The sequence below is a fragment of the Austwickia sp. genome, assembly GCA_016699675.1.
In the GTDB taxonomy this organism is placed as follows: domain Bacteria; phylum Actinomycetota; class Actinomycetes; order Actinomycetales; family Dermatophilaceae; genus Austwickia.
The window spans coordinates 3797436-3912778 of record CP064985.1 but is presented as its reverse complement, the minus strand read 5'-3'; the positions used below and the strand labels follow the sequence as shown (position 1 = coordinate 3912778).

Below are 115343 nucleotides of genomic sequence, written 5' to 3'. Positions count from 1 at the left end.
CCGGTGCCGAACTACAAGGTGCCGGACCCCGCACTCGGCTCGCTCAACCTGAGCAAGGGCGGCGGCTACCCGGTCGAGTTCGCGCTGCGCCTCGCGGCCGGTTTCGGCAGCCAGATCGCGCTGTCGATGATCCGTTGGACCCCGATGCCGGATAAGGCTCGGCGGGCCCCGAACGAGCTCGGCTACGCCTACCGGATCATCAACCCGCAGGCCTGGCAGGCCTGGCTCGACTCGCTGTCCGGCAGCCCCGGCAGCACGCTCGAGGTTGACCACCGCCGGCTGCGCATCGTCGACCGCGGCGCCCCCGCGGTGCCGCGCACCTGGACGACGACGGTGCCGGTTCCGTACGTCGAGGAACTCGGCGGTTCGCCGTCGCCGGGTGCCGCGCCTGCCGCTGCGGCGTCCGTCGGCTCCGCGGCGCCGATCGTCTCGGCTGCGCCCGCGCCGGCCGTCGCAGCCCCCGTGGCGCCCGCGGCCCCGGCGGTTTCGGCCCCCGTCATCCCGGCGGCCGCCCCGGCGCCGGCTCCGGCAGCGGCTACCCCCGCTGCCGCGCCCCGCGACGAGATCCTGGAGACGGTCACCGGGCTGGTCTCGGAGATGACCGGCTACCCACCGGAGCTGCTGGATCCGGAGCTGGATCTGGAGGCCGACCTGGGTGTCGACACGGTCAAGCAGGCCGAGGTCTTCGCCGCGGTCCGGGGCCACTGGAACCTCGAGCGCGACGAGAACCTGCGGCTGCGGGACTTCCCGACGCTGAACCACGTCGCCGGGTGGGTCCGCGGAAAGATGGGCCTCCCCGAGCCCACGGCTGCGGCTGCCGCCGCCGCGCCGGCTCCCGCCGGGCTGGTCTCGGCAGACATCAGCGCGGCGCCCGCCGCACCCGCCTCGGGCGGCGACGAGATCCTGAGCGTCGTCACGCGCCTCGTGGCGGAGATGACCGGCTACCCGCCGGAGTTGCTGGATCCGGAGCTGGATCTGGAGGCCGACCTGGGTGTCGACACGGTCAAGCAGGCCGAGGTCTTCGCCGCGGTCCGGGGTCACTGGAACCTGGAGCGCGACGAGAACCTGCGCCTTCGGGACTTCCCGACGCTGAACCACGTCGCGGGCTGGGTCCGCGACCGCCTCGGCACCTCGGCCGCCCCGGTGGCCGTCGCGTCCGCGGTGGTGAGCAGCCCCGAGGCCGCCTCGCCGATCTACGCGCCCACCCCGGGCACGGCGGCGCCGGCACCGGCCTCGCCGGCCGGTGACGACGTCCTCGCGGTCGTGACGAACGTGGTGGCGGAGATGACCGGCTACCCGGTCGACCTCCTCGACCCGGAGCTGGACTTGGAGGCCGACCTGGGTGTCGACACGGTCAAGCAGGCCGAGGTCTTCGCCGCGGTGCGGGGTCACTTCAACCTGGAGCGCGACGAGAACCTGCGGCTGCGGGACTTCCCAACGCTGAACCACGTCGCGGGCTGGGTCCGCGACCGCCTCGGGGTGGCCCAGCCGACGACGCTGGCGACCCCCGCGGCGCCCGCGGCCGCAGCCGCCCCGGTCTTCGACGCGGCTCCTCCTGCGTCGGCACCGGTCGGCGGTGCTGTCGCCGCGCCGGTGGCGGGCGCTCCCAGCGCCTCGGGTGCCCCGGCCGACGAGATCCTCACGGTCGTGACCAACGTGGTGGCGGAGATGACCGGCTACCCGGTCGACCTCCTCGACCCGGAGCTGGACCTGGAAGCCGACCTGGGTGTCGACACGGTCAAGCAGGCCGAGGTCTTCGCCGCGGTACGAGGTCACTTCAACCTGGAGCGTGACGAGAACTTGCAGCTGCGGGACTTCCCGACGCTGAACCACGTCGCGGGCTGGGTCCGCGGCAAGCTCGGCGTCGCGGCGCCCACCGCCGCACCGGCCGGCGACGCCGCGGTCGCGCCGGCCCCGATGCCCGTCGACACCACGCCGGCGGCCCCGGCCGGTGCCGGCGCCGCACCGGCCGACGAGATCCTCACGGTCGTGACCAACGTGGTGGCGGAGATGACCGGCTACCCGGTCGAGCTGCTGGATCCCGAGCTGGATCTGGAGGCCGACCTGGGTGTCGACACGGTCAAGCAGGCCGAGGTGTTCGCCGCGGTGCGGGGTCACTTCAACCTGGAGCGCGACGAGAACCTGCAGCTGCGGGACTTCCCGACGCTGAACCACGTCGCGGGCTGGGTGCGCGGCAAGCTCGGCGTCGAGGCGCCGACCGCGGCAGCGCCGTCCGCCGCGCCGGGTGACGCCGGGGGCGCCGGTGGCGCCGCCGCCACCCCGGCTGGGGGTGCGGCCGCCGCGGTGGCCAAGCTCGTCGCCGGGGACCTGGACGCCGTCGACGCTCTCCCGCGTCGGATCCCCGTCCCGTCCCTGCGGCCGGGCCTCGACCGCTGCGCCCCCACCGGGGTGCAGCTCGAGGGGGCGCGCGTCGTCGTCATGCTGGACGAGGGCGGCGTGGGCCAGGCGCTCATCAGCCGGCTGGAGAAGGCTGGCGCGACCGCGCTGACCCTGGAGCCCGGGGTGACCACCGACGACCTCGAGTCGACGCTCAACGGCTGGCTCGCCGACGGCGGCGTGACCGGCGTGTACTGGCTCGCCGGCCTCGACCGTGAGGACGAGGTCGCCGACTACGACGCCGAGGGCTGGCGCGAGGCGACCCGACGTCGGGTCAAGAGCCTGTACCGGGCCATGCGGATCCTCTCCGAGGCGCGCGACAACGCGGGCGAGGGCGCGATCGGCGCGTTCCTGGTGTCGGCCACCCACCTGGGCGGCTACCACGGGTACGACGCCGCGGGTGCCACCGGTGTCCTCGCCGGTGGGGTCACCGGGTTCACGAAGTCGTACAAGAAGGAGAACCCGCAGTCCCTGGTCAAGGCCGTGGACTTCGCGGTCACCCGACGTACGGCGGCCGTGGCCGACCTGCTCGTCGCGGAGACGCTCGGCGACCCGGGCTGCGTCGAGGTCGGTCTGGTCGACGGGCGCCGGTACGGCGTGGCGTTCGTCGAGCGCCCGTTCGGCGAGCGCGACGGCGACAACAGCCTCGGCGAGGGCGGCATGCCGCTCGGGCCGGAGACGGTGTTCGTCGTCACCGGCGCCGCCGGGTCGATCGTCTCGGCGATCACGGCGGACCTGGCCACGGCGAGCAAGGGGGTCTTCCACCTGCTCGACCTGACCCCGAAGCCGGATGCCGACGATGCCGACATCGCGGCCTTCCGCGCCGGTTCGCCGGAGCTGAAGAAGTCGCTGGCGGCCCGGATCACCGAGCGCGGCGACAAGGCCACCCCGGTGCTGATCGAGCGGGAGCTCACCGGAATCGAGCGGCGCAGCGCCGCCCTCGACGCCATCCAGGCGGTCGAGGCCGCGGGCGGCACCGTGCACTACACGAGCGTCGACCTCACCAACGACGAGGCTGTCGCCGCAGCGGTGGGCTCCATCCGCGAGATCAGCGGCCGGATCGACGTGCTCCTGCACGCCGCCGGCATCGAGATCAGCCGGCCGCTGCCGAAGAAGGAGCCGCGCGAGTACGACCTGGTCTTCGACGTGAAGACCGGCGGCTGGCACGCCCTGTGGCGGGCCGCGGCCGACATGGAGGTCGGCGCGGTCGTGGTCTTCTCCTCGGTGGCCGGCCGGTTCGGCAACCAGGGCCAGACCGACTACTCGGCGGCGAACGACCTCATGTGCAAGGCGGTCAGCCACCTGCGCCGGGTTCGTCCGCAGACCCGGGGCCTGGCCCTGGACTGGACGGCCTGGGGCGGCATCGGCATGGCGACCCGCGGCTCGATCCCGACGATCATGGCCGCGGCCGGGGTGCAGATGTTGCCCCCGGAGGCGGGCGTCGCCTGGATCCGTCGCGAGCTGACCAGCTCGGCGTTCAGCGGGGAGGTCGTCGTCGCGGGCACGCTCGGGATGATGGCTGCGGAGTACGACGAGGCCGGCGGCCTCGCCCAGTCCGCCCAGCCGGAGCCGAACTCGGCCGGTCCGCTGGTCGGGGACCTGCGCACGAGCGTCCACACGGGCTGGACCACGAAGGTGGAGCTGGACCCGAAGACCCAGAAGTTCCTCGACGACCACCGCATCGACGGCATCGCCGTGCTGCCGGGGGTCATGGGAATGGAGGCCTTCGCCGAGGTGGCCCAGCTGGCCGCCCCGGAGGGCTACCGGGTCTCCAGCGTGGAGGACGTCGACTTCGCGGCGCCGTTCAAGTTCTTCCGCGACGAGCCGCGCACCCTCACGGTGAGCGCGGTCGTGGAGCCCGACCCGGCCGGCGGCGACGACCTGCTCGCCCGGTGCAGCCTGACGGGGGAGCGCAAGCTGCCCGGCCAGGACGCCCCGGTGGTCACGACCCACTTCCACGGGACGGTGCGGCTCACGACGGCGAAGCTGCCGCGCAGCCAGAAGTACGGCGAGAAGCTCGAGGCGGCCGGGAACACCCTGGCGGCGGATCAGGTGTACACGTTCTACTTCCACGGCCCGGCCTACCAGGTCGTCGAGGAGGCGTGGCGCACCAACGAGGGCGCGACGGCGCGCCTGACGGCGCAGTTGCCGGAGGACCGCACGCCGGCCGACGCCCCGCTCGTTACGGCACCGCGCCTGGTGGAGCTGTGCTTCCAGACTGCCGGGCTCTGGGAGGCCGGCCGGGACGGCCGGATGGCCCTGCCGTGGCGGGTCGGCCGGGCGGAGCTCGTGGCGGACCTGGAGTCCGCGGCGGCGCCCCTGGTGGCCCACTCGGTGCGCGGCGACGACGGCACGGTCAGCGCCCGCGTCGTCGACGCGAAGGGCCGCGTCGTGGTCCGGCTGGACGGCTACACGACCATCGCGATGCCGACGAGCCTGCCGCCGGAGGTGGAGCCCGCGCTGCGGGCGACGTACGGCGAGTGACGCCGGCGGAACAGACACAGGTGGGGCACCCGCGGAACTCCGCGGGTGCCCCACCTGCGTGACGGCGGGCCGTTGGTTTGGCCGTCGACCAAGCCCGTGCCGCCGACCACACCGGGCCGGCAACGCCGCCGACCACACCGGGCCGGCGAGGCCGCCGACCACCTCCGACCCGCCGAAAGTTCCCCTAGGGGCGCCCGGCCCGTCAGCCCGGCCCGTCAGGAGATGACGGAACTCACGATCACGTCCATCAGGCTGGTCTCGGTGTCGACCAGCGTCGCCGTACCGTCCGCAGCCGCCGCGATCGTTTTCAGCGCGGCCATGTCCGAGTACGGGCCCAGACCCGCGAGGGCCAGCCGCACCCGGTGACCGTCGGGGCCCGGCTTGGCGGCCTTGATCCGACCCACGAGCGTGTCCAGGGAGATCGAGTCGGGGTCGTCCTCGTTGCGGCCGTCGGTGAGCACCACGACCACATCCGTGACGTCCGGGGCGGTCTGGGCGGCCGTCTTCGTGTAGGCGTCGGAGATGGTGTCGTACAGGCCCGTGCCACCCCGCACGGTCGGCACGATGGCGTCGAAGCCGTTGGAGAACTTCAGCGCCGCGGGAAGGAGGTTGCCGTCGTCGCCGGAGATCTTTGTCATCGGCACGACCTCCTTGTAGTCGGTGGCGCCGAACTGGGCGTTGCTGGCCATCTGCCACATGCCGACCTCGGTGCCCGGCGGCACGAAGTTCAGCGCGGTCTGCACCGCGCGGGCCGTGAGCTCGATGCGGCTGCCGCCGTAGCCGGAGGGGTCGAGCATCGATCCTGAGGTGTCGATGACGAGCAGCAGGCGGGCCCGTCGACCGAGCGTGGTCATCAGCGATGTCACCTGTTCGTACGTCGCCTGGGCCGGCGCGTCGAGGGAGATCCGGACGTCCTGCGGCAGGCCGGGCACGGACGCGGTGCCGACGCCGCCGACCCGGAAGCCAGCCGCCTTGAACGCCTCGGCCGCCTTCGGGGAGCGCAGCGCGGCGGCGAGGGCGTCGTCGGCCTTCTGGACCTCGGGCGAGACGTCGGCGGGGCGGGAGGCGACGTACTTCAGCGCCGCCAGCCCTTCGACCGCGCCCAGCGACGTGAGCTTGGCGTCCGGGTGCTTGGCGTTGAACGCCGCCATTGCCTGTTCGCTGGCAGGAAAGACCGTCGGTCCCTGGGGGTGGCCGGGGACCGCCCGCTCGAACAACTGCTCGTCGGTGGCCGACGTGCGGGCCACGGGGACGAAAGCCTTGGCCGCCATCAGTTGCGCGGCAGGGTCGTTGCCGGTGTTCTGCCAGGCCGTCATGAGGAGCATGAGCGTCGACGCCGACTCTGCGGGCTTGGCCAGCTGCAGGGCGGGCAGCGCGCCCGCGATCTGCTGCGCCATGGGCACCTGACCGGTGGGCACCTTGCCCTGGGCCACGATGGCGGCCGGAACGGCGAGCACCAGCGGGCTCGTGGCGAACGCATCGGAGTAGGTCAGCGCCGAGTTGGGCTTCTTGAGGTTCACCTGGAGCGGCCAGATGGGGGAGTCGGCGATCCAGAGGTCCGGCCCGCCGTCCTTGGTGAGACCCCGCTGGGCGACCGCGGCCGGGGCCTCGGCGGTCACGACGTACCGGGCGCATTCGGCGGTCTCGATCGCCCGGGCCTGCTCGGCGACGAGGTCCTTGATCTCCGGCGGCGCACTGACCCGGACCGTGGTGCCGGGCCCGCAGGTGCCCCCGAGGGTCGTCGCGGTGTCCGTCGCCTCGGGGGAGCCGCTGCATGCGGTCGCAGCGACCAGGACGGTGCTGGACAGGGCGGCGAGCCAGGACAGACGCGCGCGACGGGTCATGAGGAGCTCCCTGCGATGGACGAGGCGGGGCGAGGGGCGGGCAGGTCGAGGATCGCGTCCCGGAGCCGATTGGCGCCGCTCACCGAGACGACCTTTCCGCCGCCGGCGGCGGCGGCGGTGCGGGTGAGCAGCGGTACGTCGGCGCCGGGCGTGATCCCGATGAAACTGGGGGTGGCCGATCGGGCGCGCTTGGCGCTCTCGGCCTGGGCGAAGACCGCGAAGGTCTGCAGGTCGGACCCCTGGGTCCGGCCGCCGTTGGTGACGGCCATGACGATGGGCGCGGGGTCGGTGCCGGGGGGGCCGGCCAACGCGTACTGGTAGGCGAGGACCAGGCCGTCCAGCAGCGGGCGGTCGGGTTTCGCCGTGGTGGTAAGGGCCTCGACCGCGCTCACGAAGTTGGTCCGTCGGTTGGCGTCGAGCGGCTCCGGGGTCACGACCGCCTCGATGCCATTGGCGCCGTAGGTGATCAGGCCTAGGGCGACCCCGTCCGGAGCCTGCTTCGCCAGCTCGGTCAGGCCGTCCTTGACCGCGCCGAGCTGATCCGCCATGCCCTGCGAGGTGTCCACGACGGCCACCAGGCGGCCCGCGGCCTTGAGCGCGATCGCCGGGCTGACCACGGGGGCGGGCGCCGCGCCGGGGACGCTGGAGGCCGTCGGGGCGGGCCCTGAGCTCGAGGTGGTCGCGCCCGCAGTGGACGAGTCGGTGGCCGACTGCGTGGCCGTCGTCGCGGTGGTCGTGGTGCCCGCAGGACCGGTGGTCGCGCTATCGGGGCTCCCGGAACCCACTGAGCCCGCGGCCGGGGTGGCGTCGGAGGCAGCGACGCTGGCCCCCGTGCTCGTCGCCCCGCTGTGGGCGCCGTCGTCATGCCCGGGCCGGATCCACAGATAGAGGTTGAGGGCCACCAGGGCCACCACGAGGAGCACTTCCGCGGCCACGACCATCACGCGCTTGCGCGGCCAGTTATCGGAAGCCTCTGGGGGAGAAGAGCTCACGCGCCGATGCTACTGGACGAACGCCCAGGAAAGGCCGCCGAACCGACCCGGGCGAGCCGCCCCCTAACGGTTTGTCACAATGCCGAAGAGCGTTGGCCACCAGGGGAGTTCGGTCATCCGCGGGCCAGCCGCGGAGACAATGCGCGCCGAATGACGCAAGGCCTTCGCGAAATCGGGGCACCTGCCATCCCGGGCACCGAAGGAAATGCCGCTCACGACCCGCTGGTGGGGGCCTGCAGCCAGGAATGCGTGGGGCGTGCGGTGGCGAGATCGCCGCTGCCGGGCATGGCCGCGGGGGGATCGCAGGGGTGCCGGGTGACCACGGTGAGCAGGAATTGGCCGTCCCGCCGCCACCACCCCGGATAGGCGCCGTCGCGGTGATCGACGGTCAGCCGGGCCCAGCCGTCGGCGTGGTGCCCGCGCAGGACCGACACGTCGACCGATCGGGTGTCGGCGCGCAGCCCCACGCGCTGCACCTTCAGGGCGGCCTCCTTGGCCGACCAGACCAGGTTCGCCCCGGCGGCGTACGCATCGGGCGATCCCACCAATTGCCCGGTGAGCCAACGCTGCTCGCGCCCGGTCAGGAAGTCGCGGACGAAGTCCTGGCTGCGGTGCTCGACGATCTCCACGTCCACCCCGATCCCCCCGATCGAGCGGGCCGCGCCCTCGGGGCCGACCAGGCAGACCGCGTGCCCGGCCCGGTCGGTCAGTGAGACCTCGAGGCCGCAGGGGGCGTCGTCGACGACGACGTACGGCGCGCCGCCGGGCGCGGTGAGCACCCCGATCCGGCCCAACGCCTCGGGCCGGGACACGTCGAGGCCGAGGCGCGTCGCGACGGCGTACTTGCCCGCCACCCGTCGCAGGCAATATTCGGTGCGCCGTTTCGTGAAGCGATAGCGGGCGAGCCGGCGCTGCTCCTGCGGGTGCAGCCACGCGCTCCCGGCCGGGATCAGGTCCTCGCCGCACGCGAACCACTCCAGGCGCGGTCCCGATGCGGCGGTCATGGCTCGATCATGGCAAGAGTCGGCGTGCGTCGGAGGGTCAGTCGGACCAGCGGAAGGTCCGGACCGTGGCGATCGCGAACACCGCCCCCCACGCCGCGAGCACGCCGAGCGGACCCCACGCGATCGTGTGCTCCAGGAAGGCGGCGCGCATGCCGTCGCCCAGGGCCCCGGGCGGCAGGGCGGCGACGAGGGTGTTCCACGGCCCCGGGTAGCGCTCGGCCCCGAACAAGACACCCCCCGCGCCGGCCATGACAGCCCACGCGAGGTTGGCGAGGGCCAGCACGGCCTCGGCCCGCAGTACCCCGGCGAACAGCAGCGCCAGCGCCGTGAAGGTCGCGCCGCCGACCAGCCAGAACGCGAAGAATCCGGGCAGCGCGCCGGCGCCGGGTCGCCACCCCAGAGCGAGTCCGGTGGCCGCGAGCGCGGCGAACTGGAGTGCCTGGATCGCGAGCACCGCCAGCACTCGGCCGGCGAGGAACCCGCCCCGGCCGAGGGGGGTGGTGCCGAGGAGGCGCAGCACGCCGTACCGGCGGTCGAATGCCGTCGCGATCGCCTGCCCGGTGAAGGCGGAGGACAGGATCGCGAGGGCGAAGACGCCGGGGACGACGACGTCGACGCGGGGGTGACCCACGATCTCCGGGACCGGGGCGAGGGTCAGGCCGACGAGCGCGAGCGCGGGCAGCACGATGGTGACGAGCAGCTGCTCGCCGTTGCGCAGGATGGTGGCAGCGTCGAAAGCGGCTTGGGAGCGGACGCGGGTGGCGGGGTTCGCCGCGCGGGTGGCCGGGGCGGGGGAGGGGGAGCTGGGCCGTACGTCGGGAGCGCTCACGTGCGGGGCCTTCCCGTGAGGCTGAAGTAGGCGTCGGCGAGGCTGCCGCCGGCGCGCACCTCGTCGAGGGTTCCGCGGGCGGCCACGCGGCCGGCGTGCACGACCACGATGCGGTCGGCGAGTTCCTCGGCCTCCTCGAAGGAGTGCGTGGTGACCACGACGCAGGCGCCGCGGTCGCGCTCGGCGCGGATCAGGTCGTAGACGTCGAGCCGCGCGTGGGGATCCAGGCCGGCGGTCGGCTCGTCCAGAAACAGGACGTCGGGCCGGCCGATCAGCGCGGCCGCCAGCGCGACGCGCTGCTTCTGTCCGCCGGACAGGCGCCGGATCGTCGTACCGGCGAAGGCGGTGATGCCGAGGCGGTCGGCGAGGGCCCGTACGTCGAGCGGGGCGGCGTAGAGGCGCGCGAGGTGGTGCAGGATCGCCAGCGGCTTGGCTCCGTTGGGCAGGCCACCGTCCTGCAGCATCACGCCGACTCGGGCGCGATGCTCGGCGTCGGCCTTCCAGGGGTCCATCCCGAGCACCTGCGCGGTCCCCCCGTCCGGACGCTGCAGACCGCCGAGGATCTCCATGCCGGTGGTCTTGCCCGCGCCGTTGGCCCCGAGCATGACCGTGACCTCGCCGCCGTACGCCGCCCACGTCAACTCATCGAGCGCGGTGACCGCGCCGAACCGCTTGACGAGTCCGTCGGCCGCGACGAGCGCGTCTCCTGCCCGGAGCGGGTCGGGTGACGGGGCGGCGGAGGGTGGCACGGCAGGCAGTCTAGGGTTCGCTGAGGTGAGGCGGCTCGGCGCGTCCCTGTTCGGCATCCCCGGAGACCGCCGGGGAAATGTGCAGGGGCACCTGGGCAAGCGTCCGGGCAATTAGGTAAGATCCATGTTGTGTTTTCCTCTCCCGTCACGGACCGCCCCGCCGAGGGCGTCCCGGACCGGCCGTCGAGGGGGACCCCTGCACTGGAGGGGACTCCCGGCCGGGCCGCGCGCGGACATGACTCGAAGACCCGTGACCTGGTGCTTCACGCGGTCGTCGAGCGCGGCCCGATCACCGCGGCGGCGCTGGCGGAGGAGTTCGGCCTGACGGCGACGGCGGTGCGGCGTCACCTCGACGCCCTGGAGGCCAGCGGCGACATCCGGCTCGGCCCGGCCGAATCGCGCAAGGGTCCGGGTCGACCGGCACGCGCCTACGTCGCCGGGGACGTCACGCGGGCCGGGGATCGAGCCGGCCTCGCGACGGAGTACGACGATGTCGCCACGCAGGCCCTGCGCTTCCTCGCCGAGCAGGCCGGCCCGCAGGCGGTCGCCGCGTTCGCCCGACAGCGGGTCGCGGGCCTGGAGGAGCGGTACGGCGCCCAGGTGCACGCGGCCGGTCCGGACGTTATGGACCGGGCCCGGGCGCTGGCCAAGGCGCTCGCCGAAGACGGCTTCGCCGCGACCGCCCGCCCCGTCGGGCCCATGCTCCCGCTCACACCGGTTCCCACCGCGGGCAGGGGCAACATGCGCGTCGCGGTCCGTCCCGCCGCCAGCGGCGAACACTCCCACGTGAGCACGAGCGGCGTGCAGCTGTGCCAGGGACACTGCCCGGTCCAGCACGTCGCGCAGGAGTTCCCGCAGTTCTGCGAGGCCGAGACCGAGGCCTTCGCCAGACTGCTCGGCGTCCACGTCCAGCGGTTGGCTACCCTCGCCGGGGGCGGGCACGCCTGCACGACGTACGTCCCGAATGCGCCCACCGGAACCACCTCGCACGAAGCCAGCCACGAGCCCGACCACGAACCCAGCCACCACGACCAAGACCGGCACGAATCCCAGGAAGGGAGCCACGGATGAGCATCGACGAGCTCAACCCCGGACTGAAGGACCTCGGCCGTTACGAATACGGCTGGGCCGACCCCGACGTTGCCGGCGCCTCGGCGCGCCGCGGCCTCGACGAGGACGTTGTCCGCGATATCTCCGGCCGCAAGTCCGAGCCGGAGTGGATGACCAAGCTGCGGCTGAAGTCGCTGCGGCTGTTCGACAAGAAGCCGATGCCGCATTGGGGCAGCGACCTGTCGGGCATCGACTTCCAGAACATCAAGTACTTCGTGAAGTCCACGGAGAAGCAGGCCACCACCTGGGACGAGCTGCCCGAGGACATCAAGGCCACCTACGACCGGCTCGGCATCCCGGAAGCCGAAAAGCAGCGCCTCATTGCCGGCGTAGCCGCTCAATATGAGAGCGAGGTCGTCTACCACCAGATTCGCGAGGATCTGGAGGAGAAGGGCGTCATCTTCGTTGACACCGACACCGGGCTGCGCGAGCACGAGGACATCTTCCGCGAATACTTCGGCTCGGTGATCCCGCCCGGCGACAACAAGTTCGCCGCGCTCAACACCGCGGTCTGGTCTGGCGGCAGTTTCATCTACGTGCCCCCGGGCGTGCATGTCGACATTCCGCTGCAGGCCTACTTCCGGATCAACACCGAGAACATGGGCCAATTCGAGCGGACGCTGATCATCGCCGACGAAGGCTCCTACGTGCATTACGTCGAGGGCTGCACGGCGCCGATCTACAAGTCCGACAGCCTGCACTCCGCGGTCGTCGAGATCGTCGTGAAGAAGGGCGCCCGGGTGCGCTACACGACGATCCAGAACTGGTCGAACAACGTCTACAACCTCGTGACCAAGCGGGCGACCTGCGAGGCCGGCGCCACCATGGAATGGGTCGACGGCAACATCGGCTCGAAGGTGACGATGAAATACCCCGCCGTGTTCCTCATGGGCGAGCACGCGCGCGGCGAGACGCTCTCTATCGCGTTCGCGGGGGAGGGCCAGCACCAGGACGCCGGCGCCAAGATGGTGCACGCCGCGCCGCACACCTCGTCCTCGATCGTGAGCAAGTCGGTGGCGCGGGGCGGCGGCCGTACGTCGTACCGCGGCCTCGTCCAGATCATGGACGGCGCCGAGGGCTCCAGGAGCACGGTGCGCTGCGACGCCCTCCTGGTCGATGACATCTCGCGGAGCGACACCTACCCGTACGTCGACGTCCGCGAGGACGACGTCCAGATGGGCCACGAGGCCACGGTCTCCAAGGTCAGCGACGACCAGCTCTTCTACCTGATGTCGCGCGGGATGAGCGAGGAGGAGGCCATGGCGATGATCGTCCGCGGCTTCGTCGAGCCCATCGCCCGCGAACTGCCCATGGAATACGCCCTTGAGCTAAACCGCCTCATCGAGCTGCAGATGGAAGGAGCCGTCGGCTGATGCCGATCGCGACAGACGAAGCGTCACTGCGCACCGACCGCCCGGACAACGCCGTCAACGCGGCGTTGGTCCATCGGGGTCCCCAGGCGAACGCGCCGGAGCAGTCCCGGGGCGATCGACGGACGTCGTTCGACCCCGCGGACTTCCCCGTGCCGCACGGCCGGGAGGAGGAGTGGCGGTTCACGCCGGTGGACCGGCTCGGCACGCTCCTCGGCGACGGTGCGGCCAGCGGACGCGTCGACGTCGCGAGTGAACTCCCGGACGGCGTCACGCTGACCACCATCCCCGCCGAACAGGCGCGCGGCCTGGGGATTGCCGCTCCGGGGGACCGCGCGGCGGCCCGAGCCGGCACCGCCCCGGACGGCGCCCTGCACCTCGCCGTCGCCGCCGAGGCGGAGCCGGCCGAGCCGGCCCGCCTCCGGCTCACCGGTGCCGGCGGCGCGGCCCTGGGCCACCTGGTTCTCACCGTCGGCCGCCACGCGCGCGCCACGGTGGTGCTGCGGCACGACGGCAGCGCGGCGTACTCCCAGCTGCTCTCCGTCGTCGCCGGCGACGGCGCCGACCTCACCCTCATCTCGCTGCAGGAATGGGACGACGACGCGATCCACCTCGCCGAGCACGCCGTGGTCGTCGGCCGTGACGCCCGGGTGCGGCACATCGCCGTGACGCTCGGCGGCGCGATCGTGCGGGTCGCGACGAACACGACGTACGCCGGTCCGGGCGGATCCTTCGAGGGACTCGGCCTGTACTTCGCCGACGACGGTCAGCACCTGGAACACCGGCTGTTCGTCGACCACGCGCAGCCCCGCTGCACGAGCAATGTGGTCTACAAGGGCGCCCTGCAGGGCGAGACGGCGCACACGGTCTGGGTCGGCGATGTGCTTATTCGAGCAAGCGCCGAGGCCACCGACACCTACGAGCTGAACCGCAACCTCGTCCTCACCGACGGCGCGCGCGCCGACTCCGTGCCCAACCTGGAGATCGAGACCGGCGAGATCGTCGGCGCCGGGCACGCCAGCGCGACCGGCCGCTTCGACGACGAGCAGCTCTTCTACCTGATGGCGCGTGGGATCCCGGAGACCGAGGCGCGCCGCCTGGTGGTGCGGGCCTTCTTCGCCGAGATCGTCCAACGGATTGGGCTGCCGGAGATCGGCGACCGGCTGATGGCGGCGATCGAGGCGGAGCTGGCGGCGTCGATGGGCTCGTCCGCCCTACCCGCGAGCACCGACGCCGACGAGACCGACGCGGCGACCGACGACGACGCGCAGGAGGACCAGCAGTGAGCTTCGAGCGGGCCTGTGCCCTGACCGAGGTCCCCGACCCGGGCGCCAAGCGCGTCGAGCTGAGCGGGACGGCGGTGGCCGTCGTGCGCGACGACGACGGCCACATCCACGCTGTCGAAGACACCTGCACCCACGGGGCGGTCAGCCTCTCCGAGGGCGAGGTCGAGGGCTGCGTCATCGAGTGCTGGCTGCACGGTTCGCAGTTCGACCTGACCACCGGCATCCCGCGCACCCCGCCGGCGACCGCCGCGCTGCTGGTCTTCCCCGTCCGCATCGAGGGCGAGGACGTCTTCGTCGACGTCGCGGCCCCCACCAACGGCCCCACCCGCTAAAGGAGTACGACGTTGTCCACGCTCGCCATCCGCGACCTGCACGTCAGTGTCGAGACTGAGAACGGCCCCAAGGAGATCCTGCGGGGCGTCAACCTCACCATCGCCTCCGGGGAGACGCACGCCATCATGGGCCCCAACGGCTCCGGCAAGTCCACGCTCGCGTACTCGATCGCGGGCCACCCGAAATACACCGTGACCTCCGGCTCCGTCACCCTTGACGGGGAGGACGTGCTGGCCATGACGGTCGACGAGCGCGCCCGGGCCGGCCTGTTCCTCGCTATGCAATACCCGGTCGAGGTGCCCGGCGTGTCGGTGTCGAACTTCCTGCGCACTGCCAAGACTGCCATCGACGGCCAGGCGCCGAAGCTGCGCACCTGGGTCAAGGACGTCAAGGCCGCGATGGGCGCGCTGAAGATGGACGAGGCCTTCGCACAGCGGGACGTCAACGCCGGCTTCTCCGGCGGTGAGAAGAAGCGCCACGAGATCCTGCAGCTCGAGCTGCTCAAGCCCAAGATGGCCATCCTCGACGAGACCGACTCCGGCCTGGACGTCGACGCGCTGCGGGTCGTCTCCGAGGGCGTCGTGCGCGCCAAGGAGGCCAACGACCTCGGCATCCTCCTCATCACGCACTACACGCGGATCCTGCGCTACATCAAGCCCGATCACGTGCACGTCTTCGCGGGCGGCCGGATTGTCGAGGAGGGCGGCCCCGAGCTGGCCGACCAGCTGGAAGAGGAGGGCTACGACAAGTACGTCGCCCTGCAGCAGGAGCAGGCGGCGACCGCGGGATGACGACCCTCGTCCGTACGGCGGGTGCGCCGGGCGCCCCGGCGACCTCGGATGCCTCGGCTCCTGCCCACCCGGCGGCCCCCTTCGACGAGGCGGAGCTGGCGCGCATCCGCGCCGACTTCCCGATCCTGAGCCGTCGGATGCGCGACGACAAGCCGCTGGTCTACCTGGACTCCGGCGCGACCTCGCAGAAGCCGCGCCAGGTCCTCGACGCCGAGCGAGGCTTCTACGAGACGCTCAACTCCGCCGTCCACCGCGGCGCCCACCAGCTCTCCGAGGAGGGCACCGACGCCTACGAGAAGGCCCGCGAACGGGTCGGGCGCTTCATCGGCGCCCCGGCCCGAGAGGTCGTCTTCACCAAGAGCGCCACCGAGTCCTTGAACCTCGTGGCGTACGCGCTGGGCAACGCGGCCGCGCCCGGCGCCCTCGACGGGGTGGCCCCGGCCCTGGCCGACCGACTCCGGATCGGTCCCGGCGACGAGATCTGCATCACCGAGATGGAGCACCACGCCAACCTCGTGCCCTGGCAGGAGCTCGCCCGGCGGACGGGCGCGACGCTGCGCTGGATCCCGCTGGCCCCCGACGGGCGCCTCGACCTCGCGACGCTGGACCAGGTCGTCACCGAGCGCACCAAGGTGCTGGCGTTCACGCACGTCAGCAACGTGCTGGGCACCCTCAACCCCGTCGCCACGCTCGTCGCCCGCGCCCGCGAGGTGGGCGCCCTGACCGTGCTCGACGCCTGCCAGTCCGCGCCGCACCTGCCCCTGGACGTCAACGCGCTCGGCGTGGACTTCCTCGCGTTCTCCAGCCACAAGATGTGCGGCCCGCTCGGCATCGGCGTCCTGTGGGGCCGTTATGAGCTGCTCGCCGCGCTCCCGCCGTACCTCACCGGCGGTTCCATGATCGAAGTGGTGCGGATGGAAGGCTCCACGTACCTGCCGCCGCCGGAGAAGTTCGAACCCGGGGTGCCCGCAGCGGCGCAGGTGATCGGCCTGGCGGCGGCCTGCGACTACCTCGACGCGCTCGGGATGGAGCGCGTCGACGCCCACGTCCGGTCCCTTGCCGACCGGCTGCTCGACGCGCTGGCGGAGCGGCCCTGGGTCACGGTGCTCGGGCCGGAGAACGGCGCCGACCGCTCCGGCGCCGTCGCCTGGGTCGTCGACGGCGTACACCCCCACGACGTCGGCCAGGTGCTCGACGACGAGGGCATCGAGGTCCGCGTCGGGCATCACTGCGCGGCCCCGCTGCACCGGGCCCTCGGGGCCGTGGCCTCGACCCGGGCGACGTTCGGCCCTTACAACACCCCGGCCGAGGTCGACGCCCTCGTCGCCGCGCTCGACCGGGTCCCAGCGATCTTCCGGCTGGAGGTGTGATCCGCCGATGGACCTCTACCAGGAGCTGATCCTCGACCACAGCAAGCACCCGCAACACGCGGGCCTGCGCACGCCGTACGAGGCCGAGGTACACCACGTGAACCCGACCTGCGGCGACGAGGTGACCCTGCGGGTCCACCTCGACGACGTCGCCAAGGGCGCCGCCGCCACCGTGGCCGACATCAGCTACGACGCGCTCGGCTGCTCGATCTCGATGGCGTCCACCTCGATCCTCGCCCAGGAGTGCATCGGCCACCCGCTGGGGGAGACGCTGGAGACGTACGCCGCGATGAAGGCCATGCTGACCTCCCGCGGGCAGGACGCCGGCGACGAGGAGGTCATCGGCGATGGCGTCGCGCTGGCCGGCGTGGCCAAGTACCCGGCCCGGGTCAAGTGCGCCCTGCTGCCCTGGTCGGCGCTGATGGACGCGCTCGCGCGTGCCGGCGCCGACACCGAACCCCTGGCCGCCGAGCCAGCCGTGCCCACCCTGGAGGAGACCCGATGAGCGAGGCCCTTTCGCACGACCTGAGCGACGCCTCCGCGCAGCACGTCCCCGCGCAGGACGGCGGCGCGTCAGGCGACGACCTGCCGGTGAACGTCTACGACATCGAGGAGGCCCTGCGCGACGTCGTCGACCCCGAGCTGGGCATCAACGTCGTCGACCTGGGCCTGATCTACGGCGTCCACATCGACTCCGCCTCGCACGCCGTCATCGACATGACGCTGACGTCGGCGGCCTGCCCGCTCACCGACGTGATCGAGGACCAGACCGCCCAGGCCCTGGAGGGTCTGGTCGCCAGCCACCGCATCAACTGGGTGTGGATGCCGCCGTGGGGTCCCGACAAGATCACCCCCGACGGGCGCGAGCAGCTGCGGGCCCTGGGCTTCAACGTCTAGGGCGATCCGGTGCCCACCGACCGTTCGACCGTCGACCTGCTGCCCGAGGCGGCCCGGGCCGTGACCGCGGTCGTCGACGCGGTGGCCGCGAGTCCCGCCGACGCGTGGGACGCGCCGTCGCCCTGCGCGGGCTGGAGCGTGCGCGACGTCCTCAACCACCTGGTGGCCGAGCACCTGTGGGCGCCGCATCTGCTGCGCGCGGAGACGCTCGCGCAGGTCGGTGACCGCTACGACGGCGACGTCCTGGGCGCCGACCCGGGCGCCGCCTGGCGCCGGGCCATGAGCGCCTCGCTGCTCGCCTGGGCGCAGGCCGACCTCGCCGGGCAGGTGCACACCTCGATGGGGCTGCTCGACGTGGCGGAGTACGCGCATCAGATGCTCCTCGACCTCACCGTGCACGGCTGGGACCTGGCGGCCGGGGCGCGCACGCCGTACGAGGCCGTTCCCGACGCCGTCGAGGACGGGATCGCCTACGAGACACCCCTCGTCGCGCAGGGCCTCAAGGCCGGGATCTTCGCCCCGCCCACGGGGTACGCCGGCCCGAATCGGCTCGGTGTCCTGCTCAGCTTCACCGGCCGAAACCCCCTCACCACGGCTGGTCAACGCCCGGTCACGTAGCCTCGGCATAGTCGTTGTCGAGGAGCGGACAAGGGGGGATCGGTGAACGCAGCCGGCGGCAGCCGCACGGTCGAGCTGACCGCGTTCTCCGAGGCGTTCGGGCGGGCCATCGAGGCCCGCGGGCTGCCGCTGGAGCGGGTTTCCGCGCACCTGCGGGCGCGCGGGCATTCGATCAGCATTGCGACGCTGAGCTACTGGAAGACGGGCCGGAGCACCCCCGGCCGCGTTCCCTCCCTGCGTGCGGTCGGCGCGCTCGAGGAGGTCCTGCGGGTGCCGCGGGGGAGTCTGGCCGTCCTGATCCCCCAGCCGGTGGTGCCGCCGGGCGTGCCGCCGGCCCGGGTCGTCGACCTGTTCGAGCAGCAGCGCATCGGCGACGAGATGATCCAGGACCTCGGTCGGTCCTGGGACGAGGGCATCGACATCATCGCCATCCACGCTGTTTCCCGGGTGGACGAGCGGCTGATGCTGGCGCAGACGCATGTGCGGGAGGTGCTCCGGACCCAGCGCGACGGCGTCGACGCCTACCTCGTGGGGATGGGCTATCCCGTCGCCGGCTGCATCCCGGTCTTCGAGCCCATCGCGGGGTGCCGCACCGGGCGCAGCCGCACGCACCTGGAGGCGTCCACCTGCGTGACCGAGCTGCTGCTGCCGTCGCCGGGGGCCGGGGTGGTGCACGTCCTGGACTACCGGATCAGCTACCCGCTGCGCCGCCCGCCGGCCGAACCGGTGCCGATGACCTACGTGCTCAGGTCCACCTCGCCGCTGCGCGAGATGTACGTCGGGATCGACTTCACGGCCGCCTGCCCCGACCCCGCGGCCCCGCCGCACGACCTGCCCTTCGAGGTGTCCCGGGTTCAGATGACACCGGCCGACCAGACCGTACGGCGGGGGCGGGCCAGGCCCAGGATGTCGATCTATCGGGCCGACTTCGGGCCCGGCAAGCTGGGCTTCGAGTGGGAGAGTCTGGGCTCATGAGGGGAGTCGTCTACGACGCGTACGGCGCCGCGCCCCACCTCGCCGAGCTGCCCGAGCCCGCCTGCCCGGACGACGGGGTCCTGCTCCGGGTGGCCGCGACCGGGGTCTGCCGATCCGACTGGCACGCCTGGCAGGGCCACGACCCGGTCCCACTGCCGATGGTGCCCGGTCACGAGCTCGTGGGCGAGATCGTCGAGGTCGGCCCGGAGGTGCGGCGGTGGGGGCCAGGCGCCCGCGTCACTGTGCCCTTCGCCTGCGGGTGCGGGCGCTGCGCGTCCTGCGCCGCCGGGGCCACCCACGTGTGCCCGCACCAGACGCAGCCGGGCTTCACGCGGTGGGGGTCCTTCGCCGAGTACGTCGCCCTCGAGGCGGCGGACACCAATCTCGTGGCCGTCCCGGAGGCGCTGGGGTCGGTGGCGGCGGCCGCGCTCGGCTGCCGGTTCGCGACGGCGTACGCCGCGCTGCGGCACGCGACCGATGGCGACGACCTGGCCCAAGCGTCGGGGGAGACGCTGGTCGTGTGGGGGTGCGGTGGCGTGGGGTTGTCCGCGGTGGCACTGGCCGCGGCGGCGGGTCTCCAGGTGGTGGGCGTGGATCCGGCCGCGGGTGCCCGGGCCGGCGCGGAAGGGCTGGGCGCCGCGCACACCCTCGACCCGACGGGGCTCGACGCTGCCCGCCTGGCCGGGGCGGTGCGCGACCTGCTCGGGGGTGGTGCGCACGCGAGCATCGACGCGCTCGGCCGCCCGGAGCTGCTGGCGGCGGGCGTGCTGAGCCTGCGGCCGCTCGGGCGGCACGCGCAGGTCGGCCTGCTGCTGGCCGACGACGCGGCGCCGTCCGTCCCGATGGGCCCGGTGATCGCGGGCGAGCTGCAGATCCGAGGGGTTCACGGGCTGCCGGCGGTGGGATATCCGGCGCTGTTCGCCGCCATCGGGTCCCTCGGGGTGGACCTGTCGCGGCTGATCGGCCGGGTGGTGGGACTTGCGCAAGCTCCTGCGGTGCTTGCAGAAATGAGCACGCAGGCGCCAATGCCTGGGATGAGCGTGGTGGACCTGGCATGGCGGCTCTGAGGGGCATCCGGTTTTGTCTCTCCGACGACCCGGCCACCATCGGCACGGCCGCCGCTCAGGAGGGCAACAGGAATCGCTGGCCAGGTCTCAAGACGTAGGCCAGCGTCGCGGAGTAACCGGTCGGTGCCGGCAGGGGGACCAGTCGCACCCGCTGCACTCGACCCAAGGCCGGCACTCTCGTCACCGGCAGGTCCGCCGCAACGGAGGCGGCGTCGAGAGCCATTCCCACGCCAACGGCTTTGAGCGCGGCCTCCTTTCCGGTCCACCATCGAGCCGCGAGCGCCGGGCGTTCGGCCGGCGGGACCATCCGGAGCCGACCCCGTTCGTCGGCAGAAAACGCGGTTTCGAGCTCCAGCGCACCGGCCAGCGCAGCGGTCTGCTCGACGTCCACCCCGCACGGCATCTCGCCGAGAGCCACCGCCACGACGGTCCCGCTGTGGGCGATCGACAGGTGCAGGGTACTCGGCTCGCCGTCGAGGTATAACCGCGGCCGGCCGGCCGTTGCCCCTCCGTCCGACACCACCTGCAGCCGGCTGGGGTCCACGCCGAAACACTCGGCCGCCCGCACCTTGGCGAGGACCCGCCCGGTAGCGTGCCGAGCCTGGTCCGCCGGCTCTCGCAGGCGTTCACACCGGGCGCGTTCGGTCGGGTCGAGCAGGGGATGGTCAACGTAATCGACCTGTGCGGCGGTCCACGCGACCGCGGGCTCCCGGGGTTTGCGCGAGCGCATCGCGAACCGCAAGGGTGCACTCAGTCGACTGTCGCGCCGCCACAAGCCCACGCCGGTGGCCGGTTCGCCGTCGGCGCGCATTTCGTCCTCCTCAGCTTCCTCTGTCCGCCCCCTCTGAGCATGCTGTGACGGACTTCACAATCAAGGGATGTTGACGTCGTCCGCGCATCGGCTCGGGGTCGCCCTACCTGGGCAGCCGGACCCATCGGGCCGTGAAACCGGTTGGTAGCTAAACCTATTGATCGGTCGATGACCGCTGGTCGTTGTTGGACAGCCGTCCAGCGCATCCCTAGCCTAGCTAAAGGGTTCCCCGGAGGTGGCCGCGCTCGGCCCACGGGGATAAGGGGTTGCGTTGAGAGGGTAGTAAATGCGTACGCGGGGACTGCAGGGTGGCAACGGCATGGCCCTTGGGGGGCACGAATACCGACTCCTTGTGGAGGACCCCCCGGACGTCTGGCGGAGGGAACCTTCGAAAGGTCCGGACCAGCGCTCCGAACACTCCACCAGTCCACGTGGTCTCAGTCCCGTGGGTGGTTCTGGTGTGCGGCCCCCCCTCCAGGCTCGGATGCATCACTACTTCGAGGCCACCTGCGACCGGCGCCCGGACGTGGTCGCGCTGGAGTGGGAGGGCGGCCGGGCGACCTACGCCGAACTCGATCGGCAGGCGAACCGCCTGGCCAATTACCTGCTAGAGCACCATGTGGAGCCGGGAGGCCGGATCGGCCTTCTCGTGCCCCGGTCGCACGACATGTACGTTGCCCTGCTCGGGGCACAAAAGACGGGGGCCTCCTTCGTCCCGATCGACCCCTCGTCGCCCGCGGACCGGGTCGAATACTTTGCCAGCGACTCGGGTCTCCAGCTGCTGATCACCACCTCGGATTATGCGGACGTCGCGGCAGGGGTGGCTGCCCCCACGCTGATGTTGGACGAGGTCCGCGCCGAGGTCGCTGCCAGCGCGCAGGGGCGACCACAGGTGGAGTCCGCACACGACGATCCCACCGCATACATCATCTACACCTCCGGCTCCAGCGGGCGACCGAAGGGCGTCGACGTCGGGCAGGCGAGCATCTGCAACTTTCTGCACGTAATCACCGAGATGTACGACGTCCGCCCCGGCGATCGCGTCTACCAAGGCATGACGATCTCATTTGATTTCGCGATCGAGGAGGTCTGGCCTACTTGGGCGGTGGGCGCCACCCTCGTCGCCGGTCCGACCGATGGCCGGCGAGTCGGCGCGGGCTTGACCACGTTTCTGGAGGAGCACGCCATCTCGCTGCTCTACTGCGTGCCGACCGTCCTCTCCACGGTGGAAAGGACGATTCCCTCGATCCGGGGGCTCATGGTCGGGGGTGAGGCTTGCCCATCCGAACTGGTCGAGCGCTGGGCACCGGGCTGTCGCATGCTCAACACCTACGGTCCCACCGAGGCTACGGTCACTTGCACCGTGGGGATCCTCGAGCCCGGCCGGCCAGTGACGATCGGGATCCCGGTCCCGACGTACACCGCCTTCATCCTCGACGAGCAGCGCCGCCCCGTCGAGGCCGGAAAGGACGGAGAGCTCTGCATTGGCGGCGTGGGGGTGGCTAAGGGCTACCTGAACCGACCGGACCTGACCTTCGACCGGTTCATCCCGCACCCCAGCGACCCGTCGCAGGGCCGGATCTACCGAACGGGCGACCTCGCGCGCATCCAGGACGACGGCGAAATCGTCTATCTGGGCAGGGCGGACGCGGAGGTCAAGATCCGCGGCCACCGAGTCGACCTCGGCGAGATCGAGAGCGTCTTGATGCGGGAGCCGGACGTGCACACGGCCGCCATCAAGCACCTCACCTCCCCGGAGACGGGGGACGAGCTCGCGGGCTACCTTGTCCCAAACTCGGGCAGCGACGAACAGGACCCAGGCCGCCTGACGAAGCTGCATCAGCAACTCCGCGAGGTGCTGCCGCCGTACATGGTCCCCAGCTATCTCCAGTGGGTGGGCGAGTTGCCCATGCTGCCCAGCGGCAAGGTGGACCGCAAGACATTGCCCGACCCGAGCACGCCACGCCTGATCGGCGGTAGCGGGGAGATCGTCGAGCCCGCCACCGCCATGGAGCACTGGGTCCGCGAGGTCTGGGCCGGGGTCTTCCACTTAGAGCCCGAGCAGGTCTCGGTGACTGCGGACTTCTTCGCCGACCTGAGCGGGCACTCGCTCCTGGCCGCCAACGTGACCTCACGCCTGCGGCAGGACGAGCGAGGCGCTCCCATGTCCGTGCTGGATCTGTACGCCAATCCCACGATCTGTGAGCTGGCCCAGCACCTCGACCTCGCCGCCCTGAGCGCGGCCGACGCGCGAGGTGTCACCGCGGCCGGGGGGTCGGTGCCGCGCGCGCCCTGGTGGCGAATCGCCGCGTTCGCGCTGGCTCAGTTCCTGGCGATCTTCGTCATCATCGCCATCACCACGGCGCCCATCGCGCTCATCTACGCGTGGCACGAAGGGGTCCCGTCCTTCGCGATGCTGCAACAGATCATTCTGGCGTTCCCCGTGGCATATCTGTCCGAGCGATGGCTCTTGCCCCTGCTCGTGGCCCGGTTGATCGGCATGCGGCTTCGGGAGGGGGAATACCCTCTGTATGGCTGGACGCACTTCCGGGTGTGGCTCGTCAGCAAGTCGATGCAGCTCTCGCCGATGGTCAACCTCGCGGGATCGGCCTACGCGGCCAGTTACCTACGACTCGCGGGCGCCCGCATCGGCGCCGGCGCGCACGTGGGCACGGAACTCATCGCCCTGCCAAGCATGGTCGTCCTGGATGAGAACGCCACGGTGGGCTACGCCACCCACCTGCAGGGTTATGAGATCGCGGACGGCCGCCTGACGATCGGCGTGGTGCGGCTCGGCGACACAGCTACGGTCGCCGCGAACTGCGTGCTGGTCGGACCTTGCGAGATCAAGGATCGGGCCGTGCTGCGGGAGCAATCCTCGCTCTTAGCAGGCCAGCGCGTGCCGGCCGGGGAGGTGTGGGGTGGCTCCCCGGTGCGTGCCATGCCCGCCGGTGAGGAGCCCATCCTCAAGATCATGGCCGAGTGCGATGACGCGCCCAGGGAATGGTCGTCGCTTCTGAAGAACCGGTTCGCCTGGGGTTTGGTCGCTTTGGAGTTCGCGCCGCTGGCCGCCATGCTGCCCGTCGTCTCCGCGGTGTGGTGGATCATGCTGACCTTCGACTCCGGTGCAGCGCTCGTTGTCACCCTCTTCACCGGACCGCTGTTTGTCGTCTCATCCTGCGTGATCATCCTGTCGCTGCGCCGTTTCGGGTTGCCCAAGACACCGGTCGGGATCCACCATCTGCGTTCTCGCCTCGGCGTGGAGAAGTGGTTTGCGGACAAGCTGCTCTCCCTCAGCCTTCTCTTGACCAACACGCTCTACTCGACGTTGTATACGGCGCCGTGGCTGCGCCGGCTGGGGGCCAAGATCGGCCCGCGCGCCGAGGTTTCCACCATTGCCAACATCGACCCAGATCTGCTCACCATCGGGGCTGAATCCTTCGTGGCGGACATGGCGAGCGTAGGCAGCGCAACGTACTGCAACAGCCACGTGGCCTTCCGCCCGACAACGATCGGCCGGCGCGCCTTCATCGGCAACGCGTCGTTCGTCCCTTCGGGCACCTCCATGGGTGATGGGTCCTTGCTCGGCGTGGGGTCCGTCCCCCCGCCCTCCGGCGTGCCTGCGGGCACGTCATGGCTCGGCAGCCCGGCGATCTATCTGCCGCGACGGGAGGTGTACGACGGCTACTCCGAAGCGGAGACGTTCGTCCCCGGGCGTCGCCAGCTAGCGGGGCGCTACGCCATCGAGGCGCTGCGCATCGTCCTGCCCTCATCGATCCTGGCCACCTCGCTGTTCGTGACGTTGTACGTCGCCTCGCAGCTCGCTGAGGCGGGGAGTTCCGCATGGCAGTTGCTCCTGCTCGTCCCTGCGGTCGCCCTGACGTTGAGCTTGGGCGTCGTTCTCCTGACGGCGGCGATCAAATGGCTCGTCGTCGGCCGGTACAAGGCCCGCGTCGAGCCGCTGTGGAGCGGCTTCGTCCGGCGTACTGAGTTCGTGACCGGGGTATACGAGGCCTCGGCCGTGCCCGCACTCCTGACGTTCCTTTCCGGGACGCCCCTCCTTGGTCCTCTGCTTCGCCTGTACGGCGTGTCCGTGGGGCGCCGCAGCCTCGTCGACACCACCTACCTGACCGAGTTCGACCTGGTGCACATCGGCGACGACGCCTACATCGGCGCCGCTGTGTCACTCCAGACGCACCTCTTCGAGGACCGCGTCATGAAAATGAACCACATTCACATCGGCGACGGCGTGAGCGTCGGTACCCGAGCGGTGGTGCTGTACTCCAGCGACGTCAACGATGGCGTCACGCTCGCGCCGCTGTCCCTCGTCATGAAGGGTGAGTCCTTGCCCGCACGGACGACATGGGCCGGCATTCCCGCACAGTTGTCCCGTTCCGCGACAGGGGTTTCCTCGTGACCGCAACGCTTTCCAGTTCCGCGCACCCCTCCGCGGGGTCGGACGAAACACCAGACCGACCCGAGGTCCTCAGCGATGAGGCCGCCGCGACGTTCCCGCACCAGTGCGTGCCCGAGACACAACCGAAGGCGTCGCCGCCGGTGCCGCGCCGTCGCGCTCGATCCGGTACCCGGTTCGTCGGCCTCGACGTGGCTCGCGGCCTCGCCGTGTTGGGGATGGTCGCGGTGCACACGATCGAGTCGGCGGATCGGTCGGGAAATATGTCGGCCGCGTGGATTCTCGCCAACGGCAAGGCCTCCGCCCTGTTCGCCGTACTCGGTGGCGTGGGCTTGGCCTTCATGACGGGCCGGCAGAAACCTCCACGGGGGCGCGCCGCCGCCCGGGCCGCCACAATTCCAGCCGTGCGTGGTGCGCTCTTGATCCTGTTCGGACTGTTGCTGGGCGCGATCGTGGACATCGGGGACGTGTCCGTTGTCCTGTCCTACCTCGGCACGGTGTTCCTCATGGCGGCCGTGGTGGTCCCGCTCGGGGCGCGCTCTCTTCTGGTTCTCGGGCTGGCCTGGACGATCGTGGGGCCCGTTCTTAGCCAGCTGCTCCGGCAAGAAATGCCGGCGCAGGAACCGTTCAATCTCACTCTGACGTCGCTCGGCGACCCCCTCCTCGTGGTGCAGACGCTGATGCTCACGGGGGGTTTTCCGGCGCTGACCTGGTTCGCTTACATCTGCATCGGCATGGCCATCGGTAGGGCGAATCTCAGTGCTCGGCTGGTCATCGCGAAGCTCCTCGCCGGCGGTAGCCTGTTGGCGCTCGTCACGTCGGTCTTCGGCTCTGTGCTCGTGGATGGCTTTGGCCTGCGGGATCGCCTTGCCGACGATGTTGCCGGCTCGATGAGTCTGGAGACCTTCACGAACTATCTGGTCTTCGGCGGCGACGGCACTCTGCCCGCAGACTCGTGGTGGTGGCTCGGCGTGCAGGCCGCCCATACCGGAACGCCCTTGGACCTGTTGTTCACGATCGGCACCTCCTGCGCGGTCATTGGGGCCTGCTTGGCGCTCACCACGGTCTTCGGGCATCGCTTCGCGCTGCTATCCGTGCCCGGCAGTATGACGCTGACCCTGTACTCCCTTCACGTTCTCCTCCTGGGTCCGTTCCGCGGACTGCCGGCCGGAGTGCACTTCGCGGTCCAGGTCTTCGATCTCGTGCTGTTCGCGCTCGTGTGGTCGAGGTTCTTCCGACGGGGCCCATTGGAAGAGGTGCTCCGCACGGCGGTCCGTTACGCGACGCCCGCGAGCGGCCCGCGCCCCCGGCCCGCCATCCGACTGCGCCGCCCCGTGCGGCGGACAAGGACGGTGGGACTGCACCGTGCCGGAGCCGCCACCCGACCCGAAAGGGAGCGCCCCGCCCGCGCGACGGCTCGTACCGCCGGGGCTCAATGACGCCGCTGCGACGATGGCGCCGCTCCGCGGAGCCCGACGCGCTCGTGTACCGCGGCCCAGCCTCCCTGCCGGGCTGTCCGGAGGCGGCGGCCAGGGCGGTCCGGGCGGCCGGGCTTAGCGTGGACTACATCGGGCCGGCCGAGCGTCGTCGCCTTGACCTGCCCGGTCTGACCGGATGCCAGCTTTATGTGCAACCCGGCGGGGGAGAGCTCGAGGATGCGTGGCCTCATGTCAAACCTGCCCGGCACCTGCTGCGTACGTTTGTAGCGCAGGGGGGCGGCTATCTCGGCTTCTGCCTCGGGGCCTACCTCGCTGGGAAGGGCCCGGGATTCGGCCTGCTGCCGGGCGACACGGACCAATACATCACCAGCAAGGGCTGCGACATCCGCCATGACGGGGACGCCATCGTCACCGTCTACTGGCGCGGACAACCCCGGCGGTTGTACTTCCAGGACGGTCCGGTCCTGCTCTTTCGTTCAGGCGCAGACGTCGAGGTGCTCGCAACCTACGAGAACCGCTCGAACGCGGCCGCGGTGTGTCGGGTGGGCGCCGGCGCAGTGGGTCTGGCCGGGCCGCACCCGGAGGCCACCCCGGACTGGTTCTCCCGCCTCGCCCTCGCCGGCTCGCCTCCTGATGGCCTGGATCTGGCCATCGACCTCATTCACCGTACGATGGCAGCCGTCGGCCCCGCCGCCACGAGCTGAGGCGCCGAGGAGACGCGCCCGGCCTGGTCGCGACCCCTAGGGGGCGTCACTGAGTGGCCTCAGCGAAGATCGAGGCGCGGCTGCGCGCCACCCGAGCTAGGAGTTCCGTGTGACCCGTAGCTGGTTTGTCCGCGCCGGTTGGCCCCTGGTGTGGGCCGCAGTGGGGTTGGGCGCGGCGTCCTGCAGCACCGAACGGAGCGCTTCGGAGGCCGCGGTGCCGCCGCCACCGCGGGACCGACCCGTGGTGCAGCTCGCCTTCACCATGGCCGACGACTTGGCCTCTGCCACAGGAACCGAGCGGGTGGCGTTTACCCCCAACCAGGAGATCTGCGAGGTGGTCTTCCGGGCTTGGCCTAATAAGCCCGCGACGGCCCGGCCGGGCAACCGCCTGACGGTGCGCTCGATCACCGTCGACGGCGTGAGTTTGCCCGTCCGGGTCACCCCCGCCGGAGCCGGCCGGGGCGCACCAGGCACACTCGTGTCCGCGCCGCTGACGTCGTGTCAAGCGGCGGGCACGAAGGTCACCGCGGACGTCTCGTTCGATGTGCAGCTCGGCCAGCGCACTGACGAGCGGTTGGGCTATGTGTCCCGGGGGGGCAGCATCGCGTGGCTGGGATCGGCCTACCCCCTCCTGGCCTGGACCCGCGCCGAGGGCTGGGTCCGTGATGACGCCGTGGACATCGTGGGCGAGACCGCGACCAGCGAGGTGTTCGAGCTCGAGTCGCTCGAGGTGGAGGCGCCCGCAGCGTACGCCGTCGCCGGCATGGGACGCGCCGAGGAGCCGCGGCCCGCGGCCACCGACGGGCGCAAGGTTCACCGTTTCTCTGCAGACGCCGTGCGCGACGTCACCTTCACGGTCGGCGAGATCAACCTGCGAACCACGACCGTCGATCAGCTGACGGTCGTGATCGCCACCCCGTCAGCCGGCGCGCGCGCCTCCGAGGCCGTCTGGGAGGAGGCGGTTCGCCGTGCGCTTGGCGACTTGTCGAAGCTGCTTGGTCCGGTCCCCGCCGAACACGTCTGGGTCAGCATCCTGCCGGTAGTGAGTGAGGGCGTGGAGTTCGGAAGCGCTGTGCAGCTCGGGGACGTCGATCCCGGCAAGGATCGCTGGCTGGTCGTCCACGAGTTGGCGCACTTGTGGTTCTACGGCCTCGTGGGCAACAACCAGGCTCGGGACCCCTGGTTGGACGAGGCCTTTGCCACTTATGCCCAAGAGGTCGTCGCCCCCGCGGGGACGACGAAGGACCGAGCGCACGTCGTTACCGGAGCCGTGGGGGCGCCGATGCTGCACTGGGCGACGGCGCGGCGCGGCGACTCTGCCTATGTCGACACCGTCTACGGCGGGGGCGGGAAGGCGCTGCTGGAGGCGCGCGAGGCTGCAGGCACCGCGGCTTTTGATGCCGCACTGCGTGAGTATGTTCGGCATAAGGAGTGGCAGATCGCCACGCCTTCTGATGTGCGCAGTGCCCTCGACAACCTCCCCCCGGCCATCGACGTCCTGCGGAAAGCCGGGGCGCTTCGCTGACTCCCGGCTCTAGCGGGCCATGTTCCGTGACGACGTGGGCGCCGGGCTCCCCGAGCTGGTCCCCGGCGTCGTGCGCTCGTCCTCGCTGTCCGCGGTGTCAGACGAGTCACCGGCGGAGATGTCTCCCTGGAAGGTCGTGATGAGCCACTTGATGCGGGGATCTCGCGTCACGATCGGCACAGTCGTGGGGGTGTCCGGCGCGGGCGTTGTCGTGGCTCCGGTCGAGGGTGCGGTGGTGGCGGTTGCGGCTGGGGCCGTCGCGAGGCTCGTGCTCCCCGGCGACGGTGGGGAAGTGGGCAGCAACGCAAGCGTCGATACGGTTGCCCCGGGTGTGGCCTTCGCAAGCTCGTCGAGGGGCACCACGGTCAACGTGACCTTTTTGCGCAGGTTCACCGCGCTCGGTGACTTGCCGCTCATGAGATCGAGGCGAGCGCGTTGCTGGAAGGACACCACCAGCGGATAGATGCCATCGGCGCGAACGGCACCCAAGCCCACGTTTCCTTCAGTGACGCCTTCGCCGGAAATCGGAGACTTCCCGCCATCCGGCATGCGGAGGGTAGGCGCTTGGAGATTGAAGAACCGCAGCATCCGGACGGTGCTGGCCTCGTCCGCGTCGCCCCGTAGGGCTGCTGCCACGCTGTTGTGCCAATGGGGGACGGTGGCGGGGTCGAGATGTTGCACGATTCCGTCCGAGAGCGCGGCGGCCGACGGCGTCGGGGCCCCTGGATCGACCAGGGGAGCCTTGAGCCACTCGTCAATCGCGAACTGGGCGAGTTCGCGATACGCCTGTTGAGCGCGGTCACCGAACCGCTCGCGAGCGTTCTCCGCCACGGTCGGGGCCTCGATGAAGCGTTGCGGGGCGGCATCGTCTGTCGACCGTGGCGCCGCACAGCCGGAGAGGGCGGACGCAAGCCCCAACGCGGCGCAGGCGAGGCACCTGGCGCGCCCCGTCGTGACCCTGCGCCCGACGACGATGTGCGTGCTTCTTCTCACGCGACCCCCTCAGCAGATCTTCTCGACCGCGTTGTGGCGGCAGGCTCGAGAGCCGGCGGCGCCCCCTGGGCAACTGGACGTCCGTCCATTATGCCCCACGGCTTTGGAGCATCGCGGTGCGGTCGATAGGGAGGTACCCCTACCAAATCCCCCTACGGATTCCCCACTGGAGCCTTGACATGCCGCTATCTAAACCTGCCCGTCGCGCCGGAATCACCCTCGGCATCCTGTGCCTGTCCCTGCCGCTGGGCGCGACACTCGCGTCCGCGCAGTCTTCCACCATGGACGTGGCGCCTGCCGCCTACGGCCAGTCTTGGTCGGGTGACACGGTGGAGTGGGGCGGGCGAGACAACGGTGGCGGCTGGTCGCGGTGGCGTCGTTGGCACCGTAGCGGCCCCAGGTTCTCCCCGACTCCTTCTCCCCGCCCGACGAGCTCGCCCACTTCGGCGCCCACGACCGCCCCCACCTCGGCGCCGACGACCGCGCCCACCTCGGCGCCGACGACCGCCGCCCCGTCCCCGTCATCCCAGGGACCCGTCACGACGATCGCCGACAGGATCTCCGCCAGCTACACCGACCCGGCCGGCACCTCCTCGACGTATCACCTGTTCACCTCCAAGGTCGCGCAACAGCGACCCGTGGGTGTTGTCGTCTACCTCGACGGTGACGGCATGTACGGTCACCGCAATCCGTCCTCGACGTGGGCGCTTGGAGGCAGCGGTGGGGTGGTCGCCCAGGCCGGTGCGCGGGGCTACGCGACACTGTCGATCAAGACCCCGAGCGCCGATGGCACGTTCTGGAGTAAGGGCCGCGTCAACGCCGCGTACGTTGCTGCCCTGATTGAGTCGATCCGCTCCGAGCTGGGCGTTCAACGCACCTGGCTGGTGGGCTATTCGGGCGGTTCGCAGCTGATCACGCAGTATCTGTTGCCGGCCCACAGTGCGATCTTCGCCGCGGGAGGCGGTGCGGTCATCACCGGTGGCGGCGGGGCACCATCGGGTGATCCGACGATCAGCGCCGCGCTGAAGAGCGGCTTCCCCATGTTGTGGTACACCGGCAGCATCGATGATGGCCGCGGCCAGTCGGACGGCTACAACGGCCTTGCCGACGCCAAGCGCGGGCAGAGCTGGTATGCCGCGCGGGGCTTTAACGCAACGCGCCAAGAGCCCGCGGGGCTGGATCACGAGGATCTCGGCACCCGCTTTGGGACGGTTCTCGCGTCGCAACTCGACGCGTACCCCGCGCGCTGAGCTCTACCCGCCCGCCGGCGCGACGCTTGTCCGTCGGCGGGCGGACTGCGTCGTGGATCGTCGTGTGATAGAGCTTGGCGGTGACCCCACCGTGTCGTGTTGTCGTGTTGGGAACGGGCCGCCTCGCCGGGTCGCTCGCCGGCGCGATCAGCGCGCGGTGTGCCCCCGAGGTCGCAGTCGTGGCCGGGATCTGCGGGCGGACGCCCACTCGGGTCGCCGCGCTCGCGGCCGCCGTGGGAGCGCCAGCCGTCACCGTCGGCGATCTCGCAGAATCGGCTGATCTCATCCTCATCGCCGTGACCGACCGTGCCGTGGCGGACGTCGCAGGCGCGGTCGCCAGCGTGCTCGCCGGCGGCACGTTCGAGGGCGGTCGTGGCGCCCCCACAGGCTCGGTCGTGCACTGCTCCGGTGTCTTGCCCCTGGACGTTCTCGCCGCCCTCGCCGCGACCGGCTGTGCGATCGGCGCCTGGCATCCCCTGCAGGCGTTCCCGACGTCGGACACCGCGCTGGCCCCCGGGGTGACGTGGACCATCACCGCCGAGGACGCAAGGCTCGTGGCCACCCTGGAGAAGCTCACGCGGGCGCTGGGCGGCCGACCGAAACGGTTGGCCGCGCGCCACCGTCCGGCGTACCACGCCGCGGCCGTGCTGGCGGCGAACTACCCCGCCGGGCTCGTGGCGCACGCCGTCGGGGTGTTGACCGACTGCGGCTTCAGCGAGTCCGAGGCCCTCGCCGCGCTCCTGCCGTTGGCCCGCAGCGCCCTCGACGGGCTCGCCACGGCCGGCGTACCGGGGGGTATCACCGGCCCCGCCGTACGCGGCGATGTGGCAACGATCACGTCGCACCTGCGCGCCCTGGACGATCGACCAGCTACGCGCGAGCTATATCGGGCGGCTGGCCTGGGAATTGTGCCGTTCGCGCAGGCCCAAGGGTTGGCGCCGGAGGTGACCCGGCGCCTCGAGGCCGCGCTCACCGACGGTCGGGACCTCCCTTAAGCTAATGGCCCCGTCGCGACGACGCGCCGGGCCCGCGTCGCGAACGACATCGAGTTCTCAGGAGAACGCCTTGCCCTTTCGCACCATGGTGACCGGCAAGATCCACCGCGCCCGCGTGACGGCCGCCGACCTCCATTACGTGGGGTCGATCACGATCGACGAGGACCTGCTCGACGCCGCGGGCATCCTCTCCTACGAACGGGTGCAGGTGGTCGACATCGACAACGGCGCCCGGCTGGAGACCTACACGATCCCCGGCGCCCGCGGATCCGGCGAGGTTCAGCTCAACGGGGCGGCCGCGCGGCTCGTCTCCCCGGGCGACCTCGTGATCGTGATGGCGTATCAGCTGGTCGAGACCCCCGTGGACCCGCAGTTCCACCCCAGGGTCGTCCTCGTCGATCCGGCGACCAATACCATCGACCGCCTCATCACCCGTCGCGACGATCCGGGTGCGCTGGTGGGCGCCACGCTGCTCGCCGCCGCCGAACGGGAGCTGTCGGCGGCCGAGCAGGACCTCGTGGCGGCGGAGCGGGAGGGCTGATGCGCACCTCGATCGCCCAGCTGCACCGGCGGTACTCGGCCGGCGAGCGCATCGCCATGGTGACGGCGTACGACTACACCGCCGCCCGCATCGTCGACCGCACCGACATCCCGTTGATCCTCGTCGGGGACTCGCTGGGCATGGTCGTGCAGGGGCACGACTCGACGCTCCCGGTCACGATCGACGACATCGTCTACCACACGCGGGCGGTCGTACGGGGGGCGCAGCGCGCGCTCGTGGTCGCCGACCTGCCGTTCCTCACCTACGCCACCGAGGTCGACGCCCTGCGCAACGCCGGCCGGCTGATGGCCGAGGGGGGCGCCCAGTCGGTCAAGCTCGAGGGCGGCGTGGCCGTCGAGGCCACGATCCGGCGGGTGGTCGACGCCGGCATCCCCGTAATGGGCCACGTGGGCTTCACGCCGCAGTCGGTGCACAGCATCGGCATGCGCGTCCAGGGCAAGGACACGATCCGGGCCGGAGAGGTGCTGCGCGACGCGCTCGCGGTGCAGCGCGCCGGGGCGTGGGCCGTCGTCCTGGAGCTGGTGCCGGCGCCGCTCGCCCGAGCGATTACCGAGCGGCTGGAGATCCCCACGATCGGGATCGGCGCCGGCCCGGACTGCAGCGGCGAGGTGCAGGTGTGGCACGACATCCTCGGCCTGTACGACGACTTCATTCCCCGCCACACCAGGCGCTTCGCCGCGCTGGCGGACGAGGCGGCGCGCGCCCTCTCGGCGTACGACGAGGCCGTGCGCGACCGCACCTTCCCCACCCAGGCGAATTGTGCCGGCCTGGACGAGCACGTGCTGGCCGCGGTCCTCACCGGTGGCGAGGGGGGCGGCGGTGCCTGAGATGCGGATCGTCGTCGGGCGCGAGGAGATGCGGGCGGCGCGGGCCGAGTACGGCGTGCTGGGGTTCGTGCCGACGATGGGCTACCTGCACGAGGGGCACCTGTCCCTGGTACGGCGGGCGCGGGCGGAATGCGGCGCCGTCGCCGTGTCGATCTTCGTCAACCCGACGCAGTTCGGGCCGACCGAGGACCTGGCGGCCTACCCGCGCGACCTGGAGCGCGATCTGGCCCTGCTGCGCGCGGAGGGCGTCGACCTGGTGTGGACGCCCGGGGTTGAGGACGTGTACCCGCCGGGCTTCTCGACGTACGTCGACGTCGAGGGCGTGGCCGCGCCGCTGGAGGGGGCCCGGCGGCCGGGCCACTTCCGCGGCGTCGCCACGGTGGTCTCGATCCTGCTGGCGGTGACGACGCCGACGCGGGCGTACTTCGGGCAGAAGGACGCTCAGCAGGCCGCCGTGCTGCGGCGCATGGTGGCTGACCTCGGGTTCGGGACCGAGGTGGTGGTGGCCCCGACCGTGCGCGAACCGGACGGTCTGGCGCTGAGCAGCCGCAACGTCTACCTCGATCCGCCGCAGCGGCGCGCGGCCCTGTGCCTGTCGGGTGCCCTGCGGGCCGTGGCGGCGGCTTGGGCGGCGGGGGAGCGGGACGCGGCCCGGTTGCGGTCCATCGGCTCGGAGGTCATCGCGGCCGAGCCGCTGGCTCAGCCCGCGTACTTCTCCGTCGCCGACCCCGACACCCTGGCCGAGATCCCGGACGGCGCGGTCGTCGACCCGGCGCGCGGCGCGCTGGTGTCCACCGCCGTCAAGGTCGGCGCTCCGACGCTGATCGACAACACGGTGTTGGCACCGGTGCGGCACGGCTGATCGGCGCGCTCGTCCGTCGCCCGCTGCTGCAGCCGTAGGTGAGGCAGCTCTCCTGACGTCGAGGGAGCTCACCTACGTACGGGTGCTCTCTCGACCTCAGGGGAGTCGGCTCACTTGACGGACGGGACTCATGACCCGACCGGCAGGTCGGTGCCGGTGTCCGGGGGTACCACGGCCGAGTCATCCCGGGTGCCGATCCCGGGGCCGGCATCGTGGTGCGCCGGCGTCTCGCCGAGCTTGACCAGCACGATGCCGCCCAGAATGATCGTGCCGCCGACGACCTGACCCCACGAGGGCTGCTGGCCGAGCAACAGGGCGGCGAAGAGAGCGGCGAGGACGACCTCGCTGAGGGCCACGAAGGAGGCCAGGCGCCCACCGAGTCGGCGGGCCGCGGCGATACCCGTCGAGTAGGCGAGGGCCGCCGTCACGACGCCCAGCAAAGTCACCGCCAACCACCAGGGCAACGCCGTGCCCGCGTAGACCGGCGAGGTCGTCGAGGTGGCCAGGGGCAACACCCCCACGCCGGCGACCAGCGCCAACGTCAGTGAACCGACCACGAGCCCGCCGCAGGCCAGGACCATCGGCGGCAGCCCGGGCTTGTCGGCGGAGGAGACGACGAAGTAGTACGCGAGGCCGCACATGGCCAGGAGCGCGCATCCGATGCCCACGGGATCCAGGCCGTCGTCGCCGGTCGCGCCGACGCCCAGCACGGGCACGAGTCCGGCGATCGCCAACGCCCCACCGACCATCGTCCGACCCGACGGCCGTTGGCCCCGGGCCGCCCAGAACCACCCGAGCACGACCACCGGCGCCAGGAACTCCACGAGCAGGGCCGTCGCCACGGGAAGGCGGCTCACCGCGACGAAGTAGGCCAGTTGGGTGCCGGCCACGGCGACCATGCCATAGGCGACGATGTCGACTCCGTAGCGTCGCAGCTCGTCCCACCGGCCGTGCAGCAGGCGCAGCGCGGGGGCGATGAGGAGGGCCGCGGCCAGGGCGATGCGGGCCACGACGGCTGCGGTGGGAGACCATCCCGCGGCGATCAACCGGGTCGCCAGGGGCCCCGACAGGGCGAACGAGGCCGCGGTCAGCCCGGCGAGGGCGAGGCCGCTCGACAGCTGGCCCGCGGCTCCTGGGCTCGCGTTCGAGAGCGGCGCCAAGTCAGGAGTGTTTGCGGGCATGGCTCATGACACTAGGCGCCGAGCAGGTAAGGTGTCAACATGGTCTTCACCCATGACGCCGAAAGTGCGCTGGTCGCGGCCGTCGAGTTGGTCAACACCCTGTCGGCACCCGCAGAGCTGGCGATGCCCGGCCAGCTCGCCGCGTTCTATCGACGCCATGGCTACACGGGACGGTTGGCCGCAACCGGCGCGGAGCTAGATCGGGTGCGGAAGTTGCGGCCAGAGCTGCGGGATCTGCTCCTCGCCGATCGCGACACGGCCGCGGTGCTCATCAACGAGGCCCTCGCGCGGGAGTCGCTCGCCGTGCGCCTGGTGCGTCACGACGGCCAGGACTGGCACGTGCACCCCGCCGCACCCGATGCCGACTTCGCCACCAAGGTCTGGGTGGAGACGTTGTTCGCGATGATCGAGGTCGTACGCGAGGACGAGCATTCCCGGCTCGGCCTGTGCGCCGACCCCTCCTGCGAGCGCCTCGTTCTCGACCTCTCCCGCAACCGCTCGCGGCGGTTCTGTTCCCCGGCCTGCGGCAACCGTCAGGCTGTCGCGGCGTACCGGTCCCGGCAACGCTCGGCCACAGGCGGCCGAACCCTTCATGCCCCACCTTCGCGCGGCCCGGGCATGATGGGGGGACCGCCAACCCCTTCAAGGACGCCGCCATGAGCACGCCCGATCAGCCCGTTCCCACCTCCGGCCCCGCAGGCACCCACTCCGGTCCCGGCCCGCAGCGCATCGCCGTCATCGGCGCCGGGATGGTGGGGCTCGCGACCGCCTGGTTCCTCCAGGAGCACGGGGTAGAGGTGTCCGTGCTTGAGCGCACCGGCGTGGCCGCCGGCGCCTCCTGGGGCAACGCCGGCTGGCTGACCCCCGGCATCACGACCCCGCTGCCCGAGCCGGCGGTGCTGCGCACCCGTATCCGGGCGGTCCTGTCGCCGAGTTCGCCGGTTTATGTGCCCCCGCGGGCGGACACCAACCTTCTGCGGTTCGTGGCCGGATTCACCCGCAACAGCACCGGCGCGGCGTGGCGCCGCAACATGGCGTCCTAGGTGCCCTTTAACGACCAGGCGTTGGCCGCGTTCGATGAGCTCGCCGCCGGCAGGGTGGCCGAGCCCACCCATGAGGCGAAGTCCTTCATCGCGGGGTACCGGCGAGTCGAGAACGCGCCACCCTGCTGGAGGAGATCGAGCACATCAAGGAAGCCGGACAGCGGATGGCATTCGAGGTGCTCTCCGGCGCGGAGGCGCGAGCCATCGAGCCGGTGCTCAGCGACGAGGTCACCGCCGCGATCCTCCTCAAGGACCAGCGCTTCCTCGATCCGGGGGCCTACCTGGCCGCCCTCGCCGAATCGGTCACGGCGCGCGGCGGCCGGCTGATGGCGGGCATGGAACTGATGGGGATCGACGAGCGCGGGAACGGCGTCACGCTGCACGGCACCCGGGGCTGGACCGGCTCCTACGACGCGGTCGTCCTCGCGACCGGGGCGTGGCTCGGCGCCCACGCCCGCCGGTTCGGCGTCCGCCGCGTCATCCAGGGCGGCCGCGGCTACTCGTTCACGGTCGACGTCGAGCACCTGCCCCACGGGCCGGTCTACCTGCCCGCGGCACGGGTGGCCTGCACGCCGATCGGAAACCGGCTGCGGGTGGCCGGGATGATGGAGTTCCGCCGGCCCGAGGAGGCCCTCGACCAGCGTCGCATCGCCGCGATCGTCGCTGCGGCTCGGCCGCTGCTGCGGGGGGTGGCGCTCGATGACCGGGCCGATGAGTGGGTCGGGTCGCGGCCCTGCACGATCGATGGCCTCCCGCTGATCGGCGCGACCCGCTCCCCGCGGGTGTACGTCGCGGGCGGGCACAGCATGTGGGGGATCAGCCTCGGCCCCGTGACGGGCAAGCTGCTCGCCCAGCAGATCGTCACCGGCCACCGTCCCCCGGTGCTGGCGCCCTTTGACCCGCTGCGCTGACGCTTCGACGCCGGATAGGGGTCGGCGCAGCTCCAGCGGCTGGCCCATGTCCGGCCGAGCGTAGGTGGCGCGCAACGATCACTAGCTCCGAATGCGGGCGGTTTACAGCCGTGGCGGCGGGCACAGGAGGAACGGCGCGACGAGCGCGTCACGCAGAGTGCAAGTAGGCGGTCAGCGCTTGACGGACGATGATCTCGCGGGTCAAGCCGTCCTGCTCGGCGCGCTTGTCGATGGCGTCGAGCAGGTCGGTGGGGACGAGTTGACCCTGGCGGTGGTGAGGATTGGACGTCGCAGATCGGCCTGTCAGCTCGTAACCCGCCTTAGCTTCAGACGCCAGCTCAGCCACCCGTTCATCGCTGATGCCGGGCACCTGCTCGACAATCTCGAAATTCATCTCCGTCCTCCTTCCCACCGGTATTTCTTTCGCAGCTTCATCGCATGGATCACGACCTCGCCTCCATCATCCCCCTCAACGCTGACGATCTCCAAGGGCCTGCTGGCCGGATCCACGCCGACGTAGAGCCACCTCGTCGGATCCTCACCCACCTGGGTCCGCCGCCAAGCCGACGCGATCGCGTGGGCGATGTCCTCCGAAGTGCAGCCGTGTTTGAGCGCTGATCGCAGGATCCTCACCCGGCCAGCTTCGCGGCCTGGTCTGACATCCGTCGTGAGGCGCGGTCGTCGCCCCGGTGCGCGGCGCCCTGGTGTCCCGGCCGTCAAGGCCGGCGCGCCAACCCTCATCGGCCACGCGATCTTTACCCTCGCGGTATCGCGCGACGATCATTAGCTCCGAATTCGGGCGGTTTACGGCCTCGGCGGCGGGCTTTGATCGTCGCGCGACACCGTGCGGCGCGGCGCGTTACGGGATGAGGTGCGTCTGCTCGGGTCGCAGCGTCGCGATGCCTCGGTCGAAGGTGGCGAGCCGACCGCCACGGGCGGCGGCCAGTGCCGCGAGGTAGACATCGGTGGCTTGGCGGTGACCGCGCACCTCGCGCAGTCCCACATCCGCATAGGACAGATCATCCGGCCAGAAGTCCACGCGCGGGTGATCGCGCAGGCCCGCCAGGACCGCGCTCACCGTGTCTCCCGACTCGCCGACGCGCAGGAGGAACCGCGCGACGGCCCCCTCGGCGACCGGGCACACGGCAAGCGAGGCCTGGTCGACAAACCACGAGCTGGCGCGGGCGTGGTGGTCGTGGTCGAGAACCAGCAAGGCGATCGCGACGTTGGCGTCCAGCAGGAAGGTGGTCATTCGTCGTCGAGGGCGGCGGCCACGTCGTCCGTCGAGATGGGCCGACCTAGGGACAGGACGGGGAGTCCGGTCCGCGCGTCGGTGGTCAGCGTGACGGGCTCGTCGAGCGCGGCGAGTCCGCGGATGGCGAGGTCGGCGATCACGGCAGACAGGGACATGCCGCGTTGGCTGGCAATACTGCGGGCCCGTCGATGGACGGCGGGAGGCAGGTCAACGGTGGTGCGCATGTCTGCATCATAATTGATGCAGATGAGATGCACATCGACTTGCCCGCGGCCGGGATGCTCGCCTCGTGTTCTGGCAACTGACGATCGACACCGTCGACCCGGAGCGGCTGGCTGCCTTCTGGGCGCAGGCCCTCGGCTGGTCCGGCACGCCGCCGGCCGGCGACGAGCCCTGGCAGGACCACTACCGCGCGAGGCGCACGACGTACGTGCCGTCCGCTGCGCCCGGCACGGGGACGAAGCCGACACTGCGGTAGAGGTGCACGGCGGGGTTGCCGGACTCGACGCTGAGCGACACCCCGGCGATGCCCCGCGCGGCGGCCTCAGCCAGCACGGCCGTCAGTAGTGCCCGACCGATCCCGTGGCCGCGGTAGTCAGGCCACACCGTGATGCTCAGCTCCGGCACCCCGGCTGCGACGAATCCGTAGCCCGGGTCGTCCGCGCCCAGGAACACCAGCCACGCCGCGCCGGCCACCGCCACCTCAGCCGCGGACGCCTGCACCGCGCTCGATGAATGCGGCTCGGACCCCGGTGACTCCGCCACCACCCCGAAGTCGCCACGCGCCGGCCGCAGCTCGACGTAGTGCCGGAAGTCCGGCCGGGCGTCGACATCGGCGGCCATGAACCGCTCCTCGCCGGTCCAGTTGACGTTCACCAGTGTCGCGGCGCGCAGGATGTCGCCGTCGCTCTCGGCCAGGGGCCGCAGGGACCAGGTCGTGGGCATCGGACACCTCCACGGCCGAGGCTAGTGCCGGTCAGGGCTTCGCGTACGCGCCCACCGCCAGCATGAACGCCCCGATCTGGGCCCCGAATTCGGGTGCGCCTTCCATGATCAGCTTGCCCGCTGCGGTCGAGGCGAGCATGTCGTCGGTGTCGAGCAGGATCCCCAGCGCGGAGTCCAACGAGTCGAAGCGCAGCGTGAAGAACGGCTTGCTGCGCCGATACTCCCCGCGCGCCGCCTTCGTCCGGCCGGCCTTCACCCGCAGGTACGCCGCCACCTCCGGGTGCCCGTCCACCGCCCACGCGTAGACCCGGTCGGGGGAGCGGGCGACCCAGGCCGCGATCTCCGGGTGGCCGGCCCGGTTCAGCCCGCTGATGCCGGCGGACAGCAGCGCGAAATAGAGCCGTACGACGAGGGCCTTGTCCCGCTCCGACGTCGGCGGCTCCGTGGCCCCGAGCAGCGCCGACAACCGCAGCAGGGTGCGCAGGAACGCGGCGAACAGCCGGACCCGTCGCGGCGAGGACAGCCCCCGGATGCGGGGCAGCCGCTTGCTCGTGCCGCGGAAGAAACCGTTGAACGCCCCCAGCGACCTGAATCGCAGCTCGACGTCCGGCCGCTCGTACGCCCCCTGGCGCACCTCCACCGCCCCGTTCACCACGAGGAAGTGCACGGCGCGCAGCTCCGCGCCGCACCGGGCGGAGACCTGGACGACCCCGTCGGTGCCGGCGAAGGCGGCGCGCAGCGCCGGGTCCTCGGCCGCCAAGATCTTCACCAGCGGCAGGACGCCCCGCAGGAAGACGACGCTGGCCAGCTCCTCCTCGCTCGGCGACGGTGAGTGTGACGGCGACGGTGAGGGTGACAGCGACGGCGACGGCGACGGCGACGGGCCCATCAGAACTCGTCGTCCCAGTCGTCGGTGTCCTCGAAGTCCAGCTTCATGACCTCGCGGACCGTGTTGACGATGCCGACGGTGTCGAAGCCGTGGTGGCTCATCAGGTCCTCGTGCAGCCCGATGGGGGAGAAACAGTCCTACAGGCCCAGCCGGCGGAAGGCGCAGGCCCGCCCGCCCTCCGCGATGACCTCGGCGACCGCGCCGCCCAGCCCCGCCGATCACGGTGTGGTCCTCGACGGTGATGATCCGGCGGGTCTCCTGCACGGCCGCCCGGATCCCCTCGGCGTCGATGGGCTTGATCGTGTGCATGTTGAGCACGCGCACCTGGACCCCGTCGGTCGCGGCCAGTTCCTGGGCGGCCTGGACCGCCTGGAAGACCCCGGACCCGCACGCGATGAGCGTCAGGTCCGTGCCCTCGTGCAGCTGCACCGCCCGCCCGATCTCGAAGCCGTAGTCCATCCGGTCGTAGACCACTTGGTCGAAGCCGCGGTTGATGCGCAGGTAGACCGGCCCCGGCCGCTCGTACGCCGCCACCACCGCGTTCGCCGTCTCGATCCCGTCGGCCGGGCAGATCACGGCGAGGTTCGCCATCGAGCGCATGATCGCCAGGTCCTCGGTGCAGTGGTGGGTCGTGCCGGCCTGGCCGAAGCTCAGCCCCGCGTGCGAACCGATCATCTTCACCGGCAGGTTCGGGTAGCACACGTCGGTGTGCACCTGGTCCAGCGCGCGCATCGAGTTGAAGATCGCGAAGCTCGACGTGAACGGCACCAGCCCGCAGGCCGCCATGCCCGCCGCCGCGCCGATCATGTTGGCCTCGGCGATCCCGAAGTTGTAGAACCGGTCCGGGAAGCGCTGCTCGAACACGCCCACCTTAGTCGAGTTCGCCAGGTCGGGGGTGAGCGTGACGATCTCTGGGTGCTCCTCGGCGAGGTCGGCGAGGACCTTGGCGTAGATCTCCGCCGTCGACAGCTTCGTGGTCTCCTCGACCGTGTAGGTCAATCCGCCCGCCATCTCAGGCCACCCCTCCCGTCGTACCCGCCGGTCCGCGATGCTTGCTGCCGCAAGCGGTACGTCGGAGCCGGCGAGCCCCCGCAGCCGCTGCTGGGCATACGACTCCAGCGCCGCCACGCACTCGGCGTGCATCTCGTCGTTGATCGCGCCGTAGTGCCAGCGATAGTCGCCGGCCATGAAGTCCACGCCGCACGCCTTGATCGTGTCCGCCACGATGGCGAACGGGCGCCCTGAGCCGGCCTTCGCCGCCTCGACGGCCGCATCGATCGCGTCGTAGTCGTGCCCGTCGATGCGGGCCACCTCGAACCCGAAGGCCGCGAACTTGGCGTCGATCGGCTCGATGCCCATGACGTCCTCGGTCGGGCCGTCGATCATGCACTGGTTGCGGTCCACGGTGACGCAGACGTTGTCGAGCCGGTACTGGGCCATCGCCATCGCGGCCTCCCAGTTGGAGCCCTCGTTGAGCTCGCCGTCACCGACCACGACGTACGTCCGCCAGGACTGCCCCAGCCGCCGGGCCGCCAGCGCCATCCCCAGCGCGATCGACATGCCGTGCCCGAGCGAGCCCGTCGAGGCCTCCACCCCTGGCACCTTGCGCGCGTCGAGGTGGATGCCCAGCCGGGACCCCGTCAGGTTGAACGTGCGCAGCTCGTCGGCGGGGAGCCAGCCGAGGTCGGCGAGCACCCCCACCAGGGCCGCCCCGCAGTGCCCCTTGGACAGCAGGAACCGGTCCCGCGTGGGTTCGCTCGGGTCGGCGGGGTTGATGTGCATCCCGTGGTAGTAGAGGTAGGTCAGCAGGTCGTTGACGGACAGGCCGCCGCCGATGTGGGCCGACCCGGCCCAGTAGGTGACGTCCACCGTCGACCGGCGCAGCTGCGCGGCCTTGGTCTCCAGCGCGAGGCGCTGCTCGCCGCTCAATGCCATCGCCCGGCCCTCCCGCTCAGCCCAGCTCGGGGTGGTTCGCCCGGACGACCCCGAACGCCTCGTGGGCGACCTCGAGCGTGTGGGCGATGTCGGCCTCGGTGATCGCGAGGTTCATGAACAGGTTGTGGTGGCTCGTGAAAAACACCCCGCGGCGGACGCACTCGGCGACCCATTCCTGGTGCAGCTTGAGGTCCGGATCGTTGGTGATCCGCATGTACCACATCGACGGTTCACCGGAGATCCGCAGGTCCAGGCCGTGCTCCGCGCCCGCGGCGCGGAGGCCGTCGGTGAGCGATCGGCCGAGGGTGAGCATCCGGGCGGCGCCGTCGAGCTCGCGCAGCTTGCGCACCGTGGCGAGGCCGGCGGCGAAGGGCACCGAGCTCAGCCAGTAGGACCCCGTGTACATCACCGACCCCGCGGCCGCCTTCAGCGCCTCCACCCCGACCAGCGCGGAGACATTCCAGCCGTTCGCGAGCGCCTTGCAGTAGCACTGCAGGTCGGCCTCGAAGCCGTAGTGGGCGGCCGAGCCGCGGTTGTCGAGGCGGAAGCGGCCCGTACGTCGTCGATGGCCAGGACGATGCCGTTGTCGGTGCACAGCTTGCGCACCGCGGCCCACCAGCCGGGGTCGGGGACCTGGTTGTCCTCGAAGACGGGGTGGTGGTACGGCGTGGCCATGAGCACCGCGATCTGGCCCTTGGTCTCCTCGATGATCCGGCGGAGCCCGGCCAGGTCGCCCCACGTGGCGTAGAGGTTGTTCGTGACGTCCGCCGCGGTGATTCCGGGGTGGCCGAGCTTCTGCGTCCAGGGCGCGACGCCGTGGTAGTGGCCGTGGAACAGGATCGCTTTGTCCCGCCCGGTCGCGGCGCGGGCCACCATCAGGGCCAGCGAGGTGGTGTCGCCGCCGTTCTTGGCGAAGAAGGCCCAGTCCGCGCCGTCGATGGTGTCGCACAGGAGCTCGGCGAAGTCGACCATGAGCGCGGTGGGCAGCGTGGTGCAGTTGCCGGTGTCCATCTGGGCGCGGGCGGCGGCGTCGACCTCGGGGTCGCCGTAGCCCAGAACGTTGGGCCCGTACGCGCACATGTAATCGATGAACCGGTTCCCGTCCACGTCCCAGACGTAGGCGCCCTGGGCGTGGCTGGCGTAGAACGGATAGCTCGAGACCGGGATGTAGCAGCCCTCGCTCGGGCCCAGGTGGCCGTAGATCCCGGCCGGGATGACCCTTAGCGCGCGGGCGAACAGCTCGCGGCTGGCGGGGTAGTCGTACGTCTTCATGGGGCGGCGGCCTTTCGTCAATCCGGCTCGTGGCGCTGCGTGCTCAGGCGGGGGTGCTCAGGCGAGGGTGCTCAGGCGAGGTAGCGGGCGACGATCGCCAGCAGCTTGTTCATGTGGTCGAGCAACGGGATGTAGCCCGACACCGCGAGCCGGCCGTCGCCGATCGCCGCGTAGCTGTCGAGTTCGCCGGTGAGGATCCGCCCGGCGGTCTCGGTCGAGTCGAAGAGCATGCGGGCCCGGGCGTGCGGGTCGGCGCCCTTGCTGACGGCCAGGTGCCCGTTCCGCACCCGGATGGTGACGGCCGGGCCGTCCGCGACCTCGACCGAGATGGCGCCGTCGGCCATCCGCGCGGCGTTGGAGCGGCCGAGCGGGTCGAGGTTCCCGACCTCGGCGAGGGCGTAGAAGGCGGCGTACGCCGTGAGCTCCGCCGCCAGCCGCTCCTCCTCGGGCGGGCGCGGTGCACCGGGGGCCGGCCGCAGCACCGCCTCCAGCCGCTTGGTCAGCGCCGTGAACTCCTTGGTGAGGAAGCCCAGCCCCCGGAACCCCTTCAGCGGCACGGGAATCCCCTTACCGTCGACGAGCGCGTTGAGGTGTTGTGGGGTGGCGAAGCCGAGCTGGACGTCGTGGTGGCCCGCCGGCAGGGGACCGGGCTCGGCGGACGCCGTACAGGTCCCGTCCGTGAACGTCAGCGCCAGCGGCCGCAACCCGACGACGCGGAACGTGACGCGGGTGCGCGTGTCGCGCACGATCGCGGCGGCCGTCGGGTCGAGGGCGACCAGGTCTTCCAGGTCGCGGAGGATGGCGTGCAGGTTGATGGCGGCCTGCACCCGGGGTTCGATCACGACGTACTCCCCTCCGCGCGACGCTGGCGTCGCGCACGTGTGTCGAGTTCGAGGGTAACTACCCACCAGTAAAGGCGCCCGAGAAAACCGCAACGTTGCCTGGCTCCGCCCGCCGAGTGGTTCGCCCGGATGTTGCATGGGGGCTTGCTGGTGGGGGCCGGGCCGTCGTTGACGCCTCGGTGGGGCTGATTCTGGCCGGTGGGTATGACAATGTCCCGGGGCGGCGCTTCCGGTGGGCGTCGTCTTCCACGGACGAGGGCTGTGTTGCGGGTTGTCGGGGCGGGGTGGTGGCGTTGCTCAGGGCGGGGCCAGGATCGCGAGGCGGTCCCATCCGGTGGTGAAGAGTCCCGCCCAGGGCGCCGTGACCTTGACGTGGAGCAGGCGTTGCCTACCGGTGTGGGCCAGGGTGGCTGCGATGGTGAAGAGCCGCAGCCGTAGCGTCTTGGGTTCCCAGCGGCGGGCCTGGTGCTCGGGGGTAGGCCAGCATGCCCATCCACGCGATCAGGTCGTTCGCGAGTTGCACGATCAGGAGCCAGATTCGGTTCTGGGCGAAGCCCTGCAGGCAGGTTGGTCAGGCCGGTGTCTTTGGCGATGCGGATCCGGTCTTCGCAGCGGGCCCGGCGCCGGTGGCGTAGTTCCAGGTCGGCCAGTTGCCCACGGGTCGTGTTGGTGACGAAAGCGGTCAGCCGGTACCCCTCGACGTCGGTGAAGCGGAGTTGGGCGCCGGGGTGGGGTCGTTCGCGTCGGACGATGACCCGCATCCCGGCCGGGTACCCCGTGAGGAGACCCTTAGCCGCGAGGAGGTCGGTGAGCTCGACGACGGCCGCGCCGTCCCGGACGTCGCCGTCGGCGTCGAGGGCGACCTGCCAGGCGGTCTCGGGGATCAGCGCGTACAGCTGGGGCGTGCTGGTGGGCAGGGTGTACCCGATGGAGTACGACAGGCCGCGCCGGTCCAGGAAGGTCAGGAACTCCCGGGTGCCACCGGCGCCGTCGGTGCGGATCAAGACTTTCTTGCCGGGCCGGGAGGGGTTGATCCCGGGCACCGCCGCCAGCGCCGTCTTGGTCACGGCGATGTGGTCAGCGGCCGTGTTCGACCCAGCGTTCCCCGCTCGCAGCAGCATGCCGAGCGGTTCGCCGGTGCCCGTCTTGCCGTGGTCGAGGAAGGCGCACAGCGGGTGGAAGCCGTAGCCATGTTTGAACGTGGCGGCGGCGTTCTCCTTCTCGGAGTGGGCCGTGATCAGCGTCGCGTCAAGGTCGATGACCAGCGGAGAAGGGCGCGGGCCACGTGCTGGTTCGGCTCGCCCTCCGGGACGGCCTCGCCGACGACACGGGTCATCCGGACGTGCGCGCCGCCGGGCAACGGATCCTGGACGACGCGGCCTGCCTGGCCGGGCTGTTCCCGGTTGCGCCCGGACATCGGACGTCGGGGGTGGCCCGGTGAGCACGACGTACGGCGCCTTCGGCCCCCCTCGAGCCGACCACCAAGCTCGACGTCGACGCCTTCTTGGAGGACTTGGAGCACTACCGGCCGCGGCGCAAGGGGTGGACGTGGCGCCGGGTGCCCGCGGGCGGCATCGACGCGGGGCCGTTCCACTACCGCGGCATGTCCCACCCGCTGAAGAACTCCGCCCGGCTGCCCGCGAGCGAATACTTCGAGCACATCGACCCCCAGCCCAGCTGCGTCGTCACCACCGAGATCGCGTCGGGCCGGTTCGAGGACGACGTACGGCGCATGCGGATGGCGGCCTGGCACGGCGCCGACCACCTGATGGTCATCCGGACCACGGGCCAGTCCCACATCGACGGCCTCATGGAGGGCACCCCCGAGGGCGTCGGCGGCGTGCCGATCACCCGCAAGCAGCTCCGCGCCTCCCGGAAGGCCTGCGACGCCATCGAGGACGAGGTGGGCCGCCCGATCAACTTCCACTCCTACGTCAGCGGCGTGGCCGGCCCGGAGGTGGCCGTGCTGTTCGCCGAGGAGGGCGTCAACGGGGCGCACCAGGACCCGCAGTACAACGTGCTCTACCGCAACGTGAACATGTACCGCTCCTTCGTCGACGCCGCCGAGGCCAAGCGGGTCATGTCCGGCGCGGGGATCCTGCAGATCGACGGCGCGCACAACGCCAACGCCACGGCCAAGGCGGGCTGGCTGGTCATGCCGGAGCTGATGGTGCAGCACGCGCTGAACACGGCGTTCTCGGTCGCCGTGGGGATGCCGAAGAAGCTCATCGGGCTCTCGACGGTGCCGCCGAACGCGCCGCCCGCGCCGAAGCTGTGGTTCGACCTGCCGTACGCCGTGGCGTTGCGCGACCTGTTCGCCGACTACAAGATGCGCGCCCAGCAGAACACGCGCTACATCGAGGCGATCATCGAGGAGGCGATCCGCACCCACACGATCGACACCCTCATCTCGATGCTGACCAGGGCCGACGTCCAGTCCACGATCACCCCGGACGAGGGCCGCAACGTGCCCTGGCACTACAACAATGTCCTCGGCCTGCAGACCGTCAAGCAGATGTGGGCGGGGCTGGACGGGATCGGGGAGCTGCTGGCGCTGCGCGACTCCGGCTCGCTTCCGGAGATGGTGCGCGACCTCAAGGAGCGGGCGACGTGCTTCCTGGCCGAGATCGTCGAGGGCGGCGGCTACTTCGCCGCGGTCGAGGCGGGCTTCTTCGTGGACTCGGCCAAGTACCCCGAGCGCACCGGCGATGGCATCGCCCGCGACGGGGGCGGCGGCGTGGGGGCCGGCTCGATCGTGCCCCGCGATGCGGACTACTGGGCGCCGGTCTGCGACCACTTCGGCCAGAACACCCCGCCGGGCGACCTGACGACCGTTCGTGACCTGCACAAAGGGTGCCATGGCACCCAAAGCGCAGGTCACGAACGGTCATCCGACAGCACGGGGCTCGCTGCGCGCGGCACTCGTCCCGACGTCGACACAGCCTGCGCGGTCATCGGCGGGTGCACCCTGTGCGACCCCGACAAGATCGTCTACATCGACGAGCTCGACCCCACCGACAGCGCCCAGGCCCGCCTAGCGACCACGCGCCACTATCGCAGCGGCGAGCTGATCCGCCCCGAGGTCGAGTGGCGGGGGACGGGACCGTCAACGTTCAGCTCTTCGTGCCGCAACCGGCGGAGGTCGCCGAGGCGTACGCCGTGGAGATGGCCCGCCGCCTCGGCCTCGCCGACCCGGTCGTGATCAACCTGGAGGTCATGCAGCAGGCGGAGGGCTGTTTCGTCGATGTCAAGGGCAAGGTCACGTTCGACGTACGCCGCGACGAGCTGGTCATCCCGACCAAGGTGGTGCGGCTGCCCGAGGACCGGCTGCGCGCCGAGGTGGCCGCGCGGGGGCTCACCGTTGTCGCGGCGACGGTCGGCGAGGACGAGCACAGCGTCGGCCTGCGCGAGATCCTCGACATCAAGCACGGCGGGATCGAGAAATACGGCGTGCGCTACCACTACCTCGGCACCTCCGTGCCGCTGGGCAAGATCCTTGACGCCGCGATCGAGACCGGCGCCCACGCCATCCTGATCAGCACGATCATCAGCCACAACGACATCCACCGGGCGATGATGCGCAAGTTGGCCGAGCTGGCCGTCGAGAAGGGCGTGCGGGACCGGTTCGTGCTCATCGCCGGCGGCACCCAGGTCAACCGCGAGATGGCGGCGGAGACCGGGCTGGACGCGACGTTCGGCCGGGGCACCAAGGGCATCGACGTCGTCGACGCGATCGTCAAGACGTTGCTGACGCGGGACGGGCGACCGGCCGAGGAGGCGGTCCCCGGATGAGCGACCCGTCCCCGCCGCCGGCTCCCCGGACGGCGCCGCCCAGCGTGGTCACCGTCGAGGTGGGCAGCACGATCACGAAGGTCAACGCGTTCGCCTGCGTCGACGGGGAGCTGCGGCAGGTCGCCCAAGGCTTCGCGCCGACGACGGTGACCCGGCCCGATGCGGGGGCGCCCGAACACACCGGGGGAGTCGACCCCTGCGGCGCGGCCTTCGGCGACGTCGGCGTCGGTGTCGACGCGGCCCGCGCGGACCTGGCCGCCTGCCACGGCCTGGAGCCCGCTGCCCGGGCCGACCTGGAGACGCACGTCAACAGCTCCGCCGCGGGGGGCCTGCGGATGACCGTGCACGGCCTGACGGCCAGCATGACGGCGCGGGCCGCGCGCGAGGCGTCGCTGGGCGCGGGCGCCATCGTGGAGCTCGTCACCGTGGGCGCGCTCACGCCATACGAACTCGACCACGTCGCCGCCCTCGCCCCCAACATCGTCCTCCTGGCCGGCGGGGTGGACCACGGCGAGCGCGCCACGGTCGCGGCGAACGCCCGCGCGCTGGCCGGGGTTGTGGGCGCGCTGCCGCGGGTGCCGCCGGTCGTGTACGCCGGGAACGTCGCCGCCCGACCCGAGGTGGCCGAGGCGTTCGCCCGCGCCGGCGTACCGCTCCAGCTCGCCGACAACGTCTTTCCCGACGTCGACGTGCTCAACGTCGAGCCGCTGCGCGAGCTCATCCACGACGTCTTCAGCGAGCACATCGTGCATGCCCCGGGGATGGCGGCGCTGGCGCGGATCACGCCGTACGACGTCCTGCCCACCCCCGGCGCCGTGCTGCGCGCGGCGGAGCTGTTCGCGGAGGCGGTCGGCGACGTGCTCGTCGTGGACGTCGGCGGCGCGACGACGGACGTCCACTCCGTGACGGACGGCTCCCCGGAGCTGGCGGCGGCGTACGTCGAGCCGGAGCCGCGCGCCAAGCGAACCGTCGAGGGCGACCTCGGCGTTTACGTCAACGCCCACCGGGTGGCGCAGGCCAGCGGCGACGCGGACTGGACGGGTCGGCCGGAGCACCTGCGGGCGATGCCCGACACCGAGGCGGAACGTGCCCTGACCCGATGGCTGGCCGAGCGGGCCGTGGCGCTGGGGATTCGCCGGCACGCCGGAACGGTGTCCGCGATCTACACCCCGACCGGCCGCCGGCAGGTGGTCCGCGGCAAGGACCTCACCGCGGTGCGCTGGGTCGTGGCAAGGGGCGGCGCGCTCACGAAGATCCCCGGCGCGGCCGGGGCGCTGAGCGAGGCTTGTACCGGGATGGGCACCCACCTGCTGCCCCCGCCGGACGCGCGGCTCCTCGTGGACGACGCCTACCGGTTCTCGGCGCTGGGCACGCTGGCCAGGGCGTACCCCGACGAGGTGGCCCAGACCCTGCGGCGTTGGGCGGCACAGGAATCCGGCCCGGCCGACGCGCGACCTTAGCCGCCGCAGCCACGACGGCCCGCAGCCACGACGGAACGAGACACGACGGAACGAGGGAAGGGGGACCGACCGGGTGTTCTTGCGTACTCCGCGCCTGGAGATCTACGGCGAGCGCATCGCCGCGAACGCGCGCGCCGTGGTCGAGGTGTGTCACGCGCACGGCGGGCGGGTCGCGGGGGTCGGCAAGGTGGTGTGCGCGCACCCTGCGGTGGTGGGGGCGCTCGTCGCGGGCGGGGTGGACGAGCTCGCCGACAGCGGATCCTCAACCTCGTGGACATGGGGGAGCGGGGCACGGGGCTGCGGCAGATGCTGCTGCGGATTCCGGCGCCGAGCGCCGCGCCGGACGTCGTCCGCAGCGCCGACGTGACGCTGAACTCCAGCCTGCCCACCCTGCGGGTCCTCGACGCCGCGGCCGACGCCGCCGGGGTGCGCCACGAGGTGATCGTCATGGTCGACATCGGCGACCTGCGCGAGGGCGTGTGGCCGGACCGCGCGGTGGACCTGGTGATCGAGGCGGCCCGGCTGCCGCACCTCGACGTGATCGGGCTCGGTGCGAACCTCGCGTGCTACGGCGGGGTCATTCCCAGCGAGGAGAACATGCGGGCCTTGATCGGGGTCCGGGAGGCCTGCCGCGCGGCCACCGGGCTCCCGCTCGCGACCCTGTCCGGCGGAAACTCCTCGGCCCTGCCGTTGCTCGCGGCCGGCCGAATGCCGTCGGAGGTCAACCACTTTCGCATCGGGGAGTCGATCGTGCTGGGCCGCAACGTCCTGGATCGGAGCCCGTGGCCGGGGACCCGCCAAGACACCTTCCGGCTCGTCGCCGAGATCGTCGAGCTGGAGCGCAAGCCCAGCGTGCCCATCGGCACCCGCGCGCAGAACGCCTTCGGGGAGAGCCCGCAGTTCGCCGACCGCGGCACCCGGCTGCGGGCTATCGTCAACGTCGGCCGCCAGGACGCGGCCATCGAGGGGCTCACGCCCGACGACGACGGCATCCAGATCGTCGGCGCCAGCAGCGATCACCTGATCCTCGACGTGCAGGACGCGGCGCGGGAGGTGCGGCTGGGCGGGGAGATCGGGTTCTGGCCCCACTACGCGGCGGTGCTGGCGCTGTCGACGTCCCGGTACGTTCAGAAGGTGGCGATGCGCGGATGAATCACGACAACGAGGCGCTGGACTACGCCACGCACACCGTGACCCACCTCGACGCGATCGCCGCCAACTTGCGGGCGATTCGCGCGCACGTCGGCGGCATCGATGACGGCGGAACCCACGGCCCGCAGATCCTGCTCGCGATCAAGGCCGACGGCTACGGGCACGGCGCCGTGCGGATCGCCCGGATGGTGCAGGACCTTCGCCTGGCCGAACGCCTCGGCGTGGCGACCGTGCCAGAGGCGGCGGCGCTGCGCCAGGCGGGCATCACGCTGCCGATCCTCAAGCTGTCCGGCGTATTCGCGCAGGAGGCCGCCGCGGCGGTGGCCATCGGCCTCGACCTCACCGTGCCCGACGCGGCGACGGCCCGCATCATCCAGGCGGCGGCTGCCTCCCGCGCCGACGGGTCCGACCAAGCCCACCACCAGCCGGTGGCCGTCCACCTCAAGGTCGACACGGGCATGCGGCGCATCGGCTGCGACGTCGGCGAGGCTCCCGGGCTCGCCGCGCTCATCGAGAACGAGTGCCCCGACCTGCGTCTGGAGGGGATCTTCACCCATCTGCCCGCCAGCGACACCCCCGCCGAGGACGAGTTCACCGCCGGACAGGTGGCCCGCTTCGCGGCCGCGCGCGAGGCCGTCGAGTCGGTGGTGGGTCGGCGGCTGATCGCGCACGCCGCCAACTCCGGCGGTGTCTTGGCCCACCCGTCGTCGTGGTTCGACCTGGTCCGCCCGGGGATCATGGTCTACGGGAGCTACCCCGACCCCGACGTACCGCGCACCGTCCCGCTCCGGCCGGCGCTCTCGTGGCGCTCGCGGGTGTCGTTCGTCAAGGACGTGCCCGCGGGGGAGACGGTGGGGTACGGGCGGACGTGGGTCGCGCCGGCGGCGACGCGGATCGCGACGGTGCCGGTGGGGTACGCCGACGGCTACAACCGACGGCTGTCCAACCGGGGTGAGGTGCTCATCCGCGGCCGCCGCCTGCCCGTGGTGGGCCGGGTGTGCATGGACCAGGTCATGGTCGACCTGGGGCCCGGCTCGGACGTCGCGGTCGGGGACGCGGTGACGCTGCTCGGCCGCGACGGGGCGGAGGAGATCACCGCCTGGCACATGGCCGCGTGGCTGGGGACGATCCCGTACGAGGTCACCTGCGCGCTCGCCCCCCGGGTGACCCGGACGTACGTCGAGGGCTGACTCGCCCCGTGCCGCCGGCCGTGGACAGCTGTCAGGGCACGTTATCCGTCACGGGCACCGCCTGTAACGTGTCCTGACAGCTGTCTACACGACGTACAGCCTCGCGACCTCCCGCCGCCGCGACCCCTCGGAACGCGCCCGCACTGCCTCGCGCAAACGTCCCAACGGAGCCGACACCGGCAACCACCGAGGAACGCGTGGTCACGCGGCGTACGTCCCGGTAACCTGACGAGACCCGCCTCTAGCCCCACCGGACAGCCCAGGAGCCGTCGTGACCAACCTCGCCCAGAACCTCGTCGAATCGGCGCGCCGGCACCCGGATCGGCTCGCGCTGATCCAGGACGAGCAGCGCTACACGTTCGCCCAGTTCGAGCACCTCACGCAGATCTTCGCGGGGCACCTGCGGGACAAGGGCTTCGTCCCCGGCGACCGGCTCGCCCTGAGCCTGCCCAATATCACCGCGTTCCCGCTCGCCTACTACGCGGCGCTGCGGCTCGGCTGCGTCGTCGTCCCGATGAACCCGCTGTTCAAGCCGCGGGAGGTCGAGTACTACCTGCGCGACGCCGGCGCCAAGCTGCTGATCGGCCTGCCCAACCCGGACACCGCGGCGGGCGCCGAGGCCGCCGGGGTCGAGTACCTCGAGGTCACCCAGGTCCCGGCCCTCCTCGGCACCCCGATCGAGCCGGTGACCGAGGTCGTCGACCGCGACGACGACGACACCGCGGTGCTGCTCTACACCTCCGGGACGACCGGTTCGCCCAAGGGCGCCGAGCTGCGGCACCGCAACCTCAACTCGAACCAGGAGGTTGCCGCCCGCACGCTCCTGGAGGTGACCGATGCGGACACCCTCATGGGCTGCCTCCCGCTGTTCCACGTGTTCGGCATGACCGCGGCCATGAACATCTGCGTGGCCACCGGCGCCTGCCTCACGCTGCTGCCGCGGTTCGAGCCGGTCGCGGCGCTGAAGATCATCGAGCGGGACAAGGCGACCGTCTTCCTGGGGGTGCCCACGATGTACGGCGCGCTGCTGGCCGCTCAGCCGCAGGTGCAGGCCGACGTCTCCTCGCTGCGGGTGTGCATCTCGGGCGGCGCGTCGCTGCCCGTCGAGCTGATGCGCAAGTTCGAGGCCGCGTTCGACTGCATCATCTTGGAGGGCTACGGCCTGTCTGAGACCTCGCCGGTGGCCTCGTTCAACCACCCGCACTCCGAGCGCAAGCCCGGCTCCATCGGCACCCCCATCGAGGGCGTCGAGATGGACCTGCACAGCGACGACGGCAGCAAGACCCCCGAGGGGGAGATCGGCGAGATCGTCATCCGCGGCGACTGCCTGATGCGCGGCTATTGGAACAAGCCCGACGCGACCGCCGCCGCCATCCGCGACGGCTGGTTCTACACCGGCGACCTCGCCACCCGCGACGCGGAGGGCTACTACTCGATCGTCGACCGCAGCAAGGACATGATCATCCGCGGCGGCTACAACGTGTATCCCCGGGAGGTCGAGGAGGTCCTCTACACCCACCCCGCGGTCCTCGAGGTCGCCGTCGTCGGCGTCCCGGACGAGCGGCTGGGCGAGGAGGTCGCAGCGTACGTCGTGCTGAACGAGGGCGCCTCCGCGACGGCCGAGGAGCTGACGGAGTACGCGAAGGAGCGGCTGGCGGCGTACAAGTACCCGCGCGCGATTCACGTCATTGAGGCCCTTCCCAAGGGCGCGACCGGGAAGATCCTCAAGCGGGAGCTGCCCCGACCGGCCGTTGGGGGCTGACGCCCGACCCCTGGGCCGGGCACGCGACTGGCGCCCTCTTTCGGCGGAGTAGGGCTGGCGGATGCCGCCCTCTGGGGCTGAGTCAGGCCCGGTACGCGACTGGCGCCCTCTTTGCCCAACTGGCGCCCCGCTTGAAGTGGGGCGCCAGTGCGGGAAAGAGGGCGTCAGTGCGTGCGGCGCGTCAGAGCTGAGTCGCCCGCAGCGTGTTGCAGCTGTTGATGTTCTGGTTGTTGTAGCCGTTCATGAACCAGCGCATCCGCTGCTCGGCGGTGCCGTGGGTGAAGTTCTCCGGCGAGACCCGACCCTGCGTCTTCTTCTGGATGGTGTCGTCGCCGACGGCGGTGGCCGCAGACAGCGCCGACTGGATGTCCTGCTGGGTCAAGGGCTTGAGCAGCGTGTTGCCGTTCTTGTCCTTGGTCGTGCTCGCGTCCTTGGCCCACATACCGGCGAAGCAATCGGCCATGAGCTCGACGCGTACGCCGCCGCTGGCCGGGCCCTGCGGGTCCTTCTGGGCCTCGTCGAGGACGCCGAGCTGGTCCTGCACGGCGTGGCCGTATTCGTGCGCGACGACGTACTCCTTCGCGAACGCACCCCTGTCCGCGCCGAACCGGCTGGAGAGCAGCTTGAAGAAGCTCGCGTCGATGAAGACCTGCTTGTCGAGCGGGCAGTAGAACGGGCCCACCTGGTTGGAGGCGGTGCCGCAGGCCGACTGGGTCTGGCCGGAGTACAGGATGGTCTTGGTCATCTTGTACGGCGTCTGGTTCTTCGTGGACTCCGGGAACTTGCGCTTCCAGTAGTCCTGCACGCTGTTGACGGTCCCGACCACCAGGCAGTTGTCGTCCTTGTTGGCGTCGGCGCCGGTCTTGCAGTGGGAGAACACGTTCTGGTTGTACTCGCCGCCCGCGCCCATGTAGGAGCGGTCCATCGCCTGGTCGGGCTGCTGCGGCGCCGGCTCCGGTTGGGAGGTGGAGTCGCCACCCCCGCCGAGCCCCGTGAAGAGATACAAGAGCAACGCGATGATGCCCAGGATGCCTCCGCCACCGCCGATGACAGCGCCCCCACGACCGAAGCCCCCACCGCCGCCACCGCCGACCTGCGAGGTGTCCAGCTGGGCGTCGTCGTTGAAGGTCATATCCGACCAACCCTCCCGATCAATGCCCGTGCCTGGCGCAGGGGCCTGACCAGTAGAGTAACCAGGCGGCCCCCACCTCGCATCGCGGCGGGGCGGTGCCGGCGCGACGAATCGTCACCAGGGGGCCCCACCGCCGGTACGGCGGAGCGCGGCGGCGCCTTGCGAAGGCCGCCGACCACACCTTGACGACAGGAGCACCGCGTGATCACGGCCACCGGCATCGAGCTGCGCGCCGGCAGTCGGCTCCTGCTCAGCGAGGCGACCTTCCGGGTGGGCGCCGGCGACCGGATCGGGCTGGTCGGCCGCAACGGCTCGGGCAAGACCACCCTGACGAAGGTGCTCGCCGGCTGGAACCCGCCGGCGGCCGGGAGCGTGTCGCGCACCGGCGACGTGGGCTACCTGCCACAGGACCCACGCGACGGGGACATGCACGTCCTGGCCCGGCACCGGATCCTGGCCGCGCGGGGCCTCGACGAGATCGTCCGGGCCATGCACGAGACGGAGGGCGCCATGGCCAGCGCCGATCCGGACACGCACGAGAAGGCGATGACCCGCTATCCCAAGCTGCAGGCGCGCTTCGATGCCGCGGGCGGGTACGCCGCCGAGTCCGAGGCCGCCACCATCGCCGCCGCCCTCGGCCTGGAGGACCGGGTGCTCGGGCAGAAGCTGGAGACCCTCTCCGGCGGGCAGCGCCGCCGCGTCGAGCTGGCCCGGATCCTCTTCTCGGGCGCACCGACCCTGTTGCTCGACGAGCCCACGAACCACCTGGACGCCGACTCGATCGCCTGGCTCCGGGACCATCTGAAGGTCTACAAGGGCGGGCTCCTCGTCATCAGTCACGACGTGGCGCTGCTCGACGAGGTGGTCAACAAGGTCTACCACCTGGACGCGAACCGCTCTGAGCTGGACCAGTACAACGTCGGCTGGAAGACCTACCTGCAGCAGCGCGAGACCGACGAGAAGCGCCGCAAGCGGGAGCGCGCCAACGCCGAGAAGAAGGCCTCGGCGCTCATGGCGCAGGCCGACAAGATGCGGGCCAAGGCCACCAAGGCGACCGCCGCCCAGAACATGGCCCGCCGGGCGGAACGGCTCCTCGCCGGCGTCGAGGGCGAGCGGGCGCACGACAAGGTGGCCAAGCTCCGGTTTCCGGACCCGGCGCCGTGCGGGAAGACCCCGCTGCGCGCGAGCGGGCTGTCCCGCAGCTATGGCTCGCTCGAGGTCTTCACCGACGTGGACCTGGCCATCGACCGGGGCAGCAAGGTCGTGGTGCTCGGGCTCAACGGCGCCGGCAAGACGACCCTGCTGCGGATCCTCGCCGGCCTGGACGCCCCGGACACCGGGGCGGTCGAGCCGGGGCACGGTCTGAAGGTCGGCTACTACGCCCAGGAGCACGAGAACCTCGACGTCGAGCGCACCGTCCTGGAGAACATGAAGACGGCCGCTCCGGATCTCGGCGAGACCGACGTCCGCAAGATCCTCGGCAGCTTCCTCTTCTCCGGCGACGACGTCGACAAGCCCGCGGCGGTGCTCTCCGGCGGGGAGAAGACGCGACTGTCCCTGGCGACCCTGGTGGTGAGCAGCGCCAACGTCTTGCTGCTCGATGAGCCGACCAACAACCTCGATCCGGCCAGCCGCGAGGAGATCCTCGGGGCGTTGCGCAGCTTTGCCGGCGCGGTGGTCCTGGTCAGCCACGACGAGGGCGCCGTCGCCGCCCTGGAACCCGAGCGCGTGCTGCTGCTCCCGGACGGCGTCGAGGACCTGTGGAACGAGGACTACCTCGACCTCATCGCCTTGGCCTAGGCCTCGGCTCCTCGAACCCCGCCCTGGGTGTGGGGCACGTCGCGGACAACGGGCGGCAGTCGGGAGGAGGAGGGCGTCCGTCGGACTTAGGCTCGTACCGTGACCGAGCAACCGACCTCCGCAGCCGCCGAAACCCGCCCCCACCCGCACCTTTCCGTACGCCGGGAGGGCCCCGTCCTGCACGTGAGCCTGGACAACCCGACCCGCCGGAACGCGCAGACCCCCTCGCTGTGGCTCGCCCTGGCCGAGGTGGCCCGCACGCTCCCGGACGACGTACGGGTGGTCGTCCTGCGCGGGACCGGACCCACCTTTTCGGCGGGCCTCGACCGCGCGATGCTCGCCCCGGGCGGGGTGGACGGAGAACCCGACCTCATCGGCATGTGCGTCGCCGACCCGGACGGCGCGGCCACGACCATCGGCCACTACCAGGAGGCCTTCACGCTGTGGCGCGACGCGAAGGCCATCGTGGTCGCCGCGGTCCAGGGCCACGCCGTGGGCGCCGGATTCCAGCTCGCCCTCGGCGCCGACCTGCGGATCGTCGCCGACGACGTCAAGTTCCGCATGGCGGAGACGAGCCTTGGGCTGGTGCCGGATCTGGGCGGTACGTCGGTGCTGGTAGAGATCCTGGGCTATGCGCGGGCGCTCGAGCTCTGCGTGACCTCGCGCACGATGGAGGCGCAGGAGGCCGTCGCCACCGGGCTGGCGAACCTGGCCGTCCCCGTGGCGGAGCTCGCCGCCGCCACGGCCGACGTCGTGGCCGCGCTGCTTGAGGCACCCCCCGCGGCGGCGACCGCCACCAAGCTCCTCCTCGCGAACGCCCGGCGCGCGTCGCGCAGCGAGCAGCTGGCCGCCGAGAGGTCCGCCCAGACGGTCCTCATCGGCGGGATGGCGCGCGCGTACGCCGCGCGGGACGCGCGAACCGAGCGCGACGGGTGACGCACTCGCCGTTCATGACGATGCGGTCCCTGACCAAGGACCGCATGTCGGGTCAGCGGCTGCAGGAGGGCACGGTCCGCCGCGTGCTGGGCTACGCCGGCGAGTTCCGTGCCCGCATCCTGCTGTTCCTCGTCCTGGTCGTGGCCGACTCCGCGCTCGTGGCCGCGCCGCCGCTGCTGCTGAAGTCGATTGTCGATCAGGGGGTGATGGGGCGCGACGCCGGCCTCGTCGTACGGCTCTCGCTCGTCGTCGCCCTTCTCGCCGTCGCGGGGGCGGTGCTCACCGTCGCCCAGCGCTGGTGTTCCTCGACGATCGGCGAGGGGCTGATCTACCGGCTGCGCACCGAGGTCTTCGAGCACGTCTCGGCCCAGCCCATCGCCTTCTTCACCAGGGCGCAGACGGGGGCGCTCGTCTCCCGGCTCAACACCGACGTCATCGGCGCGCAGCAGGCGTTCACCTCGACGCTGTCGGGCGTCGTGAGCAACGCGGTCACGCTGGCGGTGATCGTGGCGACGATGGCGGCGCTGTCCTGGCCGCTGACGCTGGCCGCGGTCCTGCTGTTTCCGCTCTTCCTCATTCCCGCGCGGCGGATGGGCGCCAAACTGTCCGAGCTGACCCGGCAGTCGATGAACCTCAACGCCGACCTCGCCAGCCGGATGACCGAGCGCTTCAACGTCGCCGGTGCCCTGCTCGTGAAGCTGTTCGGGAGGCCGGAGCAGGAGGCGCAGGAGTACGGCGAGCGGGCCGGCGCCGTCCGCGACATCGGCGTGCGGATCGCCATGAACCGGTCGATCTTCATGGTGCTGCTCACGCTGCTCGCCTCGCTGGCGACCGCGATGGTGTACGGCGTCGGCGGCCTCCTGGCCATCGACGGCACCCTCACGGTGGGCACCCTGCTGGCCCTGACGGCGCTGCTCGCCCGGCTCTACAGCCCGCTCATCGCCCTGTCCAACGTTCGCGTCGACGTCCTCACGGCCCTGGTGTCGTTCGAGCGCGTCTTCGAGGTGCTGGACCTGCCCGCGTTGGTCGCGGAGCGGACCGACCCGGTCGAGCTGCCGGACACCGTGCTGGGCGTGACCTTCGATGACGTCTCGTTCCGCTACCCGAGCGCCGACGAGGTCTCCCTCGCCTCCCTGGAGGGCACCGCGAGCGGCGATCGGGCGGGGGGTGGCGACGTGCTGCACGGCGTCAGCTTCGACGTGGCGCCGGGGCAGCTGGTGGCTCTCGTCGGACCGAGCGGCGCGGGAAAGACGACGATCACGTCGCTGGTCTCGCGCCTGTACGACCCGACGACCGGCGCCGTACGCATCGGGGGCGTCGACCTGCGCGACGCCTCGTTCGCCAGCCTGCGGCGCAGTGTCGGGGTGGTGACGCAGGAGGCGCACCTCTTCCACGACACCATCGAGGCGAACCTGCGCTACGCCCGCCCCGACGCCACCACGGCGCAGCTGGAGGCCGCGCTGCGGGCCGCGCAGGTGTGGGACCTGGTCGCGAGCCTGCCGGAGGGCTTGGCGACGGTCGTGGGCGACCGCGGCCATCGGCTCTCGGGCGGGGAGAAGCAGCGCCTGGCCATCGCCCGGCTCCTCCTCAAGGGCCCCGGGGTGCTCGTCCTCGACGAGGCGACGGCGCACCTCGACAGCGAGTCGGAGGCCGCGGTGCAGCGGGCCCTCGACGCGGCCCTATCCGGCCGCACCGCGCTGGTCATCGCACACCGGCTGTCGACGATCCGGGACGCGGACGTGATCCTCGTCGTGGCCGGGGGCCGGGTCGTGCAACGGGGCACCCACACCGAGCTGCTGGCCGCCGGGGGCCTGTACGCCGACCTCTACACCACGCAGTTCCGCGACGACGGGGTATCGACCGCCGCGGACTGATGGGACGCCCCAGCCCGATCCGGCGCGACCCGGCGCGACGCAGCGCGACCCGGCGCGGTCGGGCTACTCGTCCTCTTCGTCCCAGATCCGGGTGCGCTTGGGTTTGGGCACCGGGGCCGCGCGGGTGCCGGCGGCGATGGCCTGGTCGCGCAGCTCCCGGCGCAGGTAGACGGCGACGATGACGAAGCCGACGAGCGACCCGGTCCACCACTGGACCGCGTAGGCGAGGTGCGGTCCGGTGTCGGTGTCGGGCGGCAGCAGGGGCTTGGGTCGGGCGGGTTCGCGGCCGGTGCCGTCGTCCTCGGACTGCAGGACGAGGTACGCCGGGCGCAGGCGCTGTCCCATGGCCGCGGCGGCCTCGTCGAGGTTGATCGAGGCGAGCTGGCCCCTCGGCAGGTTGCGACCGAGGCTCTCCTCGCCCTGCCGCAGCCACCCGGTGACGGTGACCCGCCCGGCGGGGGCCGCCGGGACGGTGGGCAGGGTGTCGGCGGTCTCGGCGTTCTTGACCCAGCCCCGGTCGACGAGCAGCGCGGAGCCGTCGTCGAGGCGGAGCGGGACGAGCACCTCGTAGCCGTACGTGACCTTCTGCGGTCGGTTGCGCACCAGCTGCTGGGCGTCGGCCGCGTAGCTGCCGGTGACGGTGACCCGGGACCACAGCCGCTGGTCCGGCAGCGACGATCCGGCGGGGAGGACGGCGTCGAGCTGATGGGTGGGCGCGGCGTAGTTCGTGGCGACGGCTTCGGCGAAGGCGCTGCGGTCTTCGTGGCGCCCCCATTGCCAGCGACCCAGGTAGAGGCAGACGACGAAGAAGACGGTCGCCGCCGCGAACGCCGTCATCCAGCGCCTCGTAAACAGGGTCCGCCGCACGGCCTCGACGGTACTCGCCTTACGCTGGGCCAATGCCGGCAGACCCCAGCTCGACCGACCGCGGCGCGGCGGGCCGACGTACGCCGCTGCGCCTGGAGGACGCGTTCGGGCGGGTGGCGACGGACCTGCGTGTCTCCCTGACGGACCACTGCAACCTGCGGTGCACGTACTGCATGCCGGCGGAGGGCTTGCCGTGGATGGCCAAGCCGCAGATGCTCACCGACGACGAGGTGGTGCGCCTCGTGGGCATCTTCGTCCGGCTGGGCGTGACGAAGGTGCGCCTGACGGGTGGGGAGCCGCTGCTGCGGGCCGGTCTGCCCGATCTCGTCGGGCGCCTGGCCGCGCTGGAGCCACGGCCACACCTGGCGATGACCACGAACGGGCTCGGCCTCACCCAGCTGGCTCCGGCGTTGGCGGCTGCCGGGCTGGATCGCGTGAACGTCAGCCTGGACACGGTGGACCGCGAGACGTTCCGGACCTTGACGCGGCGCGACCGGCTGGACGATGTCGTCGCGGGGCTCGCCGCCGCGGACGCGGCCGGGCTGCGGCCGGTGAAGGTCAACGCGGTGGCGATGCGCGGCGTCAACGACGCCGGCGTCGTCGATCTGCTGGAGTGGTGCTTCGAGCGAGGTTACGAGCTGCGCTTCATCGAGCAGATGCCGCTGGATGCCCAGCACAGCTGGCAGCGTGCGGAGATGATCTCGGCCGCCGAGATTCGCGCGCGGATCGAGGAGCGGCATGCGCTGACGCCGCAGCCGGACGAGAGCCGGGGCAGCGCGCCGGCGGAGTTGTTCCTGGTCGACGGAGGCCCCGCGACGGTGGGGATCATCGCCTCGGTGACGGCACCGTTCTGCGGGGCCTGCGATCGCGTGCGGCTGACGGCGGACGGCATGGTGCGCAACTGCCTGTTCGCCCGCGGTGAGGTAGATCTTCGCGGGCCGCTGCGGGACGGTGCCGACGACGCGGAGCTGGTGCGGCTGATCAAGGGCGAGATGTGGCGGAAGGCCCGCGGGCACGGTATCGGCGCCCCGGACTTCACCCAGCCCGCGCGCCCGATGAGCGCCATCGGGGGCTAGCGGCCGCCTACCAGTGCTCGCCGGCGCCGGGGGAGCGGTGCTGGTCCTCCTCGGTCCCGATCTCGCGGCTGGGCGTCGCGGGCACCACGAAGTGGGACTGGCGGTTGCCGCTGTTGTTGGCGAGCACCACCGCGGGATAGGGCAGCACGATGGCCGCGATGGACAGCAGCAGGGTCAGCCAGACCCAGCCGGTCACGACGTACGCGACGGCCGCGATGATGAAGCAGGCGGTACGGATTCCCATCGAGATCAGGTACGTGCGCATCCGCGCGCTCTGGTCGTCGGCGATCGACGTCGGGACGCTGCTGATGGAGTGGACCGGCTTGGTGGGTTCCTTTTGGCGGCGGAACACAACCCCAGCGTAGTTCCTTCGTGCGTGCCCTCCGTGGGGGTCCCGTGCGTTCTTTCGTTACGTTCGCTGATGGGGCCGGTACGGCGCACCTCGGGCGCGCCCCGGCACGTGCAAACCCCAGCAAGCACCTCAGCGAAAGGTCACGGTTCACCCCTATGGCGATCGACCGCTCTGCCCCCCGTACGGCCCTGGTCACCGGCGGCAATCGAGGGATCGGCCTGGCGATCGCGCAGGCGCTCGCGGCGGACGGCGTCCGGGTGGTGGTCGGCTGTCGGTCCGGGGAGGCCCCCGACGGGCTGGCCGCGGTGCCGCTGGACGTGACGGACACGGCGTCGGTGGACGCCGGGTTCGACGCGGCGGAGCAGCTGCTCGGGGGACCGGTGGAGATCCTGGTGGCGAACGCCGGGATCACGCGCGACCAGCTCCTGCTGCGGTTGTCCGATGACGACATCGACGCGGTGCTGCAGGCCAACCTCGTCGGGTCGATCCGGTGCGCTCGCCGGGCGAGCCGCGGCATGATCCGGCTCAAGCGGGGGCGCATGATCTTTGTCGGCAGCGTGGTGGGGCTGAACGGCTCGCCCGGCCAGGTGAACTACGCCGCGACGAAGGCCGGACTGGTCGGGGTGGCGCGGTCCATCACGCGCGAGCTGGGCGGCCGAGCGATCACCGCGAACGTCGTGGCCCCGGGCTTCATCGACACCGACATGACGGCCGAGCTGGGTGACGACCTGCGCACGACGTACCGCGCGCAGATCCCCTCCGGGAGGTTCGGTGACCCCGCGGACGTGGCCGCCGCCTGCGTCTTTCTCGCCTCCGACGCCGCCGCCTATGTGACCGGCGCCGTGCTGCCGGTCGACGGCGGCCTGGGCATGGGCCACTGAGGCCCGCCCGCCCATCACCACATCGAAGGGACCTTCATGGCTTTGCTCGAGGGCAAGAAAATCCTCGTGACCGGTGTGCTCACCGAGTCCTCCATCGCGTTCCACGTGGCGCGCCTGGCGCAGGAGGAGGGCGCGACGGTCGTGCTCACCTCGTTCGGCCGCGCGGCGAAGATCACCTCCGCGATCGCGCGCCGGCTCCCGGAGCGCGCCCCGGTGGTGGAGCTCGACGCCTCCTCCCAGGAGGACTTCGACCGGCTCGCGGAGCGGCTGGCCGAGCACGTCGACGGCCTCGACGGCGCCCTGCACTCGATCGGGTTCGCCCCCCAGCCGGCATTCGACTTCGCGGGGGCGAGCTGGGAGGACGTCGCGCCGGCGCTGCAGATCTCGGCGTACTCGCTCAAGCCGCTCGTCGCCGCCTGCGCCCCCCTCATGAGCGGCGGCGGCGCGGTCGTGGGGCTGACGCTGGACGCGACCGTGGCGTGGCCGGGGTACGACTGGATGGGCGTGGCCAAGGCGGCCTTCGAGGCGACGAACCGCTACTGCGCGTGCACGTACGGCGCCGCCGGCATCCGCTGCAACCTCGTCGCCGCGGGCCCGATCAGCACCACCGCCGCCAAGTCGATCCCCGCGTTCGGGCGGTTCGCGGAGTGGGGCCAGCACGCCCCGCTGGGCTGGAACCAGGCCGACCCGACCCCGGCGGCGAAGGCCTGCGTGGCGTTGCTGTCGGACTGGTTCCCGGCGACGACGGGGGAGATCGTCCACGTCGACGGCGGCTTCCACTGCTCGGGGGACTGACGGTTCGGGCGGGAAATCGCGCGGATTCCCTATCGGGAGTCGGTGTTTCGCCGATGTGAGCGGTGCCGGACAAGATGCATACGGCGCTGTCCGGCGCTAAACGTTGACGCAGAAGTGCCCGAGGAGATCCGATGACCGCCGCGGCGACCGAGCCCTGGACGACGGCCCGCCACCCGCTGGCGCGCCTGTTGCGTTCGGTCGCGGCCGGTCAGTTCCCGCACCAGGACGGCGCGTGGACCCGGGTCTCCCCCTGGATCCCGACGCTGCAGGCGATCGTGGGGTTCACCGGGCATTCGATCCTCGCGGTGTCGTACGACGTGTCCGACGAGACGCTTATCGACCTCGGCGCCACCGGCTTCGACGGGCCGTTCTCGGCGCGCGTGGTGACGGCGCTTGCTGGCGCAACCGGGTGGATCGGGCCGCAGCAGGTGCTGCTGTCGGCGCTCGGGACCGGCTCGGGAAACAGCGGGGCCCTGGTCGCGCGCGCCGACCTGTCCCGACACCCCTTCGTGGAGAACGCGAAGCGGATCCGGCAGGACATCCAGGTGCTGGGGACGGCCGACGCCGACCCGGACATCGTCGTGCTCGGGCGCGGCGTGGCGGGGATCCGGGAGATCAGCGTCCAGGTCAACCACCAGACGCCCGGCCGTGGCGAATCGCTGTTCGCGGCCGCCCTGGCGACCGTCCCGGAGTACGAGGTCGTCCTCGCGACGATCCCGGTCTACGACGGGCACGGCCTGGGCAGCGCGATCGCCGGCGGGTTCCGCCCCATCGGTGGTGTCCAGTTGTTCAGCAACCGGCCGGAACACAAGCTCTGATCGCTGCGGCGCCTATCGTGGGCCTCATGCCCACCTTCCAACCGTTCCGCGCCCTTCGGTATGCCCCGGGGACCTCCCTGGACAGTGTTCTCGCCCCGCCGTACGACGTGTTGTCCCCGGCCGACGTCGCCGCCCTCGCCGGCCGCGACCCGCGCAACATCGTGCACGTGGACCTGCCGGCGGGCGACGACGACCGGTACGAGCGGGCCGCCGACCAGCTGCGATCCTGGATCGTGGAGGGCACGCTCGTCCGCGACGAGCGCCCGTCGTTCACGATCTACCGGATGCGGTTCACCGACGAGGCCGGCCGGCAGCGCAGCATCGACGGGGTCTTCGGGGCCCTGGAGGTCAACGACCCGGAGACGGGCGGCGCCCTGCCGCACGAGCGGACCACGCCCAAGGCCAAGACCGACCGGCTCGACCTGACGCGGGCCACCCGGACGAACATGTCGCCGGTGTGGGGGCTCGCGCTGGCCCGCGGCCTGACCGACGCCATCCGGGAGCCCGGCGAGCCGGTCGGCTCGCTGGTCGTCGACGGGGTCGAGCACATCGTCGAGCGCGTCGACGACCCCGCCCGGATCGCCGCCATCTCGGCGGCGGTCAGCGGCGACGACGTCCTGATCGCCGACGGCCACCACCGGTACGCCATCGCCCGCGTCTACCGCGAGGAGCGGCACGCTGCCGACGGCGAGGGGCCGAACCCCGCCGACGCGACCCTCGCGTTCGTCAACGAGCTCGTCGCCGATCAGCTGAGCATCGACGCCATTCACCGGCTCTACCAGGGGGTCAGCGCGGAGGAGCTGGAGCGCGCCCTCGCGGCCAGCTTCGTCGTGTCGCCGGCTCCCGCGGCCGCGCCGGCGCTGCTGCCGGAGATGGTACGTCGTGGCGCGCTGGTCCTCGTCCGCCCCGATGGCTCGAGCAGTTGGCTCGAGCCGAAGCCGGAGGCGTTCGCCGAGGTGCGCGCCCTCGATGGGGCCTACCTGGAGCACGCGCTCACCGACTGCCCGGCCGAGGTGACCTATCAGCACGGGGTCGCCGAGGTGCTGGAGGTGCTGCGCGAAGGCGGCGCCACCGCGGCCGTCCTCATCCGGCCGACGAGCATGGCCGAGATCGAGCGCACCGCCCGGGAGGGGCTCCTGATGCCGCCCAAGTCGACCTTCTTCACCCCGAAGCTGCGGACCGGCCTGGTCCTGCGCGAGCTGGGCTGAGGCCCCGCAGACGCGCTGGGGCGCCTTCTCCGGTGGAGAAGGCGCCCCAGCGCTGCGGCCCCGAGGAGCCCAGCCTCAGCCTCAGTCGTTGGAGATCCGCTTCCCCTTGGGGACGACCACCACGCCGTTGTCGCTGATGTAGAGGCCGCGCCGCCGGTCGGCGTCGTGGTTGACCCCGACCTCCACGCCGTCGTCGATGACGACGCCCTTGTCCAGGATCGCGCGGTGCACCAGCGCCTTGCGCCCGACCTGGACGCGGTCGAGCAGCACCGAGTCGGTGACCTGCGCGTAGCTGTGGATGAAGCAGCGCGGCGACAGGACGGACCCCTCGACGTGCGCCCCGGAGACGACCGTGCCGGCGGAGACCATCGAGTTCACCGCGGTGCCGAGCCGGCCCGTCTCGTTGTGCACGAACTTCGCCGGCGGCTGGGCGTGCTCGCCCATCGTGAACAGCGGCCAGTCCTCGTTGTAGAGGTTGAAGACCGGGTGGATCGAGATGAGATCCATGTGGGCGTCGTAGTAGGCGTCGATGGTGCCGACGTCGCGCCAGTAGGCCCGGTCCCGCTCGGTCGCGCCGGGGATCTCGTTGCCGTTGAAGTCGTAGACGTAGCCCTCGTCGCGATTGACGAAGTAGGGCACGATGTCGCCGCCCATGTCGTGGGCGCTGTTCTCGTCGTCGGCGTCCTGCGTGACGACGTCGCGCAGGACGTCGGCGTCGAACACGTAGTTGCCCATGGACGCGAGGACCTCGTTGGGCGAGTCGGGCAGCCCCTTGGCGTCCTTGGGCTTCTCGCGCCAGCGGCCGATCTTGCGCATGTCGGTGTCGTTGACCTCGATGACCCCGAACTGGTCGGCGAGCTCGATGGGCTGACGAATGGCGGCCACCGTGATGCCGGCGTTGGTCTCGACGTGCTGGCGCACCATCTGGCTGAAGTCCATGCGGTAGACGTGGTCCGCGCCGACCACGACGACGATGTCGGGGCGCTCGTCGTCGATGGTGTTCAGGCTCTGGTAGATCGCGTCGGCGCTGCCCATGTACCACTGCTTGCCGCGCCGCTGCTGCGCCGGGATGGGCGCCACATAATTGCCGAGCATCGTCGACATGCGCCAGGTGCGCGTGACGTGCCGGTCGAGGCTGTGGGACTTGTACTGCGTGAGCACGACCACCTTGAGGTAGCCGGAGTTCACGATGTTGCTCAGGGCGAAGTCGATGAGCCGGTAGATGCCACCGAAGGGCACGGCTGGCTTGGCGCGGTCTTCGGTGAGCGGCATGAGCCGCTTACCTTCGCCGCCCGCGAGAACGATGGCCAGGACCTTGGACGATCGAGGGGAGCGCGACATACCCCGCAACGTACTCGGGTCAGGGGTGCTCCTGGCAACAACGGCGGCGCGGATTAGGCCCGTTCACCTGATATTCCTCCGCTCGGCCGGCGGGGTGGTCGCCCGCCGCCCGCAGCGGCCCGGGGAGCACTAGATTCGGCTCGTGCGAGTCGACATCCTCAGCAAGGAATATCCCCCCAACGTCTACGGTGGCGCGGGCGTCCACGTCGCCGAACTGGTCAAGGCCCTGCGGGCGCGCGGCGACGTCGACGCGCAGGTCCGCGCCTTCGGCAACGCGCAGAGCGAGCCGGGCACCACCGGCTATCCCGATCTCGCCGAGTTGGCCTCGGCCAACGCCGCGCTGCAGACGCTGGGGGTGGACCTGGCCATCGCCGCGGACTGCGCGGGCACGGACCTGGTCCACTCGCACACCTGGTATGCGAACATGGCCGGCCACATCGGCTCGCTGCTGCACGGCGTACCGCACGTCATCTCGGCGCACAGCCTCGAGCCGCTGCGGCCCTGGAAGGCGGAGCAGCTCGGCGGCGGCTACCGGGTGAGCAGCTGGGTGGAGAAGACGGCGTACGAGGCCGCCGCCGCGGTCATCGCCGTGAGCCACGGAATGCGCGAGGACATCCTGCGCTGCTACCCCTCCATCGACCCGGCCACGGTCCGCGTGGTGCACAACGGGATCGATGCCGAGATGTGGTCCCCCGACCACAGCGACGCGGCCAAGGACGTCTGCCGCCAGCACGGGGTCGACCCGGACGCCCGCTCGATCATCTTCGTGGGCCGGCAGACCCGGCAGAAGGGCCTGCCGCACATGCTGCGGGCCGCGCGCGAGCTTCCTCCGGACGTGCAGCTGATCCTGTGCGCCGGGGCGCCGGACACCAAGGAGATCGGCGAGGAGATCCAGGGCCTCATCAGCGAGCTGCAGCAGCTGCGCAAGGGCGTCGTCTACATCCCGCAGATGCTGCCGCGGGCGCAGGTCATCGCGCTGGAGAGCCACGCGACGGCGTTTATCTGCCCCTCGATCTACGAACCGCTCGGCATCGTCAACCTCGAGGCCATGGCGTGTGAGGTGGCCGTCGTGGCGACCCGCACGGGCGGGATCCCCGAGGTCGTCGTCGACGGCGAGACCGGTTGGCTGATCGACATCGAGCAGGTGCAGGACGGCACCGGCACCCCGCTGGACGAGAAGAAGTGGGAGGCCGACCTCGCGGCGGTCATGAACGAGGCGGTCAGCGACCCGGAGCGGGCCAAGGCGTACGGCGTCGCCGGCCGCAAGCGGGCCGTCGAGCAGTTCAGCTGGACCTCGATCGGCGACAAGACCATGGAGGTCTACCAGTCGGTCCTCGGCGGCTGACCCGCGTCCCGGCCCGCGGCTAGTCGCGGTCCGCGCCCCGCCAGCCGGCGAGGTGCAGGGCCGCGACGCTGGCGGCCGCCGCCAGCGCGTGGTCGGCCTCGCGGGAGAGCCGCAGGAGTTCGTCGCGGCGCCGGTTGGTCGCGTCCAGGCTGTGGGCGTCGCGGGAGTGGGCCAGGCCGATGTCGGCGATGGTCGCGAGCGTCGCCGCCTGGGTGATGACGCGGCGCGCCCGGTCGGTGAGCCAGGGGGGCAGCCCCCATCGGCCCCCGCCCAGGCGCGCGTCGGCCAGGGCGCGCAGCCCGTCCGAGGCCCAGCTGCGGGCGTCGACGGCCTCCATGGTGGCGATGGCCTGGCGGGTCGTCTGGGCCAGCTCGCGTTCGCAGGCGCGCAGGTCGAGGGCGTCGACGTCGTGCACGGGGACGGGCTCCCCGGCGTACGCGGCCCACCGCACCGCGCCGACGCGGTCCTGCGGGCCCGCACCCTCGGGTCCCAGTTCGCTGACCGTCGGCACGAGGACATCGCCCAGGCCCGGCACGTACACGCACTCCCCGGCCTCGACGGCGGCGGCCAACACCTCGCCGCCGCGGGGGAGCAGGCCGGGCGCCCCGGGGTGGGGCAGGGCCACGAGGACGGCGCGTTCGCCGAGGTCGTGCCAGGTCTGGAGCCGTTCGGTGTTGCCGGTGACCAGCTCGAGCTCACCGGCGGCGGCGCTGAGCGCGTCGGTGAGGGACACCCGCCCGGCGTACGCGGCCGTCACCCACAGCGCGAGGCGCACGCTCACGGGCAGCTCGGACACTTCGCCATCGTAGGGTGCTGCGCCGCACACGGCCTGACGTGCCCTAGGGTCGAGTTATGAGCAGCCGCGAGGATCAGCCATGAGCGACGTGCTGGAGTTCGCCGGGGTCAGCGTGGTGCGCGGCGGGGCGACCCTGCTCGACGAGATCGACTGGGCCATCGAGGAGGGGGAGCGCTGGGTCGTCCTCGGGCCGAACGGCGCGGGCAAGACGACGCTGCTGCAGATCGCGGCGGCGCGGATGCACCCGACGCGCGGGGTCGCGTCGGTGCTCTCCGAGATCCTGGGCGCGGTGGACGTGTTCGAGTTGCGGCCGCGGATCGGGCTGGCGAGTAGCGCGCTGGCCGAGCGGGTGCCCGAGCGCGAGTTGGTGCGCGACGTGGTGCTGACGGCGTCGTACGGCGTGGTCGGTCGGTGGCGCGAGCAGTACGAGCGGCTGGACGTCTCGCGGGCTCGCCGGCTCCTGGGCACGCTCGGCGCGGAGCATCTGTCGGAGCGCACCTACGGGACGTTGTCCGAGGGCGAGCGCAAGCGGGTCCTGATCGCGCGCGCCCTGATGACGGATCCGGAGCTGATGCTGCTGGACGAGCCGGCGGCCGGCCTGGACCTGGGCGGCCGGGAGGATCTGGTCCACCGGCTGGGAGAGATCGCCTCGGACATCGAGGCCCCCGCGTTGGTGCTGGTCACGCACCACGTGGAGGAGATCCCGCCGGGGTTCACCGACGTGCTGCTCCTGCGCGGCGGGCGCGTCGTGGCTGCCGGCCCCATCGGGATGACCCTGACGCAGGCGAACCTGGAGGCGACGTTCGGGCTGCCGCTGCATCTGGAGCGCTACGAGGACCGCTGGGCGGCCCGCGCCCGGACGCCGGAGCCCGGGGAGACCGGGCCGTGGCTGCGGTCCGATCCCGAACCGGCAGGTCCGGGGCAGGACGCGGGGGAACTCCCGGTGCGTCCCTGACGTCCTTACCGTGACGGCTCGGGGGCGTCCGCCCCGAGCACCCGTGCGAGAGAAGGGAGCTGCGGATGGACTGGCTCGAAGCCAATTCGTGGGCCGCCTGGCTCGCGCTGGCCCTGGCGCTGGGGGCCGTGGAGGCGGCGACCGTCGATTTCGTCTTCATCATGCTCGCCGGGGGCGCCGCCGCCGGCGGTGTCGCCGCGGCGGTGGGCGCGCCCTTCGCCGCCCAGGTCGTCACCGCGGTCGCGGTCGCGGCCCTGCTGTTGGGCCTGGTGCGCCCGGAGATCAAGAAGCGCATGTTGGCCGGCTCGGCGCAGGTGGCGCTGGGTACGGCGGCGTACGTGGGCCGTCACGCGGAGGTGACCAGCGAGGTCACCGCCGACCGCGGGCGCGTGCGGATCGGCGGGGAGGAGTGGTCGGCCCGGCTGGCGTCCGACGCTCTGCCGGTCGCCATTGGTGGTCGGGTCCGCGTCGTGTCCATCGACGGGGCCACCGCGGTCGTCGCGCCCGCCGCGCGACCGGAGGACACCGTCGGTCCGACCGGCTGAGCCGGGCCGCTTACCTCGGGGAAAGGGAGTCGACATGAATCCGGTGCTCATCCTGCTGCTTCTGCTGGTCGTTTTCGGCGTGGTGGCCATCAGCCGGGCGGTGCGGATCGTCCCGCAGCAGACAGCCCTCATCATCGAGCGGCTGGGCAGCTATCACTCGTCGCTGCACGGCGGCATCCACCTGCTCGTCCCCTTCGTGGACCGGGTCCGGGCCAACATCGACCTGCGCGAGCAGGTCGTCAGCTTCCCGCCGCAGCCGGTGATCACCTCCGACAACCTCGTGGTGAACATCGACACGGTCATCTACTACTCGGTGACTGACCCGAAGTCCGCGGTCTACGAGATCGCCAACTTCATCCAGGGCATCGAGCAGCTCACGGTCACCACGCTGCGCAACGTGATCGGCTCGATGGACCTGGAGCAGACGCTGACCAGCCGCGACCAGATCAACGGGCAGCTGCGCGGCGTCCTCGACGAGGCCACCGGCCGGTGGGGGATCCGGGTCGCGCGGGTTGAGCTCAAGGCCATCGACCCGCCGCACAGCGTGCAGGACTCGATGGAGAAGCAGATGCGCGCCGAGCGCGACCGCCGCGCGGCCATCCTCACCGCGGAGGGCGTCAAGCAGTCCGCGATCCTCACCGCGGAGGGCGACAAGCAGAGCCAGATCCTGCGGGCCGAGGGTTCGGCCCAGGCGCGGATCCTGGAGGCCCAGGGCCAGGCCCGCGCCATCACCCAGGTCTTCGAGGCGATCCACCGCGGCAAGCCGGACCAGAAGCTGCTCGCCTACCAGTACCTCCAGGTGCTTCCGCAGCTCGCGCGCGGCGACGCCAACAAGATGTGGATCATCCCGAGCGAGCTCACCGACGCCCTGCGGGGGGTCAGCGCGGCGCTCGGGGGGCAGCAGCCGGTGCCTGCGGACGACGAGTCTCCCTGGGTGCCGACCCAGGCGCAGGACGACGCGTTCGCGAACACGATGCTGCAGAGCCCCGAGGAGGCGCTCGCGGAGGCGCGCAGCGAGGCGGCCCGTACGTCGTCCGAGGCGCAGGACACCAGCGCCCACGTCACCGGGCACGTCCCGCCGCGTCCGGCGCCGGCCCGCCCGGAGCCGCCCACGCCGCCGCACGGCGACGCCCCGCGGCCACCGGCGGCTCCCGGTGGCGCCCCGGGTCAGGTGCCTACTCCGGCGCCGGGTCAGCCCCAGCCCCACCCCCAGTCGCCGGGGCAGCCGCAGCACGGCGTACAACCGTCGCCGCGGATCGAGCAGGAGCTGCCGCCGCGCCCGCCGTACCCGCCGCAGCAGGGCGACCCCGGCGCGTGGGGACGCCCGCCGCAGGCCCCCGGCCAGGGCTGATCGAGGCCCCGACCGCGAAGCCGACACGCGCCCACCGCTAAGGTGGGTGCGTGTCGCTGCTCGAGATCGTCGCCATCACGCTGGCGGGCGTCGGCGCGGGCACCATCAACGCGATCGTCGGCTCCGGGACGCTGGTGACGTTCCCGACGCTGCTGGTGCTGGGGTACCCGCCGTTGGTCGCCAACATGAGCAACTCGGTGGGGCTGCTGCCCGGCGGGCTGGCGGGGGCCTACGGCTATCGCCGCGAGATCGCCGCGCACCGGCCCCTGGTTCGGCGGCTGGTGCCGCCCGCCGTGCTCGGGGGGGCCGTGGGCGGGCTGTTGCTGCTGGTGCTGCCATCCGCGGTGTTCGGCGCGGTCGTTCCCGTGCTCGTCCTGTTCGGCCTGGTCATGGTCGCGGTGGGACCGCGCATCCAGCGAGCGAGCGCGGCCCGCGCGGCGCGCCGGGCCGCGGAGGCCGAGGCTGCTGAGGTGGGAGGGGCCCACGCGGCCAGCGCGGCCCGCGACGAGCGCCGGGACGCCGCGACGCACCCGCTCCTCGTGCCGGTGGTGGCCTTCCTCACCGGCATCTACGGCGGCTACTTCGGGGCGGCGCAGGGGATCATCCTGGTCGGCCTGCTCAGCCTGCTGTTGCCGGTCAGCCTGCAGAGCATCAACGGGGTCAAGAACGTCGTCGTGCCGCTGGTGAACCTGGTCTCCGGCCTGCTGTTTATGGCGCTGCGCTGGTCCGAGATCTCGTGGGGCGCCGTGCTGTGCATCGGCGTCGGCAGCGCCCTCGGGGGACTGCTCGGCAGCAGCATCGGGCGGCGGCTCTCGCCGAACGTCCTGCGGGCCGTGATCATCATCGTGGGGTCCGTGGCGCTCGCGCGGCTCCTGCTGTTCCCCGCCTGAGGCGCGCCATGCCGATTCGCGTGAGCGATCCCGCCGACGAACGGCTGGCGGACTACTTCCGGCTCACCGACGTAGCGCTGCGCCGCAAGCTCGACACCGAGCGCGGCCTGTACCTTGCCGAGAGCGACAAGGTCATCCGTCGCGCGCTGGGCGCGGGGCACCGGGCTCGGTCCTACCTGATGGCCGAGCGGTGGGTCACCGAGCTCGCCGACCTGGTCGCCGCCGCCGAGGCATCGGACGTGCCCGTGTACGTCGGGAGCGACGCCATCATCACCGCGATGATCGGCTTCCATTTGCACCGCGGCGCGATCGCGTCGATGCACCGACCCGAACCGACGCCGCTGGCCGACGTCCTGGCGGGGGCGCGCCGCGTCGTGGTCCTGGAGGACATCGTCGACCACACCAACGTCGGGGCGATCTTCCGCAGCGGCGCGGCGCTCGGGGTGGACGCCGTCCTGGTGACGCCGCGGTGCGCCGATCCGCTCTACCGCCGCAGCATCCGGGTCTCGATGGGGACGGTCTTCCAGGTGCCGTGGGCCCGGATTGAGCCATGGCCCGCTGGGGTGGCGGCGCTCGGCGCGGCGGGCTTCACCGTCGCGGCGTTCGCGCTGGACGCGGGGGCCCTTTCGCTGGACCAGTTGGCGGCCGACCCGCCGGAGCGGCTCGCCCTGGTCATGGGGACCGAAGGCGACGGCCTCGGGCGGCGTACGGTCGCCGCCTGCGACCTCATCGTCCGCATCCCCATGGCCGGCGGCGTCGACTCGCTCAACGTGGCGGCCGCGAGCGCCGTCGCGATGTGGGCGCTACGGGCCACGTGACCGTTCGTGACCTGCGCAAAGGGTGCCATGGCACCCAAAGCGCAGGTCACGAACGGTCACGCCACCGCGCGGTTTCGACAGCACGGTTTCGACACGGTTCGACAGCGCGGTTTCGACAGCGCGGTTTCGACAAGGTGGTGGCGACAGTGCCCGTGGCGCCGGGGGCGGGCCGGTCAGGCCGCGTACATCCCCGTCACGAACGCCCGGCCGATGATGTGCTGCAGCATCATGAAGCTCGCCTTCGCGGCGTGCGTGTCGGCCTCCAGGTCGAGGTGCTCGACGTCCAACGCGGCGACCACGAACATGTACCGGTGCGGGCGGTCGCCCTCGGGCGGCGCCGCGCCACCGAAGTCGCGGGTCCCGTAGTCGTTGGCCAGCTGAATGGCGCCGGTGGGCAGCTCGCCGCCGTGCTCCACGCCGGCCCCCGCGGGCAGCTCCTGGACGTCGGCGGGGATGTTGGCCACGAACCAGTGCCAGAATCCGGACGGCGTGGGCGCGTCCGGGTCGTAGCAGGTCACCGCGTAGCTCTTGGTGCCCTCGGGGGCGCCCGACCAGCGCAGCGCGGGCGAGGCGTTGCCCTTGGCGTAGACCTGCTCCTCGGGGAGCTGGCCGCCGTCGGGGAAGGCCGCATCGACGGCGAACGTGGCGACCTTCGGCAGGAACGAGTACGGGTCCGGGGGAGTCGGTCGGTCGAGGTTCATGGCGTCGAGCCTACCGAGCGGCCCCGTCCCGGCGCGGCCCGCTAACCCACGAGCAGGTCTACCAGGCGTGCCAATTCGGCCTCGGGGTCGGCGGTGGCCCCGCCGTGCACCGGCCCCGGCTGCAGGATCGTGCTGCGCGGCGCGGCGAGCCAGCCGAACCGGGCCCCGGGGCGGCCCAGGCTGGGCAGCCCCCCGCCCTCGCGGCCGGCGCACACGTCCTCGGCCGCCGCGAGCGCGGCCCGCAGCGCGGCCAGGTCCAGCGCCGGGGTCACCGCGCGCAAGCGGGGCTCGGCGACGCACCAGGCGCAGCCCAGGTAGTCGGCGTCCTGGCAGTACAGGACGACACCGACGTTCAGGAACTCCTCCCGCTCGACGCGGGGGACGCAGCGGAGCACGACGTACTGGTAGGGCAGCGGTGGGGTCGGGGAGCCCGTGGGTACGGCGGTCATCGCGCGCCTCCCGCGCCGGGCAGCCATGCCCCGGGGTTGGCGAGGCGGGCGAGGAGGTGCTCGACGTACGCCGTGCGGACCGCGCCGGCGTCGGCCAGCCAGGGCGTGGGCTCCAGCCACCCGTCGGGCACGTCGGCGACGACCGACCGGATCACCTCTGGTGTGAGCCGCGCCGCGAGCTCCGCATGCGCCGCGGCGGGCGGGTCGGCGATCGAGGCGAGGACGTGGGTGCTCGCATCGAACGGCTGCGCGGCGAACCGGGCGGGATCGGGCGCGCGGCTGGGCCAGGAGTGGTGGAAGTACAGCGCCGCACCGGAATCGATCGCCCACGTGGCGCCGCCCCAGTGCAGCAGGTTGGGGTTCGCCCAGGTGCGGTCGACGTTGGCGGTGAATGCGTCGAGCCACAGGATCGCGGCGGCCTCCCCGGGGGGCGGCGGCCGCGACCCGTCGTACCCGAACGACCCGGGCAGGAAGTCGATTCCCAGGTTCTCGCCGGGGGAGGCGCGCAGCAGGTCTTGGACCTCCTCGTCCGCCTCGTACCGGGCGATCGCGTCGGGCAGCACGATCCGCACGGGGTCGGGGGTGCGTACGTCGATCGCCCGCGCCAGTCCCGCGCAGATCACCTCGGCCACCAGCACCTTCAGGCCCTGGCCGGCGCCGCGGAACTTGACGACGTACATGCCCAGGTCGTCGGCCTCCACCAGGCCGGGCAGCGAACCGCCCTCGCGGAAGGGGACGACGTACCGGGTCCCGGTCACCCCTGGCAGCATTCGGCCAGGTTACCGGCCAGGGATCGGGAACGATTCAGCCCGGCCGCGCCCGGGCGCTACGTTTGGCCCATGGATCGCTTCTACCGCGCCGTGGTGGACACCGGGCACGCCGTCTTCGCCCTGCAGGGGCTGCGCTTCCGGGTCACCGGCGTGCACAACATTCCCCGCACGGGTCCCGCCGTCATGGTGCTGAACCACACCAACTACCTCGACTTCATGTTCGGGGGGTTCATCGCCGACATGGCCGGCCGCTACGTGCGGTTCATGTGCAAGGAGGCGATCTTCCGGCACCCCGTCGGCGGTCCGTTCATGCGCGCGATGCAGCACATCCCGGTGGACCGGGAGGCCGGCGCCGAGTCGTTCCTGGCGTCGCTGCGGGCCCTGAAGAGCGGCGAGATCGTCGGCGTGTTCCCGGAGGCGACGATCAGCCGCAGCTTCGAGCTCAAGGAGTTCAAGTCCGGGGCCGTGCGCATGGCCCAGGCGTCCGGCGCGCCGATCCTGCCCGTGGTGTCGTGGGGCGGCCAGCGCATCTGGTCCAAGGGAAAGCCCAAGCGGCTCGGCCGCACGAAGACCCCCGTCGCGATCCGGATCGGGCAGCCGTACATCGTCCCGAAGGACGCCTCCATCGACGAGGCCAATGCGGAGTTGAAGCGGCGTATGCAGGAGATGCTGGACATCGAGCAGCGCGAATACCCGCAGCTGACCGGCGAGGATCGGCAATTCCTGCCGCGGCGCCTGGGCGGGATCGCTCCCACGTTGGAGGAAGCTACCGCCCTCGATCAGCGCGACTCGGCGCTGCGCCGGGAACTGCGCGAGAAGCGGGAGGCCGACGCGGCCGCCAAGAAGGTTCTGACCCGCTGACCACCGCCGCCGAGGACGGGACCGCCCAATCGCCCCAGGACAGCCGAGGCACGCCGGACACCGAGGCAGCCGGGGCGGCGGGGAGCATCCCGGACGCCGCCGCAGCAGCCGTGGCGGACCGCGTCATCGCGGCCCTGGCCGGGCCGGGCGCGCGGCTGAAGCCGGACCAGGAGCAGGCCGTCGCGGCGCTGTTACGGCCCGCGGCGCGGGTGCTGGTGGTCCAGGCCACGGGGTGGGGCAAGTCGGCGGTGTACTGGGTCGCGGCGGCCGCGCTGCGCGCCCGGGGGGCCGGCCCCGCGCTCGTCGTCTCGCCGCTGTTGTCCTTGATGCGCGACCAGGTCGCGGCCGCCCGCCGCGCGGGGCTCACCGCGGAGACGCTGAACTCGGCCAACCGCGACGACTGGGACCGCATCGAGGGGGAGTTGGCGGGCGACCGGGTCGATGTCCTGCTCGTGTCTCCGGAGCGGCTGGCCAATCCGTCGTTCGGCCGGCGGGTTCTGGACCGGCTCACCGGGCGGCTGGGCCTTCTGGTCATCGACGAGGCCCACGCCGTCTCCGACTGGGGCCACGATTTTCGGCCGGACTATCGCCGGGTGGCCGACGTCCTGCGCCGGCTCAACCCGGCGGCCCCCGTGCTCGCGACCACCGCGACGGCCAACGAGCGGGTCTCCGCGGATGTCGCTGCGCAGCTGGGGGACTCGACGCTGGTCCAGCGGGGCCCGCTGGCCCGCGCGAGCCTGGACCTGGCGGTCGTGCCCGGCCTGGACGCGCTGTCCCGCTACGCCTGGATCGTCGAGCACCTGCCCGTGCTGCCGGGCTCGGGCATCATCTACACGCTGACGGTGGCCGACGCGGAGCGCCTGGCGGCCGCCATCACGGCCCGCCACGGCGCGGCGCTGCCGGTGGCCGCCTACACCGGCGCGCTGGAGGGGGCGCAGCGCGAGCGCCTCGAGGACGACCTGCGCGCGAACCGGCTCAAGGCGCTGGTCGCGACCTCGGCGCTCGGGATGGGATACGACAAGCCCGACCTGGGCTTCGTCGTGCATGCGGGGGCGCCGCCGTCCCCCGTCTCGTACTACCAGCAGGTCGGCCGCGCCGGGCGGGCCATCGAGCGGGCCGTGGTCGCGCTGCTGCCCGCCGAGGGGGACGAGCGCATCTGGGAGTACTTCGCCACGGCCACCCTTCCCGATCCGCGCGACGTGACCCGCCTGCTCTCGGCGCTGCCCGGGGCTGACGAACCCGCCGCCAGCGTGCCCGCCCTGGAGGCGGAGACCGGGCTGCGCCGGACCAAGGTCGAGCTGCTGCTCAAGCAGCTCGCCGTCGACGAGGTGGTCGATCGGGGCACGGAGGGCTGGCGCGCCACTGGGCGGGAATGGTTCTACGACGCGGAGCACTATGCGGGCGTCCTCGCGACCCGGCGCCGCGAGGCGGACATCATGCGCCGCTACCTCGCCGGCGAATCCTGCCTGATGGCGCTGCTGCAGAGTGCCCTGGACGATCCCTCGGTTGCGCCCTGCGGGCGCTGCTCGGTGTGCCGCGGGCACCTGCCGCAGGGGTGGTCGGCGCGGCCGCCGGAGGGGACGGTCACGGCCGTACGCCGGGTGCTGCGTGGCCGGACGCACGAGTTGGAGCCTCGGAAGATGTGGCCGGGCGGGGCCTTCGGCGCCCGCGGTCGCATCCCTCCCGACCTGGCCGTCGTCGTCGGCCGGGTCCTCGTGCACGCCGACGCCCCGGAGTGGGCGGACGCCCGGGCCGGCAGCCTCGCCGGCCAGCCGTCCCCAGCGCCCCACGGGTCCCAGGCTTCCCGGGGGTCCGTCGAACCGGAACTGCTCGCGGCGGCCGTGACCGCCCTGATCGGCTGGAAGGACGACTGGCCGGCCCGCCCCGACGCGGTCGTGTGGCTCGACGCGGCCCGGCTGCCGGCCGTGGCCGAGGCGGTCGCCACGCACCTGGGCGCCGTCGGCCGCCTGCCCGTGACGCGGTGGCCCTGGGACGGGGACGGACCGCCACCGGACGCGGCCTCCGCGCAGGAGGCGGCGTACTGGCGGGACGCACTGGAGGCCTCCCCGCCGCCGGTCGTCGGGGTGCCTTGCGTGCTGCTCGTGGTGGACGCCTCGGTCTCGGGGTGGGCCGTCACGATCGCCGGTGCCGCCCTGCGGCGTGCCGGGGCGGCCCACGTGCTTCCGTTCGTCGTGCATCGGCCGCGGTGATCCATCCGGGGTCGGTGCGGCGCCGGCCGCGCTGACGTACCTCCCGCGGGGCGCGCTCGGACCCGCGCCTTCACACGGCGTACCAGGTCTTAACCTTGCGATCACCTGTTATTCCGATTCGCCAGGTTTGCCGCCTGCGCGACCGGGCACAGTGACCGTCGGACCGTGCGGTAGCCGACAGGTGGCCGCTCAGTACCCAGGGGAATGCGGCGGCCGAGTGGCCCGGAGGGCACGGCTCAACCGCTTTCCTCTCGCCCAGGTCGCGGGGGACCGCCCCGACGACACGACGGACGAAGGAGCACAAATGTTCGACAAGGCCATGACGCAGGACGAGCTCGCCCGCATGTACCACGCCAACGTGATCGACGAAACCGGCGAGAAGGTCGGTGGCGTGGGGCAGATCTACCTGGACGACCAGAGCGAACGCCCCACCTGGGCGACGGTCAAGACCGGCCTGTTCGGTACCCGGGAGACGTTCGTTCCGCTGGCAGGCGCCTCTACGCAGGGGGACGACCTGCGCGTGCCGTACACCAAGGACTTCATCAAGGACGCCCCGAGCGTCGACGCAGACGGCCACATCTCCCCCGAGGAGGAGGCCGAGCTGTACCGCTACTACCGCCTGGACGGTGCTGGGCACGGGGTCGACGAGCGCCACGGCGTCGCCGGCACGGGTGTCGCCACGGACCACGTCGCCGACCGCGACCGTGTAGGCATCGACCACGACGTGAACCGGGCCGACGCCGACCGCGCGCGGACCGACCGCGTGGAGGGCGACTCGGTCGTCCGCCGCGAGGAGGAGCTGCACGTCGGCAAGGAGCGCGTTGCGACCGGGCAGGTGCGGCTGCGCAAGCACGTCGTGACCGAGCAGAAGACCATCACGGTCCCGGTGGAGCGCGAGGAGTACGTCGTCGAGCGCGAGCCCATCCGCGAGGGTGACCACGGCGGCCGCATCGGTGACGACGACGGCGCCGTGGTGACGCTGCACGAGGAGCGTCCGGTCGTCGAGAAGGAGACCGTCGCCAAGGAGCGGGTCGGCCTCGGCAAGGAGGTCCACACCGAGGACCGCCAGGTCACCGAGACCGTGGCCAAGGAGCAGGTCGAGGTCGAGCGCGACGGGCACGCGAACGTCGAGCGCGACGCTCGCGTCGGCGAGGGCCGCGAGGGCCTCAAGGACAAGATGGACCGTGACAACGACGGTCGTCTCGACGCGGACGACCTCAAGCCGCGTCCCTGACTGACAGATTCGTGACCGCAGGCCCCGCCCGATTCGGGCGGGGCCTGCGTCGCGTCCTCAGCCGGGGGGAGTGCTGACGAGCAAGCCGCCGGGAGGTGATGACCCGTTAAGTAAGGTGAGCCTTACCTGGTTGTGTACTCTGGGTCCATGCACCGTCAAACAGTCTCAGACGCCCCACTCGGCCAACCCTTGACCGTCGCCGCGGTGGCGGCGGACCCGCGAGTGATCCGGCGGCTCGCCGAACTCGGCGTCCGGCCTGGGGCCAAGGTCGCGGTGCTGCGACGGACCGCAGGCGGCGGTCGCATCCTGAACGTGGCCGACGCCCGGGTGGCGCTCGACGCTGCGACGGCGCGCGTGATCGAACTCTCGGGTTCGGCGGCATGAACCAGACCCCGCGCCCCAGCCAGACCGAAACGCCGACCCAGAGCCCGACCCGCACCCCAAACCAGGCCCCGACTCCCGCAGCCCAGCGGCGCGAGCCCTCCGGCGCTCCGGAGCGCCTCCTGGAGCCGCCGTGCTGCGCGGAGGGGGCGCAGAGCGCCGCACCGGCCGGCAGCGCCGTCATCGCCCTGGTCGGTGCGCCCAACGTCGGAAAGTCCACGCTGTTCAACGCGATTACCGGCGCCCGGCGTACCGTCGGCAACTGGCCCGGCACGACCGTCGAGGTCGGCTCGGGCGTCTGGCCGGCCCGGGCCGGCCTCGCGGTCGACGCGACGGTGCTGGACCTGCCCGGCGCGTACAGCCTGGACCCGCTGTCCCCGGACGAGGCCCTCACCCGCAACCTCCTCGTCGACACCCCCGCCGCCGAGCGACCCGACCTCGTCGTGGTCGCGGCGGACGCCGCACACCTCGCGCGGAGCCTGCACCTCGTGGCTCAGCTGCGCGAGCACCCCTACCGGGTCGTCGTCGCCGTCACCATGGCGGACGTCGCCCGACGGCGAGGCATCGACCTCGACGCGGGAGCGCTGGCGGGGGCCCTCGGCTGCCCCGTCGTGCTGCTGGACCCGCGCCAGCGGAAGGGCCACGACAAGCTGGCCGGGGTGATCGCGACCAGCCTCCGACAGCCGGTGCCCGCGGCGCGTGCGGTCGGCGCCTCGGACGACGACCTCGGCATCGATGACGAGCGCTTCGCCTGGATCGACGCGGCGGTGGCCGCCGGCACCCGCCGTACCGGCGAGGAGCGCCGCACGCGCTCCGACCGCATCGACGCGGTCGCCACCCACCCGGTCGCGGGGCCCGTGCTGTTCCTCGCCGCCATGTGGCTGGTCTTCCAGATCACCACCACCGTCGCGGCCCCCCTGCAGGACGCGCTGGAGGGCTTCTTCAGCGGACCGGTCTCCGACGGGGCCCGGACGTTGCTCGCCGCGGTGGGGCTCGACGAAACCCCGGTGGCGGGCCTGGTCGTCGACGGGCTCATCGCCGGGGTCGGCATGCTGCTCACGTTCGTGCCGCTGATGGCACTGATGTTCCTGCTGCTGGCCGTGCTGGAGGACTCGGGCTACATGGCGCGAGCCGCCGTCGTCACCGATCGGCTCATGCGCCGGCTGGGGCTGCCCGGCAAGGCGTTCCTGCCGCTGGTCGTGGGCTTCGGCTGCAACGTGCCCGCGATCGCCGCGACCCGGATCCTCGGTCAGGCCCGGCAGCGGATCCTCGTGGCCCTGCTGGTCCCGTTCACGTCGTGCAGCGCGCGCCTGACCGTGTACGTCATGCTGGCCACGGTCTTCTTCCCCGATCATGCGGGCACGGTGGTCTTCGGGCTCTACGTCACCTCGATCCTGCTCGTGCTGCTGGTGGGCATGGCGCTGCGGCGTACGCTCTGGCGCACCATGGGTCACGAACCGCTCATCTTGGACCTGCCGCCCTATCAACGACCGACGGCGCGGCTGTCGCTGACGGTCATGTGGCTGAGGTTGCGGGGCTTCCTGCACACCGCCGGCGGCATCATCGTCGCGACCGTCATCGTCGTCTGGGCCCTGCAGTCCACGCCGGTGCACGGGGGCGAGTTCGGCGCGGTCGCGGTGGAAAACAGCGCGTACGGCGTGGCGGCGCAGGCCATCGCTCCCGTGTTCGACCCGGCCGGCTTCGGCGCCTGGCAGACGGCCAGCGCCCTCATCGTCGGCTTCATCGCCAAGGAGGCGGTGATCAGCTCGTGGGCGCAGACGTACGCCGTGGCGGACCCCGAGTCCACCGGCGCAGACCACCTGGGCCAGCACATCACGGACGCGTTCGTGGCCTCCTCGGGTGGCCACGCCACCGCCGCGGTCCTGGCGTTCCTCGTGTTCCTGCTCGCCTACACGCCATGCGTCGCCACCCTCGCCGCCCAGCGGCGCGAGATCGGCACCCGCTGGACCCTGTTCGGCCTGGCGATCCAGCTGATCGTGGCCTGGGGGCTGGCCGTCGCCATCTTCCAGATCGGTCGGCTGATCGCGTGAGCGGTCCGCTCACCCAGATCCTCGAGGCGTTCGGGGCCGGCGCGACCAGCCTGGCCGAGGTCGCCCGGCGCACCGGACTCACCGACGACGTGGTCCGGGCCGGCGTCGACCACCTCGTCCGGATCGGCCGGCTGCAGGCGAGCGAGCTGGCGCAGGGATGTCCTGGCGGGGGATGCGGCTCGTGTGCCTCCGCGACCGCGGCGGGGGAGCCCGGCTGCGGGGCCGCCGGACCCAGCCCGAGCCGGGGCGGCCCCGTCCTCGTGGCGTTGACCCTGCGGCGCCCCGCGTCCTGACGCCGACGCGGCTCAGGCGGGCCCAGGGCGTGCCGATGAGGGGTGCCGAGGAGGTGGCACCATGCCGAGACGTCGCACCGTTGACCTGTCGAAGCGAGACAGGGGCGTGATCGACCTCGAGCGCGAATGGGGCCAAGGTCAGCAGGTTCAGGAGTACAAGCTCGAGGCGGCCATGAAGACGTTCGGGCTGAGCCCCGGGGGGTACGCGCTCGTGCTCAACGGCTTCATCGACGATCCGGCGGCGCTGGAGTACGACTCCGAGACCGTGCAGCGCCTCCGCGAGGTCCGCCAGATCCGCCGTTCCGGCGCCTGACCGGCCCACCGGCGTCGCGCTCGCCGACGTCGTCCACCGCCCGCCGCACGCGGCCCCTTCTCCCAGGAGCGAATCCCATGAGCATGATGCAGGTCCGCCTCATCACCGTCGACGGCACCGAGTGGCTGACCAAGCCGTTCCAGGGCGACCCGAACGACCATCTGCAGCGGCTGATCCACGACGAGCACATCGACAGCTACGAGATCGTGGTCACCGGGACCACCGCGCGCACGTTCGCCGAGGCGGCCACGGTGAGCTTCACCCGCGACCACATCGTGGCCCTCTGGGTGGAAACCGTCGCTTAGCCCTGCGAGAACTGGCGGCAGCGTTTCCGAGCGGCGCCCGCGCGCATCCGAATTCGGCAGAAGGCTGCTTTTTCGGCGGAGAGAAATTTGTCGGGCTGATGTGTGGTGTCCGGAGGGGGACTTGAACCCCCACAGGATGCCACGTCAGGCGCATAGGCGCAGGTCGCAGCATTCGTTAGAGGTAACTCGGAACCCTCCGGACGTGCAAAACCCCTAGAGTCTGTCCCCGCCGGGGACACCGGGTGACGCCCGAGGGGTTCCGCCATGAACGCCACGCTCGAACAGCTCGCGATGACCCAGCGCATCGCCCAGCGCCGCGCCGAGGTCGACACCGAACTCGACGAGCGCCAGGCCCAGAACGCCGCCCGCCTCGCCCGGATCCTGCGAAGCGCACGATGAGCGCCGCCGACTCCCGGCCCTTCACCATCGCTGAGCGCCTGGCCGAAGCCGTCGGGCCGCTCGCACTGATCGCCACCGCCCCGGCGGCGTTCACCATCTACTGCCTGCCGTGAACCGATGGGGACCAGCCCCTGGCGTTGGGGAGCGCCAGGGGCCTTCCATCCCACTCGGCACGGCCGATGAGACAACCAGTACAGCGAACACCGATCACCCCCCCCACCGAGCAGGAAGAAAACCGACCATGTTCCCCACCACCCGCGCCGCCCTCGCGGCCCTGACCCTCGCCGGCGCCGCCGCTCTCACGGCGTGCGGTGGCCAGGCCGAAGCCACCATGCCGGCTACCAGCACGACGGCATCCGCAGCCAGCTCATCATCCACGACCAGCACCACGACCAGCACCGCGGAACCGTCCGTAGCGCCGCCCAGCCTGGACCGGATGCTCATCGCCGCTGACGAGCTGCCGACCGACGGATTCCTCAACGGGTACCACCGTGACTCTGCCATTGAGGGCAAGGTCAACGCGAACATGCGACCCATGACGGCCGACCGATGGACCAAGCTTTGCCCTGCTGCCCCGGCGGCGCCGATTCCAGATTCCAGCTCGACCACTGCAGTGTTCACCAGCGGCGGGCCGTCCGGGGTGTTCGTGACCATCCGTGACTATGGGACACCGGAACGAGCGGTTGCCGCTCTGGCGGCGAATCGGACATACGTCAAGGCATGCCCGTCCATCACGGTCGACGGCAAGAAGGCGCCACTGGCGATCCAGGCACCCCCGTACGGGATGCCGAATGTGCTCGCGAGCACCAACAAGAACAACGGCGGCGTGTACGTCGCCCTCATTTCGACGACCGGTCGATACTTGGTGGCCTCCGAAGGTGCCAACCCCGGTGAGAGCAGCTATATGGAATCGCCCGCGACGGCGATCCTGAAGGCACAACTGGCGAAGCTTGCAGCCTGACACCGGACGCACGAAAGCAGGGGGCCTGGGGCGTCCTCGGCAACGGCGCCGCCGAGGAAGAGAGGGGCGCGAGGGCTACGGCACCGACGGCCCCACCGGGTCAGCCGGGCCGGCTGCGGCGCCGGCGGCAACAGCGCACCAGTCGCCCCGTCAAGCTTCGCACGCTGCAGATACGACGCGAGCGCCGTCAGGACGCTCTTGCCGACCGACAGGCCGAGGACCATCCACGCCTCCCGCGAAGACAGGTCCGCGTCCGGTAGCCACAACGCCAGCGCCACACCCACCGCCGCGGCGGGGTCAACGGCCAGGCCCTGCACGAGGTCCGCAGCGCCCGGTTCCGTGCGTCGACCCGCAGCAGATCCTGCGAGACGGCGGCCGGCGTGACGGGCGTGCGATGCTCGCCGTCGTACGCTGCACCCACCACGCCCCTGCCTTTGCGCGGATCGCAGCGAGGTCGACCTCGACCTTCCGGGTGATGACCTGGGCGATGGTGTCGGCGGTCGCCGAGTCCTCGGCCTACAGGACGCGCAGGGGCCGCTTGGCCGCCGACCTGCTCCAGGATGGCGCGCTAGCGTTGCGCCTTATTGACGTACGACACCCCTGGCTTCGGGAGGAGCCGGGCTCGCGCCAGATCACGCGGTAAGTGGTAGCCCCGTCGGTGTTCCAACGTGCCTAGATGCTGGCCATCCCACGATATGGTCAGGTCAGGCCGCAGGATCCCCAATTGCCTCCACAGGCTTTCCGGAAGTCCTACATGGGAATTGACCAGCCGAGATGCTAAGTGTCCGGAGGGGGACTTGAACCCCCACGCCCGTTAAGGGCACTAGCACCTCAAGCTAGCGCGTCTGCCATTCCGCCACCCGGACCGGTGGTGTCGCGAGGCTCCCAGCCGCCCCCCAAAGAGGGCCTGACGGCGCGCCGCAACAGCACGAAACCTTAGCACGGGCACCAGGGCCGCTGAAATCGGCGAACGCTCGGCGAGGCGGCCGGTGACCGGCCCCGCCGGACCCTGCTGCACCCCGGCCCCGCCCCCGGTGGCGCGCGCCGGTCGCGCTCGCGGATCTGGGCTCGGCTCAGGAGATCGAGGCGCAGACCACCAGGCTGACGGCCAGCATGGAGGCGGCCGCGACCACGGCCCCGGGATGGAACCTCTCGTCGACCGCGATCTCCCGCAGCGAGCCCGGCGTGACCGCGTCGAGGATCAGGAAGCTGACCGCCTGCAGGAGGATGCCGACGGCCCCGAACCCGGCGGTCCACCCGAAGGCGCTGCCGAAGTTCGCGGCGCCGTTGGTGTAGATCGCCACCGCCTCGATCGCGCCCAGCCCGAGGAAGATCGCCGACACCATGACAGCGGCGTTCACCGAGCGGTTCTCGTAGATCCGGGCGCCGAGCCGTCCGGGGGTGATCGCGTCGAAGACGAAGAACCCCGCCACCAGCAGCCCGACGCCCAACAGGGCGTACGCGGCGCCGTACAGCAGTCCAGTCATCATCGGTGGCTCCTCGTCTCGGGGTCGGCCGGCTTGTCGTGGCCGTACGGCAGGTCCTGCACGCCTGGCGGGGGCGTCTCGGCGCCGCCGAGCGGCAGCATCCCGCGGGGTGCCCCGGTGCCGGAACCGCCGGAGGCGCCGGAAGCGTCCGTGCCGCCGGTCCCGCCCGCGTACGCCGTACGGGCCGCGCCACGCTCATCGTCCTGCACCTGGGCACCCGCGTCCGCGAGCCACGCCTGCCGTACGGCGTCGCTGGGCCGGCCCGACGTCATCAGGTGCGGCACGAACCGCGCGTGGTAGTCGGTCACCCAACCGTCGCTCTCGCGGATCCCCAGACCCGCGGCGTGACCGTCGACGACCCAGCTGCCGAGGACGGCCTTGTTGCCGTCGTACTGCGGCAGCGGCGCCCACTGTTGGTAGCACCAGCCCTCGGCGCCGTAGTCGCCGCCGTGCGTCTCCTGGACCCCGCCGGCGTGGATGCGGATGTTGTCGCCCTCGCGCCCATGCAGCGGCTTGGCCACCCATTCGGTGAGTTGGCCCGGGTTGTCCAGGTAGGCCGGCAGCAGGAGTTCGTCGTTCGGGTAGAGCTGCCACAACGCGGCGAGCAGCGCCTTGTTCGACAGCAGCACCTTCCACAGGGGCTCCAGCCACGTGGTGGACTCCGGGCCGCGGGGGTGCGCCTCGACGTACCGGCCGAACTCCTCGCGCAGCATGAGCTCCCAGGGGTAGAGCTTGAAGACGGTCCGCATCGGGGCGCCGTCGAGGTCGACGAAGCAGCCCCGCTCGCGGTCGTAGCCGATGTCCCCGACGGTCAGGGCGGCGGTGCGCAACCCGGCCTGCTCGGCGGTGTCGCGCAGGTAGCCGACCGTCATCTCCTCCTCGCCGGTCTGCTCGTCCTGGTGGTGGGCGAAGTAGACCGGGGCGGGGGCGAGCCGGGGGGCGAGCTGTTGCCAGGCCAGCACGAGCCGTTCGTGCAGGGAGTTCCACTGGTCGCGGTCGGGGTGGGTGTCCTCCAGCCAGTACCACTGGGCCACGCTCGACTCCAGCAGCCCGGTGGGGGTGTCCGCGTTGTACTCCAGCAGCTTCGGGGGTCCCTGCCCGTCGTAGCGCAGGTCGAACCTGCCGTACAGGCTCGGCGGGTTGCTCGCGAATGACTCGCCCGCGCGCCGCAGCGAACCGGGCGGCAGCCCGAGATTGCCCATCGCGCCGGTGGCGAGGAACCGGGCCGCCTCCAGGCACATGCCGTGCAGCCGTTCGGTCGCCGCCTCGAGCAGGTCGACCTCGTCCTCGGTCAGGACGTAGCAGGCCTCCTCGAACCAGTAGGGCCGCTCCCGGCCGGCGTCGTCCCGCGTCGTGGGGTAGACGAGGCCCTGCTCGACCACCCGCTCGCGCCAGTGCGGCCGCGGTTGGACCCGATGCCGTTCCATCAGCTGCCGCCCTTGCTGCCCGAGCCGCCGAAGCCGCCGCGGGAGGTCGACACCTTGCCGCCGGAGACCGAGGACTTGGTCACGGTCCCGCCGCTGCGGGTCATGCCCCCTCGGGTGTACGTCGTGCCGGTCGGCGGCGCGTAACTGCCGTAAGTGGCGCGGTGTCCGATCGGCGGGGACCACAGTCCCCAGGGGATGAAGAACCAGCCGTGCGAGGTGGAGTGCCGGTAGACGGTCGTCGTCACCGGCGCCGGCGTGCCGCTCGGTCCGGCCGGCACCTGCCCCGGCGGGCAGGCGCCCTCAAACACCGTGGGGACGGCGCTGGCCGTGGGGGAGGCCTCGACGGGCAGGGTCGCGGTGATGGTCGCCGCGGGAGATACGGTCGCGCCGGTGGGAACGCAGGACGGTACGCCGGCGCCGGTACCACTCGGGCCCGTCGAGCCGGGCGTGGTCGGGACCGTGGTGCCGGCCGTGGTGGGCAGGGTCGTGGCGGGCGAGGTCGGCGCCGCGGTGTCCGCCGGCGTCGACGTACCGGTGCGCGTCGGGGACGAAGCCGACGCCGACGCTCCCGGCGGGCTGGCCGAGGCGTCCGCTGTGGAGGTCTGCGCGACCGCGGGATCGGACCCGGCGTTGACGGCCGCCTGGGCCTGGAAGTCCTTCTCGTCAGGAAGGGGGTCGTTCTCACACACCGAGTCGTCCAACCGAACGCCGGTGCTCTTGTCGACGCAGATCCCGGTGTACTCCGGGTCGCCGCCGCCGCCGCCCTGGTCTTCATCGGCTCCGCACCCGGCCAGGGATGTCGCCAAGACAGCCGTCAGCCCCAGGCAGACCACCGTGCTGCGACGTCGTCGCATCGAACCTCCTTTGCGGCGCTCCGATGCGGGCGCCGCGTGTGCTGGACGGCGTGGCGACGCTGCACACGCTCCCGAGTCCATGATGACTGCGACGCCCCCCTGGTCGGGCAGGTTCCCGGCGGCATGTCGAACTCGCCCAGGCCGGGTGCAGTCAGGCGCGGACGGCGTCGACCAGCGCGCGGGGGACCCGGACCATCTTGCGGCGCAGCCAGGAGCGACGGGCCCCGCCGACGTAGTGCCGGGTGCGAGTCAGCTCCCAGTCGCCGTGCTCGGCGGCCTCGACGAGGGCACGCCGGGCCTCCTCGCGGCTCACCTGGCGTCCGAAGGTCATGACGCGGTACTCGTACTCGATCATCGACGCCATTGTGACGGGTGGTCCGCATCGGCCGCGGCCCGGGGATCGGTCATCGGCCCTACCCCGTGTCCGGCCTGTCCTGGGCCCGTCACCGCCCTGCCCCCGGGCCCGTCCCCGCCCTGCCTCCGGCCCGTCCCTGCGCGAGGGAGGACGGGCGCCCGTCCAGAGGACAACACAGACCCCAACCCGGGTGACCCGGCGCCGTGGACGCGATAGCGTGCGGGGCATGAGCGCAGATGCCCGAGCCGCCCTTGCCACGTTCGTGTCCGCCCTCGAGCGTCACCTCGAGGCGGCCTCCTCGCGCCGCGGCGAAAACGATCCCGCGGTGGTCGCGGCGTACCAAGACCTGGCCGAGGCGTTCGACGCCTACGACGACGCGCTCATGGAGGCCTTCGGGGAGGTCACCCCGCTGGAGATCTACAGCGGTGACGAAGAGGACGACCTCGACGACGAGTTCGATGAGGACGACGACCTCGACGGCGACGACGAAGACGACGAGGATGACGACGAGGACATCGAGTTCGACGACGAGGAGGACGACGCCGACGAGGCAGACGTCCGGCCCGCACGCCGCTGACGCCCGCGGCCCGCGCCCAGCAGCACGCTGAACGCCCGTTCCCAGGAGACATGGAGCGGGCGTTCAGCTTGCGCGCCTAGACTCCCGCGTCGGCGGTCGGGGCCCACCCGCCGCGTTGCGGGTGTCGCCAGGGGGCAACGGCGGAGGAACCCCGCGCAGGCTGCCCCGCCGACCGAGAGGCACGAGTGGAACTCACGTACTGGCACGCCGTCGTCCTGGGGATCGTCGAAGGGATCACGGAGTACCTCCCGATCAGCTCCACCGGCCACCTGACCGTCGCCGAGAAACTGATGGGCCTGCCCATCGACGACCCGGCCATCACCGGCTACACGGCCACGATCCAGGTCGGCGCTATCGCCGCCACGCTGGTCTACTTCTGGGCCAAGATCGTCCGGCTGCTCAAGGCCTTCGTCGCCGGCCTGCGCTCGCCGCAGGCCCGGGCGAACCACGACTGGACCCTGGCCCTGGCGGTCCTCATCGGCTCACTGCCCGTCGGGATCGTCGGCTTCCTCGGGCGACACGTCATCAAGGACCAGCTGCGCTCCCTGTGGGTCGTCGCGGGCGCCCTCATCCTGTGGAGCGCGGTGATGTGGATCGCGGAGATGCGCCACGACCGCACCGCGCGAGCCGGCCGGGTCCGGGCCGAGGACGACGTCACGATCGCGGACGGCGTCAAGCTCGGTCTCATGCAGTGCTTCTCACTCATCCCGGGGGTGTCCCGCTCGGGCGCCACGATCTCCGCGGGGCTGCTGAGCGGCATCAATCGCGTAGTGGCCACGGAGCTGTCGTTCTACATGGCCATCCCCGCTCTGACCGCCGCGGGCCTGTTCGAGCTCAAGGACGTCGACTTCCAGGTGGTCCCGCCCGGTCCCATGGCCGTCGGCATCCTGATCAGCTTCGTCGTGGCCTATGCGTCGATCGCCTGGCTGCTGCGGTTCGTGGCGACGAACTCGCTCAAGGCGTTCGTCTACTACCGGGTGCCGGCCGGGTTGCTGCTCGCCGTCGCGCTGGGGGCTGGCTGGATCGCGGTCCGCTGATCCGGCCCGCCGGTTCGGCCCGCTGATTCCGTCCGGCAGCCAGCCGCGCCCGAGTCCTCCGAGACCGTCGTCAGAGCCATTTCGCGCGCCGGAACGCGACGTACAGTCCGACGCACAGCGTGAGCATCACGCCGAGCAGGACGAAGTAGCCGTACTCGGCGTGCAGCTCGGGCATGTTGTCGAAGTTCATGCCGTAGATGCCGGCGAGCATGGTGGGCACCGCGACGATGGCCACCCACGCGGAGATCTTGCGCATGTCCTCGTTCTGACGGATGGCCTGCTGGGACAGGTGCGCCGACAGGATGTCCGACAGCAGCCGGTCGTAGCTCTCGGAGTGATCGCAGACCTGCAGCAGGTGGTCCAGCACGTCGGAGAAGAACGGCCGCAGCTTCTTCGGCACCAGCACCCGGGCGTCGCCGAGGAGCCGGCGCATCGGCGCCACCAGCGGGACCGCCCCCCGCTTGAACTCCAGGACCTCTCGCTTGAGCTTGTAGATCTCGGTGCCGGCGACGTCCCGGTCGCCGTCGAACACGGCCTCCTCGATGTCTTCGAGGTCGCGCCCCAGCTCGATGTCGATGGCGCGATAGGCGTCGACGATGTGGTCGATCACGGCGTGCATCACGGCCATCGGCCCCAGGGCGAGATGCTGCGGGCTCTCCTCGAGGCGGCGCCGTACGCCGGCCAGCGGGTTCGCCTCCCCGTAGCGGACGGTGAGGACGAACCGGTCCCCGACGAACATCATCAGTTCGCCCGTCTCGACGTCACTGGTGGCCTCGATGTAGCGCAGGGTCTTCAGCACGACGAAGATCGTGTTCTCGTAGATGTCGATCTTGGCGCGTTGGTCGCCCTTGAGGGCGTCCTCGACGGCGAGGTCGTGGAGCTGGAGTTCGTCGTTGTGCTCGGCGAACTCGGCCGTGGTCGGGTCCTTGAGCCCGATCCACAGGAAGCCCTTCTCGGGCGAGGCGCGCAGACGCTCCAGCTCCTCGGAAACGTCGCCGCACGCGCACCGTACGCCGTCGCGGTACACGGCCTTGTCCACGATCACGGGCGCCATTCTTGCAGCACGTCGGGGTGGCGCCAGTCGGGCTGCGGCCGCAGCTCGCCCGCGCCGTACGATGGCGGCCATGGCAACGGTCCTGCTCATCCGCCATGGCCGGACGACGGCGAACGCCGCCGGCCTGCTCGCCGGCTGGACGCCGGGCGTCGAGTTGGACGAGCGGGGGCGCGAGCAGGCCGCGGCGCTCGGCGCTCGGCTCGAGGCGGTGCCGCTGGCGCTAGTCGTCAGCAGCCCGTTGACGCGGTGCCTGCAGACGCTCGACCTGGTCGTGAGTGGCCGCGACATCCCCCGGATCGAGGACGAACGGCTGGGGGAGTGCCGGTACGGCGGGTGGACCGGCCGTCCCATCGCCGAGTTGGCCAAGGAACCGCTGTGGCGCGTCGTCCAGACCCAGCCCAGTGCCGCCCGCTTCCCGGACTCGGAGGCACACCCCGGCGAGTCCATTCGGGAGATGTCGGCGCGAGCCGTCGCCGCCGTCCGCGAGCTGGACGCCACGGTCGAGGCGGAGCACGGGCCGGGGGCCGTCTGGGCCGCCGTCAGCCACGGCGACGTCATCAAGGCGATCCTGGCCGACGCCGCAGGCTGCCCCCTGGACCTCTTCCAGCGCTGGCACGTCGACCCCGCCGGGGTGTCGGTGGTGCGGTACACGGCCCAGCGCCCGTTCGTCATCCGCACGAATGACACGGGGGCGGTGTGGACGGCGCTGCCGTCGCCCGCGCCCGCGGGTGGCCCTGCGGGCGGACCCGAGGGCGGCGGAGACGGTGGCAGCGGTGGGCCCGCCGACGGCGACGCCGTCGTGGGCGGCGGCGACGGCGCCGGGGGCTAGCGCCACGCGCGGGGCCGCTGCCGTAAGGTCAAGTGCATGGCGCTCATCTCCTACGATCCGCCCGAGCGGTTCGTCGCGGGCACGATCGGGCCGCCCGGCCAGCGGGAGTTCTACCTGCAGGCCAGCGCGGGCCCGCGCACCACGTCGGTGGGCCTGGAGAAGACACAGGTCGCCATCCTCGCGGACCGGGTCAACGACCTGCTCGACGAGTTCGCGGGCGGTGAGGCGACCGAGCAGGCCGCGCGGCCGTTCGTGGACGACCGGCCGCTGAACACGCCGGTCGAGGAGGAGTTCCGGGTCGGCACGATGGGCCTGTCCTGGGACCCGGAGGTGCGGCGGCTGGTCTTGGAGCTGCACGCGGTGGGCGACTCGTTCGACACCGCGGACGCGGAGGAGCTGGCCGAGGCCGGCGAGAACGCCGTGGACCCGGCCACGGACCCCACCCAGTTGGTGCTGCGGGTGAGCCTGCCCGGCGGGATGGCCCGGGCCTTCGCCCGCCGAGGCCGCCGCGTCGTGGACGCCGGGCGCCCCCAGTGCCCGTTCTGCGCGGGTCCCATCGACGCGGACGGGCACATCTGCCCACGAGCCAACGGATACCGCCGCTGAACACCGCCGATCGGGCGCCGGGCCGATGAGCCTGCCCGGAGCCGGCGGACACCCGGTGCCGCTCGACGCCGCCGACGCGGCCACGTTCGCGGCCCTGCGCACCGGCGCCATCGAGGTCGTGGGACAGCTCACCGACGCCTCCAACGGGGTGTTCCTGGTCGTGGTGGACGGGGTGCGGGCCGACGGCGGACGCGGGTACGCCGTGTTGAAGCCGGTCCGTTACGAGCGGCCGCTGTGGGACTTCCCGGACGGCACGCTCGCCGGCCGGGAGGTCGCCGCGTGCTTGGTGGATCGGGCCGGGGGATGGGGGCTCGTCCCCGCGACCGTGCTGCGCGACGACGTGCATGGCGCCTTGCAGCGCTGGGTGGGCGCGCTGCCGCCTGGCATACCGGACGATCCCGATGCCCCGGACGCTTCCGAGACGATCGCCGAGACGGGGTCCCCCGCGGGTGCCGACGCGGGATCGGACGCGCCGGCCGGCGGCGACTCAGGCGCCACCGCGACTCGGGGCGCCACCGCGACTCGGGGCGGGGCCGCGGCTTCCGGGGGCGGGGCGCGGCGGCGCCGGCCGCGGCCGCGGCGGGCCACCGAACTGCATGACCCCGAGGACGCCCACGTCGTGACGCTGGTCAAGGCGGGCGCGGCGACCCCGGGCTGGCTTCCCGTGCTCCCGGCGCAGCTCGCCGACGGCACCGACGTGGTCGTCGCGCACGCCGACCTGCCTCGACTGGCCTCGCTGGCGGTGCTCGACGCCGCCCTGAACAACACCGATCGCAAGGGCAGCCACGTGCTCCGGGACAGCACCGGCGGCCTGTGGGGCATCGACCACGGCGTCAGCCTGCACGCCGACGACAAGCTGCGCACAATCCTGTGGGGCTGGCAGGGCGACCCGCTGCCCCCGGCCGACATCGACCGGCTGGGGCGCCTGACGCAAGCCCTCGCCGAGGATGGGGAGGACTCGCTGAGCGCCGCGCTGGCCGAGCACATCACCGCCGCGGAGATCGAGGCCCTGCGACGCCGCGTCGCCCGGCTGCTCGACGCCGGCGTGTTCCCCGCGCCGAGCGGGGACTGGCATTCCATCCCCTGGCCGCCGCTCTAAACCGCCGCTGGACGTTGCCCAGAACGCCGCCGCTGTCGCACTCTGCTGGCCGGCGGGCGGGCCGGCGGCCCCCGGCGGGGACGGCTCGACCCGCGGGTAGGCTGCCTTCGTGATCGCCTGGGACGCCCCCGACCTGCCCACGTTGCCCGGCTCCGCGCCGGCACCGACGGTCTACGACAGCCGGCGAGGCGCGGTCCAGCTGACGCCCGGGCCCACGGCTCGCCTCTATGTCTGCGGGATCACGCCGTACGACGCGACGCACCTGGGCCACGCGGCGACGTACCTCACCTTCGACGTCCTCAACCGGCTGCTGCGCGACGCGGGGCACGAGGTGACGTACGTGCAGAACGTCACCGACGTCGACGACCCGCTGCTCGAACGCGCGGCGCGGGACGGCGTCGAGTGGCGCGCGCTGGCGCAGCGGGAGACTCAGCTCTTCCGCGACGACATGACCGCACTGCGCGTGCTGCCGCCGGATCACTACGTCGGGGTGGTCGAGTCCGTGGACCTCATCGAGGCCAGGGTGGCGGAGCTGTTCGCCCGCGGCGCGGCGTACCAGCTGCCGTTGCCCGACGGCGAGGAGGCCGGGGAGGGCGCGCGCGGCGACGTCTACCTGGACCTCTCCGCACGGCCCGACTTCGGAGCGGTCAGCGGCTGGGACGAGGCCGCCATGGACGCGGTGTTCGCCGAGCGCGGCGGCGACCCCGACCGCACCGACAAGCGCGGCCGCTTCGACCCGCTGCTGTGGCGCGCCGCCCGGCCGGGCGAGCCGTCGTGGCCGTCACAGCTGTTGGGCGCCGGGCGTCCCGGCTGGCACATCGAGTGCACGGCGATCGCGCTGGAGTACCTGGGCATGGGCGTTCGACGTGCAGGGCGGCGGCACCGACCTGATCTTCCCGCACCACGAGATGAGCGCCGTGCAGGCCGCCGCCCTCGTCGACGAACCCGGGGACGGGGCGGCGGAGCCCTTCGCGACGGCGTACGTCCATCAGGCGATGGTCGGCTACGAGGGCCACAAGATGAGCAAGTCCCGCGGGAACCTCGTGCTCGTCTCCCGGCTGCGCGCCGAGGGCGAGGACCCGATGGCGGTGCGCCTGGCGCTGCTCGCCCACCGGCACGGCGCGGACTGGGAATGGACCGATGAGGAGCTGGTCGCGGCGCGGGAGCGGCTCGCGGCATGGCGGGCGGCGGTCGCCCGGCCGGCCGGTCCCGCGGCGGGTCCGGTTTTGGACGACGTACGTCGTGCGCTCGCCGACGACCTCGACACTCCGACGGCCCTGACGCTCCTCGACGGCTGGGCCGCCAGTGCCCTGACCGGCGCGGGCGACGACGCCAGCGCCCCGGCGCTGATCCGCGCCACGGCCGACGCGCTGCTCGGCATCGCCCTCTAGGGATGCGCTGAACTTTCGGGCCGCCAGCCGTTGTTCTGACAGGGGCATTATGCGGGCCCCGGCACGCATAACGCCCGAGTCAAAGCGCGGGGGGTTCAGCGGGAGGCGTCGGGCTCGCCGCGGCCGCGCAGGTAGCGCTCGAACTCGCGGGCGATCGCATCGCCGGAGGCGGCCGGGGAGTCGGCGGCATCGGTCGAGGCCTCGAGGTGACGCACGTACTCCGCCACCTCCTCTTCAGCGCTCGCCAGCTCGTCCACGCCCCGTTCCCAGGCCCGGGAGTCCTCGGCGAGGTCGCCGTGCGGCAGGGTCCAGCCGAACAGGTCCTCCAGCTGGCGAAGGATCGCCAGGGTGGCCTTGGCCGAGTGGGCGCCCGCCGCGTAGTGCGGCACGGACGCCCACAGGGACATCGACGTCAGGTCCCGCGCCTGGGCGGCGTCGGCGAGCACCCCGACGATGCCGGTCGGGCCCTCGTAGCTGCTCCGTTCGGCCCGCACGCGCTCCCGCAGCGCGGCGTCCTCGGAGGTCACGATGACCGGCAGCGGGCGGGTGTGCGGCACCTCGGCGAGTAGTGCCCCGAGGCAGACGACGGATTCCGCCCCGGCCTCGACCGCAAAGTCCAACAGCTCGCCCACGAAACTGCGCCACCGCATCGAGGGCTCGATCCCGTCCACCAGGATCACGTCGCGGTCCAGCTCGGGGGGCGTCGCGACGAGGATCGTCGTGGTCGGCCACGTCACCCGGCGTACGCCGTCCTCCAGCGCCACCCGGGGACGGTTCACCTGCATGTCGTAGTAGTCCTCGGGGTCGAGGCTGGCCACCGGCTGGGCGTCCCAGGCCTCCGCAAGGTGCGTGATCACCGTCGATGCCGCCTCGGCCGCGTCGTTCCAGCCCTCGAACGCGGCGAGCACGAGCGGGCGGCGCAGCGGCGGGACGTCCTCGAGGTCGATCACCGTCTCAGCCTACGCGGAGGCCCTCCCGGGGCTCGGGGTCGGCCTCGGTACGATGGGCCCGTCGCCTGACCAGCGGCGCTCCCCACCAGCAGTCGTCCCCGAGGAGACCCGTGAGCAGCCGCTCCACCGCCAGCCGCTCCGTCGAACGCGGCGCCGAGTTCAGGGCCCGCCTGGGCCACACCGTCATCGTCGCCGACGGCGGCATGGGCACGATGCTCCAGGCGCAGGACCCCAGCCTCGCGGACTTCCAGAACTACGAGGGCTGCAACGAGATCCTTAACGTGACCCGGCCGGACATCGTCCGCTCGGTCCACGACGCCTACCTCGAGGTCGGCTGCGACGCGGTCGAGACCAACACGTTCGGCGCGAACCTGGGCAACCTGGGGGAGTACGACATCGCCGAGCGCACCTATGAGCTCGCCGAGGCGGGCGCACGGGTGGCGCGCGAGGCGGCGGACGCGTGGTCCACGCCGGAGCGGCCCCGGTTCGTCCTCGGGTCGATCGGGCCCGGCACGAAGCTGCCGAGCCTGGGGCATGCGCCGTACGCCGAGCTGCGGGACGCCTACCAGCAGTGCGCGCTGGGGCTGATCGACGGCGGGGCCGACGCCCTGCTCATCGAGACCTGCCAAGACCTGCTGCAGGCCAAGGCCGCGATCGTGGGCGCCAAGCGGGCCCTCGCCGAGCGGTCCGCGGACCTCGCGGTGATCGCCCAGGTCACCGTGGAGACGACCGGCACCATGCTCATGGGCTCGGAGATCGGCGCGGCGCTCGTCGCCCTGGCGCCGCTCGGGATCGACGTCATCGGCCTCAACTGCGCCACCGGCCCGGCGGAGATGAGCGAGCACCTGCGGCACCTGGCGACGTACAGTCCCATCCCGATCAGCGTCCTGCCGAACGCGGGCCTGCCCGAGCTGACCAAGGACGGGGCGCACTACCCGCTGGGACCCGACGAGCTGGCCGCCGCGCACCGGCGCTTCGTCGCGGACTACGGCGTGGCCGTGGTCGGCGGCTGCTGCGGCACGACCCCCGCCCACCTGGCCGCGGTCGTCGAGGCCGTCGGCGGGGCGCCGGTGCCGCCCCGGCAGGTCACCCGCGAACCGAGCGTCGCCAGCCTCTACACCTCCGTGCCGCTGCGCCAGGACGCGAGTTACCTGTCCATCGGGGAGCGCACCAACGCCAACGGCTCCAAGGCCTTCCGCGAGGCGATGCTCGAAGGCCGCCTCGACGACTGCGTCGACATCGCCCGCGAGCAGACCCGCGATGGGGCGCACCTGCTCGACGTCTGCATCGACTACGTCGGCCGGGACGGGGCCGCGGACATGAGCGAGCTGGCGTACCGGTTCGCCACCGCCTCGACCCTCCCGCTCGTGCTCGACTCCACCGAGCCCGCGGTGATCCAGGCCGGGCTGGAGCGGCTGGGCGGCCGCGCGGTCATCAACTCGGTGAACTACGAGGACGGCGACGGCCCCACCAGCCGGTTCGCCCGGATGATGGCGCTGGTGCGCGAGCACGGCGCCGCGGTCGTGGCCCTGACCATCGACGAGACCGGGCAGGCGCGCACCGCCGAGCACAAGGTCACCGTCGCGAGCCGGCTCATCGACGCCCTCACCGGCGAGCACGGCATGGCGGTCGAGGACATCATCGTCGACTGCCTCACGTTCCCGATCGCCACCGGCCAGGAGGAGACCCGCCGCGACGCCATCGAGACGATCGAGGCGATCCGCGAGATCACCACCCGCTACCCGGGGGTGAGCACCACCCTCGGGGTGTCCAACGTGAGCTTCGGCCTCAAGCCGGCCGCGCGTCAGGTGCTCAACTCGGTGTTCCTCGACGAGTGCGTGAAGGCGGGGCTGAGCAGCGCCATCGTCAACTCCGCCAAGATCGTGCCGGTGGCGCGTATCGCGCCGGAGCAGCTCGAGGTGGCGCTGGACCTGGTGTACGACCGCCGCCGGTACGACGAGTCGGGCGCGCTCACCTACGACCCGCTGGCCCGGATGCTGGAGCTCTTCGAGGGCGTCGACTCGGCCTCGGTCAAGGAGTCCCGGGCTGCGGCACTGGCCGCGCTGCCGCTGGCCGAGCGCCTGGCGCAGCGCATCATCGACGGCGAACGCAACGGGCTGGAGGCCGACCTGGCGGAGGCCCTCGACGGCGGGCAGGACCCGCTGGCCATCATTAACGACCACCTGCTGGCGGGTATGAAGACCGTCGGGGAGCTGTTCGGTTCGGGTCGGATGCAACTGCCGTTCGTGCTGCAGTCGGCCGAGACGATGAAGGCGGCCGTCGCCTATCTGGAGCCCTCCATCGAGGCGGCCGCCGAGGCCTCCGGGACGGCCCGGCAGGCCAAGGCCAAGATCCTGCTCGCCACGGTCAAGGGCGACGTGCACGACATCGGCAAGAACCTCGTCGACATCATCCTGTCGAACAACGGCTACGACGTCGTCAACCTGGGCATCAAGCAGCCCATCGCCGACATCATCCGGGCCGCCGAGGAGAACGCGGTCGACGCGATCGGGATGTCCGGGCTGCTCGTGAAGTCGACGGTCATCATGAAGGACAACCTGGAGGAGCTCAACCAGCGCGGCCTCGCCGCCCGCTGGCCGGTGCTGCTCGGTGGGGCGGCGCTGACCAGGGCGTACGTCGAGAGCGACCTCGCCGAGATCTACGCCGGTCAGGTCCGTTACGCCCGCGACGCCTTCGAGGGGCTGCGGCTCATGGACGCGGTCGCCGCGGCTCGGACCCCCGGTGGGCCGACCCTGGCCGAGACGCTGCCGCCGCTGCGGGCGCGGCGCGTCGCCGGCCGCGGCGCCGGGGATTCCGGTGACGACGCGCCGTCCTTCGACGACACCACCCGCTCGGACGTCGCGCGCGGCGCCGCCCTCGACGTACCGACGCCGCCCTTCTGGGGGACCCGCGTCGTCAAGGGGATCGCGCTCGCTGACTACGCGGGCTATCTCGACGAGCGGGCGACGTTCCTCGGGCAGTGGGGGCTCAAGCCCGGCCGCGGCGAGGGCGAGGGGCGCGAGAGCGCGACGTACGAGGAACTCGTCGAGGCCGAGGGCCGCCCGCGGCTGCGGATGTGGCTGGACCGCATCGCCGCCGAGCAGATCATGGAGCCGGCGGTCGTCTACGGCTACTTCCCCTGCTACTCCGAAGGGAACTCGCTGGTCGTGCTGGACCCGGCGGGGATGGGCGCGGGCGACGCCGGCGCCGAATTGCCGCCGGAGGTGGGGCGCTACACGTTCCCGCGGCAGCGCCGCGACCGGCGGCTCTGCCTGGCCGACTTCTTCCGGGACCGGGGCGAGACCGAGCTGTCGGGGCCGGACGTCATCGCGCTGCAGCTGGTCACGATGGGCAGCCACGTCTCGGAGGTGACGGCCAAGCTGTACGCCGAGAACGCCTACCGCGACTACCTGGAGCTGCACGGCCTGTCGGTCCAGCTCACCGAGGCCCTGGCCGAGATGTGGCACGCGCGGGTCCGCGAGGAGCTGGGACTCGGCCGGATGGGCGACCTGCCGCTCGGGGACGTGCTGGATGTGAAGTTCCCCGGCTGCCGCTACAGCTTCGGCTACCCGGCCTGCCCGGACCTGGAGGACCGCGCCAAGTCGGTGCGGCTGCTCCAGCCCGAACGCATCGGGGTCGAGCTGTCGGAGGAGCTGCAGCTGCACCCCGAACAGTCCACCGACGCCATCGTGTTGCACCACCCGGAAGCGAAGTACTTCAAGGTATGACGGAGCACCTGCCCCACGCCCACCCGACCCGTGTCTACGAGTCCCCGCATTTGCCGGTCGACCATCTGCGCGGCGCTGACCTGCCCCGCGCGGTCCTGTGGGACCTCGACGGCACCCTGATGGACACCGAGCCGCTGTGGTTCGCGCAGGAACGCGAGCTGGTCACGGAGTACGGCGGCACCTGGACCCACGACGACGCGTTGTCGCTGGTCGGCCTGGCGCTGCTCGACTCTGCCGACCAGATCCGGGCCCGCACCCCGGTCACCCTGGGCCGCGAGTCGATCGTCGAGCGGATGCAGGCGGGCGTGGTGGTCGCGATGCGCGCGGCTGGCGTGCCGTGGCGGCCGGGTGCGCTGGAGCTGTTGCACGAGCTCAGCGCGGCCGGGGTGCCGCAGGCGTTGGTGACGATGTCCTGGCGGCCCGTGCTCGAGGTGGTGCTGGGCGCGCTCCCTACCGGGACGTTCGCGACGGTGGTGACCGGCGACATGGTCAGGCACGGGAAACCGCACCCGGAGCCCTACCTCACGGGCCTGGCCGGCCTCGGCGTCGACGCCCGCGAACCCGAGGCGGTGAACCGGTGCGTGGCCATCGAGGACTCCTCGACCGGCTCGGCGTCGGCCGTCGCCGCGGGGATCCCCACGCTGGTCACGCCGTGCGTCAAGCCCGTGGATCCCGCCCCGGGGCTGGCGCTGGCTCCCTCGCTGGACGGCGTCCGCGCCGCCGACCTGCTGGCGCTGACGACCCCGCCCGCCGCGGGTTGACGGGTTCGGCCCGCAGCTAACGCCAGGCCGAGAGGGTGGGCGTCCCGCGCGACGTACAGGACGACCCGGCACCTCGGCCGCCCCGGCCGCAGGGGTTGCCCGGCTGCGACGTACCGAATCCCGAGACGGGCGAGCGCCATTCCGGCGGCCCGTGCCAGCCTGCCACCATGCTGTGGGCGACCCTCATTATCGACTAGCGCGACGAGCACCCCTCGTCGCGCAGACCTCCCGTACCCGGGGGGTCTTTTTGTTGGCCGTTGACCAGACGACCAGCGAGCGATGAGGAAGGCCGCGGCAGACCCGCCACCCCGATCGGGTAGGGCACGCCGCGGCGCCACCCGGCACCGACGTCGACATCAGCCCCGTGCCAGCCTTTCGTGCCACCTCGCGCCACGCACGGATGACTGTCACTCCAGACCGAACGGAACCCCGATGACCACCGACGTGCACGTCTACGACACCACCCTGCGCGACGGGGCCCAGCAGGAGGGCCTCAACCTGTCCGTCGCGGACAAGCTCGTCATCGCGGCGCACCTCGACGATCTGGGCGTAGGCTTCATCGAAGGTGGCTGGCCGGGAGCCAACCCGAAGGACACCGACTTCTTCGCCCGCGCCGCCCGGGAGCTCCAGCTGCGGAACTCCCAGCTCGCGGCGTTCGGCGCGACCCGCCGCGCGGGCCTGGCCGCCGCCGACGACCCGCAGGTCCGCGGGCTGCTCGACGCGCAGGCGCCGGTCGTCACGCTGGTCGCGAAGTCGCACGTGCGGCACGTCGACCTCGCCCTGCGTACCACCCGCGAGGAGAACCTCGCGATGATCCGCGACACGGTGACGTTCCTGCGCGGGGAGGGCCGACGCGTGTTCCTTGACGCGGAGCACTTCTTCGACGGGTACCGCGCGGACCGCGACTACGCCCTCGAGGTCATCCGGGTCGCCGCCGAGTCCGGCGCGGAGGTCGTGGCGCTGTGCGACACCAACGGCGGGATGCTGCCCGACGAGGTGGGTGAGGTCGTCGCCGACGCGCTCGCCGCCACCGGCGCCCGGCTCGGCATCCACTGCCACAACGACACCGGCTGCGCTGTCGCCAACTCGTTGGCGGCCGTCGGCGCGGGCGCGACGCACGTGCAGGGGACGATCAACGGCTACGGCGAGCGCACCGGCAACGCCAACCTCCTCACCGTGGTGGCGAACCTCCAGCTCAAGAAGGGCATGACCCTCATCGAGCCAGAGCGGATGCGGGAGGCGACCCACATCGCGCGCTCCATCGGCGAGGTGACGAACGTGCCCGCGACGTCGCGGCAACCGTACGTCGGGACCAGTGCCTTCGCGCACAAGGCCGGCCTGCACGCCAGCGCCATCAAGGTGGACGCGGACCTCTACCAGCACCACGACCCGGCCGAGGTCGGCAACGAGATGCGGATGTTGGTCTCCGACATGGCCGGCCGGGCCAGCATCGAGCTCAAGGGCCGCGAGCTTGGGTTCGACCTGGCCGATCAGCGCGACGTGCTGGGCAGCGTGGTCGATCGGGTCAAGGACATGGAATCGCGCGGGTACACCTTCGACGCCGCCGACGCCTCGTTCGAGCTGCTGCTGCGCCGCGAGCTCGGCAACGACGATCTGAACTACTTCGACGTCGAGTCCTGGCGGGTGACCACCGACGCGGGCGGCGTCGAGCGGGGCGCGCCGGCCATGTCGGAGGCCAGCGTCAAGCTGCACGCCGGCGGCCGGCACGTGGCGCTGGGGGAGGGCAACGGCCCGGTCAACGCCCTCGACCACGCCCTGCGGCTGGCGTTGGTGGGTGTGTACCCCGAGCTGGACGACATCGAGCTCACCGACTACAAGGTCCGCATCCTCGACGCCTCGCACGGCACCGACGCGATCACCCGCGTACTGATCGAGCACACCGGTACCGACGACACCTGGAGCACCGTGGGCGTTGCCGCCAACATCGTCGAGGCCAGCTGGATCGCGCTCGTGGACGGCATCGTGTACGGCCTGCTCCGGATGGGCGTCCCCCCGCGCCGATAACTCCCAGCCTCCGAGGGAAGGGCGGGGTTCGTCGCGGGTGGGCGTGGCTCCACGTGCTGGACCAAGTTCTTGCGCTCAGCCAGCCAGCGCCAGGGGCCCGAACACGCCGATCGTGGTCGCTGCCCCGATGAGCAGCCCGGCGACGACCTGCGGTGGGCTGTGGCGCCCGCCGCGAATCCGGGCCCAACCGACGATGGCGGCGCACAGGGCCGCGATCGCCCACCACGCCCCGCCCTGCAGGAGCGCCACCACGCACAGCGCCCCAGCGGTCACAGCGGTATGCAGCGACGCCTTGCTCCACAGCGTGACCAGCGAAATCGCCACCAGGCCGGCGAGTTGGGAGAGAACCAGCACGATCAGCGGCCACGGCGCCCCCAGCCGCCAGAGCAGCCCGAGGCCGACCAGGACGCTCACCAGCGCGGTCAGCGAGGGCCAGAGGCGCTGCTCACGGCGTACGACGTGGCGATCCGCCACCACCCCGCCGCGCAGGAGGACGAACAACACGCCGTACGGCAGCGCCACGCAGAACAGCACCGCCAACCCGGCCCACCCGAGCCCGGAGAGCCAACCGCCGGAGGAGCGGACGGCGACGTACGTCGTGACGGCGGCGACGACGAGCGCCGGGTCGGTGGCCTCGGAGATCGCCCGGGCGAGGCGGGACGGCCGCGCGGCGGCCAACCGCACCAGATCGGGATGGTCCTCCTCGGGCGGGACTGCTGGCGGGGACGGCTCGCGCGCGACCATGGCTCAGTTCACCACCTCAGTCCACCGCCACGACCGCCGCGCCACTGGCCCGCGGATCGAGCGCCAACAACGCGGCCCCCTCGGGCAGCGGCGGCGGCGTGCCACCCCAGGCGGGGCAGAGCGCCCGGTGCTCGCACCAGTCGCACAGCCTGCTGGGACTCGCCCGGAACTCCCCGGTGGCGGCGGCGCGCTCGATGGCGACCCACAGGGCCTTGACCTTGCGCTCCACGGCGAGCAGGTCCCGCTCGTCGGGCTCATAGCGCATGATCTCGCCGTTGCCGAGGTAAACGAGCTGCAGCAGGGTCGGCACTCTGCCGTGCAGCCGCCACAGCACCAAGGCGTAGAACTTCATCTGGAACAGCGCCTTGCCCTCGAACAACTCGCTGGGGGACCGCCCGGTCTTGTAGTCGACGACCCGCATCCGCCCGTCCGGCGCCACATCAAGGCGGTCGACATAGCCCCGCAGCACCAAGCCGTCCAGCTCCGCCTCGACGTACAGCTCCCGCTCCGCGGGCTCTAGGCGGGTCGGGTCCTCGAGGGTGAACCACCGCTCGACGAGCCGGGTCGCCGCGTCGTACCACGCCTCCTCCGCCCGCGCCTGCTCGTCGTGCCCCCCGTCGCGGCCCGCGACGAGGACGGCCAGGTCCGGGCGTTCCGCGACCAGCCGCTCCCACTCGCCAGGCAGGAGTTGGCAGGCCTCCTCGACGGTGCGTCGCTCGGCGGGCAGATCGAAGAGCCGCTCCAGCACGGCGTGCACCAGCGTGCCGCGGGCGGCCGCGGCCGACGGCGGTTCGGGGAGGCGGTCGACGACCCGGAACCGATAGAGCAGCGGGCACGTCATGAAGTCGCTCGCGCGACTGGGGGACAGGGCCGGTGCCATGACGTCACTCTAAGGAGCCGGTCCGACAACGCTGCGGACCCCGCGCTGCGCGCCGCCGTACCCCTCGCCGCCCCCCCCCCCCCCGGGTCCGGACCTGTCACGAATGCTGGTGGTGCTGACGGGTGCGGGTAGCGCTCACCGTTGCGGCGATAACCACCACCGCGAGCGCTAACCCCAACCGTCAGCGGGCAGAGGGCCGGCGGCGGGAGTCAGCGGCCGATCTGGGTGCCGTACGCTGCAACCCATGTCGACCAGCGCCGACGGCCCCCCGACGATCTCGCCGGAGGCCGGCGACCCCGGGCTGCGGCTGGGGTCGATCGGCGGCGTGCCCATTTATCTCTCGGCGAGCTGGTTCGTCATCGCCGCCATCATCGTCCTGACGTTCGGCCCGGACGTCCGCGCGTCCGTGCCGGGCGTCGGGGCGGGGGGCGCGTACCTGGTCGCCCTGGTCTACGCCCTGTTGCTCGCCGTGAGCGTCCTGTGTCACGAGGCGGCGCACGCGGTGGTGGCGAGGCGATCCGGGTACGTCGTGCAGCGCATCGTCGTCAACCTCTGGGGCGGTCACACCGCCTTCTCGGCGCCGGCGCCCACCCCCGGCCGCAGCGCCCTCGTCTCCGTGAGCGGCCCGATCGCCAACGCCCTGCTCGCGCTGGCCGGCCTCGCCGTCCTGCCCCTCCTGCCGCCCGGCGTGCCGCGCCTGCTCGGGCTGGCCTGGACCATCTCGAACGCCTTCGTGACCGTGTTCAACCTGCTCCCGGGGCTGCCGCTGGACGGCGGCTTCCTGGTGGACGCGCTGGTCTGGCGGATCACGGGTCGACGCAGCGCCGGGATGGTCGCGGCGGGTTGGGGCGGGCGCCTCATCACGCTCGCCGGGCTGCTCTACTTCGTCATCATTCCTCTGCTCAGCGGCGGACTCAGCCTGTGGAGCGTCGCGTGGTTCGCGTTCATCGGGGCGTTCCTGTGGTCCGGGGCCAGCGGCGCCATCGCGGCCGGCGCCTCGCTGCGGGTCCTGGAGGCGGTGCCGCTGGCTGCCGTCGCGCGGCCCGTCGTACCCGTCCCCCTCGAGGCGCCGGCCCTCGAGGTGCCCGCGCGCCTGACGGCCAGCCCGGGCGCGGTGCCGGTGCTCGTCGATCCTGGTGGCCGTCCGCGCGGGCTGGTCGATCCGCAGGCCTGGCAGCGCATGCCCGCGGGCGACGAACGCGCCACCCCCGCCTCCGCGCTGCTGCTCCGGCAGCCGAGGGGCTGGCTCGCGCCGTACGACCCCCAGCCCGGCGCGACCGTCGCCGCCTATCTCGCGGCCCTCGTGGAGAACCCGTACGGCGTCGTGGTCCTCACCGATCCCGCCGGCCATCCCATCGCCGCCGTCACGGCTGCGGATGTCGAGCGGGCGGGCGCCGAACAGCCCGTGTCATAACGTCAGAAGTATGCGCCCGCCCAGGCACTTCCGCGCGGCCCGCCCGTGCACCCCGCCCGAGGCCGCCCGGCCACCCCCGCGCGAGGCCGCCCGGCCACCCCCGCGCGAGGCCGCCCGAGGGCATCTCCGCAGCCCGCCTAGACTTGGTCCTCATGAGCGGCGAGGACACGCAGGTACGGCGGGTGCCGCTCGACCCTCAGGCCAGCGCGGCGAACGACCACGTGGTCACCGACGCGGAGCCGGGGGAGCGGTCGAGGTCAGATACCCAGGTGAGCGCGAGACCCGAGCAGTGCAAGGATCAGGACGTGCCCGACCCCTCCGTGCCCGCTCCGACCCACGCCCCCGTTCCGACCCAAGCTCCCCCTCCGACCAACGCCACCGTTCCGACCGCCGCGTCAGTTCGCCCGACCCCGGCCGGCGCCGCCCGCCGTCGCGGGCCGTTCGCCGCGGGGGACCGGGTGCAGCTCACGGACCCCAAGGGCCGGCTGCACACGATCACGCTCCAGCCGGGCGGTCGGTTCTTCACGCACCGCGGGAGCCTGCACCACGACGACCTGATCGGCAGCCCGGACGGCAGCACGGCGACGAACACGACGGGGGTGGAGTACCTCGCCCTGCGCCCCCTCCTCTCGGACTACGTCATGTCGATGCCGCGGGGCGCCGCGGTCGTCTACCCCAAGGACGCCGGGCAGATCGTCGCGATGGCGGACATCTTCCCAGGCGCGACCGTGGTCGAGGCCGGCGTCGGATCGGGGGCACTGTCGATGTCGCTGCTGCGCGCCGTGGGCGACGCCGGCCGCCTGCACAGCTTCGAACGCCGCGAGGACTTCGCCGACATCGCCCGCGCCAACGTCGAGGCGTTCTTCGGCGGCGCCCACCCGGCGTGGACCGTCACCGTGGGAGACCTGGTGGAGGAGCTCGGCCGCACCGTGCCCGCCGGCACCGTCGACCGCGTCGTCCTCGACATGCTCGCCCCCTGGGAGTGCCTGGACGTCGTCGCCGACGCCCTCACCCCCGGCGGCGTCCTGATCTGCTACGTCGCCACCGCGACGCAGCTGTCCCGGGTGGCGGAGACCGCGCGCGAGCACGGCTCTTACACCGAGCCCGTCGCGTGGGAGTCGTTGGTCCGCGGCTGGCACCTGGAGGGCCTCGCGGTCCGTCCCGAGCACCGCATGCACGGCCACACCGGCTTCCTCATCACGACCCGGCGGCTCGCCCCGGGCACGACGCCGCCGCTGCGCAAGCGCCGCCCGGCCAAGGGCGCGTACGACGCCGCCGAGGCCGGCCCCACCGGCGCCGACGCGTTCGCCGCGCTGGAGTCGTACGCCGAGCTGGCGGAGGAACTCGGCGAGCGCCCCGTCTCGGACAAGAAGGTGCGCCGGCTCCGCCGTACGGCGCAGGAGATCGCCGCGGGCACCCCACCCGACGCACCAGGAGGGCAGGCATGACCGAGCAGAGCCCGCACCCGCCCCGGGCCGCGCACATGACCGAGCCGCCCGCCACGGTGGCGCGGCTGCAGACCACGGTCAGCCGCCTGTCCGGCAAGAACGAGCAGCTCAGCCAGGCCCTCGCCGCCACGCGCGCCCAGCTGGTCGACCTCAAGAACCAGGTCGCGGCGCTGGCGACGCCCCCCTCGACGTACGCGCACGTTCTGCACCGGCACGCCGACGACACCGTCGACGTCATGCACGGCGGCCGCAAGATGCGGGTGACCGCGAGCCCGGAGGTCGCCGCCGACCGGCTCGTTCCTGGCGCCGAGGTGCGCGTCAACGACGCCCTCGCCATCGTCGAGGCGATCGAGGCACCCCGGCTCGGCGCGGTCGTCACCGTGCACGAGACCCTCGCCGGCGGCCGGGTCGTCGTCAACGTCAACGACGCCGAGCAGCGGGTCGTGTTGCGCGCCGCGGACCTCGCCGACGTGACGCTGCGGCAGGGCGACACGGTGCTGTACGACGCGCGCGGCGGCTTCCTGCACGAGATCATCCCCCGAGCCGAGGTCGAGGACCTGATCCTGGAGGAGGTCCCCGACATCAGCTACGCCGACATCGGCGGCCTGACCGATCAGATCGAGCAGATCCGCGACTCCGTGGAGCTGCCCTATCTGCACCCGGAGCTGTTCCGCGAGCACCACCTGCGGCCCCCGAAGGGCGTACTGCTCTACGGGCCGCCCGGCTGCGGCAAGACGCTGATCGCCAAGGCCGTCGCGGCGTCGCTGGCGCGGCAGAGCGCGGCGATGCGGGGGGAGAGCGAGAACACAAGCTACTTCCTCAACGTCAAGGGCCCTGAGCTGCTGAACAAGTACGTCGGCGAGACCGAGCGCCAGATTCGGTTGATCTTCGCCCGCGCCCGCGAGCATGCAACCGGCGGCGCGCCCGTCATCGTCTTCTTCGACGAGATGGACAGCCTGTTCCGGACCCGCGGGTCCGGCCGCTCCAGCGACGTCGAGACGACGATCGTGCCGCAGCTTCTCGCCGAGATCGACGGCGTCGAGCGGCTGGACAACGTCATCATCATCGGCGCCTCGAACCGCGAGGACATGATCGACCCCGCCATCCTGCGGCCCGGTCGCCTGGACGCGAAGATCCAGATCGGCCGACCCGACGAGGGCGGGGCCGTGGACATCTTCGGAAAGTACCTCACCCCCGACCTGCCCCTCGACGAGGCCGAGCTGGCGGCGCACCACGGCGACCGCGCGGCGACGGTGGCGGGGATGATCGAGCAGGTGGTGCGGGCGATGTACGCCGACCGCCCGGAGAACCACTTCCTCCGAGTGACCTACGCCAGCGGTCGGCAGCGGGTCTTCGACTACGCCGACTTCGCCTCCGGGGCGATGATCCAGAACGTCGTCGACCGGGCCAAGCGCGCCGCGATCAAGCAGCTCATCGCGGGTGGTCCGAAGGGCCTGTCGACGCGGCTGCTGCTGGACGCGCTGGCGCTGGAGTTCGCGGAGAACGAATCGCTGCCCAACACCTCCGACCCGGACGAGTGGATGCGGGTGTCGGGGCGCAAGGGCGAGCGGGTCACGCACATCTCACGGATCCGGACCGAGCGGCTCGCCTCGAGCGCCCCGCCTGCCGGGGATGGTGGGTCGCGGGCGGCGACGCCGTACGGCGACCCCGGCGACGCGTCGTACGCCGGGCCGGGCGACGCGCCGGCCGTTGAACCCGGTGACGCGCCGTACGCCGAGCGAGCCGTCGAGCCGCGCCCGCGCACGGTGGAGGGCGTGCCGACCGGCGGCGAGTACCTGTGACCGATCCGGAGTCCCTGCCGGAGCCGGACGAGGCTCATGCCGACGCCGCCGACCTTGCGGGATTGGATCCGAGCCTGCTCGATCCGAGGCTGCTCGAGCCCGGCGTGGCGGACGGGCCGTGGGCGATGCAGCTCGCGGTCCGGTACGACAAGGCGGCCCTGCCCACCCATCGCGCCGTCTGCGCCGCGGCCGCGCGGGCCGTGGTGTCGCTGCTGGCGGACGAGCGCGCGCGGGGGGAGTGGGGCCCGTACCTGCGCCGCTGGCGGGACGGCCGGATCCGCAAGCTGGTACGCCGGGCGCGCGGCACCCGCTGGGACCGCTGCCAGGAGCTGCCCGGGGTCACCGTGGCGCAGGACGGAGCACAGGTGCGGGCGTTCGTGCCGCTGCCGGCCCGGCCGTTGCCGCCGGCGTTGGACGAGCTGCAGGTCTCGGGCACCGAGTTCCCCCGGGAGGCCGAGGATTCGGGGCAAGAGCCTCTTGGACCATCCTCGACGGCCGCAGCGCCGCCGACATCCCCGGAGGCGCTGGGCCAGTCGGCGGGTCTCGGCCGTGCGCCCGTGGTGACGATCGCCCTGCGTCCTGGGCTGGGGTTGACGACGGGGAAGGCGGCGGCGCAGTGCGGGCACGCCGCGCAGCTGGCCTGGGAGCGCCTGGTCCTCGATGGCCGGTCGGAGGTGTTGCGGGCCTGGCATGACGACGACTGGCGGGTCGAAACCCTCGATGAGCTTGCGCCCGCCGACTGGGCGGCGCTGGATCAGGCTCCGATCCGGGTGGTTGACGCGGGTTTCACCGAGGTCGACGGTCCCACGGAGACGACCCGCGCCTGGTGGTGACCCACCTGGCCCTGGCCGCACTGGCGCCCTCTTTCCCTCACTGACGCCCGCCTTGATCGAGGGCGCCAGTGCGGGAAACAGGGCGGCAGTCGGGGAAGAGGGCGGCAGTCAGCGCGCGTTGCGCCGGATCAGCCACGCGCCGAGCGCGCGCCAGCCGATCAGCGTCAGCGCGGTGAACGACCCGGCCACCAGGACGAAGCTGAGCGCCACCCCCTGGCCCGTGATCGCGCGCAGCGCCATGCCCACGACCAGGGTCATCGCCCACACGAGCAACCCGGCCGGGATCGTCGCCGCACGCGGCCGGCCGCGAGAAACCAGGAGTGCCCATGCCCCGACGGTCCCCGCGAGGAAGGGGGACGCCGTCGTGACGAGGCCGCCGAACGTGACCCCCTCGGCGTGGCTGAGCCGGCCGGTCGTCGCGAAGACCAGCACCAGAACCACGTCGAGCGCGAACGCCGCCCAGGGCACCGAGGCCGCGCGCGGAGTCGTCGTACCAGCCGCCCCCGTCGTACTAGTCGTCCCCGCCGTTGCCGCCCGTTCCGGGCGCGCCTCCGGGGTCACGACAGGGCCTCGGCGTCATCGAGCTGGGGTTCCGCCACGGACAGCAGCGGCACCGGCTCGCTGACGACGGGTCGAAGCGGGGACTCGACCGGCCGGCCGGCCGCTGAGGAGCGGGACGCCTGCCCCGGCTCGAAGGGGTGGCGGCTTCCGGAGAAGAGATGGCCGCCGGCGTCGGCGTACCCGTCGTCGAACGACTCGTAGCCGTCGTACAGCGGCAACTGCCGCTGCGGCGACGCGTGCGCCGGATCCACGCCGTCGAAGAGGCTGCTCACGGACTCGCCGACGTGGATGCGGCCGATGGCCTCGGCGAACAGCCGCGAGACGGACCGGACGTGCAGCGCGCCGAACCCCGCGGGCCGCGGCACGGTGTCGGTGGTCACCACCTCGGTGATCATCGGATGCGTGCTCAGCCGCTGCACCGCGGACCCCGCGAAGAGCCCGTGCGTGCAGGCCACGGCAGCCGACGGGCAGCCCGCCTCGGCCAGCTTGTCCAGGAGTTCGACGATCGAGCCCCCCGTCGCGATCTCGTCGTCGAGCACGATCGCGCGCTTGCCGGCCACGTCGCCGACGATGGCGTCGATGACGACCTTGTCGTCGGAGAGCCGCTGCTTGCTCCCCGCCGCGACGGGCAGGCCGAGCAGCCGCGCGAACAGGGTGGCCTGCTTGGCGTTGCCGAGGTCGGGGGAGACGACCACGTAGTCCGACAGGTCCCGCTCGACGAAGTGGTCGGCGAGGACGCCGATGGCGGTGAGGTGGTCGACCGGCACGGAGAAGAATCCGTGGACCTGCGGCGCGTGCAGCGCCATGGTGAGGACGCGGTTGACTCCCGCGGTGACCAGCATGTCCGCCACCAGCCGGCCGCCCAGGGAGATCCGGGAGGCGTCCTTCTTGTCCGAGCGGGCGTAGGCGTAGTGCGGGATGACCGCCGTGATCTGCGCCGCCGACGCACCCCGCGCCGCGTCGATCATCATCAGCAGCTCGACCAGGTGGTCCTGGGTCGGCGGCACCAGCGGCTGAACGATGTAGACGTCCCGCTGGCGGCAGTTCGCGAGCAGCTGCGCCTGCAGGCAGTCGTTGCTGAAGCGCTTGATCTCCGCGCCGGAGAGCGGTACGCCGAGGTGGCGGCAGATGCGCCGCGCCAGCGGTTCGTGGGCCGAGCCTGAAAAGACGATCACGTCGCGCACGGGGCGGGTCCTTCGGCGAGACAGTAGACGTGCCGTCAGCATAACCACCGTTGTGCATTCCCTCGCATTGCCGCGCGCGGCGGCGCCCGTCCCGACCCCGCAACGCACCGACGTCCGAAACGGACCCCGCCGCCGCCCATTCGCGCACCACTGGTTGGGTTCGTCGGGGAAGATGGAGCCATGACAGAGCCGTCGACGCAGGAGCGCATCCGCCGTAGCGCCAGCAGGTTGTTCCACGAGCTCGGCTACAGCGGTGTGACCATCCGGGGCGTCGCCGACGACGCCGGGGTGTCTCCGGCGCTCGTCATGAAGCTATTCGGGTCGAAGGCCGCGCTGTACGCCGCCAGCACGCCCGAGGTCGGCATGCCCTCCACGGAGAACGTGCTGTTCGACGACCTGGGCAATTACCTCGTCTCGCGCGTCGTCGCCCGCATCCGCACCGGCGAGAACGATCCGTGGGCGCAGGCGGTCTTCCTGACCTGGCAGTCCCCAGACCCCGACGTCGAGCGGCGGCGCTTCGTCGAGCAGGTCGTCACTCATGTACTGCGGCACCTTCCGGACGACGAGGACGGCCGGGCCCGGGCCCACGCCGCGAGCTGCCAGCTGATCGGTCTGGCCCTCGGCATGCGGACCCTCGGGCTCCGCGACGACGCCTCACCCGCGGCGCAGGACGCGTTCGTCGAGCGGTACGGCGCGCTGGTCCAGGCCAGCCTCGAGGGCCGTACGGCGTAGCCCGGATGTGATCTCACCGACAGTCCCGCGCCGGACGGTTGTTGGTATGGCAAACTAGTAGGCGTGACCATTGACCCTGCCGTCGGCAGCCGCGACGAACGCGTCGCCCAGCTGCGCAAAGGGGTTCTGGAGCTGGCGATTCTCGCGATCCTGAGCGGGGGCCAGGCGTACGGCGGCGAGCTTGTCGAACGACTCGCCGAGCACGACGGGCTCGCGGCGAGCCGCGGGACGGTCTACCCGCTGCTCGCCCGGCTCAAGAAGGCGGGAGCCGTGGTGACGTCCTGGGAGGAGTCGCCGGTGGGACCGCCCCGCAAGTACTACGCCCTGACCGACTCGGGCCGGGCCTCGCTGGTCGACCTGCGGGCCGCGTGGGCCGAACTCCACGATGCCGTCACGCAACTTCTGGGAGGGGATCGACGATGACCGGCGGCGACTACGCAGATCAGGTCCGCACCGCGCTCGGAACCCGCGCGACCCGCGCGGAGCTGGACGCCGTCGCCGACCTCCGCACCGCTATCGCGGAGTGGGGAGTGGCCGACCCGGCGGCGGTCGTGGCCGAGTTCGGGACCGCGCAGGAGTACGCCGAGCGCCTGCGCGCCGCCCTGGGGTCCGAACCCCGAGCTTCCGAGCGGGCCGAGCGAACGGGCCGGGCGAGCTGAGGGAGCCGGCAGCCGCGCAGGCCCGGCTCGCGGGTCTGCCGCTGGAGACTCGCGGGTTGACCCAGCCGCGGGTCCGGGCCCGGGTCTGGGACCCCACCAATCCGGCGCTGTTGGTCCCGCGCCTCGTCGGTGGCGGCTGGACGGTGAACCTGGGCGCCCTCGCCGTACGGCTGGGTCTCCTGCGCCCCGACGACTACGACGCGGACGTCCTGCCGCACATCCCGAGGGCAGCGACGGGCGCGGCGCACGCCGTACCGGTCGTTCTTGCGACGGGAACCTGCGCGGCACTGGCGGCGTCCTGGCGGCGGCTCCCGGACCGCGTCCCGACGTCCTGGTCGGCCACGGACGGGTCCAGCGGACGGGCCCACGAGCCGGGCTGGCGGCGTTGGCGGGGCTGGGACTCGGCTCCGCGCTGTGGTCGACCCGCCCCACCGACCCGCAGGACGCGCTGGTCAGGGCGGGGATCGGCGCGTCGATGACCGCCCTCACGGCGATCACGGTGGCCGCCACGGTGACCGACGCCCACATCGAGGTGGGGACCGCGGCAGGGGCGGCCGAGTGCTGCCGGCCGTGCTGGCCACGCCGCTGATCGGCCTCGCCACCATCGTGATCCCGGTGCGGACCGGGCTGCGTCGGCTGTGGGACCAGGAGGTCGGGTCATGAGCTGGGACGCGCTGGACCCGACCGGGCGGGCGCTGATCGGCCTGTTGGTGGCGGCTCAGCTGACGCTGATGATCGTCGCGCTGGTCCGGTGGCACCGCACCCCCGATGAGCGCCTGGCGCTGCTCCCGCGCTGGGGTTGGCTCCTCGTGATCGTCTTCGGTCAGCTGGTGGGGCCGCTCGTGTTCCTCGCCGTCGGTCGCGCGGCCGAGCCCGTGCCCGAGGCGGCGCGACGGGGGGACCAGCCGCCGGCCCCGGACGCCGTCGCGCGGGCGGTCGAGTCGCTGTACGGCGAGCGCCCGCCGGCATCGTCGTGATCGGCGCCGCCCGCCCGACGGAGCCCGCGATCGCCGTCGAGGGGCTGGTCAAGACGTACGACGGTCGGCGCGTCCTGGACGGCGTCGACCTGACGGTCGCCCCCGGTTCGGTCTTCGGCTTCCTCGGCCGCAACGGCGCGGGGAAGACCACCACCCTGCGGATCATGCTCGGCCTCGCGGCCCCCAGCGCGGGGTCCCTTCGGGTCCTGGGCCGCGACGTCACACGGTCCGGGGACGACGTGCGGGCGGTGGTAGGGTACCTACCGGACGTCCCGGGCTACTACCCCTGGATGGCCGGCCCTGAGTTCCTGCGCTTCTGCGGGGGCCTGTTCGGGCTGCGCGGGCGAACCCTCGAGACGCGGGTCGAGACCCCGCTCGACCTGGCGGGACTCACCGGCGTCGCCCAGCGGGTGGGCGGCTATTCGCGGGGGATGAAGCAGCGCCTCGGCATTGCCCAGGCGCTGGTCAACGCCCCGCAGGTCCTGATCCTCGACGAACCCACCTCCGCCCTGGACCCGCTCGGCCGGCGCGACGTGCTGGCGATGATCGCGGCGTTGGCCGGCCGCACCACCGTGCTGTTCTCGACCCACATCCTGTCCGACGTCGAGCGGGTGGCGGACACCGTCGCCGTCATCGACGCCGGTCGCGTCGCGCGTCAGGGTCCGATCGCGGAGGTGAAGTCCGGGTACGGCGCGAGCCGTCGCCTCCTCGTACAGGTGACGGGCGGCGCTGCGGCCACGGCGCGGTTGGCGGACACATTGCGAGGCCAACCGTGGGCGGCGCGCGTCGACATCGTCGAGATCGAGGGGCACCCGGCCTGCGAGGTCGCCGCCGACGACCTGGACGCCGCAGGGGAGGTCGTGCCCCGGTTGTTGGCCGACGCCGGCCTAGGCCTGGCCCGCTTCGAACCGCGGGAGACGCGGCTGGAGGACGCCTTCATCGAGCTGATCGGGGTGGACCGATGAGCCCGGGCGCGCACGCGGTCGCCACGTTCGCCCGCAAGGAACTCCAGGAGTTCCTGCGGGGGTGGCGGGCGTAGGTCCTGTTCGCGGTCTTGGGGGTCTTCGCAGTGACGGGGCCGCTGACGGCGCGCT

At 72.0% G+C, this 115343-nt stretch carries 101 protein-coding genes, 1 tRNA gene and 9 pseudogenes (2 of these 111 cut by a window edge); 73 read left to right on the top strand and 38 right to left on the bottom strand.

Going from position 1 to position 115343, the window contains the following annotated elements; all coding sequences use genetic code 11:
• Positions 1 to 4881, top strand: partial view of an SDR family NAD(P)-dependent oxidoreductase gene (locus IPK37_17910; protein ID QQS00650.1) — the 3' portion only. The gene continues 4479 nt to the left of window position 1, outside the view; 4881 of the gene's 9360 nt are visible here — the last part of the coding sequence; its start codon lies off the left edge, out of view; its stop codon occupies positions 4879 to 4881.
• A gap of 215 nt (positions 4882 to 5096) precedes the next feature.
• Here IPK37_17910 and IPK37_17905 read toward each other — a convergent pair whose 3' ends face one another.
• The 5 genes from IPK37_17905 to IPK37_17885 all read right to left on the bottom strand — a co-directional run bounded on the left by IPK37_17905 (position 5097) and on the right by IPK37_17885 (position 10356).
• Positions 5097 to 6725 (bottom strand): substrate-binding domain-containing protein, encoded by a 1629-nt coding sequence (locus IPK37_17905; GenBank protein ID QQS00649.1) that lies wholly within the window; start codon positions 6723 to 6725, stop codon positions 5097 to 5099.
• Entirely contained in the window at positions 6722 to 7717 is a 996-nt protein-coding gene (locus tag IPK37_17900; protein ID QQS00648.1) for a VWA domain-containing protein, read from the bottom strand. The genes IPK37_17905 and IPK37_17900 overlap by 4 nt, the downstream gene beginning before the upstream one ends.
• 212 nt (positions 7718 to 7929) lie before the next feature.
• Positions 7930 to 8721: a 4'-phosphopantetheinyl transferase superfamily protein gene (locus IPK37_17895; protein QQS00647.1), complete on the bottom strand. Its 792-nt coding sequence runs from the start codon at positions 8719 to 8721 to the stop codon at positions 7930 to 7932.
• A 37-nt stretch (positions 8722 to 8758) separates the two neighbouring features.
• On the bottom strand, positions 8759 to 9550 hold the full coding sequence (locus IPK37_17890; protein ID QQS00646.1) for an ABC transporter permease: 792 nt from the start codon (positions 9548 to 9550) through the stop codon (positions 8759 to 8761).
• Complete coding sequence (locus tag IPK37_17885) at positions 9547 to 10356, bottom strand: ABC transporter ATP-binding protein (GenBank protein ID QQS00645.1); 810 nt, start codon at positions 10354 to 10356, stop codon at positions 9547 to 9549. Before IPK37_17885 ends, IPK37_17890 begins: the two co-directional genes overlap by 4 nt.
• Positions 10357 to 10500: 144 nt before the next feature.
• Here IPK37_17885 and IPK37_17880 point away from each other — a divergent pair, with 144 nt between their 5' ends.
• The 11 genes from IPK37_17880 to IPK37_17830 all read left to right on the top strand — a co-directional run bounded on the left by IPK37_17880 (position 10501) and on the right by IPK37_17830 (position 20116).
• Positions 10501 to 11370 carry an HTH domain-containing protein gene (locus IPK37_17880; protein QQS02990.1) on the top strand — a complete coding sequence of 290 codons (870 nt, stop codon included), beginning with the start codon at positions 10501 to 10503 and terminating at the stop codon, positions 11368 to 11370.
• Complete coding sequence (gene sufB / locus IPK37_17875; GenBank protein QQS00644.1) at positions 11367 to 12782, top strand: Fe-S cluster assembly protein SufB; 1416 nt, start codon at positions 11367 to 11369, stop codon at positions 12780 to 12782. The genes IPK37_17880 and sufB overlap by 4 nt, the downstream gene beginning before the upstream one ends.
• Positions 12782 to 14065: a Fe-S cluster assembly protein SufD gene (gene sufD / locus IPK37_17870; GenBank protein QQS00643.1), complete on the top strand. Its 1284-nt coding sequence runs from the start codon at positions 12782 to 12784 to the stop codon at positions 14063 to 14065. The genes sufB and sufD overlap by 1 nt, the downstream gene beginning before the upstream one ends.
• Complete coding sequence (locus IPK37_17865) at positions 14062 to 14397, top strand: non-heme iron oxygenase ferredoxin subunit (GenBank protein QQS00642.1); 336 nt, start codon at positions 14062 to 14064, stop codon at positions 14395 to 14397. Before sufD ends, IPK37_17865 begins: the two co-directional genes overlap by 4 nt.
• A gap of 12 nt (positions 14398 to 14409) precedes the next feature.
• Positions 14410 to 15189: a Fe-S cluster assembly ATPase SufC gene (gene sufC / locus IPK37_17860; GenBank protein ID QQS00641.1), complete on the top strand. Its 780-nt coding sequence runs from the start codon at positions 14410 to 14412 to the stop codon at positions 15187 to 15189.
• Positions 15186 to 16559, top strand: coding sequence for a cysteine desulfurase (locus IPK37_17855; protein ID QQS00640.1), 1374 nt, complete (start codon positions 15186 to 15188; stop codon positions 16557 to 16559). The genes sufC and IPK37_17855 overlap by 4 nt, the downstream gene beginning before the upstream one ends.
• Before the next feature lie 7 nt (positions 16560 to 16566).
• Positions 16567 to 17064, top strand: a complete 498-nt coding sequence (locus IPK37_17850; GenBank protein ID QQS00639.1) for an SUF system NifU family Fe-S cluster assembly protein — start codon at positions 16567 to 16569, stop codon at positions 17062 to 17064.
• A gap of 80 nt (positions 17065 to 17144) precedes the next feature.
• Positions 17145 to 17456 (top strand): metal-sulfur cluster assembly factor, encoded by a 312-nt coding sequence (locus IPK37_17845; GenBank protein ID QQS02989.1) that lies wholly within the window; start codon positions 17145 to 17147, stop codon positions 17454 to 17456.
• A gap of 36 nt (positions 17457 to 17492) precedes the next feature.
• Positions 17493 to 18074 (top strand): TIGR03086 family protein, encoded by a 582-nt coding sequence (locus IPK37_17840; GenBank protein ID QQS02988.1) that lies wholly within the window; start codon positions 17493 to 17495, stop codon positions 18072 to 18074.
• Between the two features lie 42 nt (positions 18075 to 18116).
• The gene (locus tag IPK37_17835) at positions 18117 to 19049 is read left to right on the top strand and encodes a hypothetical protein (protein ID QQS00638.1); all 933 of its coding nucleotides are present in this window, start codon (positions 18117 to 18119) and stop codon (positions 19047 to 19049) included.
• Entirely contained in the window at positions 19046 to 20116 is a 1071-nt protein-coding gene (locus tag IPK37_17830; protein QQS00637.1) for an alcohol dehydrogenase catalytic domain-containing protein, read from the top strand. The genes IPK37_17835 and IPK37_17830 overlap by 4 nt, the downstream gene beginning before the upstream one ends.
• 55 nt (positions 20117 to 20171) lie before the next feature.
• On the opposite strand, the gene IPK37_17825 is transcribed toward IPK37_17830, so the two are convergent.
• Entirely contained in the window at positions 20172 to 20927 is a 756-nt protein-coding gene (locus IPK37_17825; GenBank protein QQS00636.1) for a 4'-phosphopantetheinyl transferase superfamily protein, read from the bottom strand.
• Between the two features lie 484 nt (positions 20928 to 21411).
• Here IPK37_17825 and IPK37_17820 point away from each other — a divergent pair, with 484 nt between their 5' ends.
• From IPK37_17820 to IPK37_17805, 4 genes are all read left to right on the top strand, one after another.
• Positions 21412 to 25344 (top strand): amino acid adenylation domain-containing protein, encoded by a 3933-nt coding sequence (locus tag IPK37_17820; GenBank protein QQS02987.1) that lies wholly within the window; start codon positions 21412 to 21414, stop codon positions 25342 to 25344.
• 209 nt (positions 25345 to 25553) lie between these two features.
• A complete protein-coding gene (locus IPK37_17815; protein ID QQS00635.1) occupies positions 25554 to 26780 on the top strand; it encodes a hypothetical protein in 1227 nt (408 codons plus the stop codon).
• Complete coding sequence (locus IPK37_17810; protein QQS00634.1) at positions 26777 to 27484, top strand: hypothetical protein; 708 nt, start codon at positions 26777 to 26779, stop codon at positions 27482 to 27484. Before IPK37_17815 ends, IPK37_17810 begins: the two co-directional genes overlap by 4 nt.
• A 241-nt stretch (positions 27485 to 27725) precedes the next feature.
• Entirely contained in the window at positions 27726 to 29009 is a 1284-nt protein-coding gene (locus tag IPK37_17805) for a hypothetical protein (protein ID QQS00633.1), read from the top strand.
• A 9-nt stretch (positions 29010 to 29018) separates the two neighbouring features.
• Here IPK37_17805 and IPK37_17800 read toward each other — a convergent pair whose 3' ends face one another.
• Positions 29019 to 29840, bottom strand: coding sequence for a hypothetical protein (locus tag IPK37_17800; protein QQS00632.1), 822 nt, complete (start codon positions 29838 to 29840; stop codon positions 29019 to 29021).
• A gap of 341 nt (positions 29841 to 30181) precedes the next feature.
• Between IPK37_17800 and IPK37_17795 the strand changes: the two genes are divergently transcribed.
• The 5 genes from IPK37_17795 (at position 30182) to IPK37_17775 (ending at position 34498) form a co-directional block, all read left to right on the top strand.
• The gene (locus IPK37_17795; protein QQS00631.1) at positions 30182 to 31252 is read left to right on the top strand and encodes a hypothetical protein; all 1071 of its coding nucleotides are present in this window, start codon (positions 30182 to 30184) and stop codon (positions 31250 to 31252) included.
• Positions 31253 to 31356: 104 nt separating this feature from the next.
• Entirely contained in the window at positions 31357 to 32247 is an 891-nt protein-coding gene (locus IPK37_17790; GenBank protein QQS00630.1) for a DUF2520 domain-containing protein, read from the top strand.
• A gap of 85 nt (positions 32248 to 32332) precedes the next feature.
• Positions 32333 to 32788, top strand: a complete 456-nt coding sequence (locus tag IPK37_17785) for an aspartate 1-decarboxylase (protein QQS02986.1) — start codon at positions 32333 to 32335, stop codon at positions 32786 to 32788.
• Positions 32788 to 33636, top strand: a complete 849-nt coding sequence (gene panB, locus IPK37_17780; protein ID QQS00629.1) for a 3-methyl-2-oxobutanoate hydroxymethyltransferase — start codon at positions 32788 to 32790, stop codon at positions 33634 to 33636. Before IPK37_17785 ends, panB begins: the two co-directional genes overlap by 1 nt.
• A 1-nt stretch (position 33637) precedes the next feature.
• Positions 33638 to 34498: a pantoate--beta-alanine ligase gene (locus IPK37_17775; protein QQS02985.1), complete on the top strand. Its 861-nt coding sequence runs from the start codon at positions 33638 to 33640 to the stop codon at positions 34496 to 34498.
• Positions 34499 to 34626: 128 nt separating this feature from the next.
• Here the strand turns inward: IPK37_17775 and IPK37_17770 are convergent, their stop codons facing one another.
• Entirely contained in the window at positions 34627 to 35679 is a 1053-nt protein-coding gene (locus tag IPK37_17770) for an EamA family transporter (protein QQS00628.1), read from the bottom strand.
• A gap of 39 nt (positions 35680 to 35718) precedes the next feature.
• Here IPK37_17770 and IPK37_17765 point away from each other — a divergent pair, with 39 nt between their 5' ends.
• Both IPK37_17765 and IPK37_17760 read left to right on the top strand, forming a co-directional pair.
• Entirely contained in the window at positions 35719 to 36339 is a 621-nt protein-coding gene (locus tag IPK37_17765; GenBank protein ID QQS00627.1) for a CGNR zinc finger domain-containing protein, read from the top strand.
• Positions 36336 to 37633 (top strand): annotated as a pseudogene (locus IPK37_17760) (FAD-binding oxidoreductase). The gene IPK37_17765 and the pseudogene IPK37_17760 overlap by 4 nt, the downstream one beginning before the upstream one ends.
• A 148-nt stretch (positions 37634 to 37781) precedes the next feature.
• Here the strand turns inward: IPK37_17760 and IPK37_17755 are convergent.
• The 4 genes from IPK37_17755 to IPK37_17740 form a co-directional block, all read right to left on the bottom strand.
• Entirely contained in the window at positions 37782 to 38027 is a 246-nt protein-coding gene (locus IPK37_17755; protein QQS00626.1) for a ribbon-helix-helix protein, CopG family, read from the bottom strand.
• Positions 38024 to 38266 carry a hypothetical protein gene (locus IPK37_17750; GenBank protein ID QQS00625.1) on the bottom strand — a complete coding sequence of 81 codons (243 nt, stop codon included), beginning with the start codon at positions 38264 to 38266 and terminating at the stop codon, positions 38024 to 38026. Before IPK37_17750 ends, IPK37_17755 begins: the two co-directional genes overlap by 4 nt.
• Before the next feature lie 226 nt (positions 38267 to 38492).
• Complete coding sequence (locus tag IPK37_17745) at positions 38493 to 38885, bottom strand: PIN domain-containing protein (protein QQS00624.1); 393 nt, start codon at positions 38883 to 38885, stop codon at positions 38493 to 38495.
• Positions 38882 to 39112, bottom strand: coding sequence for a hypothetical protein (locus IPK37_17740; GenBank protein ID QQS00623.1), 231 nt, complete (start codon positions 39110 to 39112; stop codon positions 38882 to 38884). Before IPK37_17740 ends, IPK37_17745 begins: the two co-directional genes overlap by 4 nt.
• A 65-nt stretch (positions 39113 to 39177) precedes the next feature.
• On the opposite strand from IPK37_17740, the gene IPK37_17735 reads away from it, so the two are divergent.
• Positions 39178 to 39366, top strand: coding sequence for a hypothetical protein (locus IPK37_17735; protein ID QQS00622.1), 189 nt, complete (start codon positions 39178 to 39180; stop codon positions 39364 to 39366).
• On the opposite strand, the gene IPK37_17730 is transcribed toward IPK37_17735, so the two are convergent.
• From IPK37_17730 to IPK37_17700, 7 genes and pseudogenes are all read right to left on the bottom strand, one after another.
• On the bottom strand, positions 39294 to 39833 hold the full coding sequence (locus tag IPK37_17730; GenBank protein ID QQS00621.1) for a GNAT family N-acetyltransferase: 540 nt from the start codon (positions 39831 to 39833) through the stop codon (positions 39294 to 39296). The genes IPK37_17735 and IPK37_17730 overlap by 73 nt on opposite strands.
• Before the next feature lie 31 nt (positions 39834 to 39864).
• The gene (locus tag IPK37_17725; protein QQS00620.1) at positions 39865 to 40722 is read right to left on the bottom strand and encodes a hypothetical protein; all 858 of its coding nucleotides are present in this window, start codon (positions 40720 to 40722) and stop codon (positions 39865 to 39867) included.
• Positions 40722 to 41733 (bottom strand): annotated as a pseudogene (locus IPK37_17720) (transketolase family protein). The gene IPK37_17725 and the pseudogene IPK37_17720 overlap by 1 nt, the downstream one beginning before the upstream one ends.
• Before the next feature lie 72 nt (positions 41734 to 41805).
• Positions 41806 to 42657 (bottom strand): annotated as a pseudogene (locus tag IPK37_17715) (transketolase).
• 16 nt (positions 42658 to 42673) lie between these two features.
• Positions 42674 to 43929 (bottom strand): annotated as a pseudogene (locus IPK37_17710) (aminotransferase class III-fold pyridoxal phosphate-dependent enzyme).
• 71 nt (positions 43930 to 44000) lie between these two features.
• Positions 44001 to 44771: a hypothetical protein gene (locus tag IPK37_17705; protein QQS00619.1), complete on the bottom strand. Its 771-nt coding sequence runs from the start codon at positions 44769 to 44771 to the stop codon at positions 44001 to 44003.
• A gap of 297 nt (positions 44772 to 45068) precedes the next feature.
• Positions 45069 to 46042 (bottom strand): annotated as a pseudogene (locus IPK37_17700) (IS1380 family transposase).
• A gap of 14 nt (positions 46043 to 46056) precedes the next feature.
• Between IPK37_17700 and IPK37_17695 the strand changes: the two are divergent.
• The 6 genes and pseudogenes from IPK37_17695 to IPK37_17670 all read left to right on the top strand — a co-directional run bounded on the left by IPK37_17695 (position 46057) and on the right by IPK37_17670 (position 54127).
• Entirely contained in the window at positions 46057 to 46212 is a 156-nt protein-coding gene (locus IPK37_17695) for a hypothetical protein (protein ID QQS03036.1), read from the top strand.
• Positions 46213 to 46275: 63 nt separating this feature from the next.
• Positions 46276 to 48563, top strand: a pseudogene (locus IPK37_17690) (cobalamin-dependent protein).
• Positions 48560 to 50023: a glutamate mutase L gene (locus IPK37_17685; GenBank protein ID QQS00618.1), complete on the top strand. Its 1464-nt coding sequence runs from the start codon at positions 48560 to 48562 to the stop codon at positions 50021 to 50023. The pseudogene IPK37_17690 and the gene IPK37_17685 overlap by 4 nt, the downstream one beginning before the upstream one ends.
• 73 nt (positions 50024 to 50096) lie before the next feature.
• Positions 50097 to 51175, top strand: a pseudogene (locus tag IPK37_17680) (alanine/ornithine racemase family PLP-dependent enzyme).
• On the top strand, positions 51172 to 52365 hold the full coding sequence (gene alr, locus IPK37_17675) for an alanine racemase (protein ID QQS00617.1): 1194 nt from the start codon (positions 51172 to 51174) through the stop codon (positions 52363 to 52365). Before IPK37_17680 ends, alr begins: the two are co-directional and overlap by 4 nt.
• Positions 52366 to 52636: 271 nt before the next feature.
• On the top strand, positions 52637 to 54127 hold the full coding sequence (locus tag IPK37_17670; GenBank protein QQS00616.1) for a long-chain fatty acid--CoA ligase: 1491 nt from the start codon (positions 52637 to 52639) through the stop codon (positions 54125 to 54127).
• Between the two features lie 181 nt (positions 54128 to 54308).
• Here IPK37_17670 and IPK37_17665 read toward each other — a convergent pair whose 3' ends face one another.
• On the bottom strand, positions 54309 to 55259 hold the full coding sequence (locus IPK37_17665; GenBank protein ID QQS00615.1) for a neutral zinc metallopeptidase: 951 nt from the start codon (positions 55257 to 55259) through the stop codon (positions 54309 to 54311).
• 201 nt (positions 55260 to 55460) lie between these two features.
• On the opposite strand from IPK37_17665, the gene IPK37_17660 reads away from it, so the two are divergent.
• The 3 genes from IPK37_17660 to IPK37_17650 all read left to right on the top strand — a co-directional run bounded on the left by IPK37_17660 (position 55461) and on the right by IPK37_17650 (position 59869).
• On the top strand, positions 55461 to 57059 hold the full coding sequence (locus IPK37_17660) for an ABC-F family ATP-binding cassette domain-containing protein (protein ID QQS00614.1): 1599 nt from the start codon (positions 55461 to 55463) through the stop codon (positions 57057 to 57059).
• Positions 57060 to 57158: 99 nt separating this feature from the next.
• Complete coding sequence (locus IPK37_17655; protein QQS00613.1) at positions 57159 to 57995, top strand: enoyl-CoA hydratase/isomerase family protein; 837 nt, start codon at positions 57159 to 57161, stop codon at positions 57993 to 57995.
• A 14-nt stretch (positions 57996 to 58009) separates the two neighbouring features.
• Entirely contained in the window at positions 58010 to 59869 is a 1860-nt protein-coding gene (locus tag IPK37_17650; GenBank protein QQS00612.1) for an ABC transporter ATP-binding protein, read from the top strand.
• 63 nt (positions 59870 to 59932) lie between these two features.
• On the opposite strand, the gene IPK37_17645 is transcribed toward IPK37_17650, so the two are convergent.
• Complete coding sequence (locus tag IPK37_17645) at positions 59933 to 60736, bottom strand: SURF1 family protein (GenBank protein ID QQS00611.1); 804 nt, start codon at positions 60734 to 60736, stop codon at positions 59933 to 59935.
• A 32-nt stretch (positions 60737 to 60768) separates the two neighbouring features.
• Between IPK37_17645 and moaA the strand changes: the two genes are divergently transcribed.
• Complete coding sequence (gene moaA / locus IPK37_17640; GenBank protein QQS00610.1) at positions 60769 to 61812, top strand: GTP 3',8-cyclase MoaA; 1044 nt, start codon at positions 60769 to 60771, stop codon at positions 61810 to 61812.
• Positions 61813 to 61819: 7 nt separating this feature from the next.
• Here the strand turns inward: moaA and IPK37_17635 are convergent, their stop codons facing one another.
• The gene (locus tag IPK37_17635; protein ID QQS02984.1) at positions 61820 to 62077 is read right to left on the bottom strand and encodes a DUF3099 domain-containing protein; all 258 of its coding nucleotides are present in this window, start codon (positions 62075 to 62077) and stop codon (positions 61820 to 61822) included.
• A gap of 242 nt (positions 62078 to 62319) precedes the next feature.
• Between IPK37_17635 and fabG the strand changes: the two genes are divergently transcribed.
• From fabG to IPK37_17615, 4 genes are all read left to right on the top strand, one after another.
• Positions 62320 to 63045, top strand: a complete 726-nt coding sequence (gene fabG / locus IPK37_17630) for a 3-oxoacyl-ACP reductase FabG (protein QQS00609.1) — start codon at positions 62320 to 62322, stop codon at positions 63043 to 63045.
• A gap of 36 nt (positions 63046 to 63081) precedes the next feature.
• A complete protein-coding gene (gene fabI / locus IPK37_17625; GenBank protein QQS00608.1) occupies positions 63082 to 63840 on the top strand; it encodes an enoyl-ACP reductase FabI in 759 nt (252 codons plus the stop codon).
• Between the two features lie 131 nt (positions 63841 to 63971).
• Positions 63972 to 64658 carry an N-acetyltransferase gene (locus IPK37_17620; GenBank protein QQS00607.1) on the top strand — a complete coding sequence of 229 codons (687 nt, stop codon included), beginning with the start codon at positions 63972 to 63974 and terminating at the stop codon, positions 64656 to 64658.
• A gap of 26 nt (positions 64659 to 64684) precedes the next feature.
• Complete coding sequence (locus IPK37_17615) at positions 64685 to 65866, top strand: DUF1015 domain-containing protein (protein ID QQS00606.1); 1182 nt, start codon at positions 64685 to 64687, stop codon at positions 65864 to 65866.
• Positions 65867 to 65947: 81 nt separating this feature from the next.
• Here the strand turns inward: IPK37_17615 and glgC are convergent, their stop codons facing one another.
• Complete coding sequence (glgC, locus tag IPK37_17610) at positions 65948 to 67207, bottom strand: glucose-1-phosphate adenylyltransferase (protein QQS00605.1); 1260 nt, start codon at positions 67205 to 67207, stop codon at positions 65948 to 65950.
• Positions 67208 to 67349: 142 nt separating this feature from the next.
• Between glgC and glgA the strand changes: the two genes are divergently transcribed.
• On the top strand, positions 67350 to 68552 hold the full coding sequence (gene glgA, locus IPK37_17605) for a glycogen synthase (protein QQS00604.1): 1203 nt from the start codon (positions 67350 to 67352) through the stop codon (positions 68550 to 68552).
• 19 nt (positions 68553 to 68571) lie between these two features.
• Here glgA and IPK37_17600 read toward each other — a convergent pair whose 3' ends face one another.
• Positions 68572 to 69348: a hypothetical protein gene (locus IPK37_17600; GenBank protein QQS00603.1), complete on the bottom strand. Its 777-nt coding sequence runs from the start codon at positions 69346 to 69348 to the stop codon at positions 68572 to 68574.
• A 79-nt stretch (positions 69349 to 69427) separates the two neighbouring features.
• On the opposite strand from IPK37_17600, the gene IPK37_17595 reads away from it, so the two are divergent.
• From IPK37_17595 to IPK37_17575, 5 genes are all read left to right on the top strand, one after another.
• Positions 69428 to 70303: an ABC transporter ATP-binding protein gene (locus IPK37_17595; protein ID QQS00602.1), complete on the top strand. Its 876-nt coding sequence runs from the start codon at positions 69428 to 69430 to the stop codon at positions 70301 to 70303.
• Between the two features lie 65 nt (positions 70304 to 70368).
• A complete protein-coding gene (locus IPK37_17590) occupies positions 70369 to 70848 on the top strand; it encodes an NfeD family protein (protein QQS00601.1) in 480 nt (159 codons plus the stop codon).
• 34 nt (positions 70849 to 70882) lie between these two features.
• Positions 70883 to 72199 carry an SPFH/Band 7/PHB domain protein gene (locus IPK37_17585; GenBank protein QQS00600.1) on the top strand — a complete coding sequence of 439 codons (1317 nt, stop codon included), beginning with the start codon at positions 70883 to 70885 and terminating at the stop codon, positions 72197 to 72199.
• 50 nt (positions 72200 to 72249) lie between these two features.
• Positions 72250 to 73089 carry a sulfite exporter TauE/SafE family protein gene (locus IPK37_17580; GenBank protein QQS00599.1) on the top strand — a complete coding sequence of 280 codons (840 nt, stop codon included), beginning with the start codon at positions 72250 to 72252 and terminating at the stop codon, positions 73087 to 73089.
• Between the two features lie 8 nt (positions 73090 to 73097).
• Complete coding sequence (locus IPK37_17575) at positions 73098 to 73907, top strand: RNA methyltransferase (GenBank protein ID QQS00598.1); 810 nt, start codon at positions 73098 to 73100, stop codon at positions 73905 to 73907.
• Between the two features lie 173 nt (positions 73908 to 74080).
• On the opposite strand, the gene IPK37_17570 is transcribed toward IPK37_17575, so the two are convergent.
• Genes IPK37_17570 through IPK37_17560 form a run of 3 tightly spaced genes read right to left on the bottom strand, consistent with a single transcriptional unit; the run spans position 74081 to position 75827 of the window.
• Positions 74081 to 74608 carry a YbhB/YbcL family Raf kinase inhibitor-like protein gene (locus IPK37_17570; protein QQS00597.1) on the bottom strand — a complete coding sequence of 176 codons (528 nt, stop codon included), beginning with the start codon at positions 74606 to 74608 and terminating at the stop codon, positions 74081 to 74083.
• 41 nt (positions 74609 to 74649) lie between these two features.
• Positions 74650 to 75057 (bottom strand): DUF3037 domain-containing protein, encoded by a 408-nt coding sequence (locus IPK37_17565; protein QQS00596.1) that lies wholly within the window; start codon positions 75055 to 75057, stop codon positions 74650 to 74652.
• On the bottom strand, positions 75054 to 75827 hold the full coding sequence (locus tag IPK37_17560) for an aminotransferase class I and II (protein QQS00595.1): 774 nt from the start codon (positions 75825 to 75827) through the stop codon (positions 75054 to 75056). The genes IPK37_17565 and IPK37_17560 overlap by 4 nt, the downstream gene beginning before the upstream one ends.
• 69 nt (positions 75828 to 75896) lie before the next feature.
• On the opposite strand from IPK37_17560, the gene IPK37_17555 reads away from it, so the two are divergent.
• The 9 genes from IPK37_17555 (at position 75897) to IPK37_17515 (ending at position 84835) form a co-directional block, all read left to right on the top strand.
• A complete protein-coding gene (locus IPK37_17555; protein QQS00594.1) occupies positions 75897 to 76688 on the top strand; it encodes a 1-acyl-sn-glycerol-3-phosphate acyltransferase in 792 nt (263 codons plus the stop codon).
• Positions 76689 to 76774: 86 nt separating this feature from the next.
• A complete protein-coding gene (locus tag IPK37_17550; GenBank protein QQS02983.1) occupies positions 76775 to 78898 on the top strand; it encodes an ATP-dependent DNA helicase RecQ in 2124 nt (707 codons plus the stop codon).
• A 304-nt stretch (positions 78899 to 79202) separates the two neighbouring features.
• The gene (locus tag IPK37_17545) at positions 79203 to 80132 is read left to right on the top strand and encodes a YsnF/AvaK domain-containing protein (GenBank protein QQS00593.1); all 930 of its coding nucleotides are present in this window, start codon (positions 79203 to 79205) and stop codon (positions 80130 to 80132) included.
• A gap of 189 nt (positions 80133 to 80321) precedes the next feature.
• Complete coding sequence (locus IPK37_17540; protein QQS00592.1) at positions 80322 to 80516, top strand: ferrous iron transport protein A; 195 nt, start codon at positions 80322 to 80324, stop codon at positions 80514 to 80516.
• On the top strand, positions 80513 to 82564 hold the full coding sequence (feoB, locus tag IPK37_17535) for a ferrous iron transport protein B (GenBank protein QQS00591.1): 2052 nt from the start codon (positions 80513 to 80515) through the stop codon (positions 82562 to 82564). Before IPK37_17540 ends, feoB begins: the two co-directional genes overlap by 4 nt.
• Entirely contained in the window at positions 82561 to 82857 is a 297-nt protein-coding gene (locus IPK37_17530) for a hypothetical protein (GenBank protein ID QQS00590.1), read from the top strand. Before feoB ends, IPK37_17530 begins: the two co-directional genes overlap by 4 nt.
• Before the next feature lie 106 nt (positions 82858 to 82963).
• Positions 82964 to 83170 carry a DUF3263 domain-containing protein gene (locus IPK37_17525; protein ID QQS00589.1) on the top strand — a complete coding sequence of 69 codons (207 nt, stop codon included), beginning with the start codon at positions 82964 to 82966 and terminating at the stop codon, positions 83168 to 83170.
• Between the two features lie 77 nt (positions 83171 to 83247).
• A complete protein-coding gene (locus IPK37_17520; GenBank protein QQS00588.1) occupies positions 83248 to 83475 on the top strand; it encodes a hypothetical protein in 228 nt (75 codons plus the stop codon).
• A 640-nt stretch (positions 83476 to 84115) separates the two neighbouring features.
• Complete coding sequence (locus IPK37_17515; GenBank protein ID QQS00587.1) at positions 84116 to 84835, top strand: hypothetical protein; 720 nt, start codon at positions 84116 to 84118, stop codon at positions 84833 to 84835.
• Between the two features lie 782 nt (positions 84836 to 85617).
• On the opposite strand, the gene IPK37_17510 is transcribed toward IPK37_17515, so the two are convergent.
• The 5 genes from IPK37_17510 to IPK37_17490 all read right to left on the bottom strand — a co-directional run bounded on the left by IPK37_17510 (position 85618) and on the right by IPK37_17490 (position 88958).
• Positions 85618 to 85701, bottom strand: a tRNA-Leu gene (locus IPK37_17510).
• Positions 85702 to 85908: 207 nt separating this feature from the next.
• Entirely contained in the window at positions 85909 to 86325 is a 417-nt protein-coding gene (locus IPK37_17505) for a DUF350 domain-containing protein (protein QQS00586.1), read from the bottom strand.
• Positions 86322 to 87749 (bottom strand): glutathionylspermidine synthase family protein, encoded by a 1428-nt coding sequence (locus IPK37_17500; GenBank protein ID QQS00585.1) that lies wholly within the window; start codon positions 87747 to 87749, stop codon positions 86322 to 86324. The genes IPK37_17505 and IPK37_17500 overlap by 4 nt, the downstream gene beginning before the upstream one ends.
• The gene (locus tag IPK37_17495; GenBank protein QQS00584.1) at positions 87749 to 88603 is read right to left on the bottom strand and encodes a hypothetical protein; all 855 of its coding nucleotides are present in this window, start codon (positions 88601 to 88603) and stop codon (positions 87749 to 87751) included. Before IPK37_17495 ends, IPK37_17500 begins: the two co-directional genes overlap by 1 nt.
• Positions 88604 to 88754: 151 nt before the next feature.
• Positions 88755 to 88958, bottom strand: coding sequence for a hypothetical protein (locus IPK37_17490; protein ID QQS00583.1), 204 nt, complete (start codon positions 88956 to 88958; stop codon positions 88755 to 88757).
• Positions 88959 to 89184: 226 nt separating this feature from the next.
• Between IPK37_17490 and IPK37_17485 the strand changes: the two genes are divergently transcribed.
• Together IPK37_17485 and IPK37_17480 are read left to right on the top strand one after the other, a co-directional pair.
• Positions 89185 to 89535 carry a primosomal protein gene (locus IPK37_17485; protein QQS00582.1) on the top strand — a complete coding sequence of 117 codons (351 nt, stop codon included), beginning with the start codon at positions 89185 to 89187 and terminating at the stop codon, positions 89533 to 89535.
• Between the two features lie 185 nt (positions 89536 to 89720).
• Positions 89721 to 90572: an undecaprenyl-diphosphate phosphatase gene (locus tag IPK37_17480; GenBank protein QQS00581.1), complete on the top strand. Its 852-nt coding sequence runs from the start codon at positions 89721 to 89723 to the stop codon at positions 90570 to 90572.
• Between the two features lie 70 nt (positions 90573 to 90642).
• Here IPK37_17480 and corA read toward each other — a convergent pair whose 3' ends face one another.
• Entirely contained in the window at positions 90643 to 91617 is a 975-nt protein-coding gene (corA, locus tag IPK37_17475) for a magnesium/cobalt transporter CorA (GenBank protein QQS00580.1), read from the bottom strand.
• A gap of 70 nt (positions 91618 to 91687) precedes the next feature.
• Here corA and IPK37_17470 point away from each other — a divergent pair, with 70 nt between their 5' ends.
• The 4 genes and pseudogenes from IPK37_17470 (at position 91688) to IPK37_17455 (ending at position 95551) form a co-directional block, all read left to right on the top strand.
• Positions 91688 to 92455 (top strand): MSMEG_4193 family putative phosphomutase, encoded by a 768-nt coding sequence (locus IPK37_17470; GenBank protein QQS00579.1) that lies wholly within the window; start codon positions 91688 to 91690, stop codon positions 92453 to 92455.
• A gap of 36 nt (positions 92456 to 92491) precedes the next feature.
• Positions 92492 to 93061: a DUF3090 family protein gene (locus IPK37_17465; GenBank protein QQS00578.1), complete on the top strand. Its 570-nt coding sequence runs from the start codon at positions 92492 to 92494 to the stop codon at positions 93059 to 93061.
• Positions 93062 to 93086: 25 nt separating this feature from the next.
• Positions 93087 to 94160 (top strand): SCO1664 family protein, encoded by a 1074-nt coding sequence (locus tag IPK37_17460; protein ID QQS00577.1) that lies wholly within the window; start codon positions 93087 to 93089, stop codon positions 94158 to 94160.
• Between the two features lie 109 nt (positions 94161 to 94269).
• Positions 94270 to 95551, top strand: a pseudogene (locus IPK37_17455) (cysteine--1-D-myo-inosityl 2-amino-2-deoxy-alpha-D-glucopyranoside ligase).
• 95 nt (positions 95552 to 95646) lie between these two features.
• Here IPK37_17455 and IPK37_17450 read toward each other — a convergent pair.
• Positions 95647 to 96501, bottom strand: a complete 855-nt coding sequence (locus IPK37_17450) for a PAC2 family protein (protein ID QQS00576.1) — start codon at positions 96499 to 96501, stop codon at positions 95647 to 95649.
• A gap of 203 nt (positions 96502 to 96704) precedes the next feature.
• Here IPK37_17450 and metH point away from each other — a divergent pair, with 203 nt between their 5' ends.
• From metH to IPK37_17435, 3 genes are all read left to right on the top strand, one after another.
• A complete protein-coding gene (gene metH, locus IPK37_17445) occupies positions 96705 to 100229 on the top strand; it encodes a methionine synthase (protein ID QQS02982.1) in 3525 nt (1174 codons plus the stop codon).
• Complete coding sequence (locus tag IPK37_17440) at positions 100226 to 100990, top strand: HAD family phosphatase (protein ID QQS00575.1); 765 nt, start codon at positions 100226 to 100228, stop codon at positions 100988 to 100990. Before metH ends, IPK37_17440 begins: the two co-directional genes overlap by 4 nt.
• A 432-nt stretch (positions 100991 to 101422) precedes the next feature.
• On the top strand, positions 101423 to 103015 hold the full coding sequence (locus tag IPK37_17435; GenBank protein ID QQS00574.1) for a citramalate synthase: 1593 nt from the start codon (positions 101423 to 101425) through the stop codon (positions 103013 to 103015).
• A 75-nt stretch (positions 103016 to 103090) separates the two neighbouring features.
• Here the strand turns inward: IPK37_17435 and IPK37_17430 are convergent, their stop codons facing one another.
• The gene (locus IPK37_17430) at positions 103091 to 103759 is read right to left on the bottom strand and encodes a phosphoesterase PA-phosphatase (GenBank protein QQS00573.1); all 669 of its coding nucleotides are present in this window, start codon (positions 103757 to 103759) and stop codon (positions 103091 to 103093) included.
• 16 nt (positions 103760 to 103775) lie between these two features.
• The gene (locus IPK37_17425; protein QQS00572.1) at positions 103776 to 104639 is read right to left on the bottom strand and encodes a PD-(D/E)XK nuclease family protein; all 864 of its coding nucleotides are present in this window, start codon (positions 104637 to 104639) and stop codon (positions 103776 to 103778) included.
• 244 nt (positions 104640 to 104883) lie between these two features.
• Between IPK37_17425 and IPK37_17420 the strand changes: the two genes are divergently transcribed.
• The 4 genes from IPK37_17420 to IPK37_17405 all read left to right on the top strand — a co-directional run bounded on the left by IPK37_17420 (position 104884) and on the right by IPK37_17405 (position 110136).
• Complete coding sequence (locus IPK37_17420; GenBank protein ID QQS00571.1) at positions 104884 to 106053, top strand: hypothetical protein; 1170 nt, start codon at positions 104884 to 104886, stop codon at positions 106051 to 106053.
• A gap of 320 nt (positions 106054 to 106373) precedes the next feature.
• The gene (locus tag IPK37_17415; protein QQS02981.1) at positions 106374 to 107501 is read left to right on the top strand and encodes a tRNA (adenine-N1)-methyltransferase; all 1128 of its coding nucleotides are present in this window, start codon (positions 106374 to 106376) and stop codon (positions 107499 to 107501) included.
• Positions 107502 to 107536: 35 nt separating this feature from the next.
• Entirely contained in the window at positions 107537 to 109303 is a 1767-nt protein-coding gene (arc, locus tag IPK37_17410; GenBank protein QQS02980.1) for a proteasome ATPase, read from the top strand.
• Between the two features lie 125 nt (positions 109304 to 109428).
• Positions 109429 to 110136: a peptidyl-tRNA hydrolase gene (locus tag IPK37_17405; GenBank protein ID QQS02979.1), complete on the top strand. Its 708-nt coding sequence runs from the start codon at positions 109429 to 109431 to the stop codon at positions 110134 to 110136.
• 108 nt (positions 110137 to 110244) lie between these two features.
• On the opposite strand, the gene IPK37_17400 is transcribed toward IPK37_17405, so the two are convergent.
• Together IPK37_17400 and IPK37_17395 are read right to left on the bottom strand one after the other, a co-directional pair.
• Positions 110245 to 110604 (bottom strand): DUF3054 domain-containing protein, encoded by a 360-nt coding sequence (locus IPK37_17400; GenBank protein ID QQS02978.1) that lies wholly within the window; start codon positions 110602 to 110604, stop codon positions 110245 to 110247.
• 305 nt (positions 110605 to 110909) lie between these two features.
• Positions 110910 to 111881, bottom strand: a pseudogene (locus IPK37_17395) (ribose-phosphate diphosphokinase).
• Positions 111882 to 112061: 180 nt separating this feature from the next.
• Here IPK37_17395 and IPK37_17390 point away from each other — a divergent pair.
• The 7 genes from IPK37_17390 to IPK37_17360 all read left to right on the top strand — a co-directional run.
• A complete protein-coding gene (locus tag IPK37_17390) occupies positions 112062 to 112613 on the top strand; it encodes a TetR family transcriptional regulator (protein QQS00570.1) in 552 nt (183 codons plus the stop codon).
• A 69-nt stretch (positions 112614 to 112682) separates the two neighbouring features.
• On the top strand, positions 112683 to 113036 hold the full coding sequence (locus tag IPK37_17385; protein ID QQS02977.1) for a PadR family transcriptional regulator: 354 nt from the start codon (positions 112683 to 112685) through the stop codon (positions 113034 to 113036).
• Positions 113033 to 113272: a hypothetical protein gene (locus IPK37_17380; GenBank protein ID QQS00569.1), complete on the top strand. Its 240-nt coding sequence runs from the start codon at positions 113033 to 113035 to the stop codon at positions 113270 to 113272. Before IPK37_17385 ends, IPK37_17380 begins: the two co-directional genes overlap by 4 nt.
• A 56-nt stretch (positions 113273 to 113328) precedes the next feature.
• Positions 113329 to 113751 (top strand): hypothetical protein, encoded by a 423-nt coding sequence (locus tag IPK37_17375; GenBank protein ID QQS00568.1) that lies wholly within the window; start codon positions 113329 to 113331, stop codon positions 113749 to 113751.
• 180 nt (positions 113752 to 113931) lie between these two features.
• Positions 113932 to 114249: a PLDc_N domain-containing protein gene (locus IPK37_17370; protein QQS00567.1), complete on the top strand. Its 318-nt coding sequence runs from the start codon at positions 113932 to 113934 to the stop codon at positions 114247 to 114249.
• Entirely contained in the window at positions 114246 to 115214 is a 969-nt protein-coding gene (locus tag IPK37_17365) for an ABC transporter ATP-binding protein (protein QQS00566.1), read from the top strand. Before IPK37_17370 ends, IPK37_17365 begins: the two co-directional genes overlap by 4 nt.
• A gap of 104 nt (positions 115215 to 115318) precedes the next feature.
• Positions 115319 to 115343, top strand: the start of a protein-coding gene (locus IPK37_17360; GenBank protein QQS00565.1) for a hypothetical protein. 413 nt of this gene lie beyond the right edge of the window; the window shows 25 of its 438 coding nt (coding positions 1-25); the start codon lies at positions 115319 to 115321; its stop codon lies beyond the right edge, outside the window.

Bases quoted from the DNA above. Each gene is read 5' to 3' on its own strand.
- IPK37_17905 (QQS00649.1), bottom strand. From the start codon at position 6,725: ATGACCCGTCGCGCGCGTCTGTCCTGGCTCGCCGCCCTGTCCAGCACC.
- IPK37_17895 (QQS00647.1), bottom strand. From the start codon at position 8,721: ATGACCGCCGCATCGGGACCGCGCCTGGAGTGGTTCGCGTGCGGCGAG.
- IPK37_17885 (QQS00645.1), bottom strand. From the start codon at position 10,356: ATGCCGAACAGGGACGCGCCGAGCCGCCTCACCTCAGCGAACCCTAGA.
- sufB (QQS00644.1), top strand. From the start codon at position 11,367: ATGAGCATCGACGAGCTCAACCCCGGACTGAAGGACCTCGGCCGTTAC.
- sufD (QQS00643.1), top strand. From the start codon at position 12,782: ATGCCGATCGCGACAGACGAAGCGTCACTGCGCACCGACCGCCCGGAC.
- IPK37_17855 (QQS00640.1), top strand. From the start codon at position 15,186: ATGACGACCCTCGTCCGTACGGCGGGTGCGCCGGGCGCCCCGGCGACC.
- IPK37_17850 (QQS00639.1), top strand. From the start codon at position 16,567: ATGGACCTCTACCAGGAGCTGATCCTCGACCACAGCAAGCACCCGCAA.
- IPK37_17830 (QQS00637.1), top strand. From the start codon at position 19,046: ATGAGGGGAGTCGTCTACGACGCGTACGGCGCCGCGCCCCACCTCGCC.
- IPK37_17825 (QQS00636.1), bottom strand. From the start codon at position 20,927: ATGCGCGCCGACGGCGAACCGGCCACCGGCGTGGGCTTGTGGCGGCGC.
- IPK37_17820 (QQS02987.1), top strand. From the start codon at position 21,412: ATGCATCACTACTTCGAGGCCACCTGCGACCGGCGCCCGGACGTGGTC.
- IPK37_17810 (QQS00634.1), top strand. From the start codon at position 26,777: ATGACGCCGCTGCGACGATGGCGCCGCTCCGCGGAGCCCGACGCGCTC.
- IPK37_17795 (QQS00631.1), top strand. From the start codon at position 30,182: ATGCCGCTATCTAAACCTGCCCGTCGCGCCGGAATCACCCTCGGCATC.
- IPK37_17785 (QQS02986.1), top strand. From the start codon at position 32,333: ATGGTGACCGGCAAGATCCACCGCGCCCGCGTGACGGCCGCCGACCTC.
- panB (QQS00629.1), top strand. From the start codon at position 32,788: ATGCGCACCTCGATCGCCCAGCTGCACCGGCGGTACTCGGCCGGCGAG.
- IPK37_17775 (QQS02985.1), top strand. From the start codon at position 33,638: ATGCGGATCGTCGTCGGGCGCGAGGAGATGCGGGCGGCGCGGGCCGAG.
- IPK37_17770 (QQS00628.1), bottom strand. From the start codon at position 35,679: ATGCCCGCAAACACTCCTGACTTGGCGCCGCTCTCGAACGCGAGCCCA.
- IPK37_17765 (QQS00627.1), top strand. From the start codon at position 35,719: ATGGTCTTCACCCATGACGCCGAAAGTGCGCTGGTCGCGGCCGTCGAG.
- IPK37_17755 (QQS00626.1), bottom strand. From the start codon at position 38,027: ATGAATTTCGAGATTGTCGAGCAGGTGCCCGGCATCAGCGATGAACGG.
- IPK37_17745 (QQS00624.1), bottom strand. From the start codon at position 38,885: ATGACCACCTTCCTGCTGGACGCCAACGTCGCGATCGCCTTGCTGGTT.
- IPK37_17740 (QQS00623.1), bottom strand. From the start codon at position 39,112: ATGCGCACCACCGTTGACCTGCCTCCCGCCGTCCATCGACGGGCCCGC.
- IPK37_17730 (QQS00621.1), bottom strand. From the start codon at position 39,833: ATGCCCACGACCTGGTCCCTGCGGCCCCTGGCCGAGAGCGACGGCGAC.
- IPK37_17725 (QQS00620.1), bottom strand. From the start codon at position 40,722: ATGGGCCCGTCGCCGTCGCCGTCGCCGTCGCTGTCACCCTCACCGTCG.
- IPK37_17685 (QQS00618.1), top strand. From the start codon at position 48,560: ATGAGCGACCCGTCCCCGCCGCCGGCTCCCCGGACGGCGCCGCCCAGC.
- alr (QQS00617.1), top strand. From the start codon at position 51,172: ATGAATCACGACAACGAGGCGCTGGACTACGCCACGCACACCGTGACC.
- IPK37_17665 (QQS00615.1), bottom strand. From the start codon at position 55,259: ATGACCTTCAACGACGACGCCCAGCTGGACACCTCGCAGGTCGGCGGT.
- IPK37_17650 (QQS00612.1), top strand. From the start codon at position 58,010: ATGACGATGCGGTCCCTGACCAAGGACCGCATGTCGGGTCAGCGGCTG.
- moaA (QQS00610.1), top strand. From the start codon at position 60,769: ATGCCGGCAGACCCCAGCTCGACCGACCGCGGCGCGGCGGGCCGACGT.
- IPK37_17635 (QQS02984.1), bottom strand. From the start codon at position 62,077: ATGCGCACGTACCTGATCTCGATGGGAATCCGTACCGCCTGCTTCATC.
- fabG (QQS00609.1), top strand. From the start codon at position 62,320: ATGGCGATCGACCGCTCTGCCCCCCGTACGGCCCTGGTCACCGGCGGC.
- fabI (QQS00608.1), top strand. From the start codon at position 63,082: ATGGCTTTGCTCGAGGGCAAGAAAATCCTCGTGACCGGTGTGCTCACC.
- IPK37_17620 (QQS00607.1), top strand. From the start codon at position 63,972: ATGACCGCCGCGGCGACCGAGCCCTGGACGACGGCCCGCCACCCGCTG.
- IPK37_17615 (QQS00606.1), top strand. From the start codon at position 64,685: ATGCCCACCTTCCAACCGTTCCGCGCCCTTCGGTATGCCCCGGGGACC.
- glgC (QQS00605.1), bottom strand. From the start codon at position 67,207: ATGTCGCGCTCCCCTCGATCGTCCAAGGTCCTGGCCATCGTTCTCGCG.
- IPK37_17595 (QQS00602.1), top strand. From the start codon at position 69,428: ATGAGCGACGTGCTGGAGTTCGCCGGGGTCAGCGTGGTGCGCGGCGGG.
- IPK37_17590 (QQS00601.1), top strand. From the start codon at position 70,369: ATGGACTGGCTCGAAGCCAATTCGTGGGCCGCCTGGCTCGCGCTGGCC.
- IPK37_17585 (QQS00600.1), top strand. From the start codon at position 70,883: ATGAATCCGGTGCTCATCCTGCTGCTTCTGCTGGTCGTTTTCGGCGTG.
- IPK37_17575 (QQS00598.1), top strand. From the start codon at position 73,098: ATGCCGATTCGCGTGAGCGATCCCGCCGACGAACGGCTGGCGGACTAC.
- IPK37_17570 (QQS00597.1), bottom strand. From the start codon at position 74,608: ATGAACCTCGACCGACCGACTCCCCCGGACCCGTACTCGTTCCTGCCG.
- IPK37_17565 (QQS00596.1), bottom strand. From the start codon at position 75,057: ATGACCGCCGTACCCACGGGCTCCCCGACCCCACCGCTGCCCTACCAG.
- IPK37_17560 (QQS00595.1), bottom strand. From the start codon at position 75,827: ATGCTGCCAGGGGTGACCGGGACCCGGTACGTCGTCCCCTTCCGCGAG.
- IPK37_17555 (QQS00594.1), top strand. From the start codon at position 75,897: ATGGATCGCTTCTACCGCGCCGTGGTGGACACCGGGCACGCCGTCTTC.
- IPK37_17545 (QQS00593.1), top strand. From the start codon at position 79,203: ATGTTCGACAAGGCCATGACGCAGGACGAGCTCGCCCGCATGTACCAC.
- feoB (QQS00591.1), top strand. From the start codon at position 80,513: ATGAACCAGACCCCGCGCCCCAGCCAGACCGAAACGCCGACCCAGAGC.
- IPK37_17520 (QQS00588.1), top strand. From the start codon at position 83,248: ATGAGCATGATGCAGGTCCGCCTCATCACCGTCGACGGCACCGAGTGG.
- IPK37_17515 (QQS00587.1), top strand. From the start codon at position 84,116: ATGTTCCCCACCACCCGCGCCGCCCTCGCGGCCCTGACCCTCGCCGGC.
- IPK37_17505 (QQS00586.1), bottom strand. From the start codon at position 86,325: ATGATGACTGGACTGCTGTACGGCGCCGCGTACGCCCTGTTGGGCGTC.
- IPK37_17500 (QQS00585.1), bottom strand. From the start codon at position 87,749: ATGGAACGGCATCGGGTCCAACCGCGGCCGCACTGGCGCGAGCGGGTG.
- IPK37_17495 (QQS00584.1), bottom strand. From the start codon at position 88,603: ATGCGACGACGTCGCAGCACGGTGGTCTGCCTGGGGCTGACGGCTGTC.
- IPK37_17490 (QQS00583.1), bottom strand. From the start codon at position 88,958: ATGATCGAGTACGAGTACCGCGTCATGACCTTCGGACGCCAGGTGAGC.
- IPK37_17485 (QQS00582.1), top strand. From the start codon at position 89,185: ATGAGCGCAGATGCCCGAGCCGCCCTTGCCACGTTCGTGTCCGCCCTC.
- IPK37_17470 (QQS00579.1), top strand. From the start codon at position 91,688: ATGGCGGCCATGGCAACGGTCCTGCTCATCCGCCATGGCCGGACGACG.
- IPK37_17465 (QQS00578.1), top strand. From the start codon at position 92,492: ATGGCGCTCATCTCCTACGATCCGCCCGAGCGGTTCGTCGCGGGCACG.
- IPK37_17460 (QQS00577.1), top strand. From the start codon at position 93,087: ATGAGCCTGCCCGGAGCCGGCGGACACCCGGTGCCGCTCGACGCCGCC.
- metH (QQS02982.1), top strand. From the start codon at position 96,705: ATGGGCACGATGCTCCAGGCGCAGGACCCCAGCCTCGCGGACTTCCAG.
- IPK37_17440 (QQS00575.1), top strand. From the start codon at position 100,226: ATGACGGAGCACCTGCCCCACGCCCACCCGACCCGTGTCTACGAGTCC.
- IPK37_17435 (QQS00574.1), top strand. From the start codon at position 101,423: ATGACCACCGACGTGCACGTCTACGACACCACCCTGCGCGACGGGGCC.
- IPK37_17430 (QQS00573.1), bottom strand. From the start codon at position 103,759: ATGGTCGCGCGCGAGCCGTCCCCGCCAGCAGTCCCGCCCGAGGAGGAC.
- IPK37_17425 (QQS00572.1), bottom strand. From the start codon at position 104,639: ATGGCACCGGCCCTGTCCCCCAGTCGCGCGAGCGACTTCATGACGTGC.
- IPK37_17420 (QQS00571.1), top strand. From the start codon at position 104,884: ATGTCGACCAGCGCCGACGGCCCCCCGACGATCTCGCCGGAGGCCGGC.
- arc (QQS02980.1), top strand. From the start codon at position 107,537: ATGACCGAGCCGCCCGCCACGGTGGCGCGGCTGCAGACCACGGTCAGC.
- IPK37_17405 (QQS02979.1), top strand. From the start codon at position 109,429: ATGCAGCTCGCGGTCCGGTACGACAAGGCGGCCCTGCCCACCCATCGC.
- IPK37_17390 (QQS00570.1), top strand. From the start codon at position 112,062: ATGACAGAGCCGTCGACGCAGGAGCGCATCCGCCGTAGCGCCAGCAGG.
- IPK37_17380 (QQS00569.1), top strand. From the start codon at position 113,033: ATGACCGGCGGCGACTACGCAGATCAGGTCCGCACCGCGCTCGGAACC.
- IPK37_17370 (QQS00567.1), top strand. From the start codon at position 113,932: ATGAGCTGGGACGCGCTGGACCCGACCGGGCGGGCGCTGATCGGCCTG.